The sequence below is a fragment of the Levilactobacillus muriae genome (assembly GCF_045862015.1).
Lineage (GTDB): Bacteria > Bacillota > Bacilli > Lactobacillales > Lactobacillaceae > Levilactobacillus > Levilactobacillus muriae.
The window spans coordinates 115,344-218,162 of sequence record NZ_BAAFRU010000003.1 but is presented as its reverse complement, the minus strand read 5'-3'; the positions used below and the strand labels follow the sequence as shown (position 1 = coordinate 218,162).

Sequence of the window (102,819 nt, the reverse complement as noted above, 5' to 3'; positions counted from 1 at the left end):
GGCATACACCTTATAAATTTAGTCTAGCAGTCTCACTTTAATTTTCAAATCTTTCTTAGTGAGGTACTGTTTAGTGTACACGAAATTTTGAAATATATTTATTTACAGAGCTTGACTAAACGTAGGAAAGTAGTCTGGGGCACCCCAGACTACTTTTGTATCTCCAAAATTAAATTACTGAAACGTGTGACAATAGGCAGCTGACTCCGCTTAAAACTGATAGCCAGCTAACCGCCTTTCATTCCACTCGCCTTTTTTGAACGCAAAATTAGTTTTCGTCACTAGCTGGATCATCTTCCTTAGCCGCACGCTTCTCAGCATTGCGGTAGAAGATCCAGGCCACGGCACCGAAGAAGATGGGGCCGATGATCGTCCAGAAGGCGGTCTTGTAGTCAGCAGCCATGATTGGTTGGAGACAAGTGAAGACAATTCCGGCAATCAAGACGAGCAGCACGATCCCCACGATAATGTTGGTGAAGACCTTGTTCTTGTAAACGACGAATGGCCGTTCCAGATCAGTCCGCTTCTTGAAGAATGGGAAGGCGCCAATCAAGAAGAGGTAAGGTGCTGAGGTGGAAACGTTGGCCATGTTGGTCAGGATTTGGTAGAATTCCTTGGCTGCGGAACCCCCGAAGGAGACGAAGAAGATGAAGACAGCAACCACTGTGGCTTGAATCCACATGGAGTAGGCTGGCACGCCAGCCTTGTTGAGACGCGTCATCTTTTTAGGCCACAGCTTGGGTGAAGACCCCATGATGAAGGACTTCAGTGGCGAGTAGACCAAGACGAAGAAGGATCCCAGATAAGCCATGAACATACTCAACCCAGTCAACCGGGCCAAGATATTCCCAATCAACACGGAAGTACCGTGAGAGAGGTTCATTGCGTGTCCCATGACCAGCCCTAAGTTATTCATCAGAACATAGGTGATGTTCCCCAAGTTCACAGAACCGCCACCCAAGACCTCATGCCAGTTGGCGCTGACCCCCCAGAGGAAGATCGACACGGAGTAGGCAATTGTGATGGTAATCGTGGAAATGATCAACCCTTTAGGGAAAGTCTTTTCCGGTTTATCCATGCTATCCGTGATGCCCCCCATAGATTCCATGCCGGCGTAAGCAAAGACGGCGTAGATCACGAATGACAGCAGGGCCATCGGTGACTGGAATTGTGGGTTAGGTGAAGCGATGAAGCTGTGCAGACCGTTAACGGGTTCTGCGAGTTGGCCCTTGTTCAAGATCCAGATTAAAATGCTGGCGATGAAGAACAAGATGGTCAGGCCCATCACGAAGATGCCCCCCAATGAGGAAATCTTAGCGATGGAGCTAACCCCACGCGTTGCAAAGAAGGTGACGGAGAGAATCCAGACGATTCCCAAGATCCCGATTGTTTGCGTGGAGCTTAGACCGAGGATCCCCCAGGTCTGCGTTTGGTCGCTCCCGGAGATCAAGGTTGACAGTGGAATCCAAACCTTGGTCGAGGTCGACAACATCCAAATGATCCAAGATGACAACCAGATGAAAGTCCCAATGAAGGCCATCTTTTCACCAATAGATTCGGCCAGCCAGGAGTAGATTCCCCCCTTAGCTTCCTTAAAGGTTGACCCGTATTCCGCCAACATCAAGGCACTTGGCAGGAAGAAGAACAGGGCGGCTAAAACGTACCAGATAATGCTGGCATATCCCATTTGGTCATAGGCGACAGTTCCGTTAGCGAAACCGTAGATGGCCGAAAAAATCATTAAGATCAGACTGAAGAGTCCAATCTTCTTTTGCTTTTCCATTAGATTAATATCTCCCATTTATGTGGTGCGGACTAGGTCAGCTAGCCCGGGCCGTGTTATAAGTTCAGGTCCTGGTGGTAATTGAGGGGCCCAAGGTCGGTGGCCTGCGTGATCAAGGTCGCCGCCAGCTCGCGGTAACGCCGAATTCCCAATGCGGCGTTCTCGTTGGCTTGTTGCGTTAAGTACTGATTCAGTTCGGTGCCGGACAGTTGTTGACCGACGACATCGGCATGTTGCACGGCCTGTTTAAAGGCAATCCGGAGTTCCTTTTGCACGGCGCTAACCGTGGGCCAGGCTGACTGATAGTGGGCATCTAAGAGGACACTGACCAGCTTATAGACCCAGTAAGCGGAATCCGCATCGTAGGTCGCCTTACCCAAGTGGTAGGCGGTTGGCGTGCTCTCGATACCGGCATAGAACGGCACGTAGACACTCTGCGCTCCAACGCCCATAGCGAGCCATTGGATGCCAGCGAACGCGGGATCCATATTAGGCCGTAGTTGTAAGACGTGAGATTCCTGCGTCTTGGCGAGACTGACTGGTCGGAACCGTTTGCGTTCATCTGGTGTACCGGCACCGACGGGATCGTAAGGGGTACCTTCGAAGTGACTGCTGAGGTAACCCTGCGCGTCATCGATAGTCAACAGGTGGTCGGCGTACTGAATAAAGGGTAAGTCAAATGATTGTGGATCCTGTGCGACTTCTGGATTGAAGCAACGTTGGCCATACCAGACGCGCGGCGTGTTATAGTACAGATCCGATTGATCTTGGGTTCCGAAGATGTTGCGCCAACAGAAGCGGTCGCGATCGGGATTCAAGTGGTTGGTCGTCACAAACTCACGCAAATGACGCGCAAACATAAAGTTCTCGTGATCCTTGAAGTCAATATCCTGAATGGCCATTTGATTGGCAACGACCGCATAGCCGTTATCCGGAATGCGTTGGGCGACCCAGTAGTGGCCGGCCCCCGTTTCCAAGTACCAGGCTTCCTGTTGGTCGGCGAACAAAATGCCGTTGGATTCGCTGGTTCCGTAATGCTCAACGATTTGGCCGAGCAGGGCAACCCCGTCTCTAGCAGACTTGACGTATGGTAGGACCACTGTGATCATGGCTTCCTCACCGATCCCGTCTTTGACCAGTGGATCGGCACCCAGTACCCGTTCATTCGAATAGGTACTTTCGGTGGCACTCATCGCCACGCCAAATTCATTGATCCCGTCCTCTTCAAACAGACCGTACTTGTCGGTCCACTCGGGAGTGGCGGTGTACTTGGCAGCGGACTGGGGCAGTGGCATGGTGAAGCCGTTGTCCGTGCTGACAAACGGTTGGGGCGTCGTGGCTGTCGCGGCGGGGTGGACGATGAAGTGTTTGGGCCAAGCGGCCTTAGCGTCTTCATTTCGACCGATCATGACTGACCCATCCGTGGAAGCCTGCGCACCAATTAAAATACTCGTACAAGCGGAATAATTCATGGGAGCGCTCCTTTCTATATATAATGAATAAATTCTCGTTACTATTCTATCATTTTTAAGGATTAACCGGGCCAATTTCTGGATATTTTTAATTATTTTACACGATTTTCTCATGAAAATAAATATTTATACAATTTGATGCTTACGTTAGGCCCGGATATTGCGGTAGTTGTGGGGGCTAAAGACTGATAGGGTGGCTGTGCTAGGGCTAGCTAAGTCGCAAGAGTTGTGGTTAAATGGTGAAAACGACTGACGACTGAAAGGCGTGAAGATGAGAATTATGTTAGAAAATAATCGGCGTGAAGTGGGCAAACACCTCTTAATTTTGCTTGGATCGGCTATAATCACGGCCATTGCATTAAATGAATTCTTAGTTCCTGGTAAGATTTTCAGTGCAGGGATCAACGGGATTTCTCAGATTATTGCCACGTTATTGGTGGCGGTCGGGATTCACCTGAGTACCGGGTGGTTCATCTTGCTGTTTAACATTCCAATCGGTTTGTTGGGCTGGTTCAAGGTAGGCCGGGGCTTCACCATCTATTCCATTGCGGTGGCAATTCTCACCTCGGTGCTAGCCATTGTGATTCCGGTCAATAACATCTCAAATAATTCACTGTTGGCAGCGCTGTTCGGGGGTATCCTGACCGGTGTTGGCGTGGCTTACCCGTTGAAAAATGGCTTCTCGACTGGGGGGATGGATATCATTGCCGTCGTCCTGGAGAAGACCACAGGGCGGACGATTGGGACCCTCATGATGATGATCAACTCGGGGATTGTTATTGTCGCCGGCTTCCTCTTTGGGTGGGAGAGCGCGTTATACACGATTATTTCCATTTATGCAATGTCGCGGGTCGTCGATAGTATTCACACGCGTCACCAAAAGCTGACCGCTTTCATTGTGACGTCGGAACAGGACGCCGTTATCTCAGAACTTAATAAAACTCTCATCCGCGGTATCACAGCCATCCCATCATTCGGGGCCTACACGCGACAGTCGAGTACGGTACTGATGACCGTTATTTCGCGGTATGAACTTTATGCATTGGAACGGGCGGTCAAGGAAGTTGATCCCCAGGCCTTCGTCAACCTGGTCAACACCGTCGATATTGAAGGGAATTTCTACAATGAGACGGAACAGTTGAAGTTGCGGGAGAAGACAACGGAAAAGTAGGTCGCGCAAGGGGTTTCGGCGTGTTATGATAGTAGCTAAATAGACTTTTCAATAAGACGTAATCATATAGGGTGAGTGAGGATGCAAGCAGAACTGGAATTTGAAAACCGATTGATCGATTATTTAACGAACATTGGTGGCTCTAAGCAGTGGCAGTACATGCCGAATATTAAGACGACTGCCGCTCTGTGGCAGAACTTCAAGCTTATTTTGGAACGCAACAATCAGGAAAAATTAGACCAGCCACTGAGTGACAACGAATTTGCACAAGTTAAAAAACAAATTGATGATTTAAAAACGCCGTACCAAGCGGGAAAATTTTTATATGGTTTAAATGGCGTGTCCCAAGTAGAAATCGATACTGATGCTGGGGAACACGTTTTTTTGACGGTCTTTGATCAAGCGTTTGTTGGTGCTGGGGGAACGGTCTATCAAGTTGTCAGCCAGATTGAACGTCCAGCCAAGTTGGCAAACTGCAAGGATCGGCGCTTCGATACAACACTTTTGATTAATGGATTGCCAATCATTCAGATTGAAGAGAAGACGGCTGCTCGTAACGTCAAGGAAGCCTTGAATCAAATGCAGCAGTATATCCATGAAGGTCAGTTCTCAGATATTTATTCAACCGTTCAAATTTTAGTGGGGATGACCCCAGACGATACGCGGTACATGGCCAATACAACTGAGGATAAGTTCAATCTGGACTTTGCCTTTCATTGGCAACGTGAAGACAATAATCAACCTGTTATGGCATGGCGGGATTTCATGAACCGCATGCTATCGATTCCGATGGCTCATCAGATGGCGACAAGCTACATGATTCTGGATGGAACCAAGCACCGACAGATGTTAAAGGTGATGCGGCCCTACCAGGTTTACGCAACGCGCCGGGTCATTGAAAAAATCAAACGGTCGCGCTTTGAACTGGATAGTCAAAAACTAGGGTATATCTGGCACACGACGGGCTCTGGAAAAACAATCAGTAGCTTTAAGACGGCTTGGCTGGCTTCACGGTTACCAAACGTGGATAAAGTGGTCTTCCTAGTTGACCGAATCGCGCTAACACAGCAAACAGCTGACAATTATTCGGCATATGATCCAGATACTAATGATGAGAATAAAGATGGGATTATTTTTGATACAGCCAACGTGAATGTCCTGGCCCGCAAGTTACGACAGCATGGCGGGATTATCGTGACGTCGATTCAGAAATTAGATCGGTTGGTTCAGCGGCAAAGCTTTAAGCGGCCTGAGCAAAATATTGTGTTTATTGTCGATGAGGCTCACCGTTCAACGGCGGGAGACATGCTTCAACGAGCAAAGGACGGCTTTCCCCATGGGGCATGGGTCGGTTATACGGGTACGCCACGGTTTGATGGCATTACGACGCAGGAGATCTTTGGGGATCTTTTGCACGCCTATACAATTCGTGAGGCGATTGCGGATCGTAATGTTCTGGGCTTTAAGGTCGATTTCAACACGACCTTATCTGAAGATGTCCTGAAGACGCAGTACCTACCGCAGTTCTATCAGCGCGAGCATCCCGACTGGACGACGGAAAAAATCAAGTATAAGATTGATCATCTGTCTCGTGAGGACATGGACGATACTGTTAATTCAGGCGTCTACGATGACAATGAAGATCACGTAAAACTCGTGGTCGATGATATTTTAAACAAGTGGCGAAACCGTTCTGTTAGTGGCCGGTATAGTGCGTTACTGACCACGCACGTTGGTGGTCGCAAGGCTTCTTCACCGATGGCTATGAAGTACTTTGACGAATTTCAACGGCGTAATGCAGTGGCTGATGGCGACCACCAACTGAAGGTGGCTGTGACCTTTAGTCAAGACAATTCAAATGGTGACAACATGTTAGGAACCAACACTGGGCTGCATCGGGCAATGACGGTCTACAATCACCTGTTCGGGACGGCCTTTGGTGATGACAATGTTCGAGGGTATACCGAAGATGTTGTCTCACGGTTGAACCGGACCGTTAGTAATGATCCAGCTGACTATCTAGACATTGTCATTGTGATTGATCAGTTGCTGACGGGATTCGATGCGCCACATTTGAATACGTTGTACGTTGACCGGACAATGCAAGGGGCCAACTTAATTCAGGCTTATTCTCGGACTAATCGGATTCAGGATATGCAGCACAAGCCATACGGTCGAATTGTTAATTATCGATGGCCAGCACAGGCTGAGAAACTGATGAATGATGCACTGAAGGTCTATGCGGATCCGAATTCAGCGGATATTCCAATCGATTTGTTGCCGGGGATTACTGAGGAGACTGGGGCTGACGAAGGCACGGGGGTTGTTGCGCCAACGTTTGAAGAAACCAAAGACTCAACAAAAAAAGTTTTGGACCAATTAGCTGATCTGACGGATGATTATCAACAGATTCCTCGAGGAACAGCCGAGCAACAACAGGCATTCCAACTTTTGAAGCAGTATAACCACCAGGTTGCGCTACTCAAACAAGATGATCAGTACAATTATGATGAACCCAATGCCTTGTTGTCAGAGATTGGCATTAGCGAGGCCCAGGAAATTAGATTGACCTCTACAATTGCTAACGAACTTGAGGATCATTTAAAGTGCATCGACAGTGGCGATGATAGCGTGATCTACAGTGACTTTAAGCTGGAGATGGAACACGTTAATGAAGTTGAAGTGGACTACGATTATCTGGAAGAACTCATCGCGCAGTTCCTGAACGAAACAAATGCGGGTGAAGCTGAGGCTGCTGAAAAGAGTTACCACCGAATCAATGATTTAGCTGACCAGTTGGAAGATCGACAGTATGGGAAGCAAATCAAACGGATGACGACTGATGTTCACAATAATCAAATGGCATCTGACGTGGTTAAGTCATATCCAGTTAAGGCCAACGATGTTAAGGGTATCTTAGATGAACACAACAAGCGCAGTCGGCGAGCTGCTATCGTCGAGTTCCGGACAAAGTGGGGGCTGGTCGATGCTGAAGGGGTTCGCGACTGGATCAATTCAGCGTTAGATCGTCACGTGGTCGGTAACGATGATTTAAACGAGAATAATGAAGTCACCAATATCATTACCGGAGGGCAAAAGTACTACAAAGCTGATGCCCTTGATGAAGATATTCGGCAATTATCAAAGATTAAATACCGTAATGAGCTGCGCAACGAGTTCAGTAAGTTTGCGGATCAAATCAATCAAGAATTTAAGGAGCCATTATGAGCAAGAGAGAAGAAGCACAGGACATCACATCACAGCTATGGGCCATGGCCAATGATTTAAGAGGGAACATGGATGCCAGTGAATTTCGAAATTATATTTTAGGTTTCATGTTCTACCGGTACTTGTCGGAACATCAGGAGATGCACTGGGAACGCTCAGGGCTCTTTGATTTAGCAAATGGGGGCTCAGTAAACGATGCCTATGTAAAGGTTCCTGAGGACGAAATTAAGGACTATCTTGAGGATGCTGCCAGCGAGCTAGGCTACGCTATTGCACCGCAATTTACATGGCGGACGATTACTGAAAAAGTCCAGGATAGCAAGATCAAGCCGTCTGACTTTCAAGACATGCTCGATGATTTCAATCAAAATGCGCAGATTAACCCCAACTCTCAACAGGATTTCCGGGGGATCTTCAACGACGTTAACTTGGGGAATTCACGGTTAGGAAACAGCACGGTCTCGCGGGCGCAAGCGTTGAGCCGAATCGTCAAATTAGTCGATGAGTTCAACTACAACGACGAGAGTGGTCACGATATTTTAGGCGATGTCTACGAATACCTGATTGCCAAGTTTGCTGGGAATTCCGGGAAAAAGGCCGGGGAATTCTATACACCACATGAGGTTTCAAAGGTCTTGGCACGGTTGGTCACCATCGACTTTAAGGCCGGTGACTCACAGTTTACCGTTTATGATCCAACGATGGGGTCTGGGTCGCTCCTACTGACGGTTCAAGAAGCCTTGAGTGAAGCTGGATTCCATGACCGGGTGCACTTTCACGGGCAGGAATTGAATACGACGACATTTAACTTGGCGCGGATGAACTTGATGATGCATGGCGTGGATTATCAGAACATGGACTTGCGGAATGCGGATACGCTGGAGATGGATTGGCCAGATGGCGCTGACGCGGATGGTGTGGACCACCCGCGGAACTTTGATGCGGTGGTTGCTAACCCGCCGTATTCCAGTAAGTGGGATAACAATGCCAATAAATTGAAGGATCCGCGTTTCAAGGATTATGGAAAATTGGCACCGGCCTCAAAGGCGGACTTTGCTTTCTTACTTCATGGACTCTATCACTTAGCAGATCAAGGACGCATGGCAATTGTCTTGCCACACGGGGTGTTATTCCGTGGGGCAGCGGAGGGCACGATTCGGCAGGCATTGATTGAAAAGAACTATCTGGATGCTGTAATTGGGATGCCAGCTAAGCTGTTCTATTCCACGTCAATTCCGACAACGATTCTGGTCTTCTCGAAGCACAAGCCAACTAAGGATATCTTCTTTATCGATGCGTCAGCGCACTTCGAAAAGGGCAAAAACCAAAATATCCTACGAGACGAAGATATTGATAAGATTATTGAGACCTATAAGACGCGTCAGGATGTCGAGAAGTATGCGCACGTGGCGACGTTGGATGAGATTAAAGAAAACGAATTCAACTTAAATATTCCGCGTTACGTGGATACGTTTGAAGAAGAGCCACCCGTTGATGTCGATAAGCTGGTGGCAGATATTAAGGATACGAACAGTCAGATCAAGACCTTACAGTCTGATTTGGGTGATATGTTAGATGATTTAGTCGGTCAGGATGCTGTCGCTCAACAGCAGCTTGAGGCCATTAAGAGGATTTTGAGATGATGGATGATAAAAAGAAAATGGTGCCGCGGATTCGGTTTCGAGGGTTTGAGGATGCTTGGGAGCAGCGTAAGTTGAAATCATTTGGACAAGTATTGATGAACAAAAGGATATTTAAACAAGAAACATCAGAAAATGGGGAAATTCCGTTTTATAAAATTGGGACGTTTGGGAAAAAAGCAGATGCATTTATTAGTAAGGAACTGTTCAACACGTATAAGAAAAAATATCCTTATCCAAAAGTTGGCGATATTTTAATATCAGCAGCAGGGACACTTGGACGAACCATTGAGTATCAGGGAGAAGATGCTTATTATCAAGATTCAAATATAGTTTGGTTCAATCATGACGAAAATTTGTTGAATTCATTTTTGAAGTTCTTTTATCAAACATTATCATGGAATAAGTCAGAAGGAAGTACTATAAAAAGACTGTACAACAAAGATATCCTCAACCTTTGGATAACAGTGCCAACAGTTGAGGAACAAGCTAAAGTAGGATTACTACTCAAAAGGTTGGACAACCTTATCGTTGCCAATGAGAAAAAGGGACAGCAGTTAAAAAGCTTGAAGAAGTTGTTCATGGAAAAGATATTTTCTCGAAGTTGGAGATTCAAAGGATTCAGTGACCCTTGGGAGCAGCGTAAATGTTTTGAGGTAGAAAGATTTGTTTAGAAATACATCAAATCTGAAAGGAAAATTATGAAAGACAAAAACATAATTATGCCCAACATACGATTTAATAAATTTAAAGATTCTTGGAATACGCAGCAATTGTTGAGCCTGGTACAACACGTAAAATCATATACTATTACACGAGAAAAAGAAGAATTCAGTGGAAGTACTGAATATATTCATTATGGTGATATACACCGTTTTAAGAGATCAATTATAACAAAGACATTAACCCTGCCCACAATACGAGAAGGTTCCTATCAAGCTCTCAAAAATGGTGATATAGTGCTTGCGGATGCATCTGAAGATTTTAAAGAAATCGCCAAACCGATGGTGCTATTTGACACTTCTGGAAGGAAGATAGTCGCTGGCCTTCACACGATAGCATTAAGACCAGTTTCAATAAATTCGTTGTTTCTGTACTATTTGCTGGATACGAGTAAATTTCACTGGTTTACTCGTAAAACTGGAACTGGATTAAAAGTTTTTGGAATATCGGCTAAAAATCTTTTGAAATTTTCGGCTAATGTACCAACACTAGAAGAACAGAAAAGAATATCGTTAGTTATTTTGAAAGTAGATAACCTTATCACTCTTAATGAGAATAAGATTTCTGATATAAAAAAGCTTAAAAAAGTAGTATTGCAAATTACTTTTAATCAATCATGGAGATTTAATGGTTTTACGCTTCCTTGGGAGCAGCGTAAGTTAGGTGACATAAGCAGCATTTTCGATGGAACTCATCAAACTCCAAACTACCAAAGTAGGGGGATACCATTTTTAAGTGTAGAGAATATAAGCACTTTAAACACAAACAAATTTATCTCAGAAAAAGATTTTGAAAATAATTTTAAAGAATTCCCTCAACCGGGGGATATCCTAATGACAAGGATTGGCGACGTCGGAACCCCTCAATTAATTAATTACACAGGAAAAGTAGCCTACTATGTCAGCTTAGCGTTAATAAAACCACGAATTGATTCAAGTTTCTTGAAATATAGAATTGAATCGGCTGGGTTCCAGAAAGAATTATGGAAGCGAACCTTGCATGTGGCCTTTCCAAAGAAAATAAATAAGAAAGACATTGGAAAAATTCCGGTAACATTTCCTAAAAAGTGTGAACAGGTAAAGATTGGCCGTATCTTTATGAATTTAGATAACCTTATCGTTGCCAATGAGAAAAAGTTAGACCAACTCAAACAATTGAAGAAATATTTGATGCAAAATATGTTTGTTTAATTAATTTTGGGAACGTTACGTCTATCACTCGTGATGGGTGAAAGGTCACTTAAGAATCAATTCGTATTGCTCGCTTTTTGAATAATATTTCAGGTATAAATAAGTTATTTAACATCGTGATGTTTAGATAGCTTATTTATTTTGGGGAGGAATTCAAAATGACTAATGATACTAGATTTTGTCAGTATTTCAAGCAGTGGATGGAACTCTATAAGTGTGGGGCTGTGCGACCCGTGACGTATCAAAAATATGAAATGACGCATAAACAACTGGCAATGTTAGCACCTAATCTAATGTTGCATGACCTAACGCGATTAACTTACCAGCAATTACTGAATGATTACGCTGAAACCCATGAGAGACAGACCACAATGGATTTTCACCGGCATCTCAAGAGCTCCTTGTTAGATGCGTTGGAAGAGGGCCTGATTGCTCGTGATCCAACGCGTAAGGCTATTATTAAAGGAACCGCTCATCAGCAACATAAAATTAAGTATCTCAATCAGTATGAACTGCAAGCATTGTTGAATGAGTTAGAACTGGAAGGTGAGGTTAACTGGGACTATTTCATTCTATTGATTGCCAAGACTGGTCTTCGATTTGCCGAAGCTCTAGGAGTTACACCAGATTCATTCGATTTTGCTCATCAAACTTTGACGATTGATAAGACTTGGGACTATAAGTCTAAGGTTGGTGGATTTGCCCCAACAAAAAATGAATCATCAGTTCGTAAGATTCCTTTGGATTGGCAAACGGTTATTCAATTCTCCCAGTTGACTAAGCACTTACCATCGGATAAACCCATCTTTGTTAAAGGCCAGGTTTATAATGATACGGTCAATCATTATCTGGAGCGTTTATGCAAGCATGCTCAAGTTCCAATAATTTCGGTGCACGGTCTCAGACATACCCATGCGTCATTACTTTTGTATGCTGGTGTAAGTATTGCTTCGGTGGCTCGAAGATTAGGCCATTCGAATATGACAACGACACAGCAAACTTATATTCATATTATTCAGGAATTGGAAAATCAGGATAACGATAAGGTGATGAAACATTTGGCGAGTCTTATCTAAAGTATTCAAAATTAATTAAAGAAGTAGGAGAGAATTGTACTGATCTGATTAATGCAATTTTTTATTGTCGTTCATTGGCAACGATAAGGTTATCAAGTAACTGTGATGCTTTTCCAATTTTTATTTGTTCGTTTCCCTCAGTAGGAATATTAAATAATGTAGTGGAAACAATACTCCAATCAGACCTTGGCATTTTTGTTCCAGAAGTGATATTCGCAATATTTTGGTACCTATTACTTTGTATTAGTGCATAAACAAAACGAGAAGAAAATCCATCATTTGTTCGCAAAACCCAAAAATCGCCAATTGCTATGCCATTGAATTTGGCAAACCACCAATTGTTTAAGTAAGGGCGTAACTTTCCGTAGAGAATATCTTCTTTTTCAAATTTTATGCCCTCTCGAGAATCCGTATAACCATGTCTTACATTTCTCAATCTTCCCGAATTAGGAATAATATTAGCATATTCGATATGCTGAAGTTTCGTATCATTACCATGGTCAGTAACTCTGGTAGCGATTGAATTTAACTTACGCTGCTCCCAGGTAAGAGGTGCTTATTGCTTAGAAAATCAGGTCATGCTTGGGAGCAGCGTAAGTTAGGGGCACTTGCTGAGATAGTAAGAGGGGCCTCACCTCGTCCAATTAAAGATCCTAGATGGTTTGACGATAGTTCAAGTATTGGATGGCTTAGAATATCGGATGTGACTAATCAGAACGGAAGAATTCATTATTTATTACAAAGACTTTCTGCGGAAGGGCAGTCAAAAACTAGAGTCCTTCATGAACCACATTTGCTCCTTAGCATTGCAGCTACAGTTGGCAAGCCAGTTATTAATTATGTCGAGACTGGTGTGCATGATGGATTCCTAATTTTTCTAAATCCAAAATTCAATTTGGAATTTTTGTTTCAGTGGCTAGAATTTGTTCGTCCAACTTGGAAAAAGTATGGTCAACCAGAGAGTCAGATAAACTTGAATTCTGACTTAGTTCGAAACAAGAAAATATCAATTCCAACTCATGCAGAACAAGGAAAAATTGCTTTCGTTCTAAATGGGTTGGATAACCTTATCGTTGCCAATGAACGTAACCCATATCAACCGAAATGGAATGTTGAAAGATGTGCAGGACTATCCTTTAGCAAAATGTTATGAATAATATTCAGATTTAATTAATGAAACATCTTCAAAATATCGATTATTTAATGCAAAATAGTTTGGAAAACAACCGAGAAGTTACTGGTTAGAGCAAGATTAAAGAAAATCCAATTATAAAGGAATTTCCTGTATATTAATACAACAAGTCTCTGTCAATATCACCCAATCGTCAGAATTTAGTTTCGTCAATCAAATAATCAATAGTGCCCAACAATCATCATCAACCACAAACGATATTTCGCCGTAAATTCTTGTCGCTTACCGCATTAACCGGTATAATAGCCATATTCATACAGAGAAGGGAACGAAAATAATGCCAATTGTTAACATTGATTTGATTGCGGGCCGTTCACAAGCCCAACTCAAGGCTTTAGTTCAAGACGTGACGTCTGCTGTGACCAAGAACACCGGTGCACCAGCCGAACACGTTCACGTCATCTTGCGCGAAATGCAACCCGACCGTTACGGTGTGGCCGGCGTTTTGAAGAGCGACGAAAAGTAGGCAAAATTTCCAAAATCTTATAAACCGCCACCAACCCCGATATTCTCGTCTTGGTGGCGGTTTCATTTACAAAAACATTTGGCGCGGCGAGTACTTTTCGGTATACTAGTAGCAAGTGTGACATCACGGTGGATCTAGGCCGGCTAAGAATGAATGAATGGAGAGTCTATGACAATGAATGATCAACAATACATGATGGCAATTGACGAAGGGACGACGAGTACCCGGGCTATTTTATTCGACCGGCACGGCCAAATTGCTGGACAAGCACAGCGGGAATTTCACCAGTACTTTCCCCAGCCAGGTTGGGTCGAACACGATGCCAATGAAATCTGGAATGCGGTGCAATCCGTCATCTCCGACGCGCTGATCGATTCCGACGTGCAACCTTACAAGGTGCGGGGAATCGGAATCACCAATCAGCGGGAAACCACGATTATCTGGGACAAGAGGACTGGCGAACCCATCTACCATGCGGTTGTTTGGCAGTCCAAGCAAACCAGTGATTTGGCCGACCAACTGAAGACGGACGGGTATACCGATGCCATTCACGACAAGACCGGATTAGTCGTCGACTCCTACTTCTCTGCCACCAAGATTCGTTGGATCTTAGACCACGTTGAAGGGGCCCAGGAGCGCGCTGAACGTGGCGAACTGCTCTTCGGGACCATTGACACGTGGATTCTCTGGAAGCTGACAGGCGGCCGGGTACACGCCACGGACTATACCAACGCCAGTCGGACCATGTTGTACAACATTCATGAGTTGAAGTGGGACGATGACATCTTGAACTGGATGAACATTCCGGCCGCCATGTTACCCGAAGTCCGCTCATCCTCTGAAATTTACGGCTACACCGCTGGGTACACATTCTCTGGGGTCCAAGTGCCAATTGCCGGAATCGCTGGGGACCAACAGGCCGCTTTATTTGGTCAGACGGCCTTTGACAAAGGGATGGTCAAGAACACTTATGGGACTGGGGCCTTCATCGTCATGAATACCGGTGAAGAACCCACCTTGTCCCATAACGGCCTGTTGACCACGATTGCTTACGGTTTAAACGGTAAGGTGACCTACGCGCTGGAGGGGTCGATCTTCGTGGCCGGTTCCGCGGTGCAGTGGTTGCGTGACGGGATGCGGTTCTTCGAGCACGCCGGCGAATCCGAAAAGATGGCGGTCGATGCTAAGACTACTGGGAACGTCTACGTAGTGCCTGCCTTTACCGGGTTGGGTGCACCCTACTGGAATCAGGAAACGCGGGGTGCCGTCTTCGGCCTGACTCGTGGGACCACGCGTGAACAGTTCGTACGGGCAACGGTGGAAGCCATTGCTTACCAGACACGAGACGTTGTGGACACCATGACCAACGAGACCGGGTTGGATATTCAATCCCTGAGTGTCGATGGTGGGGCGGCCAATAATAATTTCTTGATGCAATTCCAAGCAGATATCTTGGATACACCAATTAAGCGGGCAGCCATCAACGAAACAACCGCGCTGGGGGCCGCTTACCTGGCCGGCCTAGCCGTTGGCTTCTGGCCTGATATGGATGCTATCCGGCAGATGCACGCCTTGCGGGATGAGTTTACCCCACACATGGCGGCTGACAAACGGGAAAAATGTTACAAAGGCTGGCAGGCCGCTATCAAGGCGACCCAAGCCTTCGAAGATTAAGTGATTGCTTCGCTACCATTAGCCCGCGTTGGCTGGTGGTAGTTTTTGGTTAGGAGGAGAGCGGCATGGCAATCGACTATTTACCGGTGATCAACACGCATTTCACCTTGTTTGGCGGTCACCAGGAGACGGTTCCCGCCGGGTGGCAGTGGCCGGCCGAGGAACATCCGGCCTTTGAGTTCATGTATATCTTGAAGGGCCGGCAACGAACGATTACGGAGACGGGGGAGCTGGTTCTGCAAGCTGGAGAGCTTACGATTATTCCGATCGAAACTCGTCATGCCAATTATGCACTGGACCATCGGGCGATGACTTATTTTTGCATGCACTTTAACTTGGATGATCCAGCACTGCGCTATCTCTTGATTCGTGAGTATGCCGGACGGATTATCACGCCACATGATGCGGTGTATCCACGCCTGAAGACGCAGGCCGAGCAACTCATGGCCATGATTGGCCCGAACTATAGTCTGGCTGATCAGCTCGACCTTCAAGTTGGTGTGATTGATCTCATCATGACGTTGGTTAGGGATCTGAAGGCGGCTGGAAAATTCGCCCCACAAGCGGCCGATATCGATCAGTTTATGCTGTGTCATCAGTTGGCCAGTGATCTCAAGGAACAGCTGGACTATCAGGTATACCATGCTGCAGAGCCACAACAGCCTTCCGTTACCCGAATCATTGCCGGGCGGAACATCTCGCAAAGTTATGCGCTAAAATTATTCCAGAAATATTATCATGAGTCACCACAGCAGTACTTGATTAACTTGAAATTAGCGACCGCTAAGGAATTGTTACGTCAGCCACGGGCACGAATCAATTTGGTTTCGGCGAAGCTGGCGTACACCGCGCCCAGCCATTTTACTCGGGAATTTAAGAAACATTTCGGGCAAACACCTCGAGATTATTTGCGAGAGTTAAAAACGAAATAGTACGAATTAAGGATAGTTCTATACGAATTATCCTCTTTTTTGACACTTTATTTCGGATAGAATAGGTCTTGTAAGCGCTTCATCAACCCTTGACGAAGGATTTGAACGATTTGTATGAGATTATTGGGAACTGCTCACAATAGTTGATCATGCTCTCTCAAAATAATTAAGGAGTGTTTTATATGGCTGATATTGTCATGAATCCGACGCAAGCAAAGAAGATGCCGAAACGTTTAGCGTGGGGGTTGTTAATTGGGTGTGTGAGCTGGATGGGTCCTTACTCAGGGATGAACGGGACTTTGTTGCCTGCTAAAATTGGCATGTTGGATCCCATTAATAAGGTTAAGCTGGTGGCGACTTTTGCGGCTATTGCCATGATTGTGGCGATGTTTGCTAACTTAGTTGAAGGGGCTTTATCTGACAGAACTCGCTCGCGATTCGGCAAACGAAAACCTTGGATTATCGGCGGAACGATCGGTAGTGTTCTGATGTTTTTCGTATTATCTTGGTCGCCAACGATTCCCATCCTCTTGATGACTTGGACAATCTATCAATTAACACTCAATGCCATTGTTGCACCTATGGTTGCGATTATTGCAGATGCCATTGATCCTAAGTATCGTGGGACCGTTTCCTCATTTTACGGTATTGGGATGTCCATTGGTGCCTATGGTTCAGGGGTGGTGGCCTCACAATTTCTGGGCAAGGTAAACATTGGAATCTGGGTGTTTGCCCTCGTACAGGTTGTCTTGACGGTAATTGCCATGATTCTAATCAAAGAACCTTCAAGTGCCAATGAACCTAAAGTGTCCCTAAAGGGGAGAGAGTTGTTGGCATCGTTTGCGTTTCCCCTAAAGAACGCGGGCGACTTTTATCTAGCACTATTAGGAAAGTTCCTCATGATGGTGGGTTCCTACATGATTACGGGTTATCAGCTCTACATTTTGACGGACTACATGCGATTGAGTCAATCCACCACCTCACGGATGGTTGCGATAATCTCGATGATCCTGATGACCACGGCCATTGTATTTGGTGCCGTCTCAGGGCCACTGGCCGATAAGATTGGCCGACTGAAGGCACCCGTTGCCCTGGCAACCTTAATGATTGCGATTGCGGGCCTTTTCCCGTTCTTTGATGCGGCACCGTGGACAATGCTGGTATACGCTGTCCTATCTGGGATTGGCAATGGCGCCTATCTAGCGGTTGATCAAGCCTTAAACATTGCAGTGTTACCTAATCCTAAAACGGCAGCCAAGGACTTGGGTGTTATGAACTTGTCCGCAACTTTGGGCCAAATTATGGGACCCGTTACGGCTGGTGCCGTTATTTCATTAGCTGGGTATCGTCTCATCTTCCCAGTCATGGCTGTTATTTGTATTATTGGTTGCGTCATGATTATGTGTATTAAAAAGGTTAAGTAAAGGAGTGGGCGAACATGACTGAAATTAAAGGTGTTAACTTAGGCGGCTGGCTAGTTCTGGAAAAGTGGATGTCACCACATTTATTTGATGACGTCCCAAGTGACGATGAATATTACCTGGCTCAGGACTTACCGACGGCCGTGTATGAAACCAGAATTAAAATGCATCGGGCAGAATTCATCACAGAGGCTGACTTTATCACAATTGCTAATCGGGGATTTAATGCTGTCAGAATTCCAGTGCCCTATTTTATCTTTGGAGATCGACCACCGTTTGTGGGGTGTGTCCAAGATCTAGACCACGCTTTTGCTTGGGCGGAGGCCTATGGGCTGCAGATCTTAATTGATCTACATACGGTTCCAGGTAGCCAAAATGGGTTTGATAACGGTGGGATCTCCGGTGTGTGCACATGGGCACAGCAACCGCAAGAAGTCGATTTTGCACTGAGTGTTTTGCAACGTTTAGCCCAACGGTATGGTCATCGCTCAGGGTTACTAGGCATTGAAGTCCTGAATGAACCGGCAACAAAGACGATGTTTCAGTCGATGTCGATCCGGTATAAAGCGCGGAACCCCAAGTTGGCAGAAAAAAGTAAACCGATTACACTAGACTTCTTGTATGATTTCTATTTGAAGGCCTATAATAGTTTGCGTAAAGATTTGCCCGTTGATAAGGCAATTTACTTTCATGATGGTTTTGAGTTTGAGGCTTGGCATGACTTCTTCGCAACTAATTCCTTTGAGAATGTGGTTCTCGATACCCATCAATACCTAATGATGGCCGAGCTATCCGGAACTCCCCAAAGTGTGACGGACTACGTTGAAGTTATGCGGGACTTTGGAAAAAGACTTGCAGTAGTTGCCCAAGAAGTTCCCGTCGTTACTGGCGAATTCTCACTATTCAACTCCTACACGGCTGGGATTGATACGAAGGGTGGCGTTAACCCTACGCAGGAGGAGATGGTTGGAACCGTTCATCACCTAAGCCAGGAACAGTTGATTAAAGACTATCAGAAGCTATGGCGGGCGCAGGTTAACGCTTGGAATAATGGCAGCGGTTACTTCTTCTGGACTTATAAGCTCAATATCGACACCATTAACGAGCCAGCGTGGTACGGCTGGGACTCTTGGAGTGCCAGTCGTGCCTTGGATCAACATTGGATTGATCCGAAAGATTTGTAAAAAGGAGCGTGTCATTTATGACTGAAATTCAAAACCCAATCCTACCCGGCTTCACCCCCGATCCTTCGATCCTGCGTGTCGGCGAGGATTACTACATTGCGACGTCAACGTTTCACTGGAACCCCGGTATTCAGGTCTACCATTCTAAGGACTTGGCCAACTGGGAGTTGATCGCGCATCCACTGGCTGATGTGCCAGAGGTTGATCTGCGAGGAACTATGACGCCCGGTGGTATTTGGGCACCCGACCTGTCCTACGATGAGCAGACCAAATTATTCTGGATGACTTATAGCAAAATGAATAATCAAGACGGCCGGATGTTTGATGCCGATAACTATACTATGTCGGCCGAGTCGATTACGGGACCTTGGAGCAAGCCCATTTATCTCAATTCCATTGGCTTTGATCCCTCATTGTTCCATGACGATGATGGCCGTAAGTGGGTCGTCACGTTGGAGTGGGAGACACGGCTGGGCTATCAACATCCCGGGGCAATCGTGCTGGAAGAATTTGATCCCAAGCAAGGTAAACTAATCGGTGATCCTGTCCGCATCACACGTGGTGGCACCGATCGCGGGGCCCAGGAAGCACCGCACCTGTACAAGCACGACGGGGTCTACTACCTGATGACGGCGGAAGGTGGCACCGGCTATGGACATGCGGTCGTCTTGCAACGATCCCAGAACATCGCGGGGCCGTACGAATCCGATCCACAGAACCCTATCATCACGTCGACGCCGTACTACTATTACCGGCGTAATGACCCTGACGCCGGGCGCCCGGATCTGTATAATCCAGATGCACCGCTACAAAAGGCGGGTCACGGGTCGCTGGTATCTACCCAGACGGGCGAATGGTACGTTGCCCATTTGTCAGCGCGGCCGCTACCCGGACTTCATTCTATTTTAGGTCGGGAAACGTCGCTGCAGAAGATGGCCTGGACGACTGATGGCTGGTTGCGGATGGCTGATGGCAGTAACTTAGCCAAAGCCACGACACCGGGGATGACCGGCGTTGAACTGGCACACGCCCAGCGGCCATTTACGCTGATCGACGATTTTGGCAAATCAACGCTGGACCTGCACTGGCTAACACCATACGGTCGGCCAAGTAAAGACTGGCTCACGTTGCAAGACCAGGGCTTGCGGATGCGTGGGCGCCAGTCGTTCTTCTCGCGGATGGATGTTTCCTTGATGGCCACGGCGGTCACTGGATTCCACGAGACGGTTACGACCAAGCTAAAATTCAAGCCAATTCATTTTTCACAATCGGCAGGGCTAGTCCTCTACTACGACAACCACAACTGGCTGTTTGAACGGTTGAGCTATGACGAACGCAACGACCAAACGGTGCTGGACGTGGTTCAGGCCAAGAATGGGGAACGGACCGAACTCGAACCGATTAAAATACCAGTAGCCAGCTCGGCCGCCGAACTCCGGGTCACGACGGATGACGCGCAGGTCCAGTTCTCCTGGCGTGAAGACGTCAATGCAAAGTGGGCACCAGTTGGCAAGCCCGTCGATATTAGTTATCTGTCCGATGAGGATGTCGATGGCTTCACGGGACTGATGGTTGGTATCGGGGCTTGGGATGCCTATCGACGCGAATCATACGCTGACTTCGGCTGGTTTATGACCGAAACGCAGGGGTAATCGTGGATAATGACTAAACACGGCACGTCTTGTCGCAGCCATCGACTTACCGGTCGGCAGATATGGGCTGGTCTGAGGCAACGTGGATTATGCCTATAGAAACGTTATCGTTTTATGCTTAACCCCTAACAACCACCTGAAATTCACTAATCTAGCCGTGATCATTTCCACTGTCGCAAGAGTAAGGCGAGTATTTTGGTTTTCAGCCCTTAGTTATCCAATTTTAGTGCTAGAGTTCTTGTTGAAATAGGTGTGATTGACCACAAAAAATGTAAACTTACAGTAAATCCACAGATTGAAAGCCTTATTAGGAGAGAACATGCTCTTTTAATAAGGCTTTTTGCTATATACAATTCATCGATTTAGATAAATATTTTGTGGATCAAAGCCGATTTTTTTGAAATTTAGCTGATTTTGAGACAATATAGCTTAAATATTAGAACTGGCTGATTTTAGAATGCCGTTTTAATGGTCATATGTAGGATACAACAATTTTTAAAAGATTATTTCTCAAAAATAGTGAGACTAATTTTGCGATTTTTACATTAGTAATAGTATAGGGGTATTTAGACGGGGAAGGATGTCCTTAAAAGTGCACAACGCTTGTGATAGAAATTAGACACGTGACTAGTAAGAGATCGGCAACTTGTAGCCAAATTCCATGTGGGGGCAAATAAGTGAGATTCATAATTATTTGCGTTAAAATCAACTTAACTAAGGAGGAATCAGCGATGGCAGTGTTTACAGATGAACAGAAATTACAGATTCTCACGGACTTGGTGGCCATTCGATCGGTTAACGATCATGAAGTTGAGGTGGCAACCTATCTTCAGCAATTGTTAGGTAAGCATGGTATTCAGGCACAACTCATTCCCTTAAGTGACTCGCGGGCCAATTTGATTGCGGAAATTGGTTCCGGGCATCCAGTGCTTGGGGTCTCCGGCCACATGGATGTGGTGGATCCAGGCGACATTACCGCTTGGCAATCCGATCCATTTCAGGTTACCGCGCGTGCCGGAAAGCTTTACGGTCGTGGCATTACCGACATGAAGGCGGGACTCGCAGCACTGGTCATCGCGATGATTACGCTTCATGCGGCCGGACAGCCCACTAAAGGCACGATCCGACTGATGGCAACCGTGGGCGAAGAAGTTGGCGAGACCGGCTCTGAGGCCTTTTACGAGGCAGGCAATATGGATGACGTCGATGGCCTGCTCATTGGGGAACCGACCGGCTATCACATCTTCTCCGCACACAAGGGATCCATGGACGTTAAGTTGGTCTCGCAAGGGAAGACCGCGCACAGTTCAATGCCAGAACTGGGGCAAAATGCGATTGATCCACTGTTGTCGTTGTTAGGTCAGGCAAACGAGGCCTTTCGGAAGACCGACCGCGCAAACGCTGCACTTGGGAAACTAACCTTTAATACGACCGTCTTCAACGGTGGCGACCAGGTCAACTCGATTCCGGGGGCGGCCACGGCGGAAATGAATATTCGGACGATTCCCGAATTCGATAATGCCACGGTTACACAGGTCTTGCAACAACTTGTGACGCAGGAAAACGAACAAGGTGGTCACGTCACGATGGATATTTACATGTCGCAGTCACCCGTCGAGGAGCCTAAGGATAATGTGCTGAGTGACTTGGCAGCCACCATTGGGGCGACTTACGCCGGGGAACCCGTGCCAAAGTTGGCGTTGCCGGCAGTTACCGATGCCTCCAACCTGTTAAAGGATAAGGGTCACAATTATCCATTTATCGTCTTCGGTCCCGGTAATGAGACAGCACACCAGGTTGATGAGTATGTGGACCAACAGATGTACCTGGACTTCACGGCACTCTATCAAAAGTTAATGACGTCGTACCTTGGGGATTAGTCGAAAATTACCACCTGCGGCTACCAGAAATTCCGGCTGCTGTGGGGACCGCCCGCGGCCTGAGAAGCGGTCCTCCGGCTCGGTTTGAAGCCTGACACAAAGCATCAGTCTCCAAACGCGTCCCACGTTGTAAGCTGGTTCCCAGCTAACACCGTCGACACAGCTACCTACATCTCTGGCCGCCTCCGGTTAGGATTTGTTCTTTAACCTGATATTGCGGGCCCAAATGTTTGCGTTACTCTTGCGACAGGTGGAATTATCACGGCTAAATTAGTAAAAAACAGATGCGCTCCAGATCGAAAAAAACGCGTGAGCTCCCAATCGAGTTCACGCGTTTCCTATCATGGTTATTCAGCTAATTTGAGATAGTCTTGCAGGTAGTCGGCCAGGCCATCGTGATCGTTGTCACGGGCAGTCATGTCGTTAGCCAAGGACTTGATCGGTTCAGTGGCGTTTTGCATGGCTACGCCCCAACCGGCGTAGTCGATCATTGCGGCATCGTTGTGTTCGTCGCCAAAGGCAATGATGTTTTTCCGATCAATCTGGTAATGGTGAGCCAATGCTTCAACACCGGTCGCCTTCTGAACGCCCTTGACGCCTAGTTCAACTACGGCGTTAGGACCGCCCCACGGTGCTGCGTCCACAACATCGTCAAAGTTGTGTCGCAGGTAGCTCAACAGGTGGTCCTCGTGGCTGCGGTCAACGGCAACCGTTAGACTGATGGGATTTTGCTGAAGTGTCTTTTGATTTAAAATTTCGTTGGACTGGAGCACCGTCGGAAAGAAACCGACTTCGACCGGACGATCTCGTACAGCCAGGAAAAGATTCTTTCCTTCGGCAGCAATCATGTTGATGCCCAGTTCGGCACGATGGGCCAAAAGGTCAAAGGCGACATCCTTACTGAACGTGTACTGGTATTCATCATGCCAGTGCTGGTGAGGAATATGGCCCAGACTACCGTTGAAGTTGATCATGGGGCCATCCAGATGTAGATCATCATAAAAATTTGCGGAGATGCGGTTTGGGCGACCCGTCACGATACTGACAATGTGACCGGCCTCGCGCGCCTGAGTCAAAACGGCTTTCGTCTTGGCAGAAATCTGGGCGTCCGCATTTAAAGTGGTACCATCAAGGTCGATGGCGATTAATTTTCGTTCCAACAGAGAACACCTCGCATGTGATATAGAGTCTTTTAAAGACGTAAAGTAACCCTTCCAATGTAACATAAGTTGGCGCGACTTGCATCCATTTCACCTGGCTGTGGGGTAGTGCTGACCGACTGAAACGGGTATAATAGACAGAGTGAATTTGAACGAATAGGCATTATGTATATAGCAAACAAATTAATTGTAAGATGCAAAATGGAGGAATAACGGTGAATTTACCTGAAGACTTTATCTTGAAGTACCGCGACCTATTGGGCTCAGAAGCCGATGACTTTTTAGCGAGTTTTGACACGCCTAGTCTGAGTGGCTACCGGGTCAATCCAGCGCATCATGACTTGCCAGCAAAGTTAACGGCGCCTGAGCAAGTCCCTTACGAACCGCTCGGCCACCTTGGTACGGTTGGCGGACGAACGCTGATGCACCAGAGCGGGGCAGTTTACAGTCAGGAACCCAGCGCGATGTTTGTCGGGGCGACGGCGGCACCACAACCGGGTGAGAAGGTTCTCGATCTGTGTGCCGCTCCTGGTGGGAAGACCACCCATTTGGCTAGCTATCTCCAGGGAACCGGGCTGCTGGTGACCAACGAAATCAACCGAAAACGGGTCAAAGTGCTGGCAGAAAATGTCGAACGCTTTGGCGTGAAGTCTGCTTTAATTTTGAACGAGTCGCCAGACCGTCTAAGCCCCGTATTCCCCGATTATTTTGACAAGGTATTGGTCGATGCGCCGTGTTCTGGCGAAGGGATGTTCCGCAAAGACCCCGATGCCATGTCTTACTGGTCACTCGATTACGTTCAGGATTGTGCGACGCGGCAACGTGAGATCATGACGGAAGCCTTAAAGATGGTGAAGCCTGGTGGCCAGCTGATCTACTCAACGTGTACCTTTGCACCAGAAGAAGACGAACAGATGATGGCCTGGGTGTTGGCTGATTTTCCAGAATTTCACCTCGTGCCGATCAAGAAGGTTGGGGGTGTTGTGGATGCTCGTCCGGAATGGGCAAATGGCAATCCGGAACTGAAGAAGGCGGCGCGGCTGTTTCCACACCTGATGAAGGGTGAAGGGCACTTTGTTGCCAAGCTTGAACGCGATGCTGGCGATGTGCCGGCCATTCACGGTCAAGCAAAGTTGGGGACGCCACTGACGGGTGATCAGCGAAAGCTCTGGCAGTCATTTGCGACAGAAGTCTTGGGACAGAGTACCTTTGATAATCTGGTCACAGTCAAGGATCAATTATTTGCCGTGCCCGCTGGGTTACCCAATCTGAAAAAGTGTCATGTGTTCCGTCCCGGCTTACATCTGGGGACGTTCAAAAAGAACCGCTTCGAGCCAGCCTATGCGTTGGCCTTGGCAAGTGATCCCCAAGACGTCGCGCAAACACTGACTATCAGTACAGATCAGTGGCGAGCCTGGGTTCACGGGGAAACCTTCACGTTGACAGTGGCGCCACAGAAGGGGTGGTATCTGTTAACGTGTGACAGTCAACCGGTTGGGTTTGGTAAGGTTGTTGGCACGACGGTGAAGAACTTTTTCCCTAAGGGGCTCCGCTTTACAGTCTACGATGAAGACTTACAAGATGAATAACCGATAGAGGCAACAATAACTTGAAGGTTTGAAAAATTTGACCACACGATCGACGTGTTAATTAGCTGTTGATCTGGTCTCCGCAGACAACAACTGCGATTTGAGAAAAACTGCAATCTAAAATCCCCATAGCACGGCAACTCTGGCTTTAACAACCACGTCTGTCCTGCTATGGGGATTTTCTAAATTCTAATATTTGTAAGGGACAAAAAGCTTTACTGCGTTAGTCCACGTTGTCGACAATAACTCTCTAATTCTGGCGACAAAAGTAGTCGCTGTTCCCGGAGCTCCGCCAAGTTGTGGGTACCAAGCAATGTCATGATCGTCTTGAGTCCAGTTTGCCAATCCAACAGCATCTGAGTGGTCGTGGCCTCATCGGTCTTGATCAGACTGTGCAATACTTGACCAGCACTACCGACGACCGATGCACCTAACGCCAAAGCCTTAGCCGCATCGAGTGGTTGACGAACGCCACCGGTCGCGATGATTGATAAGTCGGGCACCAGCCGGGTTTCCAACAGGGACTCTACAGTCGATTGTCCCCAACCCGCCAGGTAGTTCAGTTCCTTTTCCGGCCGGCGGAAATTCTCGATTTGGGCAAAGTTGGTGCCACCACGGCCACCGAGATCTACGAATTGTACCCCCACGTTGGCCAATTGTGCCAACGTCTCGTGAGCCATTCCGAAGCCGACTTCCTTCACGATAACCGGAACGTCGAGTGCGGCCACGATTTCACCGATTTCATCCAACCAGTGAAAGTCGCGGTCGCCCTCGGGCATGACCAATTCCTGAGCTACGTTGACGTGAACTTCCAGGGCATCGGCCGCCACCATGGCCACGGCCGCCCGTGCTTGGGCTACCGAGTGACCGGCACCGATGTTGGCGAAGACCAGACCGTCGGGATTATTTTCCCGTAACACGGTAAAGGTCGGCACGGCTGTAGCATCCTTAAGGGCAATACTCTGTGAGCCACTGGCCACGGGCATTCCCGTAGCAGCGGCGATACGCCCCAACGTGGCGTTGACCTTGCCCGTCCGCGGACTCCCACCGGTCATGGCTTCGATCATTAAGGGTACAGGGAGTGTCAGTGGCCCTAACTGCGTGTGTAGGTCCACGTCACTGACCGCCATTTCTGGCAAGCTCTGGTGTACGAAACGCAACTGGTCGAACTGACTGGCGGCGTGTTCCTGATAGAATTTTTCAGCCAGCGAAAGGTGTTCATCCTTCCGGTGGGCGTGGCGGGATAGTTGTGCCATAAGTGGTCTCCTTACTCAATCACGTGATGGACGTTTAATTTTAGCGGTTCAATGCCGCGATGTTCCCATTCCCTCAGCAGACTAGCTAGATCATTGGCGGCGTTGATGATGACGATACCGCAGTCACCACCACCGGCACCAGAGGACTTGGCCGCACCGCCGATGTGAACGGCGATGTCACACATGGTCTTCAGCAGCTCGGTCTCGATGGTGACGTGGCTAAGATTGGCGAGTTGGTTCAGCAGTTGCCGATTAATGGCAATTTCTTTTTGAATGGCATCGAGGTCCTGATCGTGGAAGCCGACGATCATGCGCTGCAGGCAGGCTTTACTATCCCGCAGAAAGGCGTGGTAGTCGTCGCGTCGGGTGGCCTTAAAGAGGGCGACTTTGTCGACTAAATGAGAGGTGGAAGCTGGTGTACCAGTCCATCCAATCATCAGGCGCAGGGATTCTGGCGGGGTCAGCAGTTCAATCTGTAGACCGGGCCAATCCATAGTCAACAGGTCGGTCAGACTAATCTCACGCCGTGCGGAGGCTAGCCAGTCGCGGTCGAAGGCTTGATAGGCAATCCAGCCGCCATAAACGGAGGCGGCAATGTCACCCAAGGAGCCGTTGCCCTGAACGTCCAGATGGGCGATGGCGGCCAATTTGAATAGGCGATCCTTAGGCATGTCGATGTTGTAGAATTGACACAGGGCCTTCACAGTCGCAACAGTCACGGCAGCGGAAGAACCCAACCCGTACTTCTTACCATCGGCGCTGTCGAGGTCACTGTTGACGTTCAAATGATAGATGGCCAGCGGTTTGCCCAGTGATTGGGCATACTGTTCGGTCAAACGAATGGCCGACAGAATATAGTGGAAGGGGTTATCCCGGTTGTCAAAAACGAGCTCGGTTCCCTGGCGTTGCCAGTAGAGGGAGTTCTCTTGGTATTGTTTGGAGGCGATACGCCCGTAATCGTGGCTAGCATTAATTGTGACGGTCACAAATTGATTCAGAGCCACAATAATGGCCGGATATCCCGGCTCAACCACGGCGTATTCGCCAGCAATATAGAGTTTTCCGGGTGCTTGCGCGGAAATCAAAAAATCAGGTCCCTTCTGTAACAGTTAATATTTTTAATGGTTTATCTTTGTTTTTAACGCATAAAGTGGTTAGGATTCAGGTGAAAATCGGATGCCAGGACCTGGATGAGCGACGATAACGTTGTCGCTCCCGAATTGCCGGGCGAACCGGTCCTGAATTGCGGGGACGTCTGCCGCCTGACAAAAGGCCTTCAGGTTCGGACCAGCATCCAGGGTGTAGTAGCATTCCAGACCGGCTGCCCGGAGACCCCTGACCGTCTGCATGGCGAGCAGAGTGTCACCGTTGAAGTAACTAAAGGGTGGTCGTGCGCTAAGCGTCAGGGCGTGCATCCGCATGGCATTGGTCTCCAATGTTTCTCCCATCGTCGTAAAATCTTGGGCCCGAATCGCCGGCTTGATGGCGTCGAGGTCATCAGCGACGATCTGTTTCCAAGCCGGATAGAAAGGCGAAGTTCTCACGCTACTTTGCATCCCTTGACGCGAGCTAACCTTCTTGTGGTGGGGATCTAAGACCAGCGCCACCACAGCGATTGGCCAAGTCACGTTTTCAACCAGGGGAACCGCGTAAGAACTACGATCATCGTGACCGGCTTGCCATTCGACAAATCCACCAAAGATGGAGCGCGTGGCGGAACCGGAGCCACGCCGCGCTAACCGTGACAAGGCAGTTCGGTCGAGAGCCATTCCAGCGGCTTGACTGGCGGCACCAGCTAACGCCGCAAAAGCGGAGGCCGAAGACGCTAAACCGGCGGCAGTCGGCACGTGATTCACGGAAGTTACTCGCGCGAAAGAGGTGCGCGAAGCCTGTTGGCGCACCAAGTTGAGAAAGTTATGTACTTTTTGGGCGGCCACCGGCGAGAGTAACTGATCGTTAACCGTGACTTCGTCGGCACTTAGCTGGTCATCGAATGTGACCGTAGTATCCGTGTAGAACTGGTCGAGGGTGAGTGAGAGGCTACTTGTTTGGGGTAGCATTAGCTCGGTGTCGGCCTTGCCCCAATACTTCACTAGGGCGATGTTGGTATGCGCTCTTGCGGTTACGGTTGTGTTCATTCGGGTTCCTCCTCTAGATTGAAGGCTTCGATCCACGTTGCCGTGGCACCAGCAGCGACCAGGCTTTTCTGGACGCGTTGGGTAGTGGTCAGATCGGGACACAGGGCAATGAGACAGCCACCCATGCCACCGCCAGTGAGTTTGGCGCCTAGTGCACCGTTGGTTGTCGCCACTCGTGTCAGGCGATCCAGTTCGGGTGAACTGACCCCCAAGCCCCGTAATTGTGTCTGAGCCTCGCTGATGATGGCGCCCAATCGATTTAAATCAGGCTCGGCCAGCGCCGTTCGCGCATCAGTACTCAAACGCCCCAATGTTTTAATCTGTAAGTCCGTTTCGGCTGGCAGGGTCGTCTTCCGTCGAGCGACGGCAGCAACCGCTTTCCCGGTCTGGCCCTTGATCCCACTGTCGGCAATCACTAAGTAGCCCTGTAAGGCAAACGGAATCTGCGTGGTTTCCTGATGAGGGACGAACCAGATAGGGACGTCCGAACTAACCGTTGCGGCATCGATGCCACTGGGATTCCCATGGGTGATCTTTTCGGCAATCTCAGCGTTGGCAAGTAACAGGTCGCGATTCAACGGACGGTCAAAAAAAGCGTAGATGGCCCGGGTGATCGCCACGGCAACGGCCGCGGAAGAACCCATGCCACGTTCGGCCGGTAGATCACTGGTAATATTCATTTCAAACGGTATTTCGTGACCGTCAAAACGGGTGAGTAAGGTGTCAATCAACTTGGCAACGCCAGCTAGGTTTTGACCCAACTGGGCAATGGGACCGTCGAAGTAGCGGCTAGTCAACCATTGCCCGGCAGGCATCGACCGCATCGCAACGTTAGTCGTTACGGATGGTAGTGGCAGGGCAATCGCAGGCTGGCCGTAGACCACGCTATGATCGCCGATAAGAATAATTTTGGCATTGCTTTGTCCGCTTACCATTCTCCCCAAGGTCACTCGCTCACTTTCTTCATTAAATTTCCTACCAGAATATCATACTCTACTGATTGGTATTGCGCTAGTTTTGCCACCGAAAATTCGCAAATCCACGAAAAATTAACCCTTTCTATAGAAATTTTTCCGGAAAAGCGTCAAAATCTGGTCGAAAAAGTCGGCAGTCTGTTGTCACGTGCGGTCATTGCGGTAAGCGCGTCATTGAGAAGAGTCATGACTGGCGCTGTAAACAACAAATGTTTAAGTTCAATTAGACTGAGACCGTAGTAGCGCTACTGGCGCAAGTGGTGTATCATAGTGCCAGTTATTAACGCAATTGTGCAGAAATTGGTGAGCATATTATGGATAAAGACACGGTTTACGCGGTGGTCGATATCGAGACTACCGGAACCAGTGTGACAGATGGCGACCGCATTATCCAGATCGGGTGCGTCTTCGTCCAGCATAATCAGATTATTAATCACTTTGAGACCGATGTGAATCCGTTACGGGAGATTCCCGCAGCTATTTCACGGTTGACGGGGATTACGAACAAACGGGTTCGACACGCGCCGCTCTTTGACGACGTTGCCGCCACGTTGTATAGCCAGTTGACCAACACGGTCTTCGTGGCCCACAACGTTAACTTTGATTTACCCTTTATCAATGCGGAATTTGCCCGGGTGGGGTATCCGGAACTGACGATTGAAGGCCTCGATACGGTATCGCTCAGTCAGATTCTGCTTCCTACGGCGGCTAGTTTTCGTCTCCGTGACCTGAGTGGCCTTTTTAACATTGAACATGACAATCCGCACTCTGCGGACAGCGATGCCAGTGCTACTGCAGAACTCTTTATTTTTCTCTTTCGACGGCTACGGGCCTTGCCTATGGTGACGCTGCAACAGATGATTGACTTGCACCCCGAGCTACCGCTACAAACGGCGGCACTTTTTGACGTGGCAATGCGGTTGAACAATGAAAAGCCACGAAAACTGCCGGATTATTTGTACGTTAAGAATGGCTTAGCTCTGCGTCACTCCTCAGCGATACCGGCAACGACCTTGGCGGAACCAGTCAAGTATCCTAAGACCAAGAAACAGAAGCAGAAACAGATGCCGGACAACCTGGAATGGCGGCCGGAACAGGCTAAAATGATGAATTACATCTATAACAATTATGCCAATAGCGATCAGCATCCAGTCAAGCAGATGATTGTCGAGGCGCCGACTGGGATTGGTAAGAGTTTGGGGTACCTGTTGCCGATGGCGTATCTGAATCAACAGGGGCCAGCGGTCGTGATCAGTACCGCAACGACACTCTTGCAAGAACAACTGTTGGATCAGACCTTACCATTGCTCAACCAGATTGTACCGTTCCAAATCAATGCCGTGTTGGTTAAGGGGAGTCGGCACTACCTTGATCTGCAGAAATTTGCAGCAACCTTGAAAGTGGCTGAGACTTCGAAGCAAACGCAACTATTGAAGCTCCGATTGCTGGTTTGGTTGACGATGACGACGACCGGTGACCTAGATGAACTGCATTTGGCTACGTATCGGGCACCTTACTTTCAGGAGGTCGTCCACGAGGGCGCGACGCGTGAGGACAATCCGTTCTATGAGGATGATTTCTTACGGCGGCGGGATCAGCATATGACGCAGGCACAAGTGATCATCGTGAATCACGCCTACCTCAGCGAGCATGCCAGTGACCTGGGTGAGCGGCTTGATCGGCCATATTTAGTGATCGATGAGGCCCAGCATTTGGCGGAGAACACGTTGCGACAACGGCGGACGCAAATTAAATTTGCTCAGTTGACCAACGGACTACATCATATGCAACGCGACATCAACCGGGAAATTGGACCGAGTCTTCTAGCACTGTTTACCGGCGATACGCAGGCGACCAACACGTTACACCGGTTGGTTCGGCTGAGTGAAGAATTAGAAGGCACGCTGAATCAGCTGGTCAATCACTTGTTCTTGGCCTTTCTCGCCCGACAGCGGGGGAATAATCAGAATCAAACGATCGAAAAGTTAATTCCAACCGAAGAACTCGATGCCTTACGTCCCCAGACCGATCCATTGGTCGCAACGATTGTGGCCGACACCACTGAACTGTTGGCCGAGTTGGGCGGGTTACGGCAAAGCTTCGATCGGCAGCAGGATCGCTTCTCGGCATCCGAACGTCATTTATTCGAACAGGTCGATATACGAATTCATCAGTTTGATGACGAAGTTTCGCAGCTCCAGGACATTTTCGCACAGGTAACGAAGACCCATACGGCCAGTCTCTTTTGGGTGACCATCAATCATGTGGGTGATCGTAACAGTTTACAATTTGCAAGTGGTTTGTTGGCCACTGAGGGCTTCCTGCGTCGGCAAATTTACGCGCACTTCCAACCGGTTCTTCTGACCGGGGCGACCCTCTTTTCTTCCGGTCGCTCACAGTACATCCTAGATCAATTCGACTTGGATCGGGACGAGACGGTGACTCACCGGATGCGGTCAAGCTTTGATTACGGCGATCAGGCCCAATTATTCATTGCCAACACGGGTCCCGAACTGAGTCGAGTTGCACCAGCGAACTACGTGGTCTATCTGACCGCGGCAATCAGTCAGATTGCTGGGGCCGTTAATAAACAAACGTTGATTTTATTTAATTCCTTGAGTGTCATCGAAAAGGTTTATCAACAACTGGTCGAGCAACCCGAGTTTGCCCAACGGGAAATTTTTGCCCAAGGTATCAGCGGAAGTCGTGAACGGATTGCCAAGCGATTTGCTACCAGTCATGGTGCCATCTTGTTAGGGGCAGCTAGTTTTTGGGAGGGCATTGATCTGCCCGCCGAGCAACTGGAACTCCTAATTGTGACGCGATTGCCATTTGACTCGCCGGACCGAGTCTTCGTGAAGGCTGATTACTCACGATTAGAGGCGGCGGGGAAGAATCCGTTCTACAATGCGGCCTTACCAGCGGCTACCCTGAAGTTACGCCAAGGGGTGGGCCGGCTAATTCGGACGCCGACGGATCGCGGAGCCATTGTGATCCTGGACCAACGGTTGATTGAGCGGCATTACGGCCAGAGTATTCTGCGCGCCCTGCCGGCTGATTTGCCACAGACAACTGGGGATGTCACGGCTATTTCCCAAGGTTTAGTTAATTTTTTTGAAAAAAAGCCGGTGAAGCCGACGACACCACCAGAAGTTTGATATAATTGGACAAGATTGAATTCTGACAAGGGAGTACGATGGAAATTGATGAGACAACAATATCAACGGCGCCGGCGACCACGGCATTGGGTGTTACTCAGTGTGTTAATCGTGATCCTTGTGCTGTTGCTGAGCGCGGGCTACGTGATCAATAAGGCAACGAAGCCCCTCAGCCAAGACCAAATACGAGCCGAGTCAGTTGCTAAGAAGTCTGGCCATCTGACCAGCACCAGCGGGTTTTACTGGACTAATCTGGATACGACTTACTACACAGTCGCCGGAAAGGATAAGTCCAAGCAGGCCGTGTACGCGATTGTTCCCAAGTCGGGGAATAATGTGACGGTTCTCAAGCAAAGCGATGGCCTTTCACGGAATGCGGCCCTCAAACGGGTTTGGAATCGGAATCCGAAGAAGGTGCTGTCGGCGGCGTTGAGTCTGTTTAACGGCAAACCAGCTTGGCAGATTAGCTACCTGAACAAGAGTGGCAAGCTCTGTTACCTGACCTACCAATATAGTAATGGTAAGGTGCTACAACAAATTTCTAATATCTAATTGTGAGGATCAGGTTGGCGGTTGCGTCGTCTTGATCACCGAACAAATGCCACCCGCACAACACTCTTGTCGTGCGGGTGGTCCTACATAATCGTTTAACGGAGGCGGTTTCACATGCAATTGTCTAAGCGAGCTTCAGCGGTCAGTCCCTCAGCGACGTTGGCAACCGGTCAACGGGCGCAGACCTTACAAGCGCAGGGTATTGACATCATTAATTTAAGTGTTGGTCAACCGGACTACGCGACACCACAAGCCATCAAAGATGCGGCGGTCACAGCAATTCAGGCCGACCAAGTCAATGGCTACACGGCAACGGAAGGGGTCTTACCCTTACGCCAAGCCATTGCGGCTAATCTAGCGGCCTTACATGGGATTCAGGTCGATCCCAGCCAAGTGGTTGTGACGACCGGTGCTAAGATGGCCCTCTATGCGTTGTTCCAGGTGCTCTTGAATCCTGGCGATGAAGTTCTTTTACCGGCGCCTTATTGGGTTAGCTACAGTGAACAAGTCAAGCTGGCCGGTGGTCGGCCGGTTGAGGTTGCGCCAACGCCCAGTCTCAAGGTCACGTCTGATCAGTTAGCTAGCGCACTCACGCCAGCGACCAAGGCAATCGTGTTGAACTCACCGCAGAATCCGAGTGGGACGACCTACACGCGGACTGAACTGCAAGCAATTGGCGACTTCGCGGTGGCTCACGACCTGATCGTCGTTGCCGATGAGATCTACGGGGAACTGCTATATGATCAAACGACTGCGGCGCCTTCTATGTTGGGCATTTCGTCAGCCATTGATGCGCACACCGTTCTGATCAACGGGGTCTCGAAGACTTACGCGATGACCGGTTGGCGGATTGGCTTTGCCGTGGCAAATACGACGATTGTGGGGGCACTGAAGACGGTACTGTCCCACATGACGGGCAATCCGGCGGCCGTGAGTCAGGCGGCGGCCACGGCGGCCTTGACGGGCAGCCAGGAATCAGTTGCGCAGATGAAGGCCGGGTTCAAGCAGCGACGTGATGTCATTTATCCGCAATTGAATGCGTTGCCCGGTTTTGAATTGGCCAAGCCGGCCGGTGCCTTTTACTTCTTCCCCGATGTGACGGGGGCGATGGCTTTAAAGGGGGTAACCTCGACTTCAGAATTCGTCACGTTGGTTTTGAATGAGGCCCACGTGGCAACGGTCACCGGCGAGGCTTTTGGCTTACCGGGGCACATTCGGTTGAGTTACGCGACGGATCTGGACACGCTTCAGACGGCGGTGGATCGGCTCAAGGCGTTTATGAATGATTAGATTAATTGCTTAAATGACCAGTGTGTTGAAAATAGTTGTGGGGGACGATCGGACTGCTAGAATAAGGGTTCGGTCGTCTCTTGCTGTCACTCAGGCCGAGAGAGTCTTGTGTGCGTTAAAAAGCGGATTTTTAGAATTAAGGGGGATCTTTCATGGAAGACTTTACACAGCGATACATTCAAGATGGGCAGACAAGCATTGCGAACTATCTGCTCGACCACTTCCGCGAGGTGGGGATGACGACCGATCAATTGCTGGTGTTTCTGCAATTGCGGCGTTACATGGATCGCGGACAATCGATGCCCGAGGCCGATGTCATGGCGGTCCACTTGGGTTGGGACAAGCAGCGTGTCTATCAGATTCTTCACGAGTTGATTGCCAACAAGCTCATGGTGATTACCAGTGTGCCGGATGGCAACGGTCAGAAGCGCGACGCCTATGATTTCAGGTTGTTGACGGAGAAGTTAAGTCAGTTAGCCGTACAGACGACACAAAAGGAAGTCAAAGCGGCGGTGACCAACGACCGGTCGACCGTGTTTAATCAGATTGAGACCGAGTTCGGTCGGCCACTGTCCCCCCTCGAAATGGAGAGTATCAATCAGTGGCTAGACGACGACCATTATCGCCCTGAGTTGATTCAGCTCGCCTTAAAGGAAGCTGTATTGAGTCAGGCCTACAGTCTCAAGTACATGGATCGCATCCTGTTGAACTGGGAAAAGAAGAACTTGAAAACGGCGGCACAAGTGCAGCGTGACAAGGAACGGCAAAACCCGCGGCCATCGTCGAAGCCGGCCACAACGCCGGGCAATGATATTCCAGACGTTCCGATTTTTAAATTAACGGATAACTAAAGCTAACACGGCTCGGTACTACTAGCTAAAAGAGCATCGCCATTCAATCTCGTTTGAGATGAATGGCGATGCTCTTTTTAGCTAGCTGTAACTTAATTATTGTTATCTTTGTTTTGCGTGGTTGTCGCGGATGACGTGGTTGTGGAGCTTGAGTTAGTCGTGGTACTACTATTGTTGTCATTGCCATTACCGCCGCCAGGGGTCTGTTCCGTACTGGAAGATTCCTTGCTGGTGCTGGATTCAGTAGTGGTGGATGACTCGGTCTTAGAGCTACTTGAGTTGGTCGTGACTTGTCCATTACTACTGTAAGCCGAAGAACTCGTGGTGTTCGTGGACCCATACTGGCTGGTAGACGTCGTATCCGTGACGGTCCCCGGATGACCGGTAACGTAGTACTCGGTCTTGCCGTTTTGCGTGGTCTGGGTGACCGTGCTTGGCTTGGTCCAGTTAGAGTTGGTACTCTTGGTAGCCAGATAACTCATGGTGTACTTGTAAATTTCTTGCGCGATCGTAGTCTGTGTTTCACTAACGTAGTGGCCAGTCTGGAACTGCTTGTCATAACCGGTCCAAACAGACACAGCGTAGTTCTTGGTGTATCCGGTGAACCAGGAGTCCATCGTAGCCCCGTCTGGAACCTTGTCCGCGTAGTCGTCAGGGTAGGAGTCCGTCCCAGTCTTCCCGGCTTGATAAAGGCCAGAAATAGCGGCGGAACGACCGGATCCATTTTCGTTAGTCATGACATCCTTCATCATATCAGTTAGCATGAAGGCGGTCGCTGCACTCATGGCACGTTTACCAGTCGAGGCGTAGTTGTGAGCCTTACCATCTTGCGTGACAACCTTGGAAACCAAGTAAGGTTTGTAGTACGTTCCACCGTTGGCAAAGGCGGCATAGGCCGCAGCCTCTTGTTCGGTTGAGATGTACAACCCAATCCCATTTTGTAAGGTCAACGTCTTATCAAAGGACATCCCTAAACCGTCCAAGAACGTTGTGGCTTTTTTAATGCCCACGTTTTGCAACGTTCGAATAGCGGGAATGTTCCGTGACTCGTAGAGCGCCTTACGCATGGTGATGGTTCCTTGATACTGTCGGTCCCAGTCGTAAAGGCTCTTAGTCGTCCCAGGATACGTAAATGCCGTATCCTTTACGGGTTCGTACGTCGGATACTTGAGGTATTCGATGGCTGGCCCGTAGTCCATCAGTGGCTTAGCAGTCGAAGCGCTGGAACGGTCGGTCTGAACGGCACGGTTTAACCCGAAGGTCACATTTCCTGTCTTCCGACCACCGATCATCGCGACAACTTTCCCACTGTTGGGATCAACGATGGTCGACCCAACTTGGAACTTGCTTGAAGGGAAGCTGACGTAGCTACTGCCGTTGACGATGTTGTAGAGTTTCTTTTGGGCACCCATATCGAGGTTGGTATAAACTTTCAAGCCACCCGTCGTCGTGTTGTAGCCCTTGGCCTTCAGCTCGGCATAGACTTGCTTGAGGTAGGCGTCGATGACCTTGGTGGTTTTGGCGCTGGCCACTGCGGTTGATTTGTGGGTCTTGGACAAGCTGGCCGTGACGCTGGTTGCTTTGGCCTGTGCAGCCTGTGCTGAAGTGATGGCGTTGTTCTTAGCCATAGCATCCAACACCATATCCCGCCGTTTCTTGGCTAATGCTGGATAGGTGGTTGGGTCATAATTGGTTGGTGATTGCGGCATCCCGGCTAGCATGGCGAGTTGGGCGAGGTCTAGGCTCTTGAGATTCTTGCCGTAGTAATACTGCGCGGCGGTCTGCATCCCGTAGACCCCATTCCCCATGTAGACCTTGTTAATGTAGTATTCCAAAATCTGATTCTTAGAATAGTTGTGATCGACCTTCAAGGCCAACCAGGCTTCCTGAGCCTTCCGCTTGAGCGTTCGGTCCGAGGCAGCCGTGGAGAAGACGGACAGCTTGACCAGTTGTTGCGTCAGCGTACTCCCACCTTGCATCCCCAGTGAGGAGCCAGTGACGTTAGCCAGTGCGGCCCCGACGATTCGGATAGGGTCGACCCCGTTGTTCTTGTAGAAGCGACGGTCTTCGGTAGAAACGACGGCTTGTTTCAGGCCGTCTGGAATGTTGCTGGACTTCACGTAGCTCCGGTTCTGGGCCCCAAGGCGCGAGATGACAGCACCATTGGCATCGTAGACTCGCGTAGACGCATCACTGGATAACGCGGATTGCGAAATTTTGGGAGCACTCTGCGCGTAGAAAAAGAACAGACCGGCGCCAAACAAAATTCCTAAAACCCCGATGGCGACGATGATGAAGAGCACCCGGCGGAAGGTTCGCCAACCCTTATGCGGTCGCTTAGGTCCGCCGGATTTGCCGGTTGGACTCGGGGTACGCTCAGCGTTGCGGCTCATCCGGGTCTCTCTGGTTGAATTGTTACTAGACATGGTAATCTCCTTTACGTTTAAACGTGTCAGCTACCGCTTTAGTAGCTGGTCCACGGCGTTAAGATAGGGCACCGGCACTTGGAGCTGCGCGGTGAGCTTGATACCACTAGCGGCGATCTCCGTGTAGGGGATGGACTTGCGCCCACCGTTAGCTTGGTCATCCCAGAAGTGAAACAGATCCTCAGCGGGGTACAGATAGGTCTCTTGCCGGCTAACGAATTTGATAATAGCAAAACAGATACCGCCTTGACCCGTGCAGGCTCGCATATGATCGATCTGGTGTTGATGGAAATTTTTGAGTGGAAATGACCCCTTGTTTTTCGTTTCCTTGGCGTCAAAATCCAGGTAGTGTCCTTGGTAGACACCATTGTAGTCGGTGGTCGATGCCGTGCTGAAGTAGGCTTCCTTGATGACCGCCGCACTTCGCTTGGGGTAATCGACCTTGACGATACGAATGGGGGTCGGTTTCTTGTGAACGACGGCGAGCCCATTCGTCTGATAATAGGTATTACTCTGATTCAATTCCTCTTCCAGCGTCATACCCCGCTTACCGTAGTTGGTGTAGTGGCTGGCAAACTTGGGCCGCGTAACTGATGTTGGCGCTTGGTAGGCATTCCCATTGGGATACCGAATAGTCATCGACTCCTCACTCCTTATTGAAAGCTGGCTTTCATTTGTGGCCCAGTTATTGACATTATACCAAGGTGGCCGCGAAATAAAAACTCCTAAACGTTCGGTTAAGAATTGTTTTCCTCTAATTTAAAGGTTTTTAATTGCTCTCACTCTTAATTTTCGCTACACTTAAATAGACCAGTCAAAAGGGGGGGAGTGTGGTGAGTCGACTTTGGCTAACGGGTTATCGGAACTATGAACTGAGTGTTTTCGGGAATCAAGATCCGAAGCTCTTGGTCATCAAGGACACCCTGCGCAAATTGTTGATCAATAAGGTAGAGTCTGGAACGGATTGGCTGATCACAGGCGGTCAGCTGGGCGTTGAACAATGGGCCGCTGAGGTTGGTTTGAAGCTCAAGGCAGACTATCCGGAGCTGAAGGTCGCCATGATGACGCCGTTCGCCGAGTTTGGTGGCAATTGGAACGAAGGCAATCAGGCCCAGTATGCGACCCTGGCCAGCCAGGTTGATTTTCACCAATCCGTTAGCGAGCAACCCTATCATGGGCCCCAACAGTTAAGAAACTATCAAGAATTTATGTTGACCCATACAGACGAGGCCGTAATGGTATATGATTTAGAGGTTGAAGGGAAGCCTAAGTATGATTACCGCGCCGTGACGCAGTTTCAGGAGCAGCATACTTATCCCCTAACACTAGTTGATATGGATTGGTTACAGGAAAGTGCCAATGAATATCAAGAAAATTTAAATAATGGTTCCCAAATCGAATGAAAACTGGTATTATATTAATTGTCGGTTTGATAAGACAACGAGGTGTAAAGATCAATGGAAAACGTTAATTTCACTCCCAAGGAAATTTTGCAAAAGCAATTTCGACAAAAGATGCGTGGTTACGATCCAGATGATGTTGACAGTTTCTTAGACAACGTCATTAAGGACTACGACACCTTTGTTAAGGAGAATCAACGGCTTCAAGATGAAAACGAACGGTTATTGGCGAAAGTTGACGAGCTCACGAAGCAAGTGCAAGTGGGCGGTAGTCAGCGGCAAGCTTCGACGACCAGCCAACCCACTTCAAGTGCCACTAATATGGACATTTTGAAGCGGCTCTCCAATTTGGAACGGCACGTTTTCGGTTCACAATTAGATAATGATCCAAACGAGTCACATCGTTTGTAGAATTATAAAGACTGGTGTAAATCCTGAGTAATCGCGGTCGGCTTTTGTCGGCTGAGGAAAGTCCATGCTCGCACAGACTGAGATGTCTGTAGTGTTCGTGCTCGGTGAAAAAATAAGCCGGGGGACGTTAGAAATAACGTTACGGCGGGAAAACACGGCTACGGCTTCGGCTATGCCCTAGTATCCCTGAAAAGTGCCACAGTGACGATACGTTTAAGGAAACTTAGGCGGTGGAACGCGGTAAACCCCTCGAGCGGGCAACCCAAACTTTTGGTAGGGGCGCTTCACATATGGAAATGAACGAAATGTGGGGGGAGAGGAAACTCTCGAGATAGATGATTACTGCCAGTCAGTCGTTTGCCTGAAACGACTGGGTGGTACAAAACATGGCTTACAGGGATTTACACCATGTCAGGTGGGTGGGAGCTTGCTCCCACCCTTTTTTTAGACATTAAAACGGGGTAACCCCCTCTGATTGGTGGTAAAATCTAAGTGTATGAGATTTTATCACAGGATCAATAGTGACAGAATGACTGTCGTTACAACCAGTCTGAGCCTAACATTAAGCAACTTAAGCCAGTCACCGCCTTACCGGCCGGCAGATATGGACTGGAACGGTGCGAACACAACTTGAAGCCTCGAAAGTACCGAGTCTCCAAGCTTGGTTTTCTACTAAGCCAGTGGGGAAATCACCCACTAACTAAGAAGAACGACGCGCCTGAGCCCATATCTGCCGACCTCTCGGCTTACTTAGTTGTCCTGAGGTGGCATAACCAGATGATGCCTACAGAAACGTTATTGATTTACGCTAAACGTTAGCACTTATCTGGGATGCAACGTTTAAAATTGACATGCACGTTCGGAGCCGGAGGCAGCCAGGGATGGAGCTAGCCGTGTCGACGATGTTAGTCGGCGTTTTTTCCGGCTTACATCGTGGGACGACCTGAGAGACGCCTGAACTTGGTGGCTTTCAGGCGAGCTGGAAGCCTGTCCTTTGGCTGGAAGCGTTCCCCACAGCAAGCGGAATCCTTGGCTGCTGGAATGCGGCTGGTTTCACTGATTTAGCTGTGATAATTCCTACTGTGGCAAAAGTAATGTGCACATTTAGAACAAGTGTAAATAAGGAGGATTTTATGAAGAAATTTCATTTATATGCCGCAACCGCTAGTGGAATCGAAGCCCTAGCTGGTCGTGAACTACGTGACCTGGGCTATGAGACGCAGGTTGAAAACGGTCGGGTTCGCTTCGACGGTACGATCGAAGATATTTTACGGGCCAACCTTTGGCTACGGACGGCCGACCGCATTCGGATCATTGTGGCCGAGTTCGATGCCGTGACCTTTGATGAATTGTTTGAAGCCACAAAGGCCGTTGCTTGGGATGAACTGTTGCCGATGGACGCAGCTTTCCCGGTTGAGGGCCGTTCAAAGAAGTCTCAGTTACATAGTGTGCCAGATGCCCAAGCTATTGTGAAGAAGGCGGTTGCAACCAAATTGGCTGCCGTCTATCACCGACGGACGCGAATGCCTGAAACCGGTGCTAACTATCCCTTGGAAGTCATGATCGACAAGGATCACGTCATGCTGACGTTGGATACGACTGGCCCGAGCCTCTTTAAGCGGGGCTATCGGGTCGGCAAGGGTGGTGCGCCAATTAAGGAAAACATGGCCGCAGCCTTGATCGCTTTGACCAGCTGGCATAAGGACATGCCGTTCTGGGATCCCGTGTGTGGGTCTGGGACGATTCCTATCGAAGCGGCACTGATCGGCCGGAATCTGGCCCCTGGTTTCAATCGCGACTTTACCTGCGAACACTGGGACTGGGTGCCACAAGAACTCAGCGACAAGGTTCGCGACGAAGCCGATGCTAAGGCCGACTACGACACGCCCCTCCAGATCTTCGGGAGTGATATCGATGAGAACATGGTCGCCATTGCGAAGAAGAACGCCGAAGAGGCTGGACTGTCGCAAGACATTACGTTCACCCAATTGGCGGTTCAAGATTTCAAGACGGATTTGGAACACGGAGTCATCGTCGCCAACCCACCTTATGGGGAACGACTGAGCGACCAAGCCAGTGTACGGGAACTGTATACGCAGATGGGCAAGGTCTTCAAGCCTTACACCGACTGGTCCAAGTACATCTTAACGGCCGATTTGGAGTTCGAACACTTCTACGGCCAAAAGGCAACGAAGACTCGAAAACTTTACAACGGGGCATTGCGGACGGATTACTTCCAGTTCTGGGGTAAGCGTAAGCCACGGCAACACAAGGAGTAGATTGGTGTGATCAAGACGGATTGCGTTTTTTGTCAGAAAACGGATATTGTGCTTGAAAATGAGTTAGCTAAGGCGTTTTGGGATAACCATCCCGTACGTGAAGGACACCTCTTGATCGTGCCCAAGCAGCACTACGCCACGTACTTTGAAGTGCCAGCAATCACCAAGCAGGCGTTGGACGATCTGCTGATGGCGGCTAAAGACCTGTTAGATGAACGTTACCATCCGGCTGGTTATAATATTGGGATCAACGTCAATCCAGCGGCGGGGCAAACGGTAATGCACGCGCATATCCATCTGATACCGCGGTATCAGGGCGACGTCAAGGATCCCCGTGGTGGGATTCGCAAGATGATTCCACACGCCGTTAAGGGTTGGCTGAAATAAGAATTGAAATGGAGAGGTCGTTCGGTGTTGTCAAGCGCTGAACGACCTTTTTAAGGTACACGTCTGAGGGTTGAAGGCTCTAAAATACCCATTATGACTGTTGCCAACAACGATACTGAGATTAAAATTAGGCAGCGTCGTCTAAACCAGCCGGCTTACCGGTCACCAAATTTAGGCTGGAACGCTGTGAGCAGGCTGCAGGTGGTTCCCACAGACGCCGGAATCTCTGGCAGCCGCAGGTGGTAATTTTCGACTAATTTTGTGGATTAAAACTCTGTTAGCTGGGGCTCTCTAGGTGTACTTGGACTTTCGACCTTCAGGTATACGGTGAAAACGGGTCGTTATCTTTCCTAACATATTTTTAAAATTATGTCAGGAAAGATAACACATCCAGCCGGTTTAGCCGGAACCAAGTTAGACCAAAGTCCTAAAATACCCTCGTTAGTAAGTCAAAACCGCAAACAATAGGCCAAAGTAAAGTCAGTGGTGGACGTAGACCATTTTTAATGTTAGGATTTATGACATTAAGAGATAAAGAGGGCGTCGTTGATGAATCTTGCAAACACTGCATTCGTTTTAATTGCTAGTATCCTGGTCTTATTCATGACTCCGGGACTGGCCTTCTTCTATGGTGGGTTGGTTTCCGAAAAGAACGTGGTCAACACCATGCTGTCGGTCTTCATTATGACCGGTGTGGCAATCTTGCTGTGGATCTTCTTGGGTTACAGCATGGCTTTTTCTGGTAATATCGCTGGAATCGTGGGTAATTTACACCACGTCTTTATGGCTGGGGTCAACCTGACCAGCTTGACGGCGACCCACATTCCAGTCGGGGCCTATTCCTTATTTCAAATGATGTTTGCTATTATCACCCCGGCGCTGTTCGTAGGAGCAGTTGTTGGTCGGATTCGATTTAAATTTTTGCTGGTCTTCCTGATTGCTTGGTCGATCTTCATTTACTACCCCATGGTTCACTTAGTTTGGAGTCCGCTGGGCTGGCTAGCTAAGTTAGGTGTTTTGGACTTTGCCGGTGGGACTGTCGTTCACATCAATGCGGGGGTCACAGCACTTGTGCTCTCAGCTTGGTTGGGACCACGGCTGTCTGGCAATCGGGACAACCCGCATTATAACCTACCTTGGGTTTTGCTGGGAACGGCGATTCTCTGGATCGGTTGGTATGGATTCAATGCCGGCAGTGCTTTGGCCGTGAACGGTGTCGCTTTACAAGCGGCCATCACCAGCACGGTGGCGACTGCCATGGCCATGGTGACCTGGATGTTTCTGGATATCTGGACCACGGGTAAGCCAACACTGGTGGGTGTCTGTACCGGGACTCTCTGTGGGTTGGTTGCGATTACGCCAGCTGCTGGCTATGTCACGATTATGGGTTCGGTAGCTATCGGCTTGATTGCGACAATGACTAGCTACGCCTTCATTCGTTTATTGAAGCCTCGGTTGGGCGTGGACGATGCACTGGATGCCTTTGGCTGTCATGGTGTCAGCGGAATTGTTGGAAGTATCTTGACGGGGGTCTTTGCGACCAAGGCCGTTAACCCAACGATTGCTGAAAATGGGTTAGCCTATGGTGGCGGCTGGCATTTGCTAGGTGTCCAGATCCTAGCGACAGTCTTCACGATTGCCTTTGTGGCTGCTCTGGGCTGCTTACTGATCGTTGTCCTGCGGCGGTTCATGCCGATGCGGGTCACAGCTGGCGAAGAGGAGCTGGGACTGGACCAAGGTGAACACGGTGAGCAGGCCGACTACGCAGTTGGCCTGAGTGAGCGCCTCTCGGAATTCCAGCCAGATCAGGCGCGGTACGCTTCTGAATTCCGTGGGCAGTTGCAACACCTGGATCACCCACTACCGCAGTCAAATCATGACAATGAAAATTAAGTGAAAGCACCTGGAAAGGCGGCCAAAAGTTAGTGACTTTATTAAGCTTGGTCAAAGTCATTGTTGTTTGCGCGGAGACCTGCTAAACTATGGATGTGGTTAGGGGCCACAGAAAATAAAATAGCTTGGGGGAAGCAATATGACAAAAGACATGGTTGCATTGACAGTCTTGGTCGTGCTGGCAGTCGGGTTCTTGAGCCTGGTGCTGGTATTAATGAAGTCACCGCTATGGATCGTATTTCCACTGGCATTTGCCGGCTTGGCAGCGGTCTGCTACAGCGTTGACGGACTAGTTGAAAAATTTAAAAATCACGAACGCGAAGCTTAGTTAAAAGGAAAGAGGCCAGTGAGCCTCTTTTTTTCGTCTTTACAGAGTTACGTCTCGATTGCTAAAATGGAAAGGGTAAAGGCGATGACGGTAAGTGGAAAATGAAGAATTAAATGTGGCGGCCGATGGCGGCGACTACCTGAAGGTCTTTGCCTGTACAGCGGTGATGCTCCAGTCCGTCCTAGGTTTTGCTCTGAAATTGTCGCAACCGGTTACGATCCAACACGGTTTGGCGTGGGCCTACTTGCTGGTGAAATTTACCGCGCCAGCGTTTATCTGTGGCATCCTACTGACGACCATGCGAATGACGGCCCGCCAGCAACCAACCTATCGGCATTACCTGAGGCAACAGTGGTCGGCATTGTTTTTACCGACGATCTGCTGGACACTGGCTTATCTGCTGATCTTCCCGGGTTTACAACAACACGGGGCTTATCACGATGGACTGAGCTTTGCCTGGCAATTTGTCAATGGCAACGCTGCCCCTCATCTGTGGTATAACACGATGATGTTACAAATGATTTTCCTAATGCCCCTCTTTTGGGGAATACGGCAATTACTTCATGGCCGTTGGGCGGCTTGGTGGACGCTGGGACTGACGGCGATTGGTTATCTCGCGTGGATTGCTTGGTACATGCTGCGAGTTTACCCCACGGCAAAATTTACAGACTGGTATCTCTTAGATCGAATTTTTTTGGGATTTTGTCCGTACGCGATTCTAGGGATTTTAGCCTGGTACGGTTGGCCAATAATTCAACGACAACTACAGCACTGGTGGTGGGCGCTGCTGGTAATGGCTATCGCTGCACTGATTGGTCAGGAACGAACACTACTAGTCTGGCCCTTACCGGTAAGTTTCGCTCATACCAGCTATTATTTGCCGGCTACGGTGATTTACATATTAAGTGTCATTGGCCTAATTTTAGCGTTGACCGGTCGTCAACAGGCGCGGCGTTCTTGGTGGCTACCGGTGATTCACCGGTTGGCCGGGTACGCGTACCCCTCGTATTTAGCCAACGTCTTTTGGCTACAATTGATTTGGCTGTTGGGTGGTGCAGCACTTACCCGCCAACATCCGCTCATGGGAATAGCGAGTTGCTACCTATTGACGTGGTGCTGGTCGTTTGGATTTACGGCGATCCTAGATAAGGCTTTGAAATGGAGGAAAACGAGATGACAAGAACACAACCGGTAGAATTGGTGACGATGGTGATGGTGACAGATCCACAGACGGGCAACGTGTTAGTAGAAGACAAGGTCAACGTTCCCTGGAAGGCGGGGCACAGTTTTCCTGGTGGCCACGTGGAGGTCGGCGAGAGTTGTGCGGCTGCGGCCATCCGCGAAGTCGTCGAGGAGACCGGGCTGTCATTGACGGCGGTCGACTTTTGTGGGACCTGCGAATGGTTCAGCGCCGACCGGCAACAGCGAAAGTTAGGCCTGCTGTATCGGGGCCACCAATTTACTGGCGAAATTAAGGCGAGCGAAGAGGGCCCCATTTATTGGTTTGATCCACAGAAGCTGACCGTCGAAAACAGTGCCGAGAGCCTGCTGACGCTACTACGGGTCTTTCGTGGCGAAGTGCCGGCCGTCGCCAGCGATGACTGGGACGGTAAACTTCACGTCGACGCGAGTCAACAGTTGTAAACGAGTTCTAAAGGCATGATTCAAGTTGTGTTCGCACCGATCCAGCCCGTATCTGCCGGCCGGTAAGACGATGACTGGACGATATTGTCTAATTTTAGGCCCGGTATCGTTGTGACAACAGTCATAATGAGTTTTTTGGGGGACTTTCAACTTTCAGTTTAGCAAGTTGAAAAAAATCGCGTGAGTCGCTACACTAAAGGCAGGTTCAAAAGGAAGCGATAATCGTGAAATCCATTAAGGATACCCAACGCTGGTACGGGTATTTCTTTATTGCGCTCAGTGTGGTGGCGCTACTGTTGGCGGCGATCACGGGAGTGGCCCTGTTTCAGCGAGCTCTCTTATTGACGACAGCGTTAACGTTATTGGTCTACGGCCTCACGTATGAAGCGAGGATCACCCGTGACTGGTGGCGGGTACTGCTGGCCGTCAGTGCGGTGGTGTTGATTTTAGACGTTGGCGTGACATTTGCCACGACGACGGCCTTAGTAACACCCTTGCTGAGTTTCTTGTTGCCGCTGGTATTTCTGGCCGTTCTGCTGGGCTACTTGCGGCGCTACATCAGTCGTTAATTTAAAAATCTCGTCCCCATTTCTGGAGGCGAGATTTTTTTGCATACCGATGATTAGGCGAATAGCGTGACTAAAATATCCCAAGTCATGTGCACGATGATTCCCGGCCACAGAGATCGACTCTTGGCATACAACCAACCGAAGAGGGCCCCGAGGGCGGTGACGGTGATCAAATTACCCACCCAGGTCATCGGACTCATTGCTGGGACCGTGGTCAGGTAGCGTGGAATGTGGAGGCTGGCAAAGGCCAGTGCCTGAATCAAGTTAGCCTGAGTCAAACTGAACTTTTTGAGCAAGACGTTGAAGAAGTATCCCCGAAAAAGGAACTCTTCAGCCACACCAACGACTAGGAAATACCGACCCCAGTATTCCGGTGTGAAGCTGGGACTGACGCGCAGGCCATGATGAACGACCCAGAACTCGACTAAGAGATAGACCACGATTGCGGCCCAGATCACGTAGCCTGCTGTAAAGTGCCAGTTGGGGCGCCACTGCTCGCGACGACCAATGGCTAATTCTTCGGGATGGGCTTGATGAAGGAGCCAAGCGGCAGCACCGATCCAGACGATGAGCTTGATGGCGTCGAGGGCTAATTCCTCTGGCCAACCGTTCAGGTGATGCTCGATGGGGGAATTTAAACCAACTTGGACGATTAGCCAAATCAGCCAAAAGATAATGACTTGCAAGGTAAAACGACGAGTAGAAATGGTACGTGACATAGACGGCACTCTTTTCTAAAATTAGGTTTGATTTTATTATAAGGCTTTTGATGGGAGAACGGTGTAAAGCTTCTGTAAGGATTCACAAGCTCATCGAGATGTTATCACTGTTTACATTAAATGTAAACAGTGATAACATAAGACGTGAATAGTGATAACATCAACTTCTAAGGAGTGTGAGCAATCGTGGCAAAACAACCCTACCATCGGCAAAATCTAGCAGCGGGTATCGCACAGCAAGCCCGAGTTCAATTGGAGAATGAGGGCGTTGCGCAACTTTCTCTGCGTCAGATCGCCCGATTTTTAGCAGTAACGCCCGCCGCTGTTTACCGGCATTTTCCAGACAAGGCGAGTCTCCTGACACAGCTCCGCACAGATATTGTGGCGGAAATCACGGCCGCCTTACGGGAAGGCGTCTTGGATTCGGCCAACGCAGCGGACATGCTCCAGCGCATGGTGGCAAATCTCCTGGAATACGCGCGTCAGCATCCCAATGCCGTGGCCTTTAGCCTGACTGGGCCGCTACCCGTGCCACAAAGTTTGCAGACGGTGGTGACCTTACTGGCGACCCAGCAGCAGGTTACGACGTCGGTTGAGCAAGTCACACCCGCCGTCTGGACGTTTTTATTAGGTGTTTTACTGCGGCTGCCATATACAGAAATTGATGAAGCGTGGGTGACAGCGCAATTACTGGCACTGCTTTGGGCGTGAAGGCTAGTGGTAAAACAAAAAATCAATGTTTCGCGGGTCACTACGGATGCGTTGGAAGGCATTTATAATGGTATTGAAGGTTGAAAGTCCCAATGCACCTAGAAAGGCCCAGCTAATCGAGATTTAATCCACAAAATTAGTCGAAAATTACCACCTGCGGCTGCCAGAAATTCCGGTTATGATTTGTTCTTTAACCTGACATTGCCGTGACGATCGCTGAACTGGCAACGTTAATCTACGATGGTTGGTCGCTGTCTACGCAGGCGTGAGTGAGCCAAATTTAGGCTCAGCCGTGGCATTTTCCAAGCGGGTCAACTTGGAAAATGGCGACTTTGAAACGCGGGTTGGACGGTTCAAAGCGAGCTGACAGACCGCTTCCCAGGCTGGCGGCGTCCTACCCACAGAGTTCCAGCCTAAATTTGGTGAACGGTAAGCCGGCTGGTTTAGACGACGCTAAATCAACTGTAGACATGAAAAATGGCGATGCTAGCTCAAAATCGAGCCGGTAACGCCATTTTTTGTTTGGCTGTGAACTTATATGGAAGAAGCAACAAATACGTGATGAAAAATAAATGAGAAATTTCACGAGATTTTTAGAATTATCCATGCTAGACTTAATCTAACTTGATAATTGGAGGCGGATGACTATGACGACACACGAACAGGATTTTCTAGCATTGGTTAAGCAAATTAACTTATTGGATATGAACTTAACGTTGATCGATTGGGACTCGCACACGAACTTACCGCAGGATGGGGCAAGTTTTCGGGGTGAACTGACCGGCTACATCAGTGGTCAGGAACTAGCCTTGCGGACCGGGACAGCAATGGGCCAGTTTCTCGATTACTTTGCGGCCCACCCCACGATGCTCGATGAGAAGGGTAAACAGGTCTTGCGGTTGGTTCAGAAAGATTATGACCTGAATCATGACATCCCCGCCGAAGATTATGCGGCGTATCAACAGGTCGTTTCTGATGCCCAACAAGTCTGGGAGCAAGCCCGCGTGGTCCAGGACTTTAGCTTGTTGCAGCCGTATCTGGAAAAAATTGTGGCGTTTAAAAAGCAATTTATTCCCTACTGGAAGCGGGGGCAGACCACCGATTATGACGTCCTCCTTGATCAGTTTGAACCCGGAATGACCGTGGCCCAATTGGACCCCATTATGGACGCGTTGAAGGCTGGTATCCAGAAGATCCAACAGACCCTAGCAACATACGGGACGCAGCCACGGACAGACTTCATGAGCCGAGCCGTTCCGGAAGATATCCAGGAACGCTTGGTTCGAGAGACCGTTGCACGGCTAGGCTATGACTTCAAGAAGGGGAATCTGTCACGGAGCACCCACCCCTTCACAGTCGCTTTGAACCGGGGGGATGCTCGGATTACCAACCGTTATGGCATCCATGATTTTCAGATGTCACTTCTCGGCGGGATTCACGAAGCTGGTCACGGCCTGTACATGCAGAACTTCAATCCCGATTACGACTACACACCACTGGCAGATGCCCCATCGATGGGTTTGCACGAATCGCAGTCGCTGTTTAATGAAATCTTTATTGGCCGTAATGCGGCATTCTGGCAAGGCGAATACAATCGGTTCCAGCAGACGACCGGCGATATCTTCACAGATATTGACGAGTCAACCTTCTACAAGGGTTTCATGGCGACGAAACCAACCATGATCCGAACGGAAGCCGATCCACTGACGTATCCGCTTCACATCATCGTACGCTATGAGCTCGAGAAGGCGTTGTTTAATGGCGACACCACGGTGGCGGAGTTACCCGCGCTATGGCGGCAAAAATACCAGGAATACCTGGGAATCACGCCGGCCAACGACACAGAGGGGATTCTTCAAGACATTCATTGGGCGGGTGGCGATCTGGGGTACTTCCCAACGTATCTGTTGGGCCAAATCTATGCGGCCCAGTTCTACCATACAATGAGCCAAACATTGCCGGTCGATGATATTTTGGCAAGTGGTGACTATGCACGAATTACGCAGTGGCGTAAGGACAACATTCATTGGCTGGGTGCCAGTCTGACGCCACAAGCCTTGATCAAACAAGTTTCTGGGGAGACACTTAATCCCCAGTACTGGCTGGATTGGATGACGACGACCTTTGAAAAGGCCTATCAAGTACCTAAATAATCACTTTACTTCCTAAAAGTAAGTGGTAAACTTAAAGCCAGCGTTTGCTTATCAGCTCATCGCTCTAAAATGACAACAACATAAAAGTGAGGTTTTTAAAATTATGGAAACTAAGTTTATCGAATTAGCTAAGAAACGGCGTAGTATTTACGCCTTGGGCAAGAATGTCAGCTTCTCTCAGGATGAATTAGTCGATCTCATCGAAAGTAACATCAAGCAGGGGCCCTCTTCCTTTAACAATCAAACGACGCGAGCCATCATTCTGTTTGATGCTTCCCACGACAAACTTTGGGACATTGTGGCCGATTCTCTGCATAAGGTTGCGAAGGACGATGACGCCTTTGCCAAGACACAGGCCAAGATCAACGGCTTTAAAGCCGCCTATGGTACCATCCTGTACTTTACCGAAACCAAGACAGTCAGAGACTTTGAACAGAACTTCCCATTGTACGCGGACAACTTCCAAGATTGGTCCGAACAGTCTCAAGGGAATGCACAGTATGCCGTGTGGACGTCACTCGCCGAAAACGGCTTGGGTGCGAACCTCCAACACTACAATCCACTGATCGACGACGCCGTTCGTGAAGCTTTCGATGTGCCAGCAAGCTGGCGTCTGCGGGCACAGATGGACTTTGGCTCCATTGAATCCCCAGCTGATGCTAAGGACTATATGGACGATAGCGAACGATTCCGTGTCTTTAACTAAAGGTGAAATGTTGGCATAACCCTCTACACAGTAGGAATAGCGTCCTGAATGGTGGCTATATTGTCTAAATCAGCCGGCTTACCGTTCGCCAAATTTAGGCTGGAACGCTGTGGGTAGGACGCTGGCAGCCTGAAAAGCGGTCTGTCAGCTCGCTTTGAACCGCCCAACCCGCGTTTCAAAGTCGCCATTTTCCAAGTTAACCTACTTGGAAAATCCCACGGCTGAGCCTAAATTTGGCTCACTCATGCCTACGTAGACAGTGACCGACTATCGTGGATTAACGTTGCCAGTTCGGCGATTGTCACCACAATCTCAGGTTAAAGAACAAACCGAGCCGGAGGACCGTTTCTCAGGCCGCAGGCGATCCCCACAGCAGCCGGAATCTTTGGCAGCCGCAGGTGGCAATTTTCGACTGATTTTGTGGATTGAATCCCTGTTAGCTGGACCTTTCTAGGTGAATTGGGGCTTTCAACCTTGGTTCTTTAAAAAAATGATGACAGAAAATGGATTTTGCCAGGGTGGGCAAGATCCATTTTTTTAGGGAAATTTACGCGGTTAAAAGCAGCGGGACACTAAGGCTTGAGCCAAACTAATGGTCGAAAGAGCATGTCCGCCACGAGTTGTTTACCGATTCAAGGAAATCGAGAGTCTAGTTAGTGCCCGAAGGCAACCCAATAATCATAGATTAACTAAGCGTTATCTGGCGCAAGTTATGCTAAAATGAAAATTAGTTAAGTAGTGACTTGATTAGGAGGTCAATTTGCATGCAAAAGAGAATTGCCATCATCGGTGGCGGTATCGTTGGTGCCACCGCGGCTTATTATTTGAGTAAATTACCAGGTAGTGAAAAGATCAAGGTCACGTTGTTTGATGACGGCGTGGGCCAAGCGTCAAAGGCTGCCGCGGGCATCATCTCACCGTGGCTCTCAAAGCGCCGGAATCAACAGTGGTATCGCCTGGCAAAAGCGGGTGCCGACCTCTATCCCGAGCTGATCCACGATGCGCAGTTGGGTACCGATGTCTATCAGCAGACTGGGACTATCGTGACGCGTGAGGATGAAGCCGATCTGGAAACGCTGTTTGCGTTGGCCCAAGATCGACGGAAGACCGCCGCGACCATGGGGGATGTTACCACTTTAACGGCTCAAGAGGTTCAAGATCAAGTACCCCTATTGACGGCACCACAGCCGGGGGTCGTGATTACCGGGGGTGCACGGGTCGATGGGGCCGCTTTGGTTGACGGGTTGCTGGCAATTGCTAGCAAACGGAACCTAAAAGTTAGTCACGAACGCGTCAAGCTCAATGCGCAGGGACAAGTCATCACGTCACTAGGTGCCCGTCAGTTTGACCGGGTCATCTTAGCCGCTGGGGCCTGGCTCAAGGAATTGATTGCGCCATTGGGTGTGAACGCCGACATTCGGCCACAAAAAGGTCAGTTGATCGAGCTAGCCGTGAAGGACTATCCTTTGCAAGAGCACATGCCCGTTGTGATGCCCGAGGGTGAACGCGACTTTGTTCCCTTTGGTCACGGTAAGCTGATTGTGGGTGCGACCCATGAGAATGATGGCAAATTTGACCTCAGCATCAACTCAGAGGTCACGGCCGATCTGTTGGGTAGTGCCCAACGACTGGTCAAGAGTATCACGGCGGATAGTCTCATCGGCGTGCGTGTCGGAACACGGGCTTACACCAGTGACTTCGCGCCCTTCTTTGGACCGATTCCGGAACACGAGGACTTCCTAGTTGCTTCCGGGTTGGGCTCATCGGGTTTGACGACCGGTCCACAGATTGGGAAGTTCCTAGCAGGTTCTGCGTTGTACGGTGGGACACCGGACTGGAGTCAATACGAGAAGCCTCTAACGACTTATTTGGCCTCCTCCGCGGAGTGAAGGGCCTGATTAGCCAGCGTATGTGCCCCTCGGTTCTGCTTCTCAGGGACCCATTGAGTGAGTACTAATTGAAAGGGTGCCTGCGCAGCTAGGAGTGCATCAACGAGGCTTTGGTAATGTTTTGCATAATGTTTCTGTAAACTATCGCTAACAATCTGGCTATCGGTATAGAATAAAACGGTAGTCGTTGCGCAAGCGTCCCCGGCAATCTCCGCCAGTCGTTGAAATCCCAAACGGGCGATTTCAAACTCGGCAGCGTGGTTGTTGGTGGCAGTCAAGCGGCTCTTGAGCTGGGTCTGCTCGTGGTCATGAATGATCAGGATGCCCCCAGCGCTCAGGCCGCTTTGTGGTTGCGTAGCGGCATCGGTATACAAAGAAAACACAGAATCACTCCAATCTTTTTCGTGAGGTGTTGTAAATTATGATAACCCAAGAACGGCGATTTTTGTATCAACCCAACCCCGTTAGCAGCATTATTAACTGGAGTTGGACACTAATGGTCCTGATGGTCGGGGCCATCTTTTGGCTAGAAGTGACGCGCTTTAATTGGTGGACACTCGGCTTCTTCGTGGCCTTTGCCATCTTATGTTGGGCGGAGGTTCACTACCGCAACATCACCATGGCCAATGGTGTCTTGACGGTCAGCACCGTCTTGAACCATCGCCACCTGGTCATTCCGCTGGCACACGTCAGCGCGGTCCGCGTCTCACGTTATCGGATGGGGATCGTTGCCCAGGGTAAAATCTATCAGTTTTTACTGCCCCGTAACTCGGCCATCGAATTGGCCGGGCTGATTCAAGCCGCCATGCCGGGGACAGTGAAGGAGGAAATTAATTGAGCGACATTGAAATTTCACAGGAAACGCCGTTAGAACCTATCGAAAAAATTGCGGCAAAACTGGGGCTAACCCCCGATCAGATTGAACCCTATGGTCACACTAAGGCTAAGATCAACCTGCCATTAGCGGGCGAACATCAGGATGGCAAACTCGTCTTGGTGACGTCGATCAATCCCACGCCGGCCGGCGAAGGGAAATCGACCGTTGTCGTGGGTCTTGGGGATGCGATGAACCGTGCCGGACACAAGACCGTGCTGGCTTTGCGTGAACCGTCAATGGGTCCCGTCATGGGACTTAAGGGTGGTGCGACCGGTGGTGGCTATGCGCAAGTGGTGCCAATGGAAGATATCAACCTGCATTTTACGGGAGACTTTCACGCCCTGACCGAGGCCCACGACACCCTGGCGGCGTTGATCGACAATCACATTCAACAAGGCAACGCATTGCGGCTTGATCCACGGCGCATCGTGTGGAAACGGGTGCTGGACATCAATGACCGTGAACTGCGGCAAACGGTGATTGGCCTCGGTGGCCGCACGTCTGGTGTGCCGCGTCAAGATGGTTTTGACATCACGGTTGCCAGCGAGCTAATGGCGGTTCTATGCCTGAGTGAAGATCTCAGCGACTTGAAGCGTCGGGTCAATCGTATCTTGATTGGCTATAACGAAGATAAGGAACCGGTCACGGTCGGCGATCTGAAGGTTGGTGGGGCAATTACCCTGTTACTGAAGGATGCGATCAAGCCCAACCTGGTTCAGACCTTGGAACACAACCCAGCCATCATTCATGGTGGACCGTTTGCCAATATCGCCCACGGGTGTAACTCCGTCTTGGCGACACAGACTGCGCTGCAACTCGGCGATTACGCCGTGACTGAAGCCGGCTTTGGGGCCGACCTCGGTGGCGAAAAGTTTATGGACATCAAGACGCCGGTTCTCGGTAAGACGCCAGACGCCGTGGTCATTGTGGCCACCGTCCGGGCACTCAAGTACAACGGCGGTGTTAAGCGCGCTGATTTGGAAACGGAAGATGTGGCAGCCCTACAGACGGGTAGCGCCAATCTGAAACGCCATATCGCTAGCATGCAGCAGTATGGTGTGCCGGTGGTCGTGGCCATCAACCGGTTCACTAGCGATACCGATGCTGAAATTGCCGCGTTGACGGCCGATATCGAAGCGCTGAATGTACCCGTTGCAACGACGACTGTGTGGGCCGATGGGGGTGCCGGAGCCTTAGACCTAGCTGACAAGGTTGTTACGGCAACCCAACAACCGAGCCACTTTACTCGCTTGACGCCAGAACATGCCGGCTTGGTCACACAGATGACGGCCATTACGCAGAAAATTTACGGTGGGGCTAAGGTCGAGCTGTCGACCAAGGCGACTCGACAGCTGAAGACCTTTGCCAAGTATGGCTGGGACAAGTTGCCCGTCTGTATGGCAAAGACGCAGTATTCACTGACCGATGATGCCCATCAACTCGGTGCGCCTACGGACTTTACGATTCACGTCCGAGAGTTTGAACCACGTTTGGGTGCCGGCTTCGTAGTTGCCTTGACGGGGAACGTCTTGACGATGCCAGGTCTGCCTAAGCATCCAGCGGCGTTGGATATGGATATTGACGCTGATGGGAAGATTACGGGTTTGTTCTAGGCTATCTAAATTTGATGATTAAACCTATTTTGTTAACGGTCAACCTGTTGAGGGTGGCCGTTTTTTGTTACCGTCTCTTTGTAATGCGAATTTTGACAGTCGATGCATCAGTGCTAAACTGGCCAATAGTGGGAGGAATTTATGATGAAAAAATTGAGTCAAATCATGATGGTTATCGGCGTCGGAATTGGCCTTTCAAGCGTTGTCACTCTAACAGCTTCTGCAAGTAGCCAGTATTCGGCTTCACGTGCCAGTTCAGTACGGCTAGTTTGGCGCACGACCATGAAACGGCATGCTTACATGGCAACGACCGGTTCACGGTTCTCTAAGCATCTCAGCATCCGCTACAGCAACAATAAGACGACGGCGAAAGTTACGTGGTACACGGACGCGCATGAAATGCTGTATAAGAAGTACGCGGGACACAATGCCATTTACTATCATGTGAAGAGCGCGGATGGCTCCTTACAAGGGTGGATCTGGCGTGGCTACCTGAAGGCTAATGGCAAAACGCCGAAGACACAGGTAACGGACGATGCGACTGTCGACAGTGAAGCTATGATTCGGGCCATGTTTCCCAAATCTACATACAATTCCAAATTGACAGATGCGGCAAACGCCTTTGAAACGATTGATGATTCCGCTGATGTTAATGATCTACGCAGCCAAGAAGGGATGAGTCGGGAGGTTTCTGATTACGTACCCTTCAAGAAGATGAAATACATTGATTTTAATAGTAAGAATCCGGCTAGCATGAAATCAATTGATCAAGCTCTGACTGCGCAGGGGTACGATGCGACAACCAGGAAGAGCTTCAAAGGCTGGTCCGCTGGCGGTAGTGTAATGGGGTTAGATGATGCTTGGGAAGGCATTGACCCGGGGGAAGGCATTATTTACCTCATCCAACAATAATTAGTCTTGTCCGGGAGGCAGTCATCAACGAATTTCGTGGTAGTATCAGGCTAAATGAGTAAGATTGTCTCCTAATGGATGTATGATAAGGTGTTAAGAGAGGGTGAATAACATGCAGGCTAAAGCACATGAAAAGAAACGGATTCAAGCTAATATTGACAAAGAATTGGCAGAACAAGCTGAACAAATTTTTAGCGATATTGGCTTGACGACGACTTCGGCGTTAACAGCCTTCTATAAACAGGTTATTGCTAATGATGGGGTGCCTTTTGAACTAACTCGGATAACGCCAAAGGAAAAGCTCGACCGGGTCGTGCAACAAGAGATTGTGGCTGGAAAGTTTAAAAAAGTTAGCTCGCGAGAAGAGCTTAGTCGCCTGCTAGTTGGTGACGATGAAGAAGCATGATGTCATTAGCATCTATGTTGCTTACGCGTCTGTTCGCGGGAGTGACGATAAAAGGCGACCAGTTTTGCTTGTTAACATTGCTGAGCATTCTGTATTCGCCTATCGAATAACTTCAAAATATAACCAGAAATCTGAATGGATGCAATCTTTCTATTACCCCATTGAAAAGTGGCGTGAAATTGGTCTTAATCAGCCGTCTTATGTTGACACAAAAACTGCCCTTGAAATTTTATGAAAAAGGATTTAGGCATTGTTAAATGGATTGGAAGTCTGGATGACTTTGATGTCGATGGGCTTGCCCATTTTTTGAAACGTAGAAGATGACACAACCAAGACGACGAGTAATCGTCGCCTTTTTTATATCGCCTATTTAAGGGGTGAAGGCTAAATTGTCGGCGTAACCCGCTACATAGCAGGGAGGTAACAATAGCACTTGATATTGGCAACACGGTCTAAAACACCCGGCTTACCGTTCACCAAATTTAGGCTGGAACGCTGTGGGTAGGACGCCGCCAGCCTGAGAAGCGGTCTGCCAGATCGCTTTGAACCGCCTAACCCGCGTTTCAAAGTCGCCATTTTCCAAGCAGAACACTTGGAAAATCCCACGGCTGAGCCTAAATTTGGCTCACTCACGCCTGCGTAGACAGTGACCAACCATTTTAGGCTCTTTTGAACTTTCAGCATTTAGCCACCTACTTATTACTAATGTAATTTTCGCGATTTTAGTCGCATGATTTCTCAAAATACCGGTAACTTTCGTTTTAACCCATAATTGATTGTGGGGATGATCAACTGGTCAAAAGGCCTGCTAGTACCTAGCCAAGCACGTCTCTGTCCACCGTCACGTACCAGTAGCCATCCTGTTGCCCCTCAATCCCTAACCCCCATGAAATGGTTCTCTAATTTTTATTTCGTGCAAACCGTCAGAAGCCGGGTTTTTCTGGTATAATTTTCAACAACGACTTATAGGAAAGGTGCTCCAGAAGTTATGCTGATTGCTGATACCATCTTAATTATTCTGCTGGTCGGGATCGACCAGTGGATCAAATACGCCGTGGTGGCCAACATCCCCCTCGGCGGCGAACAAAGCTTCATCCCTGGGCTGGTATCGTTGACCCACTTGCGCAACGATGGGGCCGCCTGGAGTATCTTACAGGGGCAAATGTGGTTCTTTACCGTTATCGCCATCGTGGCGTTGGGTATCATGGGCTACTTCTTCTGGCAGTACCGCAGCCGCGGTGAACACTGGCCGGAAGAACTGGGCCTCGCTCTGATGATGGCCGGAACTATTGGAAACTTCATCGACCGGCTTACACAGGGCTATGTGGTTGACATGTTCCAACTCGACTTTATTAATTTTCCAATCTTTAACTTTGCCGACAGTTGCTTAACGGTCGGTGTGATATTTATTGCGATCGGGGTCTTTCTCGCCGATCGTCGGGAGGCACATTAATGCAAACACATGAATTTACAGTAACGGAGACGGCACGGTTGGATAAGCTCGTTGCCGAGACCGTGACCACGATTTCTCGCTCACAGGCCAAAGGGGCCATCGAAGCAGGACAGATCACGGTAGATGGTCAACCGGCCAAACCAAAGGATAAGCCAGCTGTAGGCGCGACGATTCACATTGAATTGCCCGATCCACAGCCGCTCGATTTGGCACCGGAAAATATTCCGTTGGATATCGTATACGAGGACGATGACGTCATCGTCGTGAATAAGCCTCAGGGGATGGTCGTTCATCCCGCTCCGGGGCATCCCAATCACACGCTGGTCAACGCGCTCCTGTATCACAGCCCATTATCTAGCATCAATGGGACGTTACGGCCGGGCATTGTCCATCGCATCGATAAGGATACGTCAGGCCTTCTGATGGTGGCTAAGAATGATCATGCTCATCAGAGCCTCTCAGCGCAACTTCAAGCCAAGACCAACCTACGGGAGTATGTCGCTATCGTGCACGGTAACTTCAAAGAAGAAGAAGGCGTGATTCGTGCGCCACTCGGTCGGGCACCTAAGGATCGTAAGAAGCAGGCCGTCGTAGCTGATGGTCGTCCAGCCGTAACTCACTTCCGCGTGCTAGAGCGTTATGGCACTTATACGCTGGTAGCGTGTCGCTTGGAAACCGGGCGCACCCATCAGATTCGGGTACACATGGCCTACATTAACCATCCCGTCGCTGGTGACCCACTGTATGGCCCAAAGAAGACGTTAAAGGGTGAAGGCCAGTTTTTACACGCCCGTGAATTAGGATTCGTTCAGCCGACAACGGGGGAGCAGTTAGACTTCACCGCACCCGTTCCGGCACACTTCATGGCAGTCGTCAATAAGCTGCGGCATGAGGCCGGTTTACCAGTTGACAAAGTAATCTGAGTTTTTTAAGCTAAACGTACGAGATAAGCGGGTTTGCCGGTAGCTAGGCGGGCGGGTTTCTTCACCATTTTACCGAAGAGATCTGCCCGTTTCCTGCACATGAACGCGTGAAACTTTAAGGAGGAATTTAAGATGGCAAAGGTAGTTGTGGACGCAATGGCAATGCAACGGGCCCTGACCCGGATCACATATGAAATTATTGAAAGAAACAAGGGTGTCGATGACCTGGTTATTCTAGGCATCAAGACGCGCGGCGTGTATTTAGCACGACGAATTGCCAGTCGCTTGCAACAACTGGAGAATGTGACGGTACCGGTCGGCGACCTCGATATTACGTCGTATCGTGATGACATTGAACACGATGCCGCGGCTGATCCCACAGTATCCGCGGCCAACATCAACTTTTCAGTTGCCGGTAAAAAGGTCATTTTGGTGGATGACGTCCTGTACACGGGGCGCACCATTCGTGCTGCAATGAGTGCCGTCATGGATCTTGGTCGGCCCAAATCCATTAATCTGGCCGTCTTGGTCGATCGTGGTCACCGTGAGCTCCCAATTCGTGCCGACTTTGTGGGCAAAAATATTCCCAGCTCCCAGCGTGAACGGATCAAGGTCTCCGTTAGCGAGATTGACGACCGCGACGCCGTGGAAATCCAACAGGCATAGACTTGACGAAGGGGCCGATTTAGCATGGCAAAACGCTATTTGATTTTAGAAGACGGCTCGGCCTACGCCGGTGAAGGATTTGGTGCTGGCGCAACAACGAGTGGTGAGGTCATTTCCAACTTAAATCTCTTAGGCTATCAGGAAACGATCACCGATCAAATTTATCACAATCAAATTATCATTTTTGCGCAGCCTTCCATTGGCAACGTGGGCATCAACCACGATAGTTATGAATCGATTCTGCCCACAGCTAAGGGGATGGTGGTCCGTGATGTGACAAACATTTCGACCAACCGACTGTCCCGACTGTCGCTCGATGAATTTTTACAACAACACAATATCCCGGGAATCAGTGGCATCGATACCCGTCACCTGATTCGTAAGCTCCGGAAGATGGACGGACCGGTCAAGGGAAGTATCGTGGACGTCGCGGATGCCCACGCCTTTGATCAGCTCAACGCTACGGTGCTGACGAATCGACAGGTCGATCAGGTCGCCACGCCCAAGCCGTATCCCAACCCGGATACCGGTAAGAACGTGGTGGTCATTGATTTTGGCCTGAAACACGGGATTTTACGGCAACTGTCTGAGCGCCGGTGTAACGTCACAGTTCTGCCGTGGACGGCGAGTGCCCAGGATGTCTTGAACTTGGATCCGGATGGTGTACTCTTGTCGACGGGGCCTGGATCACCCTTAGACCTCGGTGAAGGGGTCTTAGAGATGATTAGAGCCGTTCAAGCTGAGATTCCGTTATTCGCTATTGGCCTGGGCCACGAGCTCTTTGCACTGGCTAATGGGGCCAAATTAGAGGCACTGCCCGTGGAGTATCACGGCAGTAGCCATCCTATTCGTCGAATTATTACGAACGATATTATTTACGCCACGCAGGGCCAGGGATACGCCGTCACCGCCAAGACGATTGACCGTGACCGACTGATCACCACCTACGTGGACCTGATCAACGGCACCGTTCAGGGGCTGCGCCACCGTGACTACCCAGCATTTTCCGTGCAATTCTTCGCGGATGGTGCGCCGGGTCCTCACGAGAGTCGTGACCTGTTCGATGAATTCATGGAAGCCATGACAGCACGGCGGGAGGGATAAGCTTGCAGAACTTGGATGACTTACAAAAGGTTTTGATCATTGGGAGTGGTCCGACGGAAATTGGTCATGAGACCGAGCTTGACAGCGCCACCGTCCAGATCATTACTGGTTTTAAGAAACACGGTGTGCGGACACTGGTGATTGATAACAATCCGTTCTCCGTGGCACTGGAGGAGATCCAGCCAACGAACATGTACGTTCAGGCGGTGACGACCGCTAACGTGCGGCACATCATCGAGCGCGACCAGCCAGATGCCATCTTACCGACGCTGGGTGGCCTGCTGGGGATTAGAATTGCTCAGGAACTCGTTGAAAATGGCGACATTGGGCGGTTTGGCGTCACCATTCTGGGGATGCCCGCCGCGACGTTGCGGCAGATCAATAATCCAGCGGCTTTAAATGACACACTCAAGGAGATTCACGAGCCGGTCATCGAAGCACAGGTCGTGTCTACGGAAGATGAGGCGTTAGGGCTGGTTGAGTCGATCGGATTTCCACTGATTGTGAAACCGGTGGCCCCTCGCTTGGATACCAACCGAACGATCTGTGAGAACGTCGACGACATGCTGGATGCCTTGAATCAAGGGTTCGCGCAGTCACGGTTCGACCAGTGTACGCTAGAACGCAGTGTTGTGGGTTACAAGGAAATCGAAATGGTGGCGGTCCGTGACGTGGCCGATACCAAGGTTCTGATCTCAGGACTGGAGAATATCGACACGGTCGGGATTCACTCCGGAGATTCCATCGTGGTAACGCCACCACAAACGCTGAATGACCGGGAGTACCAAGACCTGCGGGATGCTACCTTCCGAATAGCGACCGAGTTGGGAATTGTGGGGGTCATCCACATTCACTTCGCGTTGAATCCGGAAAATCAGCATTTTTACGTGACCAAGATTGCGCCGTACTTTACGCGTGGTGTCGCCTTGGCTGCGCGGACGACCGGTTATCCGCTGGCTTTGGTGACGGGTGCTCTGCTGATTGGCCAACGGTTAGTTGACATCAAGTTGCCCAGTCGGTTTATCAAGCAGACAGCGATCATGGAACCCACGATTGATCACGTCAGCGTGCGGATTCCAATCTGGCCCTTTCAGGAGATTCCCGATGCTGATCAACACCTGGATACCGTCATGAAGGCGGTCGGGTCAACGATCGGCGTGGGGCGCTCGGTTGAAGAGGCCATGTTAAAGTCCGTTCGGAGTTCACAGTTCTCGCCACGAGACGTGTTACCCAGTGTCAGTAATCTGACCGATGGGGAGATGATCAGTCAGCTGATCCACCCATTGGCTAACCGGATTCTGGTGCTTATCGAAGCACTTCGGCGGGGATACGCTCCAGATGAACTGAGCGAATTGACCAAGATCGACAACTTCTATTTCGTCAAACTGCAACATTTATTGAAGATTGAAAAGCGGATCAAGGAAAATCCCCTGGACGTGGACACCCTCAAAATGGGGCGTTACTACGGTTTTGGGGATGGGATGATTGCGCGAATCTGGCAGACGGATACGGCAACCATTCGGCACCTGTCCGCCGAGGCGGAGATCCAACCGACCTACAAAATGATCGAACCCACTGCTGGTGAGTTCGATGAGCAGGCCAGTGGTTACTACAGCACCTTTGAATATGAAAACGAAAGTGAGCCGTTAGGCGATCGGACGGCTCTGGTCCTGGGACGCGGTGGGAATCAGTTAGGGCCCAACTCCGCTGCTGAGTATTTCACGACTGAGATGCTCAAGCAGCTGAAACGGGCAGGGTACCACACGATTCTGATGAATACCAACCCGAATGCCATTGGGATCGCTCCCGAATTCACGGACAAGCAGTATGTCGATCCCATTCAACTGGGTGATGTTCTCAATGTCATCAAGGTAGAACATCCGGATATTGTGATCGTTCCAGGGAATCGGCATTATCTGACCCGCGAGTTGGGCAAGTTAGACTTGAATCTACATGTTCTGCCACCGGATCAGGAGAGTAGTAAGGCACAGCCAAAGACGGCGACCATTAGTGTCAGTCTCTTTGTCCATGAGCAGCATAAGATTGCGGTGGGCATCATGGATATGATCGCCCCGGGGATGAATCAGGATATTGCACAGGTTACGGCCTTTCGGATGCCTGCCGAAAGGGCCAAGGCTGATCGACTGAAATTGGTTGAGCAGGCCAAGGAGGCCGTTAGCGAGCACCAACTGACGGGGATGGTCCAGATCCTCTTTGCCCCGAAGAACAAGAGTAGTCAACAACTGGCGGTCGTCGGGATTCGACCGACGCGTTTGACAGAGATGGCCTTTCTGAGCAAAGTCACCGGCATCAATTGGGTGCGAATGCTTACACGGCAGCACATTGGGACATTGGATGAAAAGGAACTCTCAGCGATCAAGATCGACCTCAACAGTAAACGGGTCGCCTTGATGAACGCCGTCTTTCCATTCCAGCAACTTCACGTTCTGAACCGGCCGGGAACAACCGATCAGGAAATGGGTGCCACGATTGCCTTTGGATCGAGTGAGGCGCTGACATTGCGTAATTTGAGTGATACCGAGCAACTCGACAAGATTATTAATCGGACAATTTAATGATTAGTGTTAATCGTGAGAAAAAGACAAAATTGTAACTAGCAAAAAGCACACCGTCAACGATCGTTGGTGGTGTGCTTTTTGCTTAGGAACTATTTGTATATAGCAATTAGCCTAGTTATCTGCTAGCTTTTCAACCAAATCACTTTCAGGCGTGACGTAGACGGTCCGTTGACCGGTAAAGATCACGTAGCCGGGCTTGGCACCGTTTGGTTTGTGCAGCCGCTTGACGGGGAGGTAGTCCACGGGAACGTTGCTCGAGGCACGACCCTTGGAGAAGTAAGCGGCCAAGTTAGCCGCCTCCATGATAGTTGCCTCACTAGGGGTGTCATCGTGAATAATCACGTGAGATCCCGGCATGTCCTTCACGTGAAGCCAGATATCAGTGCGCTTAGCCGTGTGCAGGCTGAGCTGATCGTTTTGCAGGTTGTTCTTTCCAACGGAGATCTTGGTCCCGTCGCTGGCAGTGAACCGATCTGGCTTGCTGACCTTTTGCCGTTTTTGCTTCTTGTTTTTCTTCAAGTGATCATGGTCGCGGAGGTAGCCACCCTGTTGGAGTTCCAAACGGATATCGACTAAGTCCTTTGGTGCAGCTAATTCGATCTGGGCCATGATATTCGTGAAGTAGTCCACGTCAGCCTGAGTAATCTCAAGTTGTTCGTTGACGTAAATTACGGCATTCTTAGCTTTTTGGTACCGCTTGAAGTATTTTTGAGCGTTTTGATTTGGCGAGAGCTGATTACTGAGCTTGATCTTCAGCGGTTTATTCTCGTCATAAAAGTTTGGCAACGACACCTCGGTTTGACCGCGCTCAACTTGATGGAGGTAGGTCGTGAGGATTTCGCCCTTGATCCGATAGTCATCGGCATTTTCCGTCTCGGCTAACGTTCGCTGCAGCTTTTTAAGCTTGTTGCGGTTCTTCTTGAGTTCGTTACGCACAACCCGGATTAAGACACTGCCTTGTTGCTGAACACGATCCCGTTCGGCCTTGTCCTGATAGTAGGTATCCAGAAGTTCGGACAGGCTCTCAGCGGATTGCTGTGTGCCGGTCGTGGGGTAAGGGAAGGCAGTAAAACTAGTCTTACCCTTTGATGAGATGGTTAGCGTTGGTTGTGGATCGTCGAAACGAGCAAAGAAGTCGCGGAAGTGTTGTGCGGCATCGCCGGGTTCATGTAGGGCCGTTGACAGCGCCGCTACCGTATCCTTACCCAGCCCTTGGTACTGATGTTGCAGCGTTTGGGCGAGTACGTCTTCGTTAGGGAAGTCGCGTAAGGTTTGGGCAAGATCGGCACGCGGGCCGTTGAAGGGATCATCAAGGTCCTGCTTCGGCGGATTAATGTATTGCGCACCGGGAAGCAGCAGCCGGTAACGGTTCTGATCGGACCCGACGTGTTTAATGGCATCCAAGATTTTATCGGTAGCGCTGTCGACGAGGATCACGTTACTGTGTCGGGCCATGATTTCGATGATCAGGAGTAATTCTTGCTGGTCACCCAGTTCGTTGCGGGAAGTAAAGTGTAAGTGGACGACCCGGTCATTAGCGGCCTGGGTGATTCCTTTGACAATGGCTCCCTGCAAATATTTCCGGAGAATCATGGTGAAATTCGTGGGAACGGGTGGGTTGACGTAAGGAATCTGCGTCACTTGGATCCGCGCGTAGGTTGGGTTAGCCGAGAGAAGAATCGGATAATTATGGCCGTTGGTGCGAATCGTCAAGACGACTTCGTTATCGTAAGGTTGGTTAATCTTACTAACACGGCCGGTCGTCAGGTTTTGGCTGAGTTCCTGAACCATTGCGTGGGTAAAGGATCCGTCAAATGACATGGAAACAACACCTTTCTAATGAAAAAATTATTTTTTAAAGAGATTTAAGGTAGTGATAAAGCTGCCTGTGTAGGAGCTCACGGGTGAATGAGGGCAAAACAAGCAGGGCGATAAATTAGCCGTGAGTTGTGCCGAAAGTAACTGGCGTTCAGACACAGACTAGTTCCTAAAATTGACACAACTTTAAGTATAACTGGCCGGTGGGTTAAGTGCAAAGAAGATCCCTTATAATCCAGACAATTTTAAGATAAAATTGTCATCAAATTGACTTGTGGTTAGCAAGCAAATCGTTGTACAATACAAGCAAAGGAGTGAGGGCAAAATGAAATCCAGTCTAGGCGCGTTAATGGCCATCAACAAAGTGCAACAAACCTTGTTGCAACGGATGACCAAGCAGCATCACCTGACCGTTTCCGAGTGGCAGTTACTCGACCACATCGGTGGCGGTGAAAATACCCAAGAAATTCTTGCCCAACAAACCAAGTTGGATACCTCAACTTTGAGTCGTCAACTGAAGGGCTTGGTTGCCAAAGACATGGTCACCAAAAAGGCCATTGGGCGAGACAAACGACAGTTGGTATATACAATAACAGATAACGGTACGGAAACGGCCGCGACAATCAATACGGCATTTGAGACCTTATCCGATGACGTTTTTGAACATTGGTCCACCGATGAACGCAATTTATTACAAATATTATTGAACCGGCTCGATAAAAGTATGGACCGGCAACGCACCGTTAAGGAACCTTGAGGCGCTTAAGCATAGGAGTGAGTGATTATTCAGCAAAAATTAGTTGTAATTTCTTTAGATGCCATGGGGAGCCGGGACTTGGACGAACACTTAGAGGAGTTGCCCAATTTGCGGCGCCTGGTCGTCACGGGAACCCGGGTCAGAAAGGTGCGGGGAATTTATCCCACCTTGACCTATCCCTCACATACCACGATCATTACCGGACAGTATCCGGCGGTTCACGGGATCGTGAACAATACGAAGATGCAGCCGCAGCGTCAGTCACCGGATTGGTACTGGTATCAGCGTGACGTGAAGGTGCCGACACTGTATGATCTCGTGCGGCAGAAGCATGAGAAGACGGCGGCCTTTCTGTGGCCAGTTACGGCGGGCAGCAAAATTACTTATAACCTCGCGGAGATTTTCCCCAATCGGATCTGGACGAATCAAGTCCTGGTTTCATTAAAAGCCAGCAGTCCGGCCTTTCTATTGCGGATGAATCAACGCTATGGCCATTTGCGACGGGGCATTCAACAACCTGAGCTGGATGACTTTATCACGGCCTGCGCGGTTGACACACTGACGCACAAGAAGCCCACACTGACACTGATTCATTTAGTCGATATGGATAGCATGCGTCACCGCTATGGCGTGCGGTCGGTTGAAGCCATGGCTGCTCTGAAACGGCTGGATGCGCGGGTCGGCAAGTTGATTGACGCAACGATTGCGGCCGGAACTTTTGCGGCCACGAACTTTGCTATTCTGGGTGACCACTACCAGATCAACGTGGACCACATGATTCACCTGAATCAAGTCTTTGCTAAACGTGGTTGGTTAACGCCCACGGCAAACGGGACGGTCAAGAATGACTGGCACGTGTGGGCGAAGTCCTGTGATGGGAGTACTTATGTGTATACGCGAAATTTTGCGGACAGTAAGCACCTACAGCAGTTGCTCGAGGAGACGCCGGGTGTCGCCAAGGTCATCGACGGTCAAGCGGCCGCCGTACGCGGAGCGGATCCACGATGTCGGTTTATGGTAGAGGCGGAAGCTGGGTATTACTTTACGGACGAGACGGATCGTCCCGCTGCGGTGGAAGCCGTTGATCCAGAGAGCCTTGGACAACCGGACCGCTATCACGGGGTCCACGGTTACGATCCAGATAAGCCGGATTACTTTACCACGTTGGTTCTGAACGGGCCGGCGATTAAGCCAAATCAAATCATCGACGAGGCCCGGTTGATTGATGAGGCACCAACCTTTGCTAAACTCCTGAACGTGCAGTTCCCCGAAAAATTGCCGGGTCAAGCTTTGAACGCGGCATTTAAGGAGGGGCATGATGAAGTTCACTAAAGAGCAGTGGAGCTGGGTCTTCTACGACTGGGCCAACTCCGGCTACGGTATCATTGTGACCACGGCGGTTCTCCCGATTTATTTCAAAGGGGTTGCCGAAAGCAGTGGGGTCGCGGCGGCAAATGCCACGGCCTACTGGGGTTATGCCAACAGTTTTGGCACATTACTCGTGGCTATCTTGGCGCCCTTCCTGGGAGCGTTAGCCGATTATCGAGGGTTCAAGAAACGCCTGATGACGGGGTTCGCTAGTTTGGGAATGGTGATGACACTGGGATTAGCCTTACTGCCATCTTCACAGTGGCAATGGTTGCTGTTTATCTATATTCTGTCAATCTTGGGCTATTCGGGAGGGAATCTCTTCTACGATAGTTTTCTGACCGATGTCAGTGATGATCGGCAGATGGATCGGTTGTCTAGTGTAGGCTATGGCTTTGGCTATCTGGGGGGCGTGATTGCCTTTCTAATGTTTATGGTCCTCGAGTTTACCAATGGCTTTGGCCATTTGTCGAGTCTGGCCGTCGCACGCTGGGGTTTTGCCTTAGCGGCCGTGTGGTGGATTGCCTTCTTCATCCCGTTCCAGCGTAACGTGCACCAGCGCCATGCGTTAAACGTCACGTCAGCGCCGTTGAAGCAGAGTTGGCACCGCGTCTGGCAGACGATCCTTCATTTGCAGCAACACAAATACTTAGCTTGGTTCCTGATTGCCTACTTCTGCTATATTGATGGGGTCGATACCATCTTTACCATGGCGACCTCTATCGGCCTGGATATTGGCATCAACAGTACGACACTGATTATGGTGCTCCTAGTCGTCCAGCTAGTTGCGTTCCCGTTTTCTATCTTTTATGGGTGGTTAGCCGGTAAGACCAGCACCCGGACAGGCATCTTAATTGCCATTATTGTCTATTTAGTGATCTGTGTGGATGCGCTGAATCTGAAATCGACCTTGGATTTCTGGATTTTGGCTGTGTTGGTCGGGACGAGCCAGGGCGGGATTCAGGCGCTGTCACGTTCCTATTTCGGTCGGTTAGTTCCTAAGGATCGGTCAAGCGAATTCTTTGGCTTCTATAATATTTTAGGGAAATTTTCAGCAGTGTTGGGGCCTATTTTGGTCGGGGTCGTTACTCAGATAACGGGGCAATCCCGCATTGGGGCGGCATCGCTGTCAATCTTGTTTGTCATCGGGCTGATTATTTTCCTCACAATTCCACGGACGGCGACGGGTAAATCCTAGTCGTCTCGTCGAAATTATGGTATTCTAGTTTTTGAAACTTAATTTTGACCCCAGTGGTAATATAATTTTTTTGATATTCCACTGGCCGTACCGGTTGATTCTGCTCACTGAGTAGTGATTAACGGTGCGGCTTAATTGTGGGGTAAATGAGTCCTAAACGAAAGATAAAGTAGGTGTACAAACATGAAGGTTGCTGTGGTCACCGATAGTACCAGCTATTTGTCCGCAGAAGAGGTCGAGCGGTATCACATTCACGTCGTCCCTATTCCGGTGATCATTGATGGTCGCTCCTATGATGAAGATGTTGATATTACCACGAGCGAATTTTACGAGCGATTACGAAATTCCAAGTCGTTTCCCAGTACGTCCCAACCGCCATTGGGCGAAATGATCAACTTATATGATCAGTTGGCCGACGAGGGTTACGATGCGGTTATTAGCATTCACCTGGCCAGCACGATTTCTGGGTTCGTTAACCAGTTAAAGGCGTTGGCACCAACGATTGAAAACATCAAGGTCATTCCATACGATTCACAAATTACTGTTAAATTAATGGGTTACTTAGCAATTGAAGCCTCACGGATGGCCGCAAAGGGTGCCGAACCGGATGAGATTATTGCCCGGCTCGATGACTTGCGGTCAACGATCGGCGAATACTTCGTGGTTGATGATCTGCAAAACCTGGTGCGTGGTGGGCGGTTGTCCAACGCGTCTGGGTTCATCGGGAGCGTCCTACGTATCAAGCCACTATTGACGTTTGACGATGAGACACACGAGATTGTGGCCTTTGAAAAGGTCCGGTCACGCAAGAAGGCGTTGGCTCGCGTGGAAAGTCTGTTTGTTGAGGCGCAGTCCAAGGTCGATTATCCGTTACGCGCGTTAGTCTTAGATGCTAACGATCCCGAGGGCGGCCAAGCCTGGGCCAATAAGATTGCCACGCAGTATCCAGAGATTCCAGTGGAGCGCTCCTATTTTGGACCGGTCATTGGGACCCATCTGGGTGAAAAGGCGTTGGCCTTGGCTTGGCTAAAAGATTTCGATCGCGCTTAAAGCGTGCATCTTCTAGGTGGTTATGGTAAGCTAGTCGCTGTAATTAAATTTACGGAGTAGGAAATAAAGCGTCAAGTGCTGGTGGAACGCAATGTGAACACCGGACGAAGGGCAATTGGCCCGCGATTTTATTTCCGCATTGGCCGCAGCGATGTGGCAACTCCCTTAGGAGATGTCTGAATTGAAGATGACTGTAGAGACTCGGCTACCCAAGCTGAGCACGTTGAGTTTGGTCACAATGGGCCTATTGATGGCGTTGCAATTGGTGATCAAGAGTTTTTCGGTGGGACCAGCATTCTTGAAGTTTAGCTTCACGTTCCTGATCGCAGCCCTGGTTGCCTGGTTGTTTGGCCCCTGGTGGGGGATGATGACGGCAGCTGTGGTCGATGTGATCGGCACGTTAATGTCGGGTGGCCCGTTCTTCATCGGGTTTACGATTTCGGCGGTGTTGGGCTCGTTGATCTATGCGCTGTTTCTGTATGGTAAGCCAGTTAGCTGGCCGCGGTTGATCATCGCTCAGGTGATTATCTCAGTGGTGGTTAACGCACTGCTGAACACGTTGTGGGTGGCTATCATGTATAAGACGCCATTCTGGGGACTATTCCCGGTACGACTCTTAAAACAGGTGATTATGACGCCGATTCAAGTCGTGTTGCTGTACGCGCTATTCAAGAGCCATATGGTTAACCTCATTCAAAAACGCTTAAACCTTTAAATTAAATGCGCACCATTTCGGTTGAGAGACTGAGGTGGTGTTTTTAATTGGTTTCGGCCGAGCAAGCAAGATTAAATAAATTACTTTAACTTAACTCCATCTACAAAACACCCCAAACAACTCTACTTGCTAAACCCATGCTATAGCCTAACTAGTCCCTAGAGAATGTATGGTCAGTGCGTGAACTTTTAACTTTTTCTATTGAATCGAGGATTTGCCTTGTGTCCCATAACCTTTTCAGTTATAACAGGGGTTAATGAGACGCCATTTCGGGGAGGATATTTATGAAGCAACTACTACAGCTCTATGACAAGTATAAGAGTGTCATTGCGTACCTCTTTTTTGGGGGACTAACCACCGTAGTTAATCTGGTCGTCTTCTTCGTGACCGCAACACTATGGGGCTGGAACTATCAGATTGCCACGGCGATGGCCTGGCTAATTTCCGTACTGTTTGCGTACGTGACGAACCGGGTGTGGGTCTTCCATTCCCACTTCACCACATTTGGCGCGCTATGGCGAGAAATTTTTACCTTCTTCTCCGTTAGAGCAGTAACCCTAATTATGGATGAAGGCATCATGTGGATCGGGGTATCCTTATTGTCGCAAAATGAAATGTTGACCAAGCTAGTTGATCAAGTCATTGTTGTCTTGGCAAACTACTTTTTCAGCAAATGGTTCGTCTTTCGCAAGACCAAGGCGACTTCGTCATCAATGAATGACTAAATGAAAAAATCACGCTGGCTAAGTGGCTGGCGTGATTTTTTAGAAGTCGACTGTTTACTGAAGGTTGAAAGCCAAAAATGATTGCCTTACTCTTGCGACACTAGGAATTAGCACGGCTAAATTAGCGAAAACAGCCGCACTCCGGCAGCCAGGGATTCCACTTGCTGTGGGGAACGCCTCCAGCCAAAGGACGGGCTTCCAGCTCGCCTGAAAGCCGCCAAGTACAGGCGTCTCTCAGGTCGTCCTACGATGTAAGGCCGGGAAAATCACCGACCAACATCGTCGACACGGCTAGCTCCATCCCTGGCCGCCTCCGGCTCTGATTGTGCACGTCAATTTCAAGTACTGAATCCCAGACGGTTGTTAGGATTTAAGCATAAAACAATAATGTTTCTTTAAGCATAATCCGTGTTTCCTCAGGCCAACTACGTCAGCCGAGAGGTCGGCAGATATGGGCTCAGGCGCGTCGTTCTACTTAGTCAGGGGGCGATTTCCCACCTGGCTTAGTAGAAAACCAAGCTTGGAGACTCGGTACTTTCGAGGCTTCAAGTTGTGTTCGCACCGATCCAGCCCATATCTGCCGGCCGGTAAGGCGATGTTGGGACAACGTTGCCTAATTTTAGGTCCAGTATCGTTGTCCCAACAGGCATAATGAGTATTTTGGAACTGTATGGATTGTCACCGCAAAACGATTTTTCCAATTCCCTTCAAAATAATGAGACTGATTCCCTGAAAATTACATTAGTAATAAGTAGGGGCCTCATTTGCCAAGAAAAAAGCCAGGCCCTGATTCGGCACTAACCGGATCGAACTTGGCTTTAAGTTTAGCTTTAAGCAACCGCGCGCTGCTGGCGTTGCCGGTTGCGATGGCCGACGCGGACACGGTAGTAGATGGCGACTAGAATGCCACCAATCATGATACCTATGGCGTTGGCCAGCACATCGTTAATGTCACTGCTCCGGTTGATTAGCCAGTGTTGTGAGAGGATATACTGAATCGTTTCGATACTGCTACCGGTGAAGAGGCCGAACGCTCCGACACCCCAGATGGAAATCTTTGGGACGAGCCACTTCACTAAGAGACCAAGCGGCAAGGTCAGGATAATATTTTCCGCAAAACCAAGGTTAAAGACGTCGAGTTGGGTTAAGTTCACACGACCAAAGCCGACGGGCATAATGTAGATGCCAGTGCCAGAGAAAGAAATCGGGGTAAATAGGATCCCTGCTAAGCCGGTTAAGTAGGCTAATGTCAGTAGGGCAAACCACCGGTGCTTGTGCATGGTCGTGACGATGAGTAGACCGCTCAAGCAAGACATGAGTAAAATAATTAATAAGGGTTCCCAGCGCATCGAATCACCTCCGAAAGATGCTAACCAATTTAAACGTGTCATTCAACATGCTTCTAGACTACCGCAGAATAACGCGGCTGTGGGAAAACCGACGGGGGTTTTAAGGTTTCTTTGGTCCTTTAGTAAATTCATAAGTTCTTAGGCAAAGAAACATCACATTCTTTCGCGGTCTTGGTGTGACCCATGGTTCAAATTGATTGCGTATGTAAAAACAGGTGTCACCACCTGCTTATTGGCGTGGTATGATAACAATTATATTAAGTTAGGAGGCTGACAAGTATGGGGCATTCAGATCATCAAAATGAGTTACAAGATAATCAAGCCAACTGGAACGACCGCGCTAAGGTGCACATGGCCTCGGACTTTTACGACGTTGATCACTTGGTGGCAACACCAAATGGAATATCGGTGACCGTTCAGCACGACTATGCCGTGCTGCGTCCGTGGCTGTCTGAGCACACGATAAAGGGCTGTGACTTGCTACACCTGCAGTGCCACATCGGAACGGACACGTTGTCCTGGCAACGCCTAGGCGCCACGCACGTTACGGGTTTGGACTTTTCACCACAGTCGCTGACGTATGCCAGGGAGATTGCCCATCGCGCGCAGGCCGAAATTACATATGTGCAGGGCGATGCACGCTTTGCCAGTCAGCAGATTCATTCACATTTCGATGTTGTGGTCACCAGCATGGGGACAATTACCTGGTTGCCGAATCTGATGGATTGGGCACACTCAATTGCAGCATTACTGAAAGATGGCGGTACGTTCATGATTCGCGATGATCACCCCTTCCTGAATGCCCTAGATTTTGAGTCAATGGTGGTTCACGCTGATTACTTCAATGACGGCACCCTGACCTATGAACAGGATGGGTCGTATACCGATCATTCGGCGCATCGCGTGCAGCACACGACGAATCACAATTGGAATCATGACTTTCAAGAAATCACCACGGCGCTTCTGGCAGCCGGATTAACCATCGAATTTCTGGGTGAATATCCACGAACGGAGTGGCCAGCGCTGCCGAATCTAGTGCAGCGCGATGGCTGGTTTGAGTTGCCGGTTGATGCACCGAAGATCCCACTGACGTTTGCGTTGGTGGCGAAGAAGGCAACTTCGCGGGTGAATTAGTGAAAACAGCCGCACTCCGGCTGCCAGGGATTCCGTTTAGATAAAAAACGCAAAAAGAGGTAGACAATTTGACAATTAATGATCATCAACAGTGGCTCACCGATTTCTACAAGCATCGACATTGGTATCAGTACTCACCCTTTGTTCACGTGGCGATTCTCACGGAAGAAGTGGGTGAGGTCTCACGAGCAGTTCGCGCCACCGAAATTGGCCGCGATCATCCTGGTGAAAAAGCCGCGACAACTGCTGAGAAGCGGGCGAATTTGAAGGAGGAATTGGCTGATACGATGGACTTGGTTTTAGTGCTCAGCAGTCTTTACGATATTGATGCACAGGACCTGCTTGAAGCGAGTGAGAAGAAGCTCACGGCCCGATTTAAGGGTGGAAAATAGGTCATTTTTCTCTGAATTGCTTATATGTTTTGATGGAGAATAGAGGTAAAACAATTGCCTTGTTGTACGCTATACTGTACGGTGAACTTGTTGAAGTCAAATGTACAGAATCAAGTACAGGAGGAAAGTGAGATTATGGAAGCAACAACTTACAGTGATTTTCGTAAAGATCTGAAGAGCTACATGGATAAGGCTACCGGAGATTTTGAGCCTATTACGATTACTCGTAAGAATCGAAAAAATGCGGTTTTGATTTCAGAGGATGAATACAATAATATGCTTGAAAATCGGTATGTCTTAGAAAATCCTACAAATCGTGAGTGGCTATAAGAATCTCTGAATCAAGCACAACGAAATCAAACAGTTCAACATGACCTGATGCAATTAGATGAGGACACAGATGGCTAAGAAATTTACAGAGAATGCTTGGCAAGATTATCTGTGGTTATTGAAAAATAATAAGTGAGCGGTTAAACGCGTTAATTTACTACTAACGGATGTGTCACGGACGCCCTTCGAAGGCATTGGTAAACCAGAGCCATTGCATGGGAATTTCACGGGATATTGGTCACGGCGAGTTAACGAAAAAGATCGCTTGATCTATACAGTTGCTGATGAAATTGTGACGATTTTGGCGTGCAGAACGCACTATAGTGAAAAATAGGACTAGCAACAGCAAAGGAGCCATGACGTCTGTCACAGCTCCTTTGTTTTAGAAAATTGATTTTATTTATTGCGGCGGGCCCGCCGACGTTCGTGACGATCGTGATGATTTTCGGCCTGTAAAGCCGCATTGGCCCGCATTTCAGCCGGATACTGGCGTCGTGCCAGCACCCACACACAACCACGTTGGACCAATAGCGTGACCCCTAAGTAGAGGAGCAATGTCACTGAGCTTCCCGTCCATAGGCGGTCAACGCCCAGGTGACCAGCGATACCGATCACCCACAGGGCCAGTGTCAGCCAGTTTCCTTGCCGCATGACAAGGCCATCATCGTTCACCCAGAAACGATAGGACCAAGCACGCAGCGCGGCAAAGATAACGGCGCTGGCGAGGCTAAGACTACCAAAGATAAGGGCTTGCTGTAGGGTGATCTGTAAATGTTGTTTCTGAAAGGCATCACCGATCGACGCCATTCCCAGTAAAATAACTAGAATAAAAAATTCTAGCTTGAACCGAATGATCTTAGGGGCGAGTTGTCGCTTGATGACGACAAACATGAGCCAAGCCCCCAGCACAAGGTTGGTTAAATCCAGGTTTTGCATGATAAACTCCTTCAGACTGAGCTGGTTGATTTTTGACAATTTTTGATTATACACCTTGATTGTGGAAAATAGGCCAAAAAATGCGTAAATATGATATTCATGGAAAGTTTTTTAGCGTTTGGCATTGCTCACGAAAGACCAGCCACAAAATGCAACCAAATTAATTTATATCCGTGCGCTTTGCGGTACTATGAAAGAGAGAAAGAACACACAGATAACGCTAGGGGGATATTTATGTTAAAAGATGAGCAGATTGTCTGGGCCATTCATCAGATGGAGGCGGACATTGGACCGGTGGGACGATCACTAGACGCACGGACGCCCTTCCAATTTTTAATTTCTGTTATTTTGAGTGCACAGGCGACGGATGTCTCGGTCAATAAGGTAACGCCGATCTTATTCGCTAAGTATCCAGATCCTGCGGCATTGATGGCGGCAGAGGTGGTTGATGTTGAAATGATCATCAAAAGCGTGGGTCTCTTTCACAATAAGGCTAAGAACATCGTTAAGACTGCGCGGATCGTTCACGAGGACTTAAACGATGTGGTGCCGACTGATCGTAAGGGTATCATGGCGTTGCCTGGTGCCGGTCGGAAAACAGCTAACGTTGTTTTGAGTGACATATTTGGGCAGGAAACGTTTGCCGTTGATACCCACGTCTCAGCCATCTCTAAGCGGCTTCATTTTGTGGACCAATCGGCGTCACCTTTACAGGTGGAAAATAAGATTGTCGGTGTTCTGGAGCCGGCAGAATTACATCAGGCACATCATACCATGATTGAATATGGACGAAAGTATTCGATGAAGTTGCCGCCAGATAGGGAAGTCTGTCAATTGATTATGGACTGTGATAAATTGAATGAAGAAAATGAAGCAGTAATCTAGACGGTGATCAGACACTGTCTTGGCGTCTCCTGTTTGAAGAGCAAGGTCTGGTGACGGTTCGTCACGGGCCTTACTCTTTTAACAGCCCGTTCATTCCATGAAAGATAGGTTGCCTTATTTAAGTCAACCTGTTATAGTAATCAATGTAGTTAGCCGGCTAACTAGAAATGGAGTGAGACTGTGACAACCAATTATGATTTCAATGACCGACCTGATGCTGCTAGAATTGGATTAGTTGCCAGTTCGCCAGCCGAGGCAGAGATTTCTGTTCTCTTTTTGAATTTTCAATGGGCTTACCGGGAAATGCAGCGCCAATATGACCGGGTACTTGCGAACGCGGATCTGTCCGAATCAAAATTCATTATTTTAATGTTTCTCAGGCAAGCACCAGCACAACGCCTGTTACCATCAGAAATTGCGGATAAATTAGGGGCCACCAGGGCGACTGTCAGCAAGTTGCTTAAAGGTATGGTTGCCAAGCGTTGGGTCCAGCGGGTAGCCTCACCAACCGATAAACGCTCAACGCTTATCCAGCTAACGGCCAGCGGGCAACAAACGGTGACGGCCTTCATTCCGCAAAACTTTGCGGCGGTTCAACGCATCATGGCACCGCTATCACCAGCTGAAGTTACACAACTCAATGGGCTTCTCAAAAAAATTAATCAGGGCACCAAGGCCCTACAATCAGAATTGGAGCGATAAATGATGCAAACTAACAAAATTGATTTCTTGAAAACTTATCTTAGCTTATACATTGACCACACGACGGTCCTGGCTGGTATGCAGGAACCAGATTCGGCATATGTCATCCTAGATGTCCGGAACGCACCGGCTGCGATCAAAAAGGATCAGATCAAGGGAGCCATTGCGATACCGGCCAAAGATCTTAGCCAACATCTGTCAGCACTAGATCAGTCCAAGACGTACGTTGTTTACGATTGGACTGCTGGAACGACGCTGGGAAAAGTGGCATTGTTAACGTTACTGTCTGCTGGATTTAACGCGTTCGAATTATCCTGTGCACTTGAAGGCTGGAAGGGTATGCACCTGCCAATCGAAACGCTATAGTGATGCAATTCAGCAGCTAAATGTTGAAAGTTCAAAAGAACCTAAAATGGCCCAGCTAACAGGGATTCAATCCACAAAATCAGTCGAAAATTACCACCTGCGGCTGCCAGAGATTCCGGCGTCTGTGGGGACCGCCTGCGGCCTGAGAAGCGGTCCTCCTCCGGTTATGACTGTTCTTCAACAGGACATTGAGGTGATCATCACTGGACTGGCAACGTTTGTCTACCGCAATTGGCACAATATATGTAGGCGTGAGTGAGCCCAATTTAGGCTCAGCCGTGGGATTTTCCAAGTGTTCTGCTTGGAAAATGGCGACTTTGAAACGCGGTTCGGGCGGTTCAAAGTGAGCTGGCAGACCGCTTCTTAGGCTGCCGGCGTCCTACCCACAGCGTTCCAGCCTAAATTTGGCGAACGGTAAGCCGGCAGTTTTAGACTGTGTTGCCAATATCAAGCGTTATCTCCTCACTATGTATCAGGTTACGCCGACAATTTAACTTTCAACAGTCACTTTATAAGCCACGAATGGCCTGAAGTCTTCCATCGAAGATCCTTCAGGCCATTTTTAATGGGCAGTTAGTGTAGAATCTGTCGGAAGCCTGTATTACCGCGGTTGCTCAAAGGCTTGGCGTGTGGTACGGTTAATCTCAGTAATAAAGACGAGGAGTGACGTTAATGAGTGTGCGAAATTGCCGTGAAGTGTCCGGCACGAATCCGTGCAAGTCATAGTAAATAGCAGGACCGACAAGTTAACAATTGAAGGTCTCTCCATGCTATTTGCTGCAAGGAGAGTAAATGAATTTAAAAGAAATCACCCAATTAGACCAAATCTTAACAACGGTAGCCACGTACACGCACAGTGATCGGGCAGCCAAAGCCTTACAGGAGACGGCCAATCAAACCGAGTTGGCCGCCGTTCATGAACAATTAACGTTAACGGCGGAGGCCCACCGGTTACTGGCTAACAATGTGACGTTCACCTATTTTGACTTGGATCAATTAGCTGCGTTACAAGCGAAACTCGATCAAGGCCTGATGTTGAACGCCCAGCAGCTGGACCAGATCAATCACTTCTTGATTAATCTGCGGCGGTTGAAGGCTATTTTACACACGCATCAGCAGCTGGCACCACACCTGGCCGCGTTTATGCAATCCACGGCGCAATTGGGTGGACTCCAGCAGGAATTGGAACACATGATCATCTACGGCCAGATTGCCGACAACGCCACGCCGGAGCTAGCCGAGATTCGCGGAAAAGTTGTGAAGCAGCGACAACAGGTTCAAACAGCATTGACGCAATTCGTTCAGAAACATGCCCGTTCCGTACAAAGTAACCGGCTGATCACTCGAAATGAGCGGGTGTGCGTACAACTCAAGGCTGGCGAAAAGAATCGGTTCAAGGGGCAGGTCATCGATCAGTCGGCGACCGGTTCAACCATCTTCTTTGAACCAGCAACGGCAGCCAAAAAGGGGGCTGTCCTCGCAGAACTCATTGCCGATGAAAGTGCTGAGGTCTACCAATTACTGGTGACCTTGACGGGAGACGTTCTGGATAACTGGGACGCTCTGACTAAGAATCAAGAACTGTTGAGCCAATTCGATCAAATCATGGCGCGCGGCCAGTACGGATTGGAAACGGCTAGTCGTTTGCCAGAATTGAACACGGATCAGCATATTAAAATCGTTGCGGGACGGCACCCGTTGCTCAAGGATGCCGTGCCACTCAACATTGAGTTGGCACCGCAACAGGGCTTGATGATCACTGGGGCTAACTCGGGCGGGAAGACAGTTGTCTTAAAGACGATTGCGCTATTCGCCCTGATGATTCAGGTGGGCCTCGAATTACCAACTGCGGCCGGGACACAGATGGCAGTCTTTAGCCAATTCTGGGTCGACATTGGTGATAATCAAAGTATTACGGCGCAACTGAGTACGTTTGCTGCTGAGATGACGACGCTGGTTGATATGACGGCTAACATTAAGGAGAACGCGCTGGTCTTGCTGGATGAAATTGGGAGCGGGACTGATCCAGAGGAAGGGTCTGCGCTGAGTATTTCAATTATTGAGTATTTACGGCAGAAGAAGGCAACGATCATTGCCACGACTCACTTTAGTGCGATCAAGGAATATGCCGTTGACTGCTCGACGTTTATGACAGCCACGATGGCTTTTGACCCGCAGACATTGGAGCCAACGTATCGCTTATTGCTGAATCAGGTTGGTGCAAGTGAAGCAATTTGGTTGGCGGAGCGTTTGGGACTGGCTCAGCCAATCTTGGATGCAGCGCGGCAACGACTTACCACAAAGTAAACGATATTCAAAAAAGAGGGAACCGGTTGGGTTGCCTCTTTTTGACGACAATTAGAATTTTTCTGGAACCTGTTCATGGAATAGATCCGATAAGAATTGCTGTTTTTGACGTGCTTCGGCAGCCTCGTTCTCACGGCCAGCACGATTGGCAATTTCTGCCAGGAGTCGGTAACTGTTGGCTAACATGTAGTGGGAGTTGTGGGTGGTCATGTAGGTAATTCCTGTCAGGAGCCGCTGAGTGGCTACCGTAGAATCTTGTAAAAAGTACGCAGTTAAGGCGGCGAGATAGAAAATAATATTGCTATTTTCTTCGTAGGGAATCTCCGCAATAGCGGTAATTGCCTGGTCAGTCAACTGTGTGGCACTGTGACGATGACCTAGTTTAGCCTGAACAGTGGCGAGTGACGCCGTGGCCAAACAGGTCAGTATGGTAGGTGACCGTGTCTCGGTCATCGTCATCGCAAATCTCAGGTTCTGCTTGGCAGCGGTCAGATTTGATGCAATGTGAAGTTGGGCCACCCCGAGATAATAGTAATAGGCCTGTGTCTGTTGGGCTGTGACTACAGCGGCTACCGTTCGCGGTGCGGTTAGGAAATTCTGAAGTTCCTGATAGCGGTGTTGATTGCAAAGTACCTGCATTTGGGTATTTAGGTCGTCATTCCCACTGATGGCGAAGTCAGAGGCCAAGCTAATCTCATCGAGTGAGACGGACAGTCGCTGGCATAATCTCACCAGCAATTTTGCATTGGGTGTATACCGATCATTTTCAATTGCTGATAGCATGGATTGCGCACAGATGCCGTCCGCCACGTCCTTCTGTGAACGACCTTGCTGCTTGCGAACGTGTTTCAACGTAGCCCCTAGTGACATCGTGAATCCTCCCTTTGAACGTCTGTTAGTTTCACTTTACCTGGTTTAGTTGGTGAAAGCGAGCGAAATGTTCTGGGAACAAGATGGGGCCTGCGAAGTGTTTCGTACAAGTACTTGCTAGGGTTTGATCATTATGCAGATAAGTAACGCTACTCTAGTGTAATCGCTCTAAATTTTTTTCAGGCAAGGTTACTGTAAAGAGCGTGTTACGAAGGTTGAAAGTCCAAATACACCTAGAAAGGTCCGGCTAATAGAGATTTAATCTACAAAATTAGGTATAAATTACCACCTGCGGCTGCCAGAAATTCCGGCGTCTGTGGGGACCGCCTGCGGCCTGAGAAGCGGTCCTCCAGCTCGGTTTGAAGCCTGCCAAAAATCGTCAGTCTCCAAACGCGTCCCACGCTGTAAGCTGTTGCTCAGCTAACACCGTCGACACAGCTACCTGTATCTCTGGCAACGTTAGTCCACGATAGTTGGTCACTGTCTACGTAGGTGTGAGTGATCCAAATTTAGGCTCAGCCGTGGGATTTTCCAAGTGAGTTAGCTTGGAAAATAGCGACTTTGAAACGCGGGTTGGGCGGTTCAAAGCGAGCCGACAGACCGCTTCTCAGGCTGGCGGCGTCCTACCCACAGCGTTCCAGCCTAAATTTGGTGAACGGCAAGCCGGCTGACTTAGACGACGCTGCCTAATTTTAGTCTCAGTATCGTTGGTGAAAAAGTCACAATAGGTATTTTAGATCTTTCAATTTTCAACTTGAAAACTAAGGGGTGAAAGTTCACGCTGTCCGGTAGGTGAGTAAGTAGTTGCTCCCCTAAAAGGTCATCCCCTTTAGAACATCTTAATATATTACAAGAGAAATGCCATTGACACATTTTTGTCATATGCCTATAATAATTGTAATCTTTGGAAGAGGGAGTGGGATTATATGAAAAAATCTTTAGTATTGATGACTGTTTTGGGGTTAATTGCACCAATGGCATTGGCCGTACCGGCTTCTGCCAAGAGTACCACGGCAACCGTAACAGCGGCTAAGCAGAGCCATACTTACACCATCGTTTCATCTAGCTTTTACAAGAAGGCGAAGACGGTGCACACCAAGGATGCCAAGCCAGTCGTCTACAAAGCCAGCATCGCTGCTGATCGGCCAACTATGACGCTGACAGCTAAGGGGAAGCTAAAGGCTGGCACCACCTACAAAGTGACTAAGCAGGCGAAGTTAAAGTTAAATGCCAAGACGACCCAGAAGTACAGCTACGTTAAGGGTCAAGGCTGGGTTGTTGCCAGCAAGTTAACGGCCGGGAAATTTAAGGCCGCCGATGGTGTGAAAGTAAAATCAGTAAAATACACCATCGTTTCATCTAGCTTTTACAAGAAGGCCAAAACGGTGCACACCAAGGATGCTAAGCCAGTGGTTTACAAGGCCAGCATCGCTGCTGATCAACCAAATGCAACGCTGACGGCTAAGGGAAAGCTGAAGGCTGGTACCACCTACAAAGTAACCAAGCAATTGAAACTTAAGAATTCAGCTAAGAAGACGAAAACGTTTAGCTACGTGAAGGGTCAAGGTTGGGTTCTGAAGAGCGCCTTAACTAGTGGTCAATTCAAAAACGCTGACTAATTGGGGAATTGGTCTTTATCTGAATGGTCACTGAAGTAAGGGAAACTAAAGCATCGGTCATCCGAGAGGTGACGGTGCTTTTATTTTGGGCTATTTTAAAAACCACGAATTTTGAAATAGACTTGCCTTTGAGCCCACACGAAGGTCTATACTGGGACCATCAAGTTAAGCGTTATATGAATGTCATCATAAAAAACGGGGAGAATCATGATATGAAAAAAAGAATACTTATGTTTTTGGGGCTCGGACTTCTTCTGGCAGGACTGTCTGCTTGTGGTACAAGTCGTCAGCGAACCACTTCGTCTGCGTTACCCGATTCTAGTAAGTACGAGCCGACATTGTTCTTTCATGGCTGGGGGAGTAGCTACCATGCGGAAGAACAGATGGCACATTCACTAGTGAACGCCGGCCTGACGAAAACAATCATTCGGGCAACAGTCTCAAAACAGGGAAAAGTCTCCCTGTCCGGTCAGTTTCGTCAGGGAGATTACCATCCCATCGTGGAAGTGGGCTTTCAGGACAACCGAAATTCTAACCCGCATCAGTGGGGGCGTTGGGCTGAAGCTACCGTGATTAAGTTGCAACAGACGTATCATACAAAGACGTTCAATGTGGTTGGTCATTCAATGGGAAATATGGCAATCATGTATTATCTATTAGACAATTCGCGCAAGTTACCTAAGCTCCAGAAACAAGTCGACATTGCAGGGCACTTCAACGGAATCTTGGGCATGGGGGACGAGCCTAACCAAATGAAGCTTAAGCGGAATGGCAAACCTGATAAAATGGAAGCCGGCTATAAAGCATTGTTACCGCTACGCCAGACTTACCCGAAACATCAGATTGCGGTGCTGAATATTTATGGGGATAAGAACGATGGGTCTCACTCAGATGGCTCCGTCAGCAATGCTTCCTCAAAGTCGTTACGGTATCTAGTCGCTGGGCGGGCCAAATCCTATCAGGAACGTAAGATTGTTGGACCGAATGCCCAGCATAGTAAGCTCCATGACAATCCCCAGGTTGATAAACTGTTAATTAATTTTCTTCGCAATTAAGCACTGAAATTCCGGCGTTGTCGGACGGAGCTTGCACTAAACGGAAGTGGGCCAAAAGGCGGTTAGCTGGCGAGCATTAAGGCTGATAGCCGGATAATCCTGGGTTTGGATTGTTCGGCTATCAGTTTTAAGCGGAGTCAGCTGCTTTTTGGCCCACGTTTCAGCAATTTAGCTTAGGAGAGCAAAAAACGAGTCTGGGGTTTTGCCTCAGGCTCGTTTAGAAGATCACAGAACGATTTTGATGATTTGCCTGTCTACTTGTCCGCAACCGATGTTTTGGGTTTTAGTTTAAGAGATAGATAAAAGCCGAGAAGCGCCATCAAAAAGGCAATTAGGAATGAGAACCAATACCCGTGATTCAGCCTGACAGCGGTCGACAGGTGCTCATTGCTTCCTAACTGGGTGCCAAAGGAGACGACCATCATTAAGATGGCAGTTCCTAGCGACCCGGCAATCTGACGAACGGTTGAGGAAGCTGCGTTGCCGTGGATAGAGAGTTTGGCTGGTAAGGCATTGAGTCCTTCGGTGAAAGTTGGCATCATCACGGTGGCGACACCAACAATTCGGAAGGCATAAGCACCAGCGACCAAAATGAGATTGGTTTGCGGTGTGAAGAAGAGCATTGGCAGGGTCCCAATGGCAATGATACCAAAGCCAATTAATGAGATGGGCCGAATGCCAAAACGGTCGTACAGCTTTCCAGAGATGGGACTGATCAAGCCTTCCAGCAGTGCGCCTGGCAAGAGCATGAGGCCGGATTGAAAGGCTGAAAGACCGTGTACGCGTTGGAGGTAGAGTGGGAGGACCAGTTCGACACCCAGAAGCGCGATATTGCTGAGGGCGCTCAAGGTCGTGGCCAGACTGAACGTTTTATTTTTGAATACAGTCAGGTTTACCAAGGGATTGGTGAGGGATAACTGTCGTTTGCCAAAGAAGTAGAGGACGCCGATACCGATAACCAGGGCCAGAACGCTGATGAGATCCAAGCCGCCCGCGTTGCCAATGGCTGAGAAACCGTACAGGATGGCCGCAAAACCGATAGAAGATTCTGCCAGCGATAGCCAATCCACTTGAGACTTTTGAGGAACCAGCACCGGCCGTACGACAGCGATGGCAGCAATCATTAAGACAATGACGAGTAGAATCAAGACGCCGGAAAGCCAGTCTAGCCCCAGATTGTCGATGATCCAGCCACCGACTGTGGGACCAAGAGCAGGGCCGAATGCGACGACTAACCCAATAACCCCCATCACGGTCCCACGCTTGTTTTCGGGATAGAGCATGAGTACCACGTTTTGAATCAGGGGAATCATTGATCCAGCAGCAATGGCTTGAATCAGCCGACCGGCCAGTAGCCAGCCAAAATTAGTGGCAAAGAACCCACAGATACAGCCAATGAGGAAGATGGCCGCGAGCAGGAGAAAAGTTTTTTGCGTGTTGAAACGGTGAAAGACCCAAGCAGAAATGGGAATCATGAGGCCGGCAACCAGTTGGTACCCGGTACTGACCCACTGCGCGGTTGCCTGTGTCACGTGGTAAGTTTGAATGATGGTGGGCAAAGCATTGTTGAAAAATGTTTCGGTTAGTAACATGGTGAAGGCCCCAATTAATAGGACGGCCAACATGCTGTTTCTTTTTTTGTTGCTTGATTCAATGGTAATCATGGGCAAGTCACTCCTTTGTATAGCTAGCTACACTTTATAGTAAAAATAAAAGCCTCGTTAAAGGCTAAAGTCCTTCTGTTGATCAATACATCGTGGTCAGTAACGTGGTTAACAGCCGTTGTAGCGTGGCCTGATCGGCTGCGGACATATTGCTAACCAATTTGTCTTCGGTTTGGGTCACCTGCGCCTGAATCTGATCAGCATGATTCTTCATGAACCAGGTGCCGGCGGGGGTTAGCCGCAATTCGATTTGACGCTGATCATCAGCGGCCGGGGTGGTTTGCAAAAGCCCGGTGGCAACCAACCGCTTGATGATACCGCGGGTGGTTGGGTGAGAGAGCTTTAGGGCAATTTCAACCTGTTTTTGGGTCAGCGGCTGGTCCGTATTCAGATACAGTTGCATCAAAACGGCGACCTGCGTACCCGTCAGTGAGATATCAAGGGCTTTTAGGCCGTTGTTCATTTCCTTTTCAACGGCCAGGTTCAGCATCTTTAGTTGTTGGGCCAAGGTATCTTTGAAGAATGGTGTGGCCATGGCTAATCCCTCCTTTACGTTGTAATGTAGTATGCTACATAAAAATCGATTTGGCAAGTCTTTTCTTGATTAATCGCATAATCAAAACCGTCTACTCAGCCAAACAAGCTTTGATTATTTGCTTGTCTACCCAAGTAGGCGGTTAGTCGGTAACCGTTTTTTCACGTTGACCGTATTCAATTAGCTAAGACATGTCGTTTCAAGTCCAACTAGAAGTGGATAATGATCAACCCGTTTAGACCAACTAGCATCAGGATCATCAGCCACCAAGCATTTGGCAGAGCGAGGTTGGTGGAAATGGCTGAACGTAAGACTTGAATCAGGTAGGTCATTGGGAGCCACGGATTGAGCGCCTTCGCCAACGGGCTAACCAGCGGCACGGGGTACAGACCACCGGAGCTGGCCAATTGGAGAACCAGGACGATCGAAATAAGCCAAGTCCCAAAGCCACCGAGAAGCAGGCGTAAGCAGAAAATGAGCGAGAGGAAGAGCAGCGACCCGATTAGAATGGCGCTGAAAAGCATCAGTCTGGAGCGGACAGTCAGCGTATTGGCTTGGCGCAGTGTCAGGTAGAGCAAGCTACTTTGGACCAGGCCGACGCCACCGACAATCATAGCCTTACTTGCCCACCACGAGAAGGCGTTTTTAGGTTGCGTGTACGCCCGGTGACCATCATACATGGTGCCGAGGGCAATGCCACCAACATAAAGTCCAATAGCAATGGCAAATGGTGCCATGCCCGTTCCATTGTTGGGAACGCTGGCCACGTCATGACTTTGGGCGATAACGGGCTGGGCGAGAATCTGAGCCGTTGTTGCGCGAGTCTCGATAGCGGCCAAGCGCTGACTACCAGCGCCAAGACTGGTACTGAGTGATTGCCCACCCGTTTGTAGCCGCGTCAGGCCCGTTTGCATGGCCTTTAACCCGGCAGTCAGTGCTGGGCTGGGAACGGTCTTCGTGGCAGCTTGTAGTTTTTGTGTGCCGGCCTGTAATTGCTGGGCGCCCGTCGTAAGTTGCTGACCACCAGCGGCAGCGTGGGTCATCCCCGCAGTTGCACCGTGAAGGGCGGTTAACAGGACCTGGGTTTCCAATTGTGTCACATTTCGGCTGACCTTGGTGGTAATGGCATTGGCGGCCCCCGTGGTCATTTTGGAAACAATGAAGTTGGCATCGGAGTTCAGGTCATAGTGAAGGTGTAGCTGACGCGGGGAGCTGGTTAAGAGGGTGGTGGCATTCTTAGAGAAGTTTGCTGGAATCGTGACGACCAGGTAGAGTTTTCCCGCCTGCAACCGTCGCTGAGCCGTCGTGGCACTTAAGTGGTGAAAATCCAAGGACGTCAATTTTTCCAGGTTGTGTGTGAGTTGTTGGCCAATCGTAATGTGGTTACCGTGATCCGTGACCGGATGATCATGATTGACAACGGCAACGGGAATCGCGTCTGTGTGGCCGTACGTATTCCACATGGATGATAGGTAAAAGTAACAGTAGATTGCCGGAATCAAGGCAATCATGAACAAGACGACCAACATCATTTTGTGCTGGCTTAAAAAATGCCATTCAGCTCTAAGCATAAAAACCGTCCCCTTTCAAATAAACAATCTGTTGATTGAACAAGCACAGCATAACAGCGTGAATTGGTCCAGACAATCAACAATTTTTAGTAAATTGTTCAGCGAATTCTAGCGGTATGTGGGTCCGGAAAGGTTGGGGAAGGTGCACCGGCTATCGACAGATTTAGCAATTCTGTTGATTGACGGCAGGTGAAAAAAGTTTTTATAATTGGGCCAACTAAACAAACTGTTCAGGGAGGTGCACCATGGAAACGGACGCAAAGATGTTAGCAACCGAAGTGAAGCTACAGCGCGCATTTGTCCAATTGATGACGACTGAGGGCTTTGACCGACTGACCGTCCAACGACTGAGTCAGGCGGCACAAATCAATCGGGGAACGTTCTATTTACACTATCTAGACAAGTACGATCTCTTGACGCATTTTGAAAATGAATTGGTTAGTCGCGTGCAAGATATTTTTCAACGCTATCCCAAGCCAGAGTCAACGGCGAGTGGGGTGCCAGACGCCTTCAGTCAGCTGTTCAAATATTTGTATCGGCAACGCCCACTGGCCGTGGTGCTGCTGAACAGTCCGGCCTCACAACTGCGGTCACGTGTCAAAACGTTGATCTTAACGGTCACGGGGTCGTCACAGTCGACAGCGATTCCTGCCGAATTGGCACAAGAGTTGGTGGCACAAGGTGTTCTAGATTTTATCACTTATTGGTTGGCTCAAACGCCGGTGCAGTCGCCACAAGCCGCATATGAATTGTTTAAACAAACGCGGCAACTATCGCCGCAAGAATTGTTACGGGGCAATCAAGGGTAAGCTGAAAACTTGCGTCTCTCAATTCTTCAGGTACAATAAAAGACATGACAATTCAAGGGCAAAAAAATGAACAGGCAATGAAGGTCTTCAAGGCACTGGCAGATCCCATTCGGCTGACCATCATTCAATATCTCAATGGCCAGGATCATGAGGTCACCTGTGGCGAGGTCGATCAAGCAATTCATATTGGCAAAACCGCTGGCTCGTATCATTTCAAATTGCTGCAGGAAGCGGGGCTCATTACAGCGCGCAAAGTGGCCCGCGAAAAATATGTTGCACTAGACCGGTCAACCTTTGATCGGTATCTGGTCCATTTCTGGGACAATTTATAGTCTAGACCAATTTTAAGGGATCCCCAGGGGTCTCTTTTTTTTCTTGCCAAGAATAACCGTAGATGCTATGGTGACATAGTTCAAAACATTTTGAACTATCTTTCAGCATAGGGAGACGGGGAAATGACTAAACAGGTTAATTACAAGTGGGTGTTAACGTTGACATCGTTAGGTTTCTTTATGTCCATGATGGACGCGATGATTGTCACCACAGCATCTACGGCTATTCGTTCGGAGTTTAAAATTTCAGTTGGGACGTTACAATGGGCACTCAACGCCTACAATATCACGATTGCCGCTGTCCTACTGGTCGGGGTGGCCCTTGGCGAGCGGTTGGGGCGCCGGCGCATCTATCTGTGGGGGATTCTTATCTTCACGATTGGCTCAGCGCTCTGTGCACTGGCACCGAACATCAGTCTGTTGATTGGGGCACGCATCATTGCCGGCGTTGGGGCTTCCGTCATGACACCCATGTCGATGGCTATTCTGACAAATGCGGTCCCAGGGAGTCAGCGTGGCCGGGCGTTAGGCATTTGGAGTGGGATTGGCGGTCTGGCACTGATCGTTGGGCCTTCTTTAGGAGGCTTCATTGTCGCTAAGCTCGCCTGGCAGTGGATCTTTTGGATTAACGTGCCGGTGGGGATAGCGGGGATTGGCTTGGCACAACGGTACTTGCCCGAAAGTCGGGGCGCCCAAGACCCAATTCGCCTCAGTGACGCCAGTTTGATTGTGATTGCCATGGCAGGCCTCATTTGGACGCTATCGGCCACAACTAGGGGCACACTTGCAACTGATTGGTGGCCAATTTTGCTGATAGGTCTGCTTAGTGTTGGGTGTGGGCTCTGGTTTATTCGGCGGCAAACAGTTGAGACCGCTCCCCTAATGCCAGTACGCTTTTTTAAGATCAGGGCGTTTACGGGTGGCAATATCGCAACCGCTCTGCTCTACGCTTCCATGTACGGCGTTGTCTTTTTCCTGCCGCAATACTTACAAGTGAGTCAACGGGCAACCGCTCTGAGTGCGGGACTTGGCCTGTTGCCGTGGACCGGAACGTTGGTGATCGTAGCCCCGTTTGCCGGCCAGGCCGTGGACCGTTTTGGTGAGAAAAGGGTGGCCACCTGGGGACTCTTTCTTCAGGGTACGGGATACGGAGCGATTGCTTGGTTTGTTCATTGGCAACGGCCTTATATCTGGTTAGTGATTCCATTAGGCTTAGCTGGCGTGGGGCTTTCGATGGCGGGGCCTGCGTTGCAGAAAGCTGTGTTGGGTGCCGTGGATCGGACGGCAATCGGTAAGGCCGCGGGGGTGTACAACGTCTTTCGCTTATTTGGGGGCGCAATCGGCACCACTGTGGCCGTCATCATTTTTTACAGCTGGGGTGGCAACACGGCTAGTGGCGCATTCGGCCGCGGATTTCAGGCGGTGATGCTCGGTGCTGGATTTATTTCCTGGCTGGGCTTGCTGTGGTCTAGCCATTTGGGCGTACCCGTTAGTCGCATGCCTGATAAGCCGTCAGCTGACCCTTCGTCGGTAAAATAGGCAAAGCTATCGCTCACAAGCGCGGATTGGTGATAGCAAACGATGAGGGGTTAAGAGTCGTATTAGCGGTGTCAAACAAGGCGAGCAGGGGGAATCGCCGTTGCAGAAAGGCGGAACACATCATCGTTAGGGCCATGACTACCAGGTAGCCTGAGGTCAGCCATTGAACGGCCTGGAGGCTGACGGTGAAGGTGCGCATCAGGGTCGGAAACGTTACATTCATGCTTGTCTCGATTAAGGTACCTGTGAAGGCCAAGATGGCAATACTAATTAGGGCCGGCATGGCTTTAGTGGCGGGTTTAATTGCTGATCACCGGGAGGCTCAAGGTGCTGGGCTCACGTTGATTCAAAATAAGTTGTTGATGGGCGAGACGTGTTTCAGTTTGGGCCGATTGATTGCCACGAAAGTTACTGTGAATTTGATACTGAGGGAAGTCAGATGACGTGATGTCCAGTCTTATCCGGCTGCCAGCCGCGAGTTGCCCATCAATGGGTAACATTTTCAGGGTTAACTGCGTCGTTGTACCCGCCTGATAGTCCGGATGCTGGGCAGTGATTGTGGAAATGGTGGTTCGAATGTTGAAGGCCCGACCATCGGGGTTAACGCCCATGACCTTGGCGACAAAGGCCGTGTCGTCCACATCGGTGGCAACATTCAGCGTTACGCTGATCTCACCTAAGAGGTGCTGGGTCTGCGTTAGGGGTGCACTGATAAAGCTAATGACGTCATCTCTGTCATCTGGCTGGGGTTGTATCCGACTGCCGATTTGATTGGCCGTTTTCAGCAGAACTTCGCCACCGATCGAGGCAACGGGATTCTGCGGATCGTAAGTGTAGGGCACCACGGTATCCCGAAGCGCTTGAGTGGACGTTTCCAGTTGGCCATTCGCGTTGTTGGCCGGTCGACTGAAGTAGAATGTCAGGTGGTCTTGACTGGTTAATGCGGTCTGTTCGTGCCACGCATCGGCGTTGATTTCGTAACTGAGAATCTTGCCGGTGGGGACTTGTCCGTCTACCAAGATGTCCTTGAACCATTGGAGCATAGTGCGAAAGTCATTACCCAAGAGGTTAGGTGTCTCGCGGTCAAAAATCGCTGGCTGACCGAAGTGGTTCCAGCCACCAATTTGGAGGACGGTGTGGGCCTTCACGTCGGCCGACAAATCTTCGTAGGTTGCCAGGGCGTTTTCCAAATGATGATCCTACCAGCCTTCAGAAATGAACAACGGGATTTTAATCTTCCCGGCCACTCGTCTGAGATTTTTACTGGTAACGCTGGACCAATAGTGGCTGTCCTCTGTGGTGCTCCGGAGCACATCGCGGTACCAGGGCAGTTCGCCACCCCATAGATCCACGTCGGCGGTCATGGCGGGCCGGTATTGGGCGGACGTCAGGTAATCGGCTGTGACTTGCCAACCAGCGTTGTCCATGGCCCAGGCGGTGGTGATGTCGGGCTTAAGGATGCCTGCATGGTAGTTCGCCAGGTAGTCGTGAACGCCGTAGTTGCTGAGAAACATGGCTTTCATTTTGCTGGGCACAATATCGGCGATCGCCCAGCCAGTCGTTGCGAGGTACGAGCTCCCGTAGTAGCCCATGCTGGCAACCCAGTCCTGTGCCTGGAGCCAGTCGACGAGATCCTTGCCATCACTGCGTTCATTGACCTTAGGTTCCCAGTCACCTTCCGAACGACCGATGCCCCGGCAAAATTGAAAGACGTAGGCGAATCCCCGCTTGGCAAATTCGCGCCCAATCAGCTTGTTCAAGGGATCCTGCTCCGCATAGCAGCCCCGTTGAACGATCGTGGGGAAAGTTCCAGCAGCATCTGGACGGAAGATGTCGGTGGCGAGGTGCACGCCGTCACGGGTCGTTAATCGTTTTTCTTCAAAGACCGGTTGTTCATGGGTGACGGGGACACCACTGTTATTGATGTTGGTTAGAATTGCGTTGAGATAATTTTCAAATGCCAAGTTAAAGACTCCTCTTCGTAAGGGTAAAGTAAGTGTCGTCGCCCGCAAGAACGCCTGTGACTTGTTGATCGGCGTGATCTGCGAGTGGGCCAAAGTTTAAAGTAACTTGTTGGGAATCGGCCGTGTAGCCTTGGTAGGTGGCATTGATCAGCCGGCCCAGGTAGTTGCTTTGATCGATTATGCCTTGGGCACTCGCCACGGCCTCAGCCAGCTTAAGACCATTGTTGAGACCCTGTTTGATGGCCATGACGGTGAGTGCCGTGCCTATGCTGTATTGACGGGCGTTGTTAGCTTTTTCAGGAAGGGATTGGATGTAGCCTTGCGTTTCCCAGTACCGTAACTGCCGGCTGGTGATGTCGGCCGCGTTGGCCAACTGCGTGCTACCGAGGGCTAAATTTTGTAGGATATTGAATGGATTGACGGTATTTTTCATGGGTGACCTCCTGTGAAAAGAGTATAACCGTTAAAAAAGCCATTGTCAACGAGATTGACAATGGCTTTTTATTTTTCGAAATCCTATTGGGGGACAAAGCAGTTACCGCGTACGTTTGTAGAACCACAGCAGGCCACCGACAATCAGACCAATCAGTAGTGCCCGAATCCCCCAGCCGACCAGCCAAAGGGTTACGAGTTGGGGGAGTAACTGGCTCCAATCAGTTGTTAAGGTCATCATTGTGCAGTCGCCTCCTGGTTGTAGGTCAAGAGAATCCGACCGGCCGCATGCGCCGTGGTTAGGTGATGCTGGGCGCGTTTGACGTCCGTAAATGGGTATTGCTCTTGGATCACCGCGGTAAGTTTTTTCGTCGCCAGCTGTTGTAGTAGCCACCGGTAGTCAGCCGGCATAATGGCACCGCTGGTAAAGGCAAAGCGCTGTTGCGGGTCTTGTGGGTGGTAAGCGGTCAAGGCTAGGGAAAGAATCTTAACGGGACCCAGCATGGCCGTCAGTTGATCCAGCAGGGAGACTGCGCCAGCTAAGTCAATGACTTGCGTGACGGCTGATAAATCAGCGGCTTGCTCAGGCAACGGGCGGTCGTACGCCAAAATTTGGTCGGCACCCAACATCTGAAGTAAGTCGTGGCGGCTGGAATGAGCAACGGCGATAATGTGGACGCCAAACAAGTGAAGAAGTTGCAACAGGTACGTGCCCACGCTGCCGCTAGCACCCGTGACCAGAACTGTTGCACCGGCTTGTATGTGACTCTTCTTAAAGGCAAAGTACGCGGCATCCGCACCACCAATGATGGTCGTTGCGGCGGCTAGGGAAACGCCGTGTGGTACTGGGAATAATAACGGTGGTAGGGTGGAGAGGATTTGTTCCTGGTGGCTGCCAGCGAGTTGGGCGCCAATAACGGGTTGATTCAACAACTTTGACTGGCGAAGTCGCCCAACCTCACGTACGATGCCACCAAAACCGTAACCAACAACTATAGGCAAGGTGACGGGACGCAGTTGTTGGAGTTGCCCACGCTCCGTTAACAGATCATAGGGCATGACTGGTGTGTAGCGAGTCTCAATCCGGACTCCCAGTGGCGTTAACCGAGGAGTGGGCCGCGTCTGTATGGTAAGCGCGTCGATGCCCTGATAGGAGTCTTGCACGATGGCTTGCATTAGTCCGTCACCTCCAAAGATGATTCGGCCAGCGTGACAAATGCCTGCAGATTTTGGGCAAAAGCCTGTTTGGCGATTGGTGCCAACAAACGCAGGGGGACGGGGAGCTTGTCGGTAGTCGGGACAGTTAAGGCTTCGGTGATGGTCGTTTGGCTCGCGGCAGAGCCTAAGGTGAAGACTAACTGATAGGCCAGGCGACCACCCTGACTTTGGTAAATAACCTTATTAGGCGTTGTGCGCACCGTCACGTGTTCTTCGGTATTTAGCGCTGGTGAACGACGTAAAATGCGAAAACCATCGGCTTCGGGATTGACTTCGACGATTTCAGCATCCCACAGAGGTAGGTTCTCTGGGTGGGTTAAAATGGTGCGTAGCCGTTCTCGGTGGGCACGAGTAGTTGCGCTATTTTGAAATAAGGGTTCTAACATAAAAAAGGCCTCCTTCACTTGAATGGCCTTAGACTAGTCTGATTTCAGATCTTTTTAAAATCAGAATACTGATATTTAGGAAATTCTGAGGTGCTGGTTTATGGAGCGGGTTGGTAATAATTTTCTAATTGCTCGGTTGTTGCTGCGCCTGTTTGAGCAATTGCGCTAAAATGGCCGTCATTTGTTGCCGAGCTTGGTATTTGGCAGTTTGTTCGGCTTTGGCCTTAACGGCTGTCATTTCTGTGGGGGTTATCATCGGATCAGCCTTTTTGGCGGCCAAAAAAGTATTGGCAATGGTCTTCGCGACATCCTGCTTAGCTTTGGCTTCTTTGCGTGTAGCAGCCTTATTTAACCATTTCGCTTGACGTGCGCTTAGCGTCGACCAAGATTTTGGCAGGGTAAATGTATTCTTGTCGCTCACCAAGGTACTGTGTTGACCAGTCCAGGAGAAGAGCCACCGCCAAGCCCGATTATTGTAAGTCCAATGGGTGGTCGTCATCGTTAAAGTTGCCTCCTTAACTGTATGATAACGGACCTGATTACTGGTCTTGATTCCAGCATCCGTGTGGCGTTGTTTGGTTTGATTTGCCAAGCGATACACGTAGACCCGTTCTTTAGTGGCCTGGCGAATGGGTTGGTAGATCAGCAGCTGTAGCTGTTTGCTGGGTGAGACTGATGCAATTTTAACGGATTTCGTTGTCGTGGTGTGGTGCATCCCCCAGTGCCAGTTGTCGTTACCAATCATGAGGGTTGCCATGCTGACCAGTAGGAGCAAGCCAAGGCTGCCGCCAATTAGTCGCTGGCGCTTTGTTGGCAAGAGTAAGAACCCAATCATGAATAGAGCAATGCCCAGTAGTAAAAAAATTAGAATCATGCGGTTGCCTCCTGTTCTTGGTCCTGGAATTGCCGCTTAACAAAGCAAGCGAAAACGAAATCAAGAATTCCAAATGCAGTGGCCACCAAGAAGGCGGCGTGAAAGCCGGTCATCGCCGCATTATAGCTCTGGTTCTGGTAAGCAAGCGGTGCAGTCGTCAGCAGGGCGTGTGCTGGCTGATTCTGAGTCGTCACATTTGCCAAAACACTACCCAAGATTGCGGTTCCCATCGAGGTCATGACTTGGCGCATGGTGCTGTTAACAGCAGTCCCGTGACTCAGCTGAATTCCTTTTAAGTCGATAGAACTGGCGGCGGTCAGTGGCATGGTAACGATGGCAACACCAGTCATTAGAATCGTGTACTCACAGATGATATAACTGTAGGGGGTAGCACGTGTCAAGAAGGCAAAGGGTAAGGTTCCCAGAGTGAGTAGAAAGGTGCCGACTAGAGCTAATCGACGACCGCCCATTTGGTCATACAGGTGCCCACTGATCAGACTGACTAGTCCGTAGACCAGTGCACCGGGAAGAATCATCAATCCGGAATGAAAGGGTGTTAAACCGCGAACCTGCTGAAGGTACATGGGTAAGACCACTTGAATGCCAATCATCGCAGTATTGGAAAGTGCTGTGATGAATGAGGCAACGGTGAATGATGGGATCTTTAACAAGCGTACATTTAAAAATGGGTGGGCCTGGGGCCACTCATGGCGGGCGAAAAGGGCAATGAAGATTAAGCCGGTGATGATGCTCATCATCACGCTGGGGGCACCCCATCCCGATTCACCAACTTCAGAGAAGCCATACAGTAGGCTCCCGAACCCAAGTGTAGACAGAAGGATTGCCAGTAAATCAATCGGAGACTTCTTAACTGGAATCACCGGGCGAACGAAGAACAAAGAAAAGATGAGGACCAGAATAACGGGTGGAATCATCATGCCAAACAAGTCACGCCAGGTAGCATTATCCAAAATCCAACCAGAGACGGTCGGCCCTAAGGCAGGTGCGAGACCAATGACGACACCGCCCAGCCCCATCATGGTTCCACGTTTGTCAGCCGGAAAAGTCACCAGTAGGACCGTTTGAATCGTGGGGAACGTAATGCCCACCCCGATGGCCTGAACCAGACGACCGATAAAAATCAAGCTAAAACTTGATGCAGTATAACTGATGATCAACCCGGATAGGAAGAAGGCTAGCGCAGTCAGATAGATTACCCGCAGGCTGAAGTTGTTAATTAACCAAGCACTAATGGGAATCATGATGCCCATGACCAATAAAAAACCAGTGGTGAGCCATTGGACAGTGGCACTTGAAATATCAAAGTGATTCATGAGCGTTGGGTAGGCGGTGACCAGCATATTTGTCGTTAGGGCCGTGCAGAATGTTCCAAACATCAGGGTAATCATTAGCCAGACACGATTGAAGGATTTACCATTCGTATCATTCACGTTAAACAACCTCTTTTGAACGAGACCATATAGGCGCCTCGTAATATTTGAGGTATATTATAAACTGTTACTTAAAATAAATAAACTACTTGGACCAGTTTATCTATGACGTCATATAAACTGAGATTAAAATAAGCTTGATGGATCTTGCTCATAAGACGGTTGTCCGCTGGGCGTCATTCCAATGCTGAAAACAGTAGTGGTTTTGTCTGAACACTTTCTGAAATGGGGAAAAGGAGTGTTAAAACCTGGGGAGTCAACCAACAACTTTTGATGGAAGCCAACCGTTTCAGAGTAAACATGACTAATCTGAAATTGACTTAAGTTTAGTTTGAACCCGACCGTAAAGGGCGTATCATAAAAGTTAAACAGAAAGTTCCTTGAAGGAGGCCATCAACATGGCAGATGTCTTATTAGTCATTGATCTTCAAAACGGTGTGTGCTACGGTGAACAGACCGCCGCACACCTGTCCCAAGTGATTGCCGGCGTTAACGCCCGGATTGCTGCGTACCGGAAAGCCAAAAAAGCCATCGTGTTTGTGCAACAGGCGGACGACGACCTGGTTAAGGGGTCGCACGCGTGGGAGTTGATTCCCGAACTGGACTATCGCGCAACGGATTCAGTCGTATCTAAGACCCACGCCAACGCGTTTTATCACACGAACTTACGGCGGGTGCTAACGAGCTTTGCGGCCGAATCTTTGGAAATTTGTGGTGCCCAGGTTGAATACTGTGTAGACACGACGACCAAGGTGGCCCACGGTATCGGCTACGACCTAGAAATGACGCGGGGACTGACAACCACCATTGACAATAAATTCATGACGGCCGACCAGACCATCGCCTTTTATGAGGGCATTTGGGATCACCGGTTTGTCACCATGTTAGAAGCCTAGCTTAGGAAGCTCGCCGTCAGTTATTTGGTGAGCTTTTTTTAGTCGGTAAATTTATTATAGGTCGACCTGATGGCCAATCGTTTGAGAACATCGAAGGATATTAGGAGGTTAATCCAGTGAAAGTCTTATACTTTACGGAATTCGGCGGTCCAGCGGTCTTGCAATACGGCGACGTTGCCGAGCCAGTGGTTCACGCAGACACCCTGCTGATCAAGCCCCATTACATTGGACTGAATTATGCAGATATTTATCGACGGCAGGGAACGTACCATCTCGAGGCGCACACACCATACATCAATGGGTACGAAGGCATTGGCAAAGTGGTCGCCTGTGGTGAGGACGTCACAACTTTTGCGGTGGGCGAACGGGTCTTATTCGTGGATGTTCCCCTGGCAAACGCAGCGTTGGTGGCGGTTCCAGTGGCGCATGCGATTCGTGTGCCCAGTGACTTGTCCGACCAGGTGGCTGCCAGTATTGGACTGCAGGGATTGACCGCCGATTTTCTGGCGCATGATTTGGCGCAGAACCATGAAGGGTGACCGCGTCCTGAGGTAAGCTTTAATACCCAATTAAAACGACCGTAGATGTTGTTATAATCTGCGGCCGTTTTTGATGGAGCTATTTTAAGTTTTGCTGACAACCAAGTGCACTAATCATTGTGGCGGAACTTGAAGACCGGGACAATCAGCAGAGCGGCAAAGGGTAACCAGCTCAATACACCAAACACGTTTAGGAATGCATGGTTTAATTGATGCTTGAGCGTTTGATGAATGTTGTGAATCAAATTAGTCAACTCATGGTTAAGTTGGTGGACCTTCTGGTTGATCTTTTGATTGACCGCTAGAGAGATAGTGTGGTGAACCTGTTGCTTCATCACCTGTGGAATCGCCGTAGGGGCGACTTGCTTTTGTACGGCTAGCTGACTTAGGGCCTGTTGATAAGCCTGTTCCGTCTTCTGGTGCCGGGTGGCGGCCGAAATGGTCACCGTCGTGGCAGGTAGCTTGGCATTCGTCGACGTCACGGTCGTGCTGTTAGGATTGAGCTTTCGTTGGAGCTTGTCAGTTAACCGGCGTTGTTGACTCGTGGTGACATTGGCCAACTGGCTTACACGGGCTTGGGCATCACTTAATGTGTGCCGCTTAGCCTGAGTTACGTTGCTTGTCAGCAAGGTTGTGAATACAGCAATGGCGAGAACCATCCCCACTTGACGGAGCACGTTGGCAACACTTTGTGAACTGGTCAGGCGGGTACCGTGGAAGTCGGCAACAGCCAGAATATTTGCCGTCGCAGCAACTAGTCCATAGCCTAAGCCTAACAGGATATCCGCAAGAATCAGCTGATCGTAGTTTGACCCTAACGGTACGGTGCTGAGCAGGTAGTAGCTCACGCCCATCAAGATAAAGCCAGTTGCCACGATAAGCTTGTTATTGATGCACTTGATGACCAGTGACGTCAAGATAACGGTGACCATCACTGTGACCGAGTAAGGGGTCATTAGCAATGCAGCCTTGAGTTCACTGGTACCGTGGACCCGGGTTAGGAAGGTTGGCAAAAGCACTGCCATGCCACCCAAGAAGAAGTTGCACAGCACTAGGGCAAGACTTGAGCCGTTAAAGTTACGGCTGCGGAAGAGTTGTAGATCGACCATGGGATTGGCGGTGTGGCGTTCCCAAAAGAGAAAGAGGCCGAAACCAACGACAGCGAGACCAAAGAGACCCAGAATTGTTACTGATTGCCAGCCCCAATCGTTACCCTTGATCAACCCAAGAGAGAGGCTAAAGAGCATGATCATACTGAGAGCGGCGCCAAACCAATCAATCTTAACGTGGGAAGTCTTTTCGTGACGCAGTGGTAAGACGAAACCGAAGACGATTAAGTCCAAAATAACTAAGGGAACGTTGATAAAGAAGACCCACCGCCAGCCAAAGTACTGTGCAACAATACCACCGATGGTTGGTCCTAAGGCAACAGCTAGTCCTTGAACACCAGCCAGTGCGGCGACCACGCGATTACGATTGGCCATGGAGCTGAGATCTAAGCCAATGACCATGCTGGTTGGAATAATAGCGGCGGCACCAACACTTTGAATGGCCCGCGCAACTAACATCCAAGCCAGGTTGGGTGCCATACCCGTCAGAAGTGAGCCGGTACCGAAGACGACCAGTCCGGCGAAGACAAATTTATTTTGACCAAACCGTTCTGCCAGTCGACCGAATGGAATGATCAACGTTGCGAAGATAATGGTGTAGACGTTCAGCGCCCAAGAAAGTTCGGTGAGGCTTTCCCCAAAAGCCGACTGAATTTCGGGTAAGACGATGGTCATAATCGACACGTCCATCATGCATAGCAGATTTCCTAGGAGTAAAACGGGTAATACGCTCTTTAACTTGTTCATGAGACTCTCCCCCTTTGATGACACATCTGAGTCGGTGTGTCTCATATGTGACACCTTGACCTTAACAGGGTATACTGAGGGAGACAAGACCTAAGGGACAAGTGCTACACATGGTAGGGTTTTGTGACAGGAGGCCGAGGTATGGTGAATGGGCAAGAAAGGCTGGCACAGCAGTCCAGAGACTGGTTGGTCACCGCCCTTTTTGATTTATTAGGCGAGCAACCTTATGAGACGATTACGGTTAAGCAAATTGCGGAAAAGGCCCAGCTGTCGCGGCGAACTTTCTATCGGGCCTTCCGAGATAAGGATGACTTATTGGATTACTATGATCGTGAAGTGGGGCAACGTTATTTGACAGCGTTACAGCAGATTACGCCACAGAAAATGGTGTTTAAAGAGGTGTTGACGTATTTTTTCACGTTCTGGTGGGAGGAACGACAACAGATTCGTTTACTGATCAAGCAGGGATTATTTAGCCGAATGTTGGCCAAGATTACCCCGATGGCTAGTGAGATTTATCGCGTATTCCCAGCACCGTGGCACATCGCTGGCTCGCCGACCGAGACGGACTATATCATGAGTTTTGCGGCTGGCGGCTTTTGGAACGTTTTAAATCAATGGCTGGTGCACGAACACCCGGAATCACCGGCAGAAATGGCGACACTGCTGATGGCAGGATTAAAGCAGCTAGGAGAATCGGGCGACAGCGGCCACTAAGCGTTCTGCGATTTGCAAATTTTACCGCTAAGTGTTAAGCACATCGTGGCGCTTTTATAGAATAGCGTAAAGCACATGACCAGCTAAGCCAGTCATGTGTTTTTGTGACGCGCCTATTTTACTGGAACGCTGATACTATTGGTGGTTGGGCGACACTGACTAACGCCTGCGTAAAATCTAATGGGCCGCCCAAAAGAATCCAAGCACAAATGCCACTGCCAGCACCGCCCACCAGTACCCGGATAAGAAGTCCCAGAAATTCATCTTGCCAAAGCGCCGTACGTACCGGTTATGCTTGGGATCAAAAACAAATTCACTAGTATCTACTTTGGGTTCTCCTTCGGCACCAAAGACCAGTGTGTCCAGGCTGACGTTGAAGATGTCGGTTAATTTAATCAAGTTGTTTAGATCTGGGGTCGAGTCGCCAGATTCCCACTTAGAAATTGCTTGACGAGTCACAAATAATTTCGTGGCCAGGTCGTCCTGGGTCGTATGGTGGTCCTTGCGAAGCTGTTTTAATTGATCGGGAAACTTGTTCATCAGTAAAACCTCCAGAGGGTTAAAATCGTTTCTTTCTAAAAATGAGATAGCCCGTAATCATGAAAATTAACGTATAGCTGAGCGTGCCAATCAGTAGCTGAAAATTAAGCAGGTGGCTGGTATCAAAATAGGTCGCAAAGTTATAGTATTGGCGCGTTAGGTTCGTCATATTAAAGGGATTCCAACGGAAAAGCTTTACAGATTTTCCCGCGTTTAGCAAATTTGCAGAGACAAACTGACCGAGAAAAACCACCAGTAAGCTTACACTGATGACGACCACATTGCTGTTGATCAAACAGGAGAGCAGGAAAATCAGGCTGATGATGAACGTCGTTGTCAGGACGTCGATTGTAGAAGTCTTAAGCATGTTTTCCCACAGAGGCTGTTGGTACAGGTAATGGGTTGACCAGGCTACCGAACGATTGATTGGCACGAAATGGAGCCCCAGCGTGAAGATAATCGCAAACACGTGGAGGTAAACATTGTAGCCCAGAACAACCAGATACTTGGCAAAATAAACGAAAATTTTATTCGGCGATTTGTATAATAGCGTTAGAATCGCGTTGTTTTGAAATTCCATGGAAAACGTTGTTGCTCCAACGACAACCAGGATTAACATAATCCAGTCGGGAGCGTCGTAGCAGGCGGCCATGAGTAACTTACTTTCATTGTACCCCATAGCTAAACCGGTGCCAATCATCAGAATGAGCAAGATAAAGGGTGAAATCCAGGCCAATTTCTGATGACTGAGTTTATAAAATTCTTGATAAAGACTAGCGGTCATTTTAACGGGTACCTCCTTGTGAGTTGATACGTCTAGATTCGGCGGTGCTTGAATAGATAGTAGCCAAGAATGGTAAAGATAATTGCGTAGATGATATTTCCGCCAATTATTTCGCCATTACTTAGATGAGAAACAGCGGCGTACGGCGGATTAGCGAGCTGCTGCGTTACGAAAATCATATTTAACGGGTTCCAGCGGATAATGGGAACCAGTGAGGCAAATGACTTCATGAGGGCAACTGAAAAGCCGGCGCCCATAAACCCCATAGATAGTCCGACCCCAATGACCGCGGCGTTTAGCCTGAGTAACATGATTAACATGAACGCTAACGTCACGATGAATAGGGCATAAACTAAGGTGCCGAGCGAGTTGCCGAGGAGTAAGGCTAAACGCGTCTGGTGATCGATGACCGGAGCCAACCAGGCGTACTGCTGACCAACCAGGAGAAACTTCAAGATGACGGTGAACAGGGCCGCAATTAGGATTAAGACCATGCTGTATACCCAGACAACCAGTAACTTGGCTAAATAGATTTGCCATTTATTAGTGGTCTTATAGAGTAGTATCAGAATGGTGTGATGCTGATATTCCATGGCAAAGAAGGCGGAACCCACAGCGATGACAATGATGGGGATCCACTGGACAGCGCCGAATTCGAAAATAAGTTGTGTGGTGCTCATCTCGATGGTCAGCGCGGAATAGCTCATCAAGAGCAATAGCGTCAGAATCCCGCCAACAAAGATTTTCTGATGGGTAAATTTGAACAGCTCTTCCTGTAAGCTAGGCATCATGATCAGCTCCCCGTTGTTGGTTTAAAATGCTGACGACGATTTGTTCAAAGTTAGTGGTGAGCGGCGTGAGTTCTTGGAGATGCAGGTGTTGTTGGTAAAGGAGATCCTGAATTTGAAAAATGTCTTCACGTTTGACCTGAAAGACTTGGTCAGCGAGGACATAGGGAATCGTGTACCGCTTAAACAGGTTGGCCGTTGCCTGAATGTCTTCCGTACGCAGCTGGTAATCTTGCTGATGCAGTTCGTTAAAGGCTGCAATCGACTGGTTCACAATAATTTTGCCGTGATTAATGAGAATGATCTGGGTCATGACTTTTTGGAGTTCACTCAGGATGTGACTTGAGATGAGAAAGGCCGTTCCTTGTGCAGCGTACTGGTGAATCAGGTCACGAACGCCGATGGTCGCTTCAACATCGAGGCCATTCATGGGTTCGTCGAGGATCACCAGTTGCGGGTGGTTTAACAGGGCAATCGCAATGCCCAGCTTCTGCTTCATCCCCAGAGAATAGCCTTTGGCCTTGTGCTGGATGTAGTTAGTCATTCCGAGCTGGGCAATGAGCTGGTGCATATCGTCCGCATCGCGTGAATAGAGTGCCAAATTCTGTTGGCCCGTTAAGAAGGGGTAAATGGCCGGGTGTTCAATTA

95 protein-coding genes, 1 other RNA gene, 3 pseudogenes and 1 riboswitch (1 of these 100 cut by a window edge) are annotated in these 102,819 nt (G+C 49.4%); of the genes and pseudogenes, 66 read left to right on the top strand and 33 right to left on the bottom strand.

Going from position 1 to position 102,819, the window contains the following annotated elements; all coding sequences use genetic code 11:
- Positions 1-268: 268 nt before the first annotated feature.
- Both yjeM and ACKTSF_RS03200 read right to left on the bottom strand, forming a co-directional pair.
- Entirely contained in the window at positions 269-1,783 is a 1,515-nt protein-coding gene (yjeM, locus tag ACKTSF_RS03205) for a glutamate/gamma-aminobutyrate family transporter YjeM (protein WP_407886570.1), read from the bottom strand.
- Positions 1,784-1,839: 56 nt separating this feature from the next.
- On the bottom strand, positions 1,840-3,255 hold the full coding sequence (locus ACKTSF_RS03200) for a C69 family dipeptidase (protein ID WP_407886568.1): 1,416 nt from the start codon (positions 3,253-3,255) through the stop codon (positions 1,840-1,842).
- Between the two features lie 280 nt (positions 3,256-3,535).
- Between ACKTSF_RS03200 and ACKTSF_RS03195 the strand changes: the two genes are divergently transcribed.
- From ACKTSF_RS03195 to ACKTSF_RS03170, 6 genes are all read left to right on the top strand, one after another.
- Complete coding sequence (locus ACKTSF_RS03195; RefSeq protein ID WP_407886586.1) at positions 3,536-4,426, top strand: YitT family protein; 891 nt, start codon at positions 3,536-3,538, stop codon at positions 4,424-4,426.
- 81 nt (positions 4,427-4,507) lie between these two features.
- Complete coding sequence (locus tag ACKTSF_RS03190) at positions 4,508-7,654, top strand: type I restriction endonuclease subunit R (protein WP_407886566.1); 3,147 nt, start codon at positions 4,508-4,510, stop codon at positions 7,652-7,654.
- Positions 7,651-9,297 carry a type I restriction-modification system subunit M gene (locus ACKTSF_RS03185; protein WP_407886564.1) on the top strand — a complete coding sequence of 549 codons (1,647 nt, stop codon included), beginning with the start codon at positions 7,651-7,653 and terminating at the stop codon, positions 9,295-9,297. The genes ACKTSF_RS03190 and ACKTSF_RS03185 overlap by 4 nt, the downstream gene beginning before the upstream one ends.
- Positions 9,294-9,968 carry a restriction endonuclease subunit S gene (locus ACKTSF_RS03180; RefSeq protein WP_407886562.1) on the top strand — a complete coding sequence of 225 codons (675 nt, stop codon included), beginning with the start codon at positions 9,294-9,296 and terminating at the stop codon, positions 9,966-9,968. Before ACKTSF_RS03185 ends, ACKTSF_RS03180 begins: the two co-directional genes overlap by 4 nt.
- Positions 9,969-9,995: 27 nt before the next feature.
- A complete protein-coding gene (locus tag ACKTSF_RS03175) occupies positions 9,996-11,207 on the top strand; it encodes a restriction endonuclease subunit S (RefSeq protein ID WP_407886560.1) in 1,212 nt (403 codons plus the stop codon).
- Positions 11,208-11,365: 158 nt separating this feature from the next.
- Positions 11,366-12,283, top strand: coding sequence for a site-specific integrase (locus ACKTSF_RS03170; RefSeq protein WP_407886558.1), 918 nt, complete (start codon positions 11,366-11,368; stop codon positions 12,281-12,283).
- A 61-nt stretch (positions 12,284-12,344) separates the two neighbouring features.
- Here ACKTSF_RS03170 and ACKTSF_RS03165 read toward each other — a convergent pair whose 3' ends face one another.
- On the bottom strand, positions 12,345-12,719 hold the full coding sequence (locus tag ACKTSF_RS03165) for a restriction endonuclease subunit S domain-containing protein (RefSeq protein WP_407886556.1): 375 nt from the start codon (positions 12,717-12,719) through the stop codon (positions 12,345-12,347).
- 123 nt (positions 12,720-12,842) lie between these two features.
- Here ACKTSF_RS03165 and ACKTSF_RS03160 point away from each other — a divergent pair, with 123 nt between their 5' ends.
- The 8 genes from ACKTSF_RS03160 (at position 12,843) to ACKTSF_RS03125 (ending at position 22,684) form a co-directional block, all read left to right on the top strand.
- The gene (locus tag ACKTSF_RS03160; RefSeq protein ID WP_407886554.1) at positions 12,843-13,436 is read left to right on the top strand and encodes a restriction endonuclease subunit S; all 594 of its coding nucleotides are present in this window, start codon (positions 12,843-12,845) and stop codon (positions 13,434-13,436) included.
- A 316-nt stretch (positions 13,437-13,752) separates the two neighbouring features.
- A complete protein-coding gene (thmT, locus tag ACKTSF_RS03155) occupies positions 13,753-13,941 on the top strand; it encodes a 2-hydroxymuconate tautomerase (RefSeq protein ID WP_020090404.1) in 189 nt (62 codons plus the stop codon).
- 174 nt (positions 13,942-14,115) lie between these two features.
- The gene (gene glpK / locus ACKTSF_RS03150; protein ID WP_407886552.1) at positions 14,116-15,615 is read left to right on the top strand and encodes a glycerol kinase GlpK; all 1,500 of its coding nucleotides are present in this window, start codon (positions 14,116-14,118) and stop codon (positions 15,613-15,615) included.
- 65 nt (positions 15,616-15,680) lie between these two features.
- Positions 15,681-16,547: an AraC family transcriptional regulator gene (locus tag ACKTSF_RS03145; RefSeq protein WP_407886550.1), complete on the top strand. Its 867-nt coding sequence runs from the start codon at positions 15,681-15,683 to the stop codon at positions 16,545-16,547.
- Positions 16,548-16,729: 182 nt separating this feature from the next.
- The gene (locus tag ACKTSF_RS03140) at positions 16,730-17,971 is read left to right on the top strand and encodes an MFS transporter (RefSeq protein ID WP_407886549.1); all 1,242 of its coding nucleotides are present in this window, start codon (positions 16,730-16,732) and stop codon (positions 17,969-17,971) included.
- A 14-nt stretch (positions 17,972-17,985) separates the two neighbouring features.
- Positions 17,986-19,152, top strand: coding sequence for a glycoside hydrolase family 5 protein (locus ACKTSF_RS03135; RefSeq protein WP_407886547.1), 1,167 nt, complete (start codon positions 17,986-17,988; stop codon positions 19,150-19,152).
- Between the two features lie 17 nt (positions 19,153-19,169).
- A complete protein-coding gene (locus ACKTSF_RS03130; protein WP_407886545.1) occupies positions 19,170-20,804 on the top strand; it encodes a glycoside hydrolase family 43 protein in 1,635 nt (544 codons plus the stop codon).
- A gap of 731 nt (positions 20,805-21,535) precedes the next feature.
- Complete coding sequence (locus ACKTSF_RS03125; protein WP_407886544.1) at positions 21,536-22,684, top strand: ArgE/DapE family deacylase; 1,149 nt, start codon at positions 21,536-21,538, stop codon at positions 22,682-22,684.
- Positions 22,685-23,031: 347 nt separating this feature from the next.
- On the opposite strand, the gene ACKTSF_RS03120 is transcribed toward ACKTSF_RS03125, so the two are convergent.
- Entirely contained in the window at positions 23,032-23,844 is an 813-nt protein-coding gene (locus ACKTSF_RS03120) for a Cof-type HAD-IIB family hydrolase (protein WP_407886542.1), read from the bottom strand.
- Between the two features lie 215 nt (positions 23,845-24,059).
- Here ACKTSF_RS03120 and ACKTSF_RS03115 point away from each other — a divergent pair, with 215 nt between their 5' ends.
- On the top strand, positions 24,060-25,433 hold the full coding sequence (locus ACKTSF_RS03115; protein ID WP_407886540.1) for an RsmF rRNA methyltransferase first C-terminal domain-containing protein: 1,374 nt from the start codon (positions 24,060-24,062) through the stop codon (positions 25,431-25,433).
- Positions 25,434-25,648: 215 nt separating this feature from the next.
- Here the strand turns inward: ACKTSF_RS03115 and fni are convergent, their stop codons facing one another.
- The 4 genes from fni to mvk all read right to left on the bottom strand — a co-directional run bounded on the left by fni (position 25,649) and on the right by mvk (position 29,762).
- Positions 25,649-26,689: a type 2 isopentenyl-diphosphate Delta-isomerase gene (gene fni, locus ACKTSF_RS03110; RefSeq protein ID WP_407886538.1), complete on the bottom strand. Its 1,041-nt coding sequence runs from the start codon at positions 26,687-26,689 to the stop codon at positions 25,649-25,651.
- Between the two features lie 11 nt (positions 26,690-26,700).
- Positions 26,701-27,774 (bottom strand): phosphomevalonate kinase, encoded by a 1,074-nt coding sequence (locus tag ACKTSF_RS03105; protein WP_407886536.1) that lies wholly within the window; start codon positions 27,772-27,774, stop codon positions 26,701-26,703.
- A 69-nt stretch (positions 27,775-27,843) separates the two neighbouring features.
- A complete protein-coding gene (mvaD, locus tag ACKTSF_RS03100) occupies positions 27,844-28,827 on the bottom strand; it encodes a diphosphomevalonate decarboxylase (protein WP_407886534.1) in 984 nt (327 codons plus the stop codon).
- Positions 28,824-29,762, bottom strand: a complete 939-nt coding sequence (mvk, locus tag ACKTSF_RS03095; protein ID WP_407886532.1) for a mevalonate kinase — start codon at positions 29,760-29,762, stop codon at positions 28,824-28,826. Before mvk ends, mvaD begins: the two co-directional genes overlap by 4 nt.
- Before the next feature lie 353 nt (positions 29,763-30,115).
- Here mvk and ACKTSF_RS03090 point away from each other — a divergent pair, with 353 nt between their 5' ends.
- From ACKTSF_RS03090 to ACKTSF_RS03075, 4 genes are all read left to right on the top strand, one after another.
- Positions 30,116-32,959, top strand: coding sequence for a helicase C-terminal domain-containing protein (locus tag ACKTSF_RS03090; RefSeq protein WP_407886530.1), 2,844 nt, complete (start codon positions 30,116-30,118; stop codon positions 32,957-32,959).
- Between the two features lie 48 nt (positions 32,960-33,007).
- Entirely contained in the window at positions 33,008-33,511 is a 504-nt protein-coding gene (locus ACKTSF_RS03085) for a cell wall elongation regulator TseB-like domain-containing protein (protein WP_407886528.1), read from the top strand.
- 114 nt (positions 33,512-33,625) lie between these two features.
- Positions 33,626-34,801: a pyridoxal phosphate-dependent aminotransferase gene (locus ACKTSF_RS03080; protein WP_407886526.1), complete on the top strand. Its 1,176-nt coding sequence runs from the start codon at positions 33,626-33,628 to the stop codon at positions 34,799-34,801.
- Positions 34,802-34,953: 152 nt separating this feature from the next.
- On the top strand, positions 34,954-35,652 hold the full coding sequence (locus ACKTSF_RS03075; RefSeq protein WP_407886524.1) for a DnaD domain-containing protein: 699 nt from the start codon (positions 34,954-34,956) through the stop codon (positions 35,650-35,652).
- A 92-nt stretch (positions 35,653-35,744) separates the two neighbouring features.
- Here ACKTSF_RS03075 and ACKTSF_RS03070 read toward each other — a convergent pair whose 3' ends face one another.
- Both ACKTSF_RS03070 and recU read right to left on the bottom strand, forming a co-directional pair.
- A complete protein-coding gene (locus ACKTSF_RS03070) occupies positions 35,745-38,078 on the bottom strand; it encodes a transglycosylase domain-containing protein (RefSeq protein ID WP_407886522.1) in 2,334 nt (777 codons plus the stop codon).
- A 30-nt stretch (positions 38,079-38,108) separates the two neighbouring features.
- Positions 38,109-38,717, bottom strand: coding sequence for a Holliday junction resolvase RecU (gene recU, locus ACKTSF_RS03065; RefSeq protein ID WP_407886520.1), 609 nt, complete (start codon positions 38,715-38,717; stop codon positions 38,109-38,111).
- Between the two features lie 194 nt (positions 38,718-38,911).
- Here recU and ACKTSF_RS03060 point away from each other — a divergent pair, with 194 nt between their 5' ends.
- From ACKTSF_RS03060 to ACKTSF_RS03015, 10 genes are all read left to right on the top strand, one after another.
- A complete protein-coding gene (locus ACKTSF_RS03060) occupies positions 38,912-39,481 on the top strand; it encodes an SLOG family protein (RefSeq protein ID WP_407886518.1) in 570 nt (189 codons plus the stop codon).
- A gap of 54 nt (positions 39,482-39,535) precedes the next feature.
- Positions 39,536-39,889 (top strand): cell division regulator GpsB, encoded by a 354-nt coding sequence (gpsB, locus tag ACKTSF_RS03055; RefSeq protein ID WP_020089276.1) that lies wholly within the window; start codon positions 39,536-39,538, stop codon positions 39,887-39,889.
- A gap of 19 nt (positions 39,890-39,908) precedes the next feature.
- Positions 39,909-40,288, top strand: an RNA gene (rnpB, locus tag ACKTSF_RS03050) — RNase P RNA component class B.
- Positions 40,289-41,022: 734 nt separating this feature from the next.
- Entirely contained in the window at positions 41,023-42,168 is a 1,146-nt protein-coding gene (locus tag ACKTSF_RS03045) for a THUMP domain-containing class I SAM-dependent RNA methyltransferase (protein ID WP_020089277.1), read from the top strand.
- Positions 42,169-42,174: 6 nt separating this feature from the next.
- On the top strand, positions 42,175-42,555 hold the full coding sequence (locus tag ACKTSF_RS03040) for an HIT family protein (RefSeq protein WP_407886516.1): 381 nt from the start codon (positions 42,175-42,177) through the stop codon (positions 42,553-42,555).
- 549 nt (positions 42,556-43,104) lie between these two features.
- Positions 43,105-44,448, top strand: coding sequence for an ammonium transporter (locus ACKTSF_RS03035; protein WP_407886514.1), 1,344 nt, complete (start codon positions 43,105-43,107; stop codon positions 44,446-44,448).
- 139 nt (positions 44,449-44,587) lie between these two features.
- Entirely contained in the window at positions 44,588-44,776 is a 189-nt protein-coding gene (locus ACKTSF_RS03030) for a hypothetical protein (RefSeq protein WP_407886512.1), read from the top strand.
- 94 nt (positions 44,777-44,870) lie between these two features.
- Complete coding sequence (locus ACKTSF_RS03025; protein ID WP_407886510.1) at positions 44,871-45,953, top strand: acyltransferase family protein; 1,083 nt, start codon at positions 44,871-44,873, stop codon at positions 45,951-45,953.
- On the top strand, positions 45,950-46,420 hold the full coding sequence (locus tag ACKTSF_RS03020) for an 8-oxo-dGTP diphosphatase (protein WP_407886508.1): 471 nt from the start codon (positions 45,950-45,952) through the stop codon (positions 46,418-46,420). Before ACKTSF_RS03025 ends, ACKTSF_RS03020 begins: the two co-directional genes overlap by 4 nt.
- 224 nt (positions 46,421-46,644) lie before the next feature.
- Entirely contained in the window at positions 46,645-46,989 is a 345-nt protein-coding gene (locus ACKTSF_RS03015; RefSeq protein ID WP_407886506.1) for a hypothetical protein, read from the top strand.
- Positions 46,990-47,042: 53 nt separating this feature from the next.
- On the opposite strand, the gene ACKTSF_RS03010 is transcribed toward ACKTSF_RS03015, so the two are convergent.
- On the bottom strand, positions 47,043-47,708 hold the full coding sequence (locus ACKTSF_RS03010) for a CPBP family intramembrane glutamic endopeptidase (protein WP_407886504.1): 666 nt from the start codon (positions 47,706-47,708) through the stop codon (positions 47,043-47,045).
- 186 nt (positions 47,709-47,894) lie between these two features.
- On the opposite strand from ACKTSF_RS03010, the gene ACKTSF_RS03005 reads away from it, so the two are divergent.
- The 4 genes from ACKTSF_RS03005 to ACKTSF_RS02990 all read left to right on the top strand — a co-directional run bounded on the left by ACKTSF_RS03005 (position 47,895) and on the right by ACKTSF_RS02990 (position 53,167).
- The gene (locus tag ACKTSF_RS03005; RefSeq protein ID WP_407886502.1) at positions 47,895-48,419 is read left to right on the top strand and encodes a TetR/AcrR family transcriptional regulator; all 525 of its coding nucleotides are present in this window, start codon (positions 47,895-47,897) and stop codon (positions 48,417-48,419) included.
- Positions 48,420-49,066: 647 nt separating this feature from the next.
- Positions 49,067-50,572, top strand: a complete 1,506-nt coding sequence (locus tag ACKTSF_RS03000; RefSeq protein WP_407886500.1) for a carboxypeptidase M32 — start codon at positions 49,067-49,069, stop codon at positions 50,570-50,572.
- 103 nt (positions 50,573-50,675) lie between these two features.
- Positions 50,676-51,278 carry a nitroreductase family protein gene (locus tag ACKTSF_RS02995; protein ID WP_407886498.1) on the top strand — a complete coding sequence of 201 codons (603 nt, stop codon included), beginning with the start codon at positions 50,676-50,678 and terminating at the stop codon, positions 51,276-51,278.
- A 764-nt stretch (positions 51,279-52,042) separates the two neighbouring features.
- Positions 52,043-53,167 carry an NAD(P)/FAD-dependent oxidoreductase gene (locus tag ACKTSF_RS02990; RefSeq protein WP_407886496.1) on the top strand — a complete coding sequence of 375 codons (1,125 nt, stop codon included), beginning with the start codon at positions 52,043-52,045 and terminating at the stop codon, positions 53,165-53,167.
- Here the strand turns inward: ACKTSF_RS02990 and ACKTSF_RS02985 are convergent.
- The gene (locus tag ACKTSF_RS02985) at positions 53,143-53,550 is read right to left on the bottom strand and encodes a ribonuclease HI family protein (protein ID WP_407886495.1); all 408 of its coding nucleotides are present in this window, start codon (positions 53,548-53,550) and stop codon (positions 53,143-53,145) included. The genes ACKTSF_RS02990 and ACKTSF_RS02985 overlap by 25 nt on opposite strands.
- 38 nt (positions 53,551-53,588) lie before the next feature.
- Here ACKTSF_RS02985 and ACKTSF_RS02980 point away from each other — a divergent pair, with 38 nt between their 5' ends.
- The 5 genes from ACKTSF_RS02980 (at position 53,589) to ACKTSF_RS02960 (ending at position 57,210) form a co-directional block, all read left to right on the top strand.
- On the top strand, positions 53,589-54,005 hold the full coding sequence (locus tag ACKTSF_RS02980) for an EbsA family protein (protein ID WP_407886493.1): 417 nt from the start codon (positions 53,589-53,591) through the stop codon (positions 54,003-54,005).
- Entirely contained in the window at positions 54,002-55,657 is a 1,656-nt protein-coding gene (locus tag ACKTSF_RS02975) for a formate--tetrahydrofolate ligase (protein ID WP_407886491.1), read from the top strand. Before ACKTSF_RS02980 ends, ACKTSF_RS02975 begins: the two co-directional genes overlap by 4 nt.
- 144 nt (positions 55,658-55,801) lie before the next feature.
- On the top strand, positions 55,802-56,569 hold the full coding sequence (locus ACKTSF_RS02970; protein ID WP_407886489.1) for a hypothetical protein: 768 nt from the start codon (positions 55,802-55,804) through the stop codon (positions 56,567-56,569).
- 112 nt (positions 56,570-56,681) lie between these two features.
- Positions 56,682-56,975 carry a type II toxin-antitoxin system RelB/DinJ family antitoxin gene (locus ACKTSF_RS02965; RefSeq protein WP_407886487.1) on the top strand — a complete coding sequence of 98 codons (294 nt, stop codon included), beginning with the start codon at positions 56,682-56,684 and terminating at the stop codon, positions 56,973-56,975.
- A complete protein-coding gene (locus tag ACKTSF_RS02960) occupies positions 56,962-57,210 on the top strand; it encodes a toxin MazF (protein WP_407886486.1) in 249 nt (82 codons plus the stop codon). The genes ACKTSF_RS02965 and ACKTSF_RS02960 overlap by 14 nt, the downstream gene beginning before the upstream one ends.
- A gap of 231 nt (positions 57,211-57,441) precedes the next feature.
- Here ACKTSF_RS02960 and ACKTSF_RS02955 read toward each other — a convergent pair whose 3' ends face one another.
- A complete protein-coding gene (locus ACKTSF_RS02955) occupies positions 57,442-57,567 on the bottom strand; it encodes a hypothetical protein (protein WP_407886484.1) in 126 nt (41 codons plus the stop codon).
- A gap of 396 nt (positions 57,568-57,963) precedes the next feature.
- On the opposite strand from ACKTSF_RS02955, the gene lspA reads away from it, so the two are divergent.
- From lspA to ACKTSF_RS02930, 5 genes are all read left to right on the top strand, one after another.
- A complete protein-coding gene (lspA, locus tag ACKTSF_RS02950; protein WP_407886482.1) occupies positions 57,964-58,428 on the top strand; it encodes a signal peptidase II in 465 nt (154 codons plus the stop codon).
- Positions 58,428-59,351, top strand: coding sequence for an RluA family pseudouridine synthase (locus tag ACKTSF_RS02945; protein ID WP_407886480.1), 924 nt, complete (start codon positions 58,428-58,430; stop codon positions 59,349-59,351). Before lspA ends, ACKTSF_RS02945 begins: the two co-directional genes overlap by 1 nt.
- Positions 59,352-59,483: 132 nt before the next feature.
- Entirely contained in the window at positions 59,484-60,017 is a 534-nt protein-coding gene (gene pyrR / locus ACKTSF_RS02940) for a bifunctional pyr operon transcriptional regulator/uracil phosphoribosyltransferase PyrR (protein ID WP_407886478.1), read from the top strand.
- Positions 60,018-60,041: 24 nt separating this feature from the next.
- Positions 60,042-61,121 carry a carbamoyl phosphate synthase small subunit gene (locus tag ACKTSF_RS02935; protein ID WP_407886477.1) on the top strand — a complete coding sequence of 360 codons (1,080 nt, stop codon included), beginning with the start codon at positions 60,042-60,044 and terminating at the stop codon, positions 61,119-61,121.
- A 2-nt stretch (positions 61,122-61,123) separates the two neighbouring features.
- Positions 61,124-63,697 (top strand): carbamoyl phosphate synthase preATP-grasp domain-containing protein, encoded by a 2,574-nt coding sequence (locus tag ACKTSF_RS02930; protein WP_407886475.1) that lies wholly within the window; start codon positions 61,124-61,126, stop codon positions 63,695-63,697.
- Between the two features lie 114 nt (positions 63,698-63,811).
- On the opposite strand, the gene ACKTSF_RS02925 is transcribed toward ACKTSF_RS02930, so the two are convergent.
- Positions 63,812-65,521, bottom strand: a complete 1,710-nt coding sequence (locus tag ACKTSF_RS02925) for an NFACT RNA binding domain-containing protein (protein ID WP_407886473.1) — start codon at positions 65,519-65,521, stop codon at positions 63,812-63,814.
- Between the two features lie 322 nt (positions 65,522-65,843).
- Here ACKTSF_RS02925 and ACKTSF_RS02920 point away from each other — a divergent pair, with 322 nt between their 5' ends.
- From ACKTSF_RS02920 to ACKTSF_RS02895, 6 genes are all read left to right on the top strand, one after another.
- The gene (locus ACKTSF_RS02920; protein WP_407886471.1) at positions 65,844-66,275 is read left to right on the top strand and encodes a MarR family winged helix-turn-helix transcriptional regulator; all 432 of its coding nucleotides are present in this window, start codon (positions 65,844-65,846) and stop codon (positions 66,273-66,275) included.
- Between the two features lie 21 nt (positions 66,276-66,296).
- A complete protein-coding gene (locus ACKTSF_RS02915) occupies positions 66,297-67,607 on the top strand; it encodes an alkaline phosphatase family protein (protein ID WP_407886469.1) in 1,311 nt (436 codons plus the stop codon).
- A complete protein-coding gene (locus tag ACKTSF_RS02910) occupies positions 67,594-68,841 on the top strand; it encodes an MFS transporter (protein WP_407886467.1) in 1,248 nt (415 codons plus the stop codon). The genes ACKTSF_RS02915 and ACKTSF_RS02910 overlap by 14 nt, the downstream gene beginning before the upstream one ends.
- A 183-nt stretch (positions 68,842-69,024) precedes the next feature.
- A complete protein-coding gene (locus tag ACKTSF_RS02905; protein WP_407886465.1) occupies positions 69,025-69,891 on the top strand; it encodes a DegV family protein in 867 nt (288 codons plus the stop codon).
- 50 nt (positions 69,892-69,941) lie between these two features.
- Positions 69,942-70,039: riboswitch (THF riboswitch) on the top strand.
- Positions 70,040-70,078: 39 nt separating this feature from the next.
- Positions 70,079-70,606: a folate family ECF transporter S component gene (locus ACKTSF_RS02900; protein WP_407886584.1), complete on the top strand. Its 528-nt coding sequence runs from the start codon at positions 70,079-70,081 to the stop codon at positions 70,604-70,606.
- 284 nt (positions 70,607-70,890) lie between these two features.
- Complete coding sequence (locus tag ACKTSF_RS02895; protein ID WP_407886463.1) at positions 70,891-71,331, top strand: GtrA family protein; 441 nt, start codon at positions 70,891-70,893, stop codon at positions 71,329-71,331.
- A gap of 830 nt (positions 71,332-72,161) precedes the next feature.
- Here the strand turns inward: ACKTSF_RS02895 and ACKTSF_RS02890 are convergent.
- Positions 72,162-72,680, bottom strand: a complete 519-nt coding sequence (locus ACKTSF_RS02890) for a VanZ family protein (protein ID WP_407886461.1) — start codon at positions 72,678-72,680, stop codon at positions 72,162-72,164.
- 279 nt (positions 72,681-72,959) lie between these two features.
- On the opposite strand from ACKTSF_RS02890, the gene ACKTSF_RS02885 reads away from it, so the two are divergent.
- From ACKTSF_RS02885 to ACKTSF_RS02870, 4 genes and pseudogenes are all read left to right on the top strand, one after another.
- Positions 72,960-73,814 (top strand): class I SAM-dependent methyltransferase, encoded by an 855-nt coding sequence (locus ACKTSF_RS02885; protein ID WP_407886459.1) that lies wholly within the window; start codon positions 72,960-72,962, stop codon positions 73,812-73,814.
- A gap of 68 nt (positions 73,815-73,882) precedes the next feature.
- On the top strand, positions 73,883-74,206 hold the full coding sequence (locus tag ACKTSF_RS02880; RefSeq protein ID WP_407886457.1) for a MazG nucleotide pyrophosphohydrolase domain-containing protein: 324 nt from the start codon (positions 73,883-73,885) through the stop codon (positions 74,204-74,206).
- Between the two features lie 135 nt (positions 74,207-74,341).
- Positions 74,342-74,536, top strand: a complete 195-nt coding sequence (locus tag ACKTSF_RS02875) for a type II toxin-antitoxin system Phd/YefM family antitoxin (RefSeq protein WP_407886455.1) — start codon at positions 74,342-74,344, stop codon at positions 74,534-74,536.
- 151 nt (positions 74,537-74,687) lie between these two features.
- A pseudogene (locus tag ACKTSF_RS02870) lies at positions 74,688-74,870 on the top strand (Txe/YoeB family addiction module toxin); the annotation flags it as partial.
- A gap of 62 nt (positions 74,871-74,932) precedes the next feature.
- Here the strand turns inward: ACKTSF_RS02870 and ACKTSF_RS02865 are convergent.
- The gene (locus tag ACKTSF_RS02865) at positions 74,933-75,472 is read right to left on the bottom strand and encodes a hypothetical protein (RefSeq protein ID WP_407886453.1); all 540 of its coding nucleotides are present in this window, start codon (positions 75,470-75,472) and stop codon (positions 74,933-74,935) included.
- Between the two features lie 234 nt (positions 75,473-75,706).
- Between ACKTSF_RS02865 and ACKTSF_RS02860 the strand changes: the two genes are divergently transcribed.
- The 4 genes from ACKTSF_RS02860 (at position 75,707) to ACKTSF_RS02845 (ending at position 79,732) form a co-directional block, all read left to right on the top strand.
- Positions 75,707-76,357 (top strand): endonuclease III domain-containing protein, encoded by a 651-nt coding sequence (locus tag ACKTSF_RS02860; protein ID WP_407886451.1) that lies wholly within the window; start codon positions 75,707-75,709, stop codon positions 76,355-76,357.
- Positions 76,358-76,537: 180 nt separating this feature from the next.
- On the top strand, positions 76,538-77,059 hold the full coding sequence (locus ACKTSF_RS02855) for a MarR family winged helix-turn-helix transcriptional regulator (protein ID WP_407886449.1): 522 nt from the start codon (positions 76,538-76,540) through the stop codon (positions 77,057-77,059).
- Positions 77,060-77,062: 3 nt separating this feature from the next.
- Positions 77,063-77,425 carry a rhodanese-like domain-containing protein gene (locus ACKTSF_RS02850; protein ID WP_407886447.1) on the top strand — a complete coding sequence of 121 codons (363 nt, stop codon included), beginning with the start codon at positions 77,063-77,065 and terminating at the stop codon, positions 77,423-77,425.
- Positions 77,426-78,217: 792 nt separating this feature from the next.
- The gene (locus ACKTSF_RS02845) at positions 78,218-79,732 is read left to right on the top strand and encodes an endonuclease MutS2 (protein WP_407886445.1); all 1,515 of its coding nucleotides are present in this window, start codon (positions 78,218-78,220) and stop codon (positions 79,730-79,732) included.
- 51 nt (positions 79,733-79,783) lie between these two features.
- On the opposite strand, the gene ACKTSF_RS02840 is transcribed toward ACKTSF_RS02845, so the two are convergent.
- On the bottom strand, positions 79,784-80,602 hold the full coding sequence (locus ACKTSF_RS02840) for a helix-turn-helix domain-containing protein (RefSeq protein WP_407886443.1): 819 nt from the start codon (positions 80,600-80,602) through the stop codon (positions 79,784-79,786).
- A 545-nt stretch (positions 80,603-81,147) separates the two neighbouring features.
- Between ACKTSF_RS02840 and ACKTSF_RS02835 the strand changes: the two genes are divergently transcribed.
- The 3 genes from ACKTSF_RS02835 (at position 81,148) to ACKTSF_RS02825 (ending at position 83,276) form a co-directional block, all read left to right on the top strand.
- A complete protein-coding gene (locus ACKTSF_RS02835) occupies positions 81,148-81,273 on the top strand; it encodes a hypothetical protein (protein WP_407886441.1) in 126 nt (41 codons plus the stop codon).
- Between the two features lie 255 nt (positions 81,274-81,528).
- Positions 81,529-82,221, top strand: coding sequence for a hypothetical protein (locus tag ACKTSF_RS02830; protein ID WP_407886439.1), 693 nt, complete (start codon positions 81,529-81,531; stop codon positions 82,219-82,221).
- Between the two features lie 212 nt (positions 82,222-82,433).
- Complete coding sequence (locus tag ACKTSF_RS02825) at positions 82,434-83,276, top strand: alpha/beta hydrolase (protein ID WP_407886437.1); 843 nt, start codon at positions 82,434-82,436, stop codon at positions 83,274-83,276.
- 254 nt (positions 83,277-83,530) lie between these two features.
- On the opposite strand, the gene ACKTSF_RS02820 is transcribed toward ACKTSF_RS02825, so the two are convergent.
- The 3 genes from ACKTSF_RS02820 to ACKTSF_RS02810 form a co-directional block, all read right to left on the bottom strand.
- Positions 83,531-84,940 carry an MDR family MFS transporter gene (locus ACKTSF_RS02820; protein ID WP_407886436.1) on the bottom strand — a complete coding sequence of 470 codons (1,410 nt, stop codon included), beginning with the start codon at positions 84,938-84,940 and terminating at the stop codon, positions 83,531-83,533.
- 82 nt (positions 84,941-85,022) lie between these two features.
- A complete protein-coding gene (locus ACKTSF_RS02815; RefSeq protein ID WP_407886434.1) occupies positions 85,023-85,475 on the bottom strand; it encodes a MarR family winged helix-turn-helix transcriptional regulator in 453 nt (150 codons plus the stop codon).
- 209 nt (positions 85,476-85,684) lie between these two features.
- The gene (locus tag ACKTSF_RS02810; RefSeq protein ID WP_407886432.1) at positions 85,685-87,046 is read right to left on the bottom strand and encodes a YhgE/Pip family protein; all 1,362 of its coding nucleotides are present in this window, start codon (positions 87,044-87,046) and stop codon (positions 85,685-85,687) included.
- A gap of 245 nt (positions 87,047-87,291) precedes the next feature.
- On the opposite strand from ACKTSF_RS02810, the gene ACKTSF_RS02805 reads away from it, so the two are divergent.
- The 3 genes from ACKTSF_RS02805 to ACKTSF_RS02795 all read left to right on the top strand — a co-directional run bounded on the left by ACKTSF_RS02805 (position 87,292) and on the right by ACKTSF_RS02795 (position 89,726).
- Positions 87,292-87,855: a TetR family transcriptional regulator gene (locus ACKTSF_RS02805; protein WP_407886430.1), complete on the top strand. Its 564-nt coding sequence runs from the start codon at positions 87,292-87,294 to the stop codon at positions 87,853-87,855.
- 44 nt (positions 87,856-87,899) lie between these two features.
- Positions 87,900-88,187, top strand: coding sequence for an ArsR/SmtB family transcription factor (locus tag ACKTSF_RS02800; protein ID WP_407886428.1), 288 nt, complete (start codon positions 87,900-87,902; stop codon positions 88,185-88,187).
- Positions 88,188-88,310: 123 nt separating this feature from the next.
- Positions 88,311-89,726, top strand: coding sequence for an MFS transporter (locus tag ACKTSF_RS02795; RefSeq protein WP_407886425.1), 1,416 nt, complete (start codon positions 88,311-88,313; stop codon positions 89,724-89,726).
- A 13-nt stretch (positions 89,727-89,739) separates the two neighbouring features.
- Here the strand turns inward: ACKTSF_RS02795 and ACKTSF_RS02790 are convergent, their stop codons facing one another.
- The 8 genes and pseudogenes from ACKTSF_RS02790 to ACKTSF_RS02755 all read right to left on the bottom strand — a co-directional run bounded on the left by ACKTSF_RS02790 (position 89,740) and on the right by ACKTSF_RS02755 (position 96,009).
- Positions 89,740-90,009, bottom strand: a complete 270-nt coding sequence (locus ACKTSF_RS02790; protein ID WP_407886423.1) for an MFS transporter — start codon at positions 90,007-90,009, stop codon at positions 89,740-89,742.
- A 16-nt stretch (positions 90,010-90,025) separates the two neighbouring features.
- Positions 90,026-91,690, bottom strand: a pseudogene (locus ACKTSF_RS02785) (CocE/NonD family hydrolase).
- A 1-nt stretch (position 91,691) separates the two neighbouring features.
- Entirely contained in the window at positions 91,692-92,123 is a 432-nt protein-coding gene (locus ACKTSF_RS02780) for a MerR family transcriptional regulator (protein WP_407886421.1), read from the bottom strand.
- A gap of 102 nt (positions 92,124-92,225) precedes the next feature.
- Positions 92,226-92,363 (bottom strand): hypothetical protein, encoded by a 138-nt coding sequence (locus tag ACKTSF_RS02775; protein ID WP_407886419.1) that lies wholly within the window; start codon positions 92,361-92,363, stop codon positions 92,226-92,228.
- Positions 92,360-93,298: a zinc-binding dehydrogenase gene (locus tag ACKTSF_RS02770; protein ID WP_407886417.1), complete on the bottom strand. Its 939-nt coding sequence runs from the start codon at positions 93,296-93,298 to the stop codon at positions 92,360-92,362. The genes ACKTSF_RS02775 and ACKTSF_RS02770 overlap by 4 nt, the downstream gene beginning before the upstream one ends.
- Positions 93,298-93,726 carry an SRPBCC family protein gene (locus ACKTSF_RS02765; RefSeq protein ID WP_407886415.1) on the bottom strand — a complete coding sequence of 143 codons (429 nt, stop codon included), beginning with the start codon at positions 93,724-93,726 and terminating at the stop codon, positions 93,298-93,300. The genes ACKTSF_RS02770 and ACKTSF_RS02765 overlap by 1 nt, the downstream gene beginning before the upstream one ends.
- A gap of 124 nt (positions 93,727-93,850) precedes the next feature.
- Positions 93,851-94,600: a DUF4811 domain-containing protein gene (locus ACKTSF_RS02760; RefSeq protein ID WP_407886413.1), complete on the bottom strand. Its 750-nt coding sequence runs from the start codon at positions 94,598-94,600 to the stop codon at positions 93,851-93,853.
- Complete coding sequence (locus tag ACKTSF_RS02755; RefSeq protein WP_407886582.1) at positions 94,597-96,009, bottom strand: MDR family MFS transporter; 1,413 nt, start codon at positions 96,007-96,009, stop codon at positions 94,597-94,599. Before ACKTSF_RS02755 ends, ACKTSF_RS02760 begins: the two co-directional genes overlap by 4 nt.
- 440 nt (positions 96,010-96,449) lie before the next feature.
- On the opposite strand from ACKTSF_RS02755, the gene ACKTSF_RS02750 reads away from it, so the two are divergent.
- Both ACKTSF_RS02750 and ACKTSF_RS02745 read left to right on the top strand, forming a co-directional pair.
- Complete coding sequence (locus ACKTSF_RS02750; RefSeq protein WP_407886411.1) at positions 96,450-96,947, top strand: cysteine hydrolase family protein; 498 nt, start codon at positions 96,450-96,452, stop codon at positions 96,945-96,947.
- A 116-nt stretch (positions 96,948-97,063) separates the two neighbouring features.
- Positions 97,064-97,474: pseudogene (locus ACKTSF_RS02745) on the top strand (alcohol dehydrogenase catalytic domain-containing protein); the annotation flags it as partial.
- 122 nt (positions 97,475-97,596) lie between these two features.
- Here ACKTSF_RS02745 and ACKTSF_RS02740 read toward each other — a convergent pair.
- Entirely contained in the window at positions 97,597-99,342 is a 1,746-nt protein-coding gene (locus tag ACKTSF_RS02740; RefSeq protein WP_407886409.1) for an MFS transporter, read from the bottom strand.
- 141 nt (positions 99,343-99,483) lie between these two features.
- Between ACKTSF_RS02740 and ACKTSF_RS02735 the strand changes: the two genes are divergently transcribed.
- Positions 99,484-100,059, top strand: coding sequence for a TetR/AcrR family transcriptional regulator (locus ACKTSF_RS02735; RefSeq protein ID WP_407886407.1), 576 nt, complete (start codon positions 99,484-99,486; stop codon positions 100,057-100,059).
- A gap of 177 nt (positions 100,060-100,236) precedes the next feature.
- Here ACKTSF_RS02735 and ACKTSF_RS02730 read toward each other — a convergent pair whose 3' ends face one another.
- The 4 genes in view from ACKTSF_RS02730 to ACKTSF_RS02715 are tightly spaced (at most 32 nt apart) and all read right to left on the bottom strand, a layout consistent with a single transcriptional unit that may run on beyond the window.
- Entirely contained in the window at positions 100,237-100,599 is a 363-nt protein-coding gene (locus ACKTSF_RS02730; protein ID WP_407886405.1) for a helix-turn-helix domain-containing protein, read from the bottom strand.
- A 19-nt stretch (positions 100,600-100,618) separates the two neighbouring features.
- Positions 100,619-101,383 carry an ABC transporter permease gene (locus ACKTSF_RS02725; protein ID WP_407886403.1) on the bottom strand — a complete coding sequence of 255 codons (765 nt, stop codon included), beginning with the start codon at positions 101,381-101,383 and terminating at the stop codon, positions 100,619-100,621.
- Between the two features lie 32 nt (positions 101,384-101,415).
- Positions 101,416-102,171, bottom strand: coding sequence for a DUF2705 family protein (locus ACKTSF_RS02720; RefSeq protein WP_407886401.1), 756 nt, complete (start codon positions 102,169-102,171; stop codon positions 101,416-101,418).
- Positions 102,164-102,819: the 3' portion of an ABC transporter ATP-binding protein gene (locus ACKTSF_RS02715; RefSeq protein ID WP_407886399.1), read on the bottom strand. 232 nt of this gene lie beyond the right edge of the window; the window shows 656 of its 888 coding nt (coding positions 233-888); the start codon falls outside the window, past its right edge; it ends in the stop codon at positions 102,164-102,166. The genes ACKTSF_RS02720 and ACKTSF_RS02715 overlap by 8 nt, the downstream gene beginning before the upstream one ends.

What these genes read in the sequence shown, in the direction of transcription:
- ACKTSF_RS02735 (WP_407886407.1), top strand. Translation starts at nt 99,484, where the DNA reads ATGGTGAATGGGCAAGAAAGGCTGGCACAGCAGTCCAGAGACTGGTTG.
- ACKTSF_RS02925 (WP_407886473.1), bottom strand. Translation starts at nt 65,521, where the DNA reads ATGTCATTTGACGGATCCTTTACCCACGCAATGGTTCAGGAACTCAGC.
- recU (WP_407886520.1), bottom strand. Translation starts at nt 38,717, where the DNA reads ATGACTATTCGGTATCCCAATGGGAATGCCTACCAAGCGCCAACATCA.
- ACKTSF_RS03185 (WP_407886564.1), top strand. Translation starts at nt 7,651, where the DNA reads ATGAGCAAGAGAGAAGAAGCACAGGACATCACATCACAGCTATGGGCC.
- ACKTSF_RS02800 (WP_407886428.1), top strand. Translation starts at nt 87,900, where the DNA reads ATGACAATTCAAGGGCAAAAAAATGAACAGGCAATGAAGGTCTTCAAG.
- ACKTSF_RS03170 (WP_407886558.1), top strand. Translation starts at nt 11,366, where the DNA reads ATGACTAATGATACTAGATTTTGTCAGTATTTCAAGCAGTGGATGGAA.
- ACKTSF_RS02825 (WP_407886437.1), top strand. Translation starts at nt 82,434, where the DNA reads ATGAAAAAAAGAATACTTATGTTTTTGGGGCTCGGACTTCTTCTGGCA.
- ACKTSF_RS03010 (WP_407886504.1), bottom strand. Translation starts at nt 47,708, where the DNA reads ATGTCACGTACCATTTCTACTCGTCGTTTTACCTTGCAAGTCATTATC.
- ACKTSF_RS03075 (WP_407886524.1), top strand. Translation starts at nt 34,954, where the DNA reads ATGGAAGACTTTACACAGCGATACATTCAAGATGGGCAGACAAGCATT.
- mvaD (WP_407886534.1), bottom strand. Translation starts at nt 28,827, where the DNA reads ATGAACACAACCGTAACCGCAAGAGCGCATACCAACATCGCCCTAGTG.
- ACKTSF_RS03070 (WP_407886522.1), bottom strand. Translation starts at nt 38,078, where the DNA reads ATGTCTAGTAACAATTCAACCAGAGAGACCCGGATGAGCCGCAACGCT.
- ACKTSF_RS02860 (WP_407886451.1), top strand. Translation starts at nt 75,707, where the DNA reads ATGTTAAAAGATGAGCAGATTGTCTGGGCCATTCATCAGATGGAGGCG.
- ACKTSF_RS02890 (WP_407886461.1), bottom strand. Translation starts at nt 72,680, where the DNA reads ATGCGCTGGGAACCCTTATTAATTATTTTACTCATGTCTTGCTTGAGC.
- ACKTSF_RS02755 (WP_407886582.1), bottom strand. Translation starts at nt 96,009, where the DNA reads ATGATTACCCTGATGTTTGGAACATTCTGCACGGCCCTAACGACAAAT.
- ACKTSF_RS02760 (WP_407886413.1), bottom strand. Translation starts at nt 94,600, where the DNA reads ATGATTCTAATTTTTTTACTACTGGGCATTGCTCTATTCATGATTGGG.
- ACKTSF_RS02765 (WP_407886415.1), bottom strand. Translation starts at nt 93,726, where the DNA reads ATGTTAGAACCCTTATTTCAAAATAGCGCAACTACTCGTGCCCACCGA.
- ACKTSF_RS03080 (WP_407886526.1), top strand. Translation starts at nt 33,626, where the DNA reads ATGCAATTGTCTAAGCGAGCTTCAGCGGTCAGTCCCTCAGCGACGTTG.
- fni (WP_407886538.1), bottom strand. Translation starts at nt 26,689, where the DNA reads ATGGCACAACTATCCCGCCACGCCCACCGGAAGGATGAACACCTTTCG.
- ACKTSF_RS02945 (WP_407886480.1), top strand. Translation starts at nt 58,428, where the DNA reads ATGCAAACACATGAATTTACAGTAACGGAGACGGCACGGTTGGATAAG.
- ACKTSF_RS03125 (WP_407886544.1), top strand. Translation starts at nt 21,536, where the DNA reads ATGGCAGTGTTTACAGATGAACAGAAATTACAGATTCTCACGGACTTG.
- ACKTSF_RS02830 (WP_407886439.1), top strand. Translation starts at nt 81,529, where the DNA reads ATGAAAAAATCTTTAGTATTGATGACTGTTTTGGGGTTAATTGCACCA.
- ACKTSF_RS03140 (WP_407886549.1), top strand. Translation starts at nt 16,730, where the DNA reads ATGGCTGATATTGTCATGAATCCGACGCAAGCAAAGAAGATGCCGAAA.
- ACKTSF_RS02840 (WP_407886443.1), bottom strand. Translation starts at nt 80,602, where the DNA reads ATGTCACTAGGGGCTACGTTGAAACACGTTCGCAAGCAGCAAGGTCGT.
- ACKTSF_RS02845 (WP_407886445.1), top strand. Translation starts at nt 78,218, where the DNA reads ATGAATTTAAAAGAAATCACCCAATTAGACCAAATCTTAACAACGGTA.
- ACKTSF_RS02790 (WP_407886423.1), bottom strand. Translation starts at nt 90,009, where the DNA reads ATGCCGGCCCTAATTAGTATTGCCATCTTGGCCTTCACAGGTACCTTA.
- ACKTSF_RS02960 (WP_407886486.1), top strand. Translation starts at nt 56,962, where the DNA reads ATGAAGAAGCATGATGTCATTAGCATCTATGTTGCTTACGCGTCTGTT.
- ACKTSF_RS02910 (WP_407886467.1), top strand. Translation starts at nt 67,594, where the DNA reads ATGAAGTTCACTAAAGAGCAGTGGAGCTGGGTCTTCTACGACTGGGCC.
- ACKTSF_RS02920 (WP_407886471.1), top strand. Translation starts at nt 65,844, where the DNA reads ATGAAATCCAGTCTAGGCGCGTTAATGGCCATCAACAAAGTGCAACAA.
- ACKTSF_RS03130 (WP_407886545.1), top strand. Translation starts at nt 19,170, where the DNA reads ATGACTGAAATTCAAAACCCAATCCTACCCGGCTTCACCCCCGATCCT.
- ACKTSF_RS02980 (WP_407886493.1), top strand. Translation starts at nt 53,589, where the DNA reads ATGATAACCCAAGAACGGCGATTTTTGTATCAACCCAACCCCGTTAGC.
- ACKTSF_RS03175 (WP_407886560.1), top strand. Translation starts at nt 9,996, where the DNA reads ATGAAAGACAAAAACATAATTATGCCCAACATACGATTTAATAAATTT.
- ACKTSF_RS02995 (WP_407886498.1), top strand. Translation starts at nt 50,676, where the DNA reads ATGGAAACTAAGTTTATCGAATTAGCTAAGAAACGGCGTAGTATTTAC.
- ACKTSF_RS02935 (WP_407886477.1), top strand. Translation starts at nt 60,042, where the DNA reads ATGGCAAAACGCTATTTGATTTTAGAAGACGGCTCGGCCTACGCCGGT.
- pyrR (WP_407886478.1), top strand. Translation starts at nt 59,484, where the DNA reads ATGGCAAAGGTAGTTGTGGACGCAATGGCAATGCAACGGGCCCTGACC.
- ACKTSF_RS03045 (WP_020089277.1), top strand. Translation starts at nt 41,023, where the DNA reads ATGAAGAAATTTCATTTATATGCCGCAACCGCTAGTGGAATCGAAGCC.
- ACKTSF_RS03090 (WP_407886530.1), top strand. Translation starts at nt 30,116, where the DNA reads ATGGATAAAGACACGGTTTACGCGGTGGTCGATATCGAGACTACCGGA.
- ACKTSF_RS02965 (WP_407886487.1), top strand. Translation starts at nt 56,682, where the DNA reads ATGCAGGCTAAAGCACATGAAAAGAAACGGATTCAAGCTAATATTGAC.
- yjeM (WP_407886570.1), bottom strand. Translation starts at nt 1,783, where the DNA reads ATGGAAAAGCAAAAGAAGATTGGACTCTTCAGTCTGATCTTAATGATT.
- glpK (WP_407886552.1), top strand. Translation starts at nt 14,116, where the DNA reads ATGAATGATCAACAATACATGATGGCAATTGACGAAGGGACGACGAGT.
- gpsB (WP_020089276.1), top strand. Translation starts at nt 39,536, where the DNA reads ATGGAAAACGTTAATTTCACTCCCAAGGAAATTTTGCAAAAGCAATTT.
- ACKTSF_RS02775 (WP_407886419.1), bottom strand. Translation starts at nt 92,363, where the DNA reads ATGATGACCTTAACAACTGATTGGAGCCAGTTACTCCCCCAACTCGTA.
- ACKTSF_RS02850 (WP_407886447.1), top strand. Translation starts at nt 77,063, where the DNA reads ATGCAAACTAACAAAATTGATTTCTTGAAAACTTATCTTAGCTTATAC.
- ACKTSF_RS02750 (WP_407886411.1), top strand. Translation starts at nt 96,450, where the DNA reads ATGGCAGATGTCTTATTAGTCATTGATCTTCAAAACGGTGTGTGCTAC.
- ACKTSF_RS03020 (WP_407886508.1), top strand. Translation starts at nt 45,950, where the DNA reads ATGACAAGAACACAACCGGTAGAATTGGTGACGATGGTGATGGTGACA.
- lspA (WP_407886482.1), top strand. Translation starts at nt 57,964, where the DNA reads ATGCTGATTGCTGATACCATCTTAATTATTCTGCTGGTCGGGATCGAC.
- ACKTSF_RS02730 (WP_407886405.1), bottom strand. Translation starts at nt 100,599, where the DNA reads ATGAACAAGTTTCCCGATCAATTAAAACAGCTTCGCAAGGACCACCAT.
- ACKTSF_RS03085 (WP_407886528.1), top strand. Translation starts at nt 33,008, where the DNA reads ATGAGACAACAATATCAACGGCGCCGGCGACCACGGCATTGGGTGTTA.
- ACKTSF_RS03035 (WP_407886514.1), top strand. Translation starts at nt 43,105, where the DNA reads ATGAATCTTGCAAACACTGCATTCGTTTTAATTGCTAGTATCCTGGTC.
- ACKTSF_RS02900 (WP_407886584.1), top strand. Translation starts at nt 70,079, where the DNA reads ATGACTGTAGAGACTCGGCTACCCAAGCTGAGCACGTTGAGTTTGGTC.
- ACKTSF_RS03000 (WP_407886500.1), top strand. Translation starts at nt 49,067, where the DNA reads ATGACGACACACGAACAGGATTTTCTAGCATTGGTTAAGCAAATTAAC.
- ACKTSF_RS02885 (WP_407886459.1), top strand. Translation starts at nt 72,960, where the DNA reads ATGGGGCATTCAGATCATCAAAATGAGTTACAAGATAATCAAGCCAAC.
- ACKTSF_RS02820 (WP_407886436.1), bottom strand. Translation starts at nt 84,940, where the DNA reads ATGATTACCATTGAATCAAGCAACAAAAAAAGAAACAGCATGTTGGCC.
- ACKTSF_RS02905 (WP_407886465.1), top strand. Translation starts at nt 69,025, where the DNA reads ATGAAGGTTGCTGTGGTCACCGATAGTACCAGCTATTTGTCCGCAGAA.
- ACKTSF_RS02990 (WP_407886496.1), top strand. Translation starts at nt 52,043, where the DNA reads ATGCAAAAGAGAATTGCCATCATCGGTGGCGGTATCGTTGGTGCCACC.
- ACKTSF_RS02720 (WP_407886401.1), bottom strand. Translation starts at nt 102,171, where the DNA reads ATGCCTAGCTTACAGGAAGAGCTGTTCAAATTTACCCATCAGAAAATC.
- ACKTSF_RS02770 (WP_407886417.1), bottom strand. Translation starts at nt 93,298, where the DNA reads ATGCAAGCCATCGTGCAAGACTCCTATCAGGGCATCGACGCGCTTACC.
- ACKTSF_RS02810 (WP_407886432.1), bottom strand. Translation starts at nt 87,046, where the DNA reads ATGCTTAGAGCTGAATGGCATTTTTTAAGCCAGCACAAAATGATGTTG.
- ACKTSF_RS03145 (WP_407886550.1), top strand. Translation starts at nt 15,681, where the DNA reads ATGGCAATCGACTATTTACCGGTGATCAACACGCATTTCACCTTGTTT.
- ACKTSF_RS02875 (WP_407886455.1), top strand. Translation starts at nt 74,342, where the DNA reads ATGGAAGCAACAACTTACAGTGATTTTCGTAAAGATCTGAAGAGCTAC.
- ACKTSF_RS02805 (WP_407886430.1), top strand. Translation starts at nt 87,292, where the DNA reads ATGGAAACGGACGCAAAGATGTTAGCAACCGAAGTGAAGCTACAGCGC.
- ACKTSF_RS02970 (WP_407886489.1), top strand. Translation starts at nt 55,802, where the DNA reads ATGAAAAAATTGAGTCAAATCATGATGGTTATCGGCGTCGGAATTGGC.
- ACKTSF_RS03030 (WP_407886512.1), top strand. Translation starts at nt 44,588, where the DNA reads ATGACAAAAGACATGGTTGCATTGACAGTCTTGGTCGTGCTGGCAGTC.
- ACKTSF_RS02815 (WP_407886434.1), bottom strand. Translation starts at nt 85,475, where the DNA reads ATGGCCACACCATTCTTCAAAGATACCTTGGCCCAACAACTAAAGATG.
- ACKTSF_RS02725 (WP_407886403.1), bottom strand. Translation starts at nt 101,383, where the DNA reads ATGACCGCTAGTCTTTATCAAGAATTTTATAAACTCAGTCATCAGAAA.
- ACKTSF_RS03200 (WP_407886568.1), bottom strand. Translation starts at nt 3,255, where the DNA reads ATGAATTATTCCGCTTGTACGAGTATTTTAATTGGTGCGCAGGCTTCC.
- thmT (WP_020090404.1), top strand. Translation starts at nt 13,753, where the DNA reads ATGCCAATTGTTAACATTGATTTGATTGCGGGCCGTTCACAAGCCCAA.
- ACKTSF_RS02895 (WP_407886463.1), top strand. Translation starts at nt 70,891, where the DNA reads ATGAAGCAACTACTACAGCTCTATGACAAGTATAAGAGTGTCATTGCG.
- ACKTSF_RS03190 (WP_407886566.1), top strand. Translation starts at nt 4,508, where the DNA reads ATGCAAGCAGAACTGGAATTTGAAAACCGATTGATCGATTATTTAACG.
- ACKTSF_RS03135 (WP_407886547.1), top strand. Translation starts at nt 17,986, where the DNA reads ATGACTGAAATTAAAGGTGTTAACTTAGGCGGCTGGCTAGTTCTGGAA.
- ACKTSF_RS03195 (WP_407886586.1), top strand. Translation starts at nt 3,536, where the DNA reads ATGTTAGAAAATAATCGGCGTGAAGTGGGCAAACACCTCTTAATTTTG.
- ACKTSF_RS02795 (WP_407886425.1), top strand. Translation starts at nt 88,311, where the DNA reads ATGACTAAACAGGTTAATTACAAGTGGGTGTTAACGTTGACATCGTTA.
- mvk (WP_407886532.1), bottom strand. Translation starts at nt 29,762, where the DNA reads ATGGTAAGCGGACAAAGCAATGCCAAAATTATTCTTATCGGCGATCAT.
- ACKTSF_RS02865 (WP_407886453.1), bottom strand. Translation starts at nt 75,472, where the DNA reads ATGCAAAACCTGGATTTAACCAACCTTGTGCTGGGGGCTTGGCTCATG.
- ACKTSF_RS03180 (WP_407886562.1), top strand. Translation starts at nt 9,294, where the DNA reads ATGATGGATGATAAAAAGAAAATGGTGCCGCGGATTCGGTTTCGAGGG.
- ACKTSF_RS02780 (WP_407886421.1), bottom strand. Translation starts at nt 92,123, where the DNA reads ATGAAAAATACCGTCAATCCATTCAATATCCTACAAAATTTAGCCCTC.
- ACKTSF_RS02740 (WP_407886409.1), bottom strand. Translation starts at nt 99,342, where the DNA reads ATGAACAAGTTAAAGAGCGTATTACCCGTTTTACTCCTAGGAAATCTG.